A 113,788-nucleotide genomic window follows, 5' to 3' on the forward strand; every position below is an offset into this window, starting at 1 on the left:
AGATGGTAGTGGATGTTCTGCAGCCCGGCGCGGATCGCCGGCGCGTGGGGATAGCCCCAGCCGAGATAGCGCTTGATCAGCTTCTCGCCGACCAGGTTCTCGGTCACCTCGTTGTTGAACTTGCCGTCGAACCAGGAGGCCAGCCGGCGGGTTTCCGCCCGTTCGGCCGGCGTGGTCCCGATCAGCGGCTTGTCCGGATAGAATTCGTCGAGGTACTCGCAGATGGCGCCGTGGTCCGCCAGCGCCGTCCCGTCTTCCTCGACCAGCACGGGGACGTCGCCCGCCGGGTTCATCGCCAGGAACTCGGGACGGCGGTCAGATATCTTCTCGACCTGCAGTTCGAAGTCGAGCCCCTTCTCGCCCAGCGCGATACGCACTTTGCGTGAGGACGGTGAGAGCCAGAAGTGATAAAGGGTTCGCATGGGTCGGGCACCATAACGCAAGCGTTCCGCCAAACATAGGGGCCGGTTGGCGGCATATGCCCATTGGAGACATCAGGTGGCGGCGATCAGGCGCGGGTGGATTACCCGAAAGGCCGGCAGGCGTATGGTCACGGTGGTTCCGACTCCCGGCTGGCTCTGCAATTCGAGCGTGCCGCCGTGCAGGTTGACCAGCGAGCGGGTGATGGGCAGGCCGAGGCCGGTCCCCGATTCGCCGGCCATGTAGGCGTTCCGGGTCTGGCCGAACGGCTCCAGCACCTTTTCCATCTGGTCGGCGGCGATGCCGATGCCGGTGTCGCGTACCGTCATGACGATGTCGCCGCTCTGTTCCTCGCGGCCGGTCACCTCGATCTCGCCGCCGCGTTCGGTGAACTTGACCGCGTTGGTCAGCAGGTTGATCAGGATCTGCTTCAGCGCCCGCTCGTCGCCCATGACCGGCGGCAGTCGGTCGATCGCGGTCTTCAGGGTCAGGTCCTTGCGCAGCGCCCGCTCCCGGACCAGCCGGATCACCGGGTCGATGATCCGGGTCAGGTCGACATGCTCCTCTTCCAGCTCGTACCGTCCGGCCTCGATCTTGGACAGGTCGAGGATGTCGTTGATCAGGCTCAGCAGGTGGCGGGCGCTGTCCAGGACGTTGCGGTTGTACTCGGTATAGCGGGGCGACCCGAGCGGTCCGAAATACTCCTGGTCCATGATTTCCGAGAAGCCCAGGATCGCGTTCAGCGGGGTGCGCAGCTCGTGGCTCATGTGGGCCAGGAATTCCGATTTGGCCCGGCTGGCGGCCTCGGCCAATCCCCTCGTCTCCTCCGCCTCGCGCCGCGCCTGGTCGAGCTTCCGGGCCAGCACCGACAGGTCGGCCGCCTGGCGTTCCAGCCGGTCGCGCGCCTGGAAGATCTCCTGCTCGCGGCGCTTCTGCTCGCTGATGTCCAGCAGCACGCCGACCGACATGCGGTGGCCGTCGGCGACATACTCGTCGACCGCCAGGTAGGCCGGGAAGGTGCGTCCGTCGCGGGTGCGCGCCGTGACCTCCCGGGCGACCCCCAGGATCGGCTGGGTTCCGGTGGCGGAGGGGAGCGGCGGGATCAGCGTGTCGATCGTCAGCCCCTTGGCCTCGGCGGCCCTGTAGCCGAACAGATGCTCCGCGGCCGGGTTGAAGAGCTGGATCCTGCCATGCTCGTCATGGACCAGGATGCCGGTCACGGCCACGTCCAGGACGGCGCGCAGCCGTGCCTTGCTGTCCGCCAGGGCGCGCTCGTTCTCGCGCAGTTCCGTGACATCCTGGATGATGCCGAAAAGCCTCGTCGTCTGCTCGCCCTTGGACTGTTCCCCGCCGGCCCGGCTCCGGGTGAATTCCTCGCGGACATGCCGCTCGGTGCCGTCGGGACGGATGATCCGGTACTCGCGCGTGCAGTCCGGCCCGTCCGCAAGGTCCGCGTCGTTGAGGCGCGACCGGTCCTCCGGGTGGATCGACGAGCGCCAGCTCTCCAGGGTCGGCGGCAAATCCGGGTCGCGTCCCCAGATCTCGTAAAGGGTGTCGGACCAGACCACGCCGCCGGTCCCGAGATCGATCGTCCACCAGCCGATCCCGGCGATCCGCTGGGCCTGGCGGAGGCGGCGCTCGCTCTCGCGCAGCCTCTCCTCCTGCCGCTCGCGGTCGGTGACGTCGTTGGCCGCCACCATGAGGAAAAGCTGCCCAGACGCATCGGAGAAGCCGCCGACCGTGATCAGGACGCGGCGGATGCGTCCGTCGGAGTGACGCAGTTTCAGGATCTGCGGCGGCAGCTGGTCGCCGGGATGCCCGAACCGCAGCAGGTCTTGGGCCCGGTTGCGTTCGTCGGGGGGGAATACCTCGATGAAGGGGCGCTGCACCAGCTGCCGCTCGGGAATGCCGCACAGCGTTCCGTAGGCGGCGTTGGCGCGGACCACCCTGCCGTCGGCATCGACCATGCAGAAGCCGGTTCCCGCCGCGTCGTAGGTCGCCGACAGCAGGCCGTGGGCGAGCACCTGCCGGCGGTACTGCCCCAGCATCACGACCACGACCGTCGTGAACCCCGTGAGGACGATGCCGGTGATCAGCGCGTTCTGGACCAGGTCGCGGGTCCAGTCCGCCAGGACGTCGGTCTTCGCCAGTCCGACCGCGACGAACAGCGGCAAAGTCCCGACGCGCTGGTACGCCAGGATCCGATCCATCTCGTCGAAGCAGCATTTGACGTCGACCGATGCGGGCGTCTGGGGCTGCGATTGCCGGATCGTGTCCAGCAGCGACTTGTCGGGCAGCTTCCGGCCGATCAGGTTCTCCCGGAACGGGTGGGAGGTGATGATGGTCCCGTCCTCGTGCATCAGGAACAGGATGCCGTGGGAACCCGCCGCCATCGAATCGAAGAAGCGGCGCGAGATGTCCGGCTTGACCGCCGCCGCCGCCACGCCGGCGAAGGCGCCGTCGCGCGGCCGGCTGATCCGGCGGCTCATCGAGAAATAAAGGTCGGTCCCGCCGCCGTCCATGGACGGGGCGCCGACGAACAGGCTGGGTCCGGAGGTGTCCTTGTGGGCCTGGAAGAAATCGTTCCGGGAGCTGTCCATCGGCTCGACCAGATAGCGGCGGGAGTGGATGCGGACGGTCCCGTTCGGATCGATGATCAGCATGTGCCGGATCTGCGCCAACTCGCTGCCGATGCTGCTGGCCTCCAGCGTCGCCAGATAGTCCCAGTCGCTCCACGAATCGCCCAGGCGGGTGATGTCCAGCTCGCTGAAATGCTCGACCGCGCTGCGCAACGCGATGTCGTTGATCTCGAACATGCGCAAGGTGTGCTCCGTCGCGAGATTGGCCAGCGCGCGCGACTTCTCGGCGGCCTGCATCAACGCGTCGGACCGGGTCGTCCACTCGTTGTAGCCCAGCATCGCTACCACCACGATGAGCAGGAGCGCATAGATCCTCAGGAAGATGGTCGGCGTTACACGCTGTTGGGTCACGGGAATTCCAGGATTGGAGTCGCCGATACGGTGACCTTTCCGGTCATCTGACCCGGTTCATAACACAAATGGATTAGTGTATGCCACGCAATAGGATTGCGACCTAATAGTAGGGTTATTTTTGATAGAGAATATAGGGCTCATCGGTCGAAACGGTTGCCGAAGCCACGATCCACCCGTTGCGTTCGTAGAAGGCCCGGGCGCCCTGGTTGGACGCGAGGCATTTCAGTCGGGCTGGGCGGAACAGGTGGGAGCAGGCGCGCTCCAGCAGGACGGTCCCGACGCCCCGGTGCTGCCAGCGGGGATCGACGAACAGGTTGTGGACGAAATTGTCGGGCCGGTAGATCGAGGCGAATCCGACGACGACTCCGTCGATCTCCGCGACCCAGACTTCCTCGTCCTCGATCGCCCGATGATAATCCTCCAGCACGAAGGACCCTGCCGGCTGCCAGTGGAAGGCTGACCGGCGCGAAGCCAGGAAGATCTCGGCGCAACGCTGTCCGTCCATCCCGTTGGCCAGTCGGACGGCGATTTCCGTTCCCGCACACTCAGGCATGACGGTGGCCCCCCGCGTGTCCGCCCCTCCCGGACGAAAAACAGTCCGGGAAGCGGTTTATTCGCGGTAACCTTAGCCAACGCGTCGAGCGGGCGATAGGCCGGCCCCGCCGGGCCGGCCCTCATGCGACATATAGCGCCGGGATGCCCCGGCGCGGTCGATCAGTCGGCCGCCTGGGGGGCTCGCACCGGCACGTCCAGCCGGTGGACCATCTCCTTGGGCACGACCTGCCAGAAATTATCGCGCACCAGATGCCAGTCGTTGAGCAGGCGCTCGGCGAACTTGCTCTGGGTCTCGGCGACATGCTCGGCGATCAGGTCGCGCAGCAGCGCCTCGTAGTGGGGCACCTCGATCCGCTGGAAGATCACGCTCTCCTCGTTGACCTTGCGGGAGAAGCTGCCGTCCTCGTCGTAGATGAAGGCCATGCCCCCGGTCATGCCGGCCGCGAAGTTCTCGCCGACGCTGCCCAGGATCACCGCGATGCCGCCGGTCATGTACTCGCAGCCGTTGGAGCCGCAGCCTTCCACCACCACCTTGGCGCCCGAGTTCCGGACGGCGAAGCGCTCGCCGGCCTGGCCCGCGGCGAACAGCTTGCCCGCCGTGGCGCCGTACAGCACCGTGTTGCCGATGATGGTGTTCTCGTTGGTCTTCAGCGGGCTGCTCGTGGTCGGCCGGACGGTGATGGTGCCGCCCGACAGTCCCTTGCCGACATAGTCGTTGCTGTCGCCCAGCACCTCCAGCTTCATGCCCTGCACCGCGAAGGCGCCGAGCGACTGGCCGCACGAGCCGCGCAGGCGGACCGTGACGTGGCCGGGCTGGAGCCCGGTCATGCCGAACTTGCGCGTGATCATGGCCGACAGCCGGGTGCCGATGGCCCGGTGCGTGTTCCGCACATTGTAGGCCAGCTGCATCTTCTCGCCCTCCTCGAACAGCGGGCGGGCGTCGGCGATCATGCGGGCGTCCAGCGTGTCCGGCACCTCGTTGCGGCCCTGCATGGTGCAGTAGCGCGCGCTGTCGCCCGGATCGGCCTGGGCCAGCAGCGGGTTGAGGTCCAGATCGTCCAGGTGGGCGCCGCCGCGGCTGACCTGGTGCAGCAGGTCGGTCCGGCCGATCACCTCGTTCAGGGTGCGGAAACCCAGCTGCGCCAGGATCTCGCGGACTTCCTCCGCCAGGAAGCTGAACAGGTTGACGACGCGCTCCGGCGTGCCGACGAACTTCTTGCGCAGTTCCTCGTCCTGCACGCAGACCCCGACCGGGCAGGTGTTGCTGTGGCACTGCCGGACCATGATGCAGCCCATGGCGATCAGGCTGGCGGTGCCGACGCCGTACTCCTCGGCGCCCAGCATCGCGGCGATCACGATGTCGCGGCCGGTCTTCAGGCCGCCGTCGGTGCGCAGCCGGACCCGGTGGCGCAGCCGGTTCAGGGTCAGGACCTGGTGGACCTCGCTAAGGCCCATCTCCCATGGCACGCCGGCATACTTGATCGAGGTCTGCGGGCTGGCGCCGGTGCCCCCGACATGGCCGGAGACCAGGATCACGTCGGCGTTGGCCTTCGCCACCCCGGCCGCGATGGTGCCGATGCCCGACCGGGACACCAGCTTGACGCAGACCTTGGCGTCCGGGTTGATCTGCTTCAGGTCGTAGATGAGCTGCGCCAGATCCTCGATCGAGTAGATGTCGTGGTGCGGCGGCGGGCTGATCAGCATGACGCCGGGGGTCGAGTGGCGCAGCTTCGCGATCATCTCGGTCACCTTGAAGCCGGGCAGCTGCCCGCCCTCGCCGGGCTTGGCGCCCTGGGCCACCTTGATCTCGATCTCGCGGCACTGGTTGAGGTATTCGGCGGTGACGCCGAACCGGCCCGACGCGATCTGCTTGATCGCCGAGTTCCAGTTGTCGCCGTTCTTGTCCGGCTTGAACCGCGCGGGGTCCTCGCCGCCCTCGCCGCTGTCGGACTTGGCGCCGATGCGGTTCATCGCGACGTTCAGGGTGCCGTGCGCCTCCGGCGACAGGGCGCCCAGCGACATGCCCGGCGTGATGAAGCGCTTGCGCAGCGCCGTGATGCTCTCAACCTCGTCGACCGAGATGGCCTCGCGGGTCGAGCGGAAGTCCAGCAGGTCGCGCAGCTGGATCGGCGGCCGCTTGTTGGTCGCCTCCGTGTACTTCTTGAAGGTCGCGTAGCTGTCGGTCGCGACCGCCTGCTGAAGCATGTGGATCAATCCTGCTTCCCAGGCGTGCCGTTCGCCGTTGCGGCGATACTTGTAGAAGCCGCCGATCGGCAGGGCGATGACGTCCTCGGAATAGGCGATCGCGTGCTGCTCAAGGACCTTCTTCTGGATGCCGGCGAGGCCGATGCCCGAGATGCGGCTGACCATGCCGGGGAAATGCTCGGCGACCAGCGCGCGGCTGAGGCCGACCGCCTCGAAGTTGCAGCCGCCGCGGTACGAGCTGATGATCGAGATGCCCATCTTGGACATGATCTTCAGCAGGCCCTCGTCGATCGCCTTCTTGAAGCGGTACAGGCACTGCTCCAGCGTCATGTCGCCGAACAGGCCGCGGCGATGCCGGTCGGCGATCGCCTCCTGGGACAGGTAGGCGTTGACCGTCGTGCCGCCGACGCCGATCAGCACGGCGAAGTAATGTACGTCCATGCATTCGGACGTCCGTACGTTCAGCGACGTGAAGGTGCGGAGCTGCTGGCGTACGAGGTGGGTGTGCACCGCGCCGGTCGCCAGGATCATCGGCATCGGCGCGCGGGTGGCGCTGACCTGCTCGTCGGACAGGATGACGTGGGTGGCGCCGCCGCGCACCGCGTCCTCCGACTCCTGCCGGATGCGGCGCAGCGCGTCGCGCAGCGCGTTGGGGCCGCCGGCGACGTCGAAGGTGCAGTCGATCTCCGCCGAGGTCTCGCCCATGTACTCGCGCATGGCGCGGAACTCGGCGGTCGTCAGCACGGGGCTTTCGAGCTGGAGCAGGCTGCACTGGGTCGCATCCTCCTCCAGTATGTTGCCCAGGTTGCCCAGCCGCGTGCGCAGGCTCATCACCCGGCGTTCCCGCAGGCTGTCGATCGGCGGGTTGGTGACCTGGCTGAAGTTCTGCCGGAAGAAGTGGTGAAGGCCCCGGTACTTGTCAGACAGCACCGCCATCGGGCTGTCGTCGCCCATGGAGCCGATCGCTTCCTTGGCCTCGTCCACCATCGGGTGGAGGACGGTTTCCAGGTCCTCCATGGTGATGCCGACCGCGAGCTGGCGGCGGCGCAGCTCGTCCTTGGCCAGCACGGCGGATTCCGCCGGGGCCGCCTTCACCAGGCTGTCCAGCTCGGTGATGTTGCCGACCCACTTGTCGTAGGGATGCTGGGAGGCGAGGTGGTCCTTGATCTCCCGGTCGTGGTACAGCTTGCCCTCGGCCAGGTCGACCGCGATCATCTGCCCCGGCCCGAGCCGGCCCTTCTCGACGACGGTGCTCTCGTCGACCTTGACCATGCCGGTCTCGGAGCCGGCGATCAGCAGGCCGTCGCTGGTGATCGTATAGCGCATGGGCCGCAGGCCGTTGCGGTCCATGCCGCCGACCGCCCAGCGGCCGTCGGTCATGGCGAGCGCCGCCGGCCCGTCCCACGGCTCCATCACGGCGTTGATGTAGCCGTAGAGCGCGCGGTGAGGTGCGGGCATGCTGTCGCCGGCGGCCAGGGCTTCCGGGATCAGCATGGTCTTGGTCATCGGCGCGGAGCGGCCGGCGCGGGCGACCACCTCGAACACGGCGTCCAGCGCGCCGCTGTCCGACGAGCCGATCGGGATCACCGGCTTCAGGTCGTTGACGTAAGGTCCGAAACGCTCATGGTCCATGCGCGTCTCGTGCGCCTTCATCCAGTTCACGTTGCCCTTCAGCGTGTTGATCTCGCCGTTGTGGGCGAGCATGCGGAACGGCTGGGCCAGCGGCCAGGTCGGGAACGTGTTGGTCGAGTAGCGCTGGTGGTAGATCGCCACGTTGGAGACGAAGCGCTCGTCCAGCAGGTCGGGATAGAAGGAGGTCAGCTGTTCCGCCAGGAACATGCCCTTGTAGACGATCGAGCGGGCCGACAGCGTGCAGATATAGAAGTCGTTGATCTGCTCGGCCCGCACGGCGGCCTCGATCCGGCGGCGGATGATATAGAGTTCCAGCTCGAACCGGTCGTCGGTCTCGCCCTTGGCGTTGCCGATGATGATCTGCTCGATCTCGGGCCGGGTCGCGTTGGCCTTCTCGCCGATGATGTCGACGTTCACCGGCACCTGGCGCCAGCCATAGATATAGTAGCCGAAATTCAGGATCTCGGTCTCGACGATGCAGCGGCAGCGCTCCTGCGCCTCCAGCGACAGGCGCGGCAGGAACACCTGGCCGACCGCGAGCGGCCGGTCCGGCGGGATGTGGCCGATCAGCTTGACGTAGTCGTGGAAGAACTGCTGCGGCACCTGGATATGGATGCCGGCGCCGTCGCCGGTCTTGCCGTCGGCATCCACGGCGCCGCGGTGCCAGACGGCCTTCAGCGCCTCGATCCCCTTTTCCACCACGGACCGCCGCGGCTTGCCGTCGATCGCCGCGATCATGCCGACGCCGCAGGCGTCGTGCTCGTCGGCCGGATCGTAGGCATGGACCGCGGTCAGGGCCTCGACGTTCGCCCGGTACTCGGCAACGAACTGCTCGCCCTGGTTCGGGATTTCACGGGTCATGGGGCGGTTCCTTTCTTGGTCCGACGTTTCTTGGTCCAACGTCGGGGACATGGCGTCGAAGGAATTGCAGGTGCGGGCCGGAGCGCTCCGGCCCGGGCAGCCGTCAGGCCGTCACTCGGCCGCGACGGCGGCCGACGCGCCGGCCTCGGCCTTCTGCAGCAGGTAGGCGTGCATGTGCTCCGCGACGTCGCGGCCGTCGCGGATCGCCCACACGACCAGGCTGGCGCCGCGCACGATGTCGCCGGCGGCGAAAACGCCGTCCAGGCTGGTCATCATGGTGCGGAAATTCACCGTCACGGTGCCCCAGCGGCTGACCTTCAGGCCGGTCTCGCCGAACAGGGTCGGCAGGTCCTCCGGGTCGAAGCCCAGTGCCTTGATCACCAGGTCGGCCTCCAGCGTGTAGGCGGAGCCATCGATCACCTGCGGGGTCTGCCGGCCACTGGCGTCGGCGACGCCGAGATGGATGCGGTGGGCGCGGACGCCGGTCACGACTCCGTCCTTGCCCTCGAAGCCCTCGGGGGCGGACTGCCAGACGAACTCGACGCCCTCTTCCTCGGCGTTGTGGACCTCGCGCTGGGAACCCGGCATGTTGGCGCGGTTGCGGCGGTACAGGCACTTGACCGACTTGGCGCCCTGGCGGATCGCCGTGCGGACGCAGTCCATGGCCGTGTCGCCGCCGCCGATCACGACGACGTTCTTGCCGGCCGCGTTCAGCGCGCCGCTGTCATAATCGGGAACCGCGTCGCCCAGGCCCTGGCGGTTGCTGGTCGTGAGGTACTGCAGCGCCGGCACGATGTTGCCCAGGTCGGAGCCGGCGACCGTCAGGTCGCGCGCCTTGTAGACGCCGGTCGCGATCAGCACGGCGTCGTGCTTCTCCCGCAGCTCGGCCAGGGTGGCGTCGCGGCCGACCTCGAACCCGGTGTGGAAGATGACGCCTTCGTCGACCAGCAGCTGGACGCGGCGGCTGACCACGTATTTCTCCAGCTTGAAGCCGGGAATGCCGTACATCATGAGGCCGCCGATCCGGTCGTAGCGGTCGTAGACGTGGACCTCGTACCCCTTGATGCGCAGCTGCTCGGCCGCCGACATGCCGCCGGGGCCGCCGCCGATGATGGCGACCGACTGTCCGCGCTCGCGCAGCGGCAGGCGCGGCTTGACCCAGCCCCGCTCCCACGCGGTGTCGTTGATGTATTTCTCGATCGAGCCGATGGTGACCGTGCCGTGGGTCGACTGCTCGATCGTGCAATTGCCCTCGCACAGGCGGTCCTGCGGGCAGATGCGGCCGCAGATCTCCGGCAGGTTGCTGGTCGCCGACGACAGCTCGTAGGCCTCCTCCAGCCGTCCTTCGGCGGTCAGCTTCAGCCAGTCCGGGATATTGTTGTGGAGTGGGCAATGGACCTGGCAGAACGGCACGCCGCACTGGGAGCATCGGCCGGACTGTTCCTCCGCGCCTTTCTGGTCGAACTCGCCATAGATCTCGTCGAAGTCGTGCCTGCGCGTCGCGGCATCCCGTTTGTCGGGCATGCGCTGGTCGGTCCGGACGAACTGCAACATCTTCTGCGCCATGGCGAACAATCCTTCAGCTCAGCCCCTCGGGACGTCAAAGGCTCATCGGGCCCCCGGTCGCATCGAAGGGGTCACGGCCACATCGGCGTAACCGCGTGGAGGTGGAAACAAACTTGTCCAGACTATGCCGGGTGCAGCCGATATACGTCATATTGCCAAGCCTTGCCAGCACAAAAACGCAGATAGGTCATGGTTGTTGACTAATTTGGCTGATTCATCCCCGTCTGTCTGAAATTTGTGCAGGCCGCTTTCTCGGTTAGGGGTCTAATAGGGCCGAAATGAGACTATGTCGTGAAATAGCCAGCGCCCACGGGCGTTTCTGCTTCAACCGATGCCGCGGTGCATCAACACGCGAGATTAGACAAAAAAAATGCGGGCTGAGAAGCCCGCATTTTCCGCAGCATTGATACAGATACCCAGGGCGTCAGGCGGTGTAGCCGCCCGCGCGCTGGGAGAAGCGTCCCCCGACCCGGAAACGGTCCAGATATGTGGGGATGATGACCTCCGCCGCGGTCGGGTCGATGCCCAGGTCGTGGATCGTCGCCGCACCCGGCGCCACGACGTTGTCGGACTTCAGCAGCTCGACCTGATCCACCGTCAGTATCGGCTTGGGCAGCTTGCCCAGTATCCTGCCCTGGAGCTCCGCCAGAGACCAGGAGACCGGGACCAGGAAGCGCTTGCGCCGCGTCTCCGCCAGCACGAGCTCCATGAGTTCCTTGAAGGTGTAGACCCGCGGGCCCCCCAGCTCATAGGTCTTGCCCCGGGCTTCCGGCAGTTCCAGCGCCTTCATGATCGCGTCGGCGACGTCGCCCACATAGACCGGCTGGAACTTCGTATGGCCGCCGCCGATCAGGGGCAGGGCGGGGAAGATCCTGGCCATCGCCGCGAACCGGTTGAAGAAGCTGTCCTCGGGTCCGAAGACGATGCTGGGCCGCAGGATCGTGGCTTCCGGGAAGGCGTCGCGCACCGCCTGCTCGCCGGCGGCCTTGGTCCGGGCGTAGGCCGAGGCGGAGTCGGCGTCGGCCCCGATCGCGGAGACCTGCACGAACCGCTGGGCGCCGGCCGCCTTGGCGGCGCGGGCGATCCGGCCGGGCGCATCGCCCTGCGTCGCCTTGAAGGTGTTGTCGCCGGATTCGTAGAGGATGCCGATCAGGTTGATCACGATGTCGGCGTCGCGCACCGCGGCCGCGACCGAGGCGTCGTCGTTGATGTTGGTCGCGATCGGGATGATCTGGCCCACCGCGCCGTTCATGCGCAGGAAATTGGCGCTGCTCGGGTGGCGGGTCGCGACGCGGATCACCGTGCCGGTCTTCGCCAGCCGTTTGATCAGGTGGCGGCCGATGAACCCGGACCCGCCGAAAACCGTGGCTACCCGATACCGAAAGGACATCGATTTCTCCAAGCCTGATAATTGCCGGCGCCCCTTTTCGGCGCTGGGACCAGCGCCGCGGGGCTGTTGGGCAGTGCTTATAACGAAAGCGGGCGCGCGGAGCCAGCGCCGCGGCACCGGTGCGGCAGCGACGCCGCACCCCGGTGGCTCCCGCCCCGGGGGCAAGGGAAGCCAGGGTGAGAAAAAGCATTTGACAGCATGCCGGCCGGGCCATATATCCCGGTCCCACATCGCCCAGGTGGCGGAATTGGTAGACGCGCAGGTTTCAGGTACCTGTGGCAGAAATGTCGTGGAAGTTCGAGTCTTCTCCTGGGCACCAATTCCTCGGTAACGGCCGCTAGATCGCAGGCACCTTAGTTTTCTAAGGGGGCACGTGGATCGAAGCGGCCGTTCCCGCTTCCGGGATGGACGGCAGTGCCCATAGAGCTTTACGACGGCGATCTCCCCGACGATTACGATTTCGGCCCCAGCGTCGCCATCGATACCGAAACCATGGGGTTGAACCCCGTCCGCGACCGCCTGTGCCTGGTCCAGCTCTCGGCCGGCGACGGCAACTGCCATATGGTGCAGTTCCGCCAGGGTCAATATGACGCGCCCAACCTGAAGCGGCTGCTGACCGATCCGACCGTCACCAAGCTGTTTCACTTCGCCCGGTTTGACATCGCCGTCCTGCAAGCCTACCTGGGAGTCGTGTGCGAGCCGGTCTATTGCACCAAGATCGCTTCCAGGCTGGTGCGCACCTTCACCGATCGCCACGGATTGAAGGACCTATGCAAGGACCTGCTGGGCGTGGAGCTGTCGAAGCAGCAGCAATCCTCGGACTGGGGTGCCGCCGACCTGACGCCCGAACAGTTGAAATATGCCGCCTCCGACGTGCTTCACCTGCACGAACTTCGCGGCAGGCTGGATGCCATGCTGGAGCGCGAGGGGCGCACCGGCCTGGCGGCCGAGTGCTTCCGGTTCCTGCCGACCCGCGCGGCGCTGGATCTCGGGGGCTGGGCGGACCAGGATATCTTCGCCCATTGACGGCAGATCCGCAGCCCCGCCGCCGGGCCGGCGATGCGCAGCATTCGGGCAGAATGTCCTCATCTGCGGCATTATAACGAGAGCGCGGGTTTGACCCGGTTCCGGGCGATGGGCATACTGTCCTCGCCGAGGCCGGGCCGGGTGGGCCGTCCCCGCATCCTGCGGACGTAGTCCACTCGACGAGTTCTAAACGGGCGGGAATTTGCCCGAACAAACCTGGGAGTTTGCCAGCCTTGGATCATTCGACCGACCCCGACAGGACGCTTGCGCGGACGCCGCCGGTCGACATGCTGCTCGACGGCGACATCGCGGTGGCCGGGCGGGTCCTTCGCCTGGAGGCGGAGGCGCTGATCGACCTCGCGGCGGGCCTTGACGCCGGCTTCGGCCGCGCGGTCGGGCTGCTCGGGCGCATCACCGGTCGCGTCGTGGTCACCGGCATGGGCAAGAGCGGGCATGTGGCGCGCAAGATCGCGGCGACGCTCGCCTCGACCGGCACGCCGGCGCTGTGGGTCCATCCCGGCGAGGCGAGCCACGGCGACCTGGGCATGATCGCGAAGGACGACGCGGTGATCGCGCTGTCCAATTCGGGCGACACGGCGGAACTGGCCGACATCGTGGCCTATGCCAAGCGGTTCCGCATCCCGCTGATCGGCATCACCCGGCGGACGCACTCTTCACTGGCCGAGCAGTCCGACGTGGCCCTGATCCTGCCGGCGAGCCCGGAGGCCTGTCCGCTCGGGCTGGCGCCCACCACCTCGACCACCATGATGATGGCGCTCGGCGACGCCCTGGCCGTGGCCCTGCTCGAGCGCCGGGGATTCTCGGCCGCCGACTTCAAGGTGTTCCATCCCGGCGGCCAGCTCGGCCGGCAGCTGCTGCGCGTCACCGAGCTGATGCACAAGGGGGCGGACCTGCCGCTGGCGCCGCTCGACATCCGGGTCTGCGACGCGATCCTGGTAATGACCGCCAAGAGCTTCGGCTGCGTCGGCCTGACCGGCCCCGACGGCCGCCTGGCCGGGATCATCACCGACGGCGACCTGCGCCGCCACATGAACCCGGACCTGCTGGGCCGCCCGGCCGCGTCGGTCATGACCGCCGATCCCAAGACGATCAGGACCTCGGCCCTGGCCGGCGAGGCGCTCGGCATCATGAACGCGATGGCGATCACCAGCCTGTTCGTCACCGACGACGGTCGCCCGGTCGGCATCATCCATATCCATGACTGCCTGCGGGCCGGTGTGGCCTGACGCCATGGTTCATCCCACGCCCCGCAGCCCGGGGGATCCCCGGGGCGGAGACCTCCGGGAAGCTTCCCCCCAGATGGACCGGACCCAGGCGGACCGGACCCAGGCCGACCACATGGCGGCGCGCATGCGCCGGATCGCCCGGGCCGGCGGCGCCTATTCCTTCTTCGTCAGGTTCATGAAGGTGGTGCTTCCGCTGCTCGCCTTCGGCCTGATCGCGCTGTTGGCTGCCTGGCCCCGCATCCAGGGTGTCGAGCAGTCCGCCCAGCGGCGCGATTCCGGCGAACTGGAGATGATGCGGGCGCTTTACGTCGGCACCGACAGCCAGAACCGGCCGTTCTCGGTGACCGCCGACCGGGCGGTGCAGTCGACCAGCGAGCCCGGCGTGCTCGACCTCGTGCGGCCCCAGGCGGAGCTGACCCTCCAGGACGGCACCTGGGTGGCCGTGAAAGCGGACCGCGGGCGCTACAACGACCAGACCGGCAAGCTGCTGCTGCTCGGCAACGCCAACCTGTTCCACGACAGGGGCTACGAGTTCAAGACCGACGAGGCCCATGTGGACGTCAATGCCGGCAGTGCCTGGGGCGACCTGCCGGTGACGGGCCAGGGACCGTTCGGCGAGCTGTTCGCCCAGGGCTTCCGCCTGTTCGACAGCGGCCGGACCATCGTCTTCACGGGCCATGCAAGGCTCAACCTGGCGCCCGGCCTGTCCGGTTCCAGCGCGCTGCCCGGCGCGGGCGCCTCCACCGCCGCTTCCCCGCCCGCGGGGGCGGGCGACCCTGCCATTCCCGATGCGCCGCCCCGCGTCGCCGAGCGGGCGTCCCAAGAACAGTCCATACCGGAGCAGGTCGAGCGATGAGCACGTGGTTTCGCACAACAGTTCTCGCATCGGCCCTCGTTTCGGCCGCGATCCTCGGCGTCCTCCAGGGGGTGCCGGCCCGGGCCCAGGGGCTGGGCGGCGGCACGGGAGGGGACGGGCTTCCCATCGCGGTCGACGCCGACCAGGCCATCGAGTGGCACCAGGAACAGAAAGCCTACGTCGCGCGCGGCAACGCGGTCGCAAAGCGCGGCGACGTCACCATCGAGGGCGACACGCTGGTGGCCTATTACCGCGAGATGCCGTCCGGCGGGACCGAGATCTTCCGGCTGGCGGCCGACGGCAAGGTCCATATCTTCTCGCCGGAGCAGAACGTCTACGGCGACCGCGCCGTCTACGACGTGGACAAGCAGGTCGCGGTGGTCACCGGCTCCGACCTCAGGCTCGTCACCCCGACCGACGTGGTGACCGCCCGGGACAGCCTGGAATACTGGGAGACGCAGAAGCTCGCCGTGGCCCGCGGCGACGCCGTGGCGGTGCGGGAGGCCAATCGGGTAAGCGCCGACGTGCTGGTCGGCCTGTTCGCCGAGGGGGCCGGCGGGGCTCTCGAGATGACCCGCATAGACGCCCAGGGGAATGTGGTGATTACCACCCCCACCGATGTGGCGCGGGGCCGGGAGGGCGTCTATAACCTCAAGACGAACATCGCGACCCTGACCGGTGACGTGCGCCTGACCCGGGGCGACAACCACCTGAACGGCCAGACCGCCGAGGTGAACATGAACACGGGAGTGAGCCGCCTGCTCAGCACCGGAAACCGTACCGGCGAGCGCGTGCGCGGCCTGTTCGTCCCCGGCCAGCAGCCGGGCGGCGCCCAGCCCGCACCCGGCCAGCCAGCACCCGCCCAAACACCACCCGCCCAGACATCACCCGGAGGCACCGGCAATTGAGTATCCGGGAGTTCAGGAAGCCGGATCGTTCCGAAATCAGCACCCAGTCCTCCCGGCCGGCACTTCGGCCCGACGGCGGCCCGGCGCCGCGCCTGGTCGCCGACAACCAGGGGTTGAGGGCGAGCAATCTCGGTAAGCATTACAAGAAGCGGCCGGTGCTGCGCGACGTCAGCGTCACGGTCCAGCGGGGCGAGGCCGTGGGACTGCTGGGGCCTAACGGCGCCGGCAAGACGACCTGCTTCTACATCATCACCGGCCTCATCTCGCCCGACTACGGCACCATCAGCCTGGACGGGCAGGACATCACGACCCTGCCCATGTACCGGCGGGCGCGCCTGGGTATCGGCTACCTGCCGCAGGAAGCGTCGATCTTCCGGGGGCTGTCGGTCGAGAACAATATCCGCGCCGTGCTCGAAGTGGTCGAGTCGGACCGCGAGGCGCGCGAAGCCATGCTCGACGAGCTGCTGGCGGAGTTCTCGATCTCCCACCTGCGCCGCACGCCGGCCCTGGCGCTGTCCGGCGGCGAGCGCCGCCGCGTCGAGATCGCCCGCGCGCTCGCGTCCCAGCCGCATTTCATCCTGCTGGACGAGCCGCTGGCCGGAATCGACCCGATCGCGGTCAACGATATCCGCGAACTGGTGACCCACCTGCGCGATAGGGGTATCGGGGTACTCATAACTGATCACAATGTAAGAGAAACGCTTGAGATCGTCGATCGGGCATACATTTTGCACGACGGTATGGTACTGATGGAGGGCGAGCCGTCGGAGATCGTGGCGCACAAAGACGTGCGCAGGGTCTATCTCGGCGAAAGGTTCAGCCTCTAACGACCCTCCTGGTACCATGGCGCTTACACAACGTCTCGATCTCAGACAGACCCAGTCGCTCGTCATGACCCCCCAGCTGCAGCAGGCGATCAAGCTGCTGCAGCTCTCCAACATGGAGCTGTCGGATTACGTAGACCGCGAGATCGAGCAGAACCCCCTGCTGGAACGCGACGAGGCGGAGTTCGGTGACGGTGGCGGCGGCCAGGCCAATGGTGACGCCAGCGGAGCGCCGGGCGAGGGGGGACGCGAAGGCGGCATCGACCAGGCGGAACCGGCGCCGGCCGTCAACTCCGCCGACCAGAGGCAGCTCGATACCCACGAACTGACCACGTCGGACCATATGGCCGGCGGGTCGGACGCGCCGCTCGACACCGATTTCGAGAATGTCTGGACCAACGGCAGCGCCGCCGACGGCGGCTTCGACGGGGGCGAGGCTTTCGGCGACTGGTCGTCGAAGGGCGGCAGCAGCAGCTTCGAGGACGGCGACTACAACCTCGAACAGACGCTGAGCGGCGAGACCAGCCTGCGCGACCACCTGATCGGCCAGCTCAACGTCGACATCGCCGATCCGGTGGACCGGCTGATCGGTCTGGCCCTGATCGACATGCTCGACGCCGCCGGCTACGTGACGGGTGACCTGGACGCGCTGGCCGAGCAACTGAACTGCGAGCTTTCCCGGATCGAGGCGGTCCTGCGACGGGTGCAGCGCTTCGACCCGCCCGGCGTCTTCGCCCGCAGCCTGAAGGAATGCCTGGAGATCCAGCTGCGCGAGCGCAACCACCTGGACCCGGCGATGCAGGCGATGCTGGACAATCTTGAATTGCTTGCGGCGCGCAACGTCGCGGCACTGCTCAAGGTCTGCGGCGTCGATGCCGAGGACCTGTCCGACATGGTGGCGGAGATCAGGACGCTCGACCCCAAGCCGGCCCTGCGCTTCGACCACCAGGTGGTGCAGACGGTCACGCCCGACATCCTGATGAGGCTGCAACCGGGCGGCGGCTGGCTGATCGAGTTGAACACGGAGACCCTGCCGCGGGTGCTGATCAACCAGCGTTACTTCGCCCAGGTCAGCGGCGAGGTCCGCAACAAGGCCGAGAAGGAATACATTTCAGAGCGGTTCAATTCCGCGAACTGGCTGGTGAAGTCCCTGCACCAGCGCGCCAACACGATCCTGAAGGTCGCGACCGAGATCGTCCGCCAGCAGGACCTGTTCTTCGTCAAGGGCGTCCAGTATCTGCGTCCCTTGATCCTGCGGGACATCGCGGAGGCGATCGGCATGCACGAGTCGACCGTCAGCCGGGTCACGACCAACAAGTTCATGGCGACCCCGCGCGGCGTGTTCGAGTTGAAGTACTTCTTCACCTCCTCGATCAATGGGGCCGACGGCGAGGCCGCCCACTCGGCGGAGGCGGTGCGTTTCCGGATCAAGGCCCTCATCGACGGCGAGCCTCCGGAAGGCATCCTTTCCGACGACCGGATCGTCGAGATTCTCAAATCGGATGGGATCGACATTGCGCGCCGCACGGTGGCAAAGTATCGTGAGGCCATGCGGATCCCGTCATCGGTCCAGCGCCGCCGCGAAAAGTCCATGAGACTGTGAGACTGACCCCGGCGGATCTGCGGTAGAAGGCCGGACTCCGCCAATCCGGGAACGGTTGCAGCCATGAGGCTGTTCGTCAACTTTCGGGAGGCGTCACCTTCGTCACGGCCCAGCAGTGACGTCGCCCTGCATGATCCCATCTACGGGCCCAGAACTCCGGACAACCTACGTCATGCACCTATCCGTCAAAGGCAAACAGCTTGACGTCGGGGACGCGCTGCGAACCCACGTCGATGAGAGCCTAACCGCCATCGTAGGCAAGTATTTTGGCCGTCCGATCGAGGCCAACGTGGTCTTCTCGCGCGAGGCCCACCTGTTCAAAGCCGATATTTCGGTGCATGTCGGCCGCAATATCCTGCTGCAGAGCAATGCCGAGGCCAGCGAGCCCTATCCCGCCTTCGATACCGCCGCCGACAAGATCGCCAAGCGCCTTCGCCGCTATAAGCGCCGCCTGAAGGACCACCACAAGCATGGCGATAGCGGCGAGGCGGTTGACGGCGGCATCGCCCTGGCGCCGCTCCCCGCCAGCCAGTACATCCTGGAAGCGGAGCCCGACGAAGCCCATATCGACGGGTATGACGAAGATACCCATGACGCGGCGCTCTCCTCGCCGCAGGACGGCCAGGACGGACACCCCCAACCCGTGGTCATCGCCGAGATGACCACCGCCATCGACACGCTCACGGTCAGCGAGGCCGTCATGCGCATGGACTTGGCCGAACTTCCGGCCCTGATGTTTCGCAACCGCGCCCATGGCGGCCTGAACATGATCTACCGCCGGCACGACGGGAATGTCGGCTGGATCGATCCCAAAGGCACTGAGGGAGCCGGCGCCTGACCAGGCGTCGCCGTAAAAGCATATGATTGATCTGATCACGCCCCAGAGCATCATCGCCAACCTGCGCGCCGGCAGCAAGAAGCAGGCGTTGCAGGAACTGGCGAAGAAGGCGGCGGAACTGACCGGGCAGCACGAACGCGCGATCTTCGACGTGCTGCTCGAACGGGAGAGGCTCGGCACGACGGGCGTGGGGCATGGCATCGCCATTCCGCACGGCAAGCTTGCCAACCTGGACCGTGTCCATGGCGTCTTCGCCCGGCTCGAAAGGCCGGTCGATTTCGACGCCATCGACGACCAGCCCGTCGACCTGATGTTTCTGCTGCTGGCGCCGGAAGCGGCGGGCGCGGACCACCTCAAGGCCTTGGCCCGGGTGTCCCGTCTGCTGCGCGACGGAACGATGTGCGACAAGCTGCGCGGCTCCGACAGTGCGGAAGCCATCTATGCGCTGCTGACCCAGGGCGAGGCGAGTCACGCCGCCTGAATCGGCGGCGTCATCCCCTGCCAACGAAAACCCGCAGGCCGGCGGCTCCGTTCCCCTGGATCCGGCCGGCCTGCGGGCGACAGCCTAGCCGGTCAGCTCTGCCATTCCGGCAATTTTCGTTCGAAATAGGCGATCGTCCGCGCCAAGCCTTCCTTCAGCGGGACCGTCGGCTGCCAGTCCAGCTTCTCCTTCGCGCGGGAAATGTCCGGCCGGCGCTGCGTCGGGTCGTCCTGGGGCAGGGGCTTGAAGACGATCTCGGATTTCGACCCGGTCATCTCGATCACCAGTTCCGCGAGTTGCCGGATGGTGAATTCCCCCGGATTGCCCAGGTTGATCGGCCCGATCACGTCGTCGGGTGCCGCCATCAGGCGGACGAAACCCTCGATCAGGTCTTCCACGTAGCAGAAGGACCGGGTCTGGCTGCCGTCGCCGTACAGCGTCACCGGCTCGCCCCGCAGGGCCTGCACGATGAAATTTGACACCACGCGGCCGTCCTGCGGATGCATGCGCGGTCCGTAGGTGTTGAAGATGCGGGCGACCCGGATATTCAACTGATACTGGCGGTGATAGTCGAAGAACAGCGTCTCGGCGCAGCGCTTCCCCTCGTCATAGCAGGCGCGCGGGCCGATGGGGTTGACGTTGCCCCAGTAGGCTTCCGTCTGCGGATGGATCGAGGGGTCGCCGTAGACTTCGCTGGTCGAGGCCTGGAACACCTTGGCCTTCACCCTCTTGGCCAGTCCCAGTATGTTGATCGCGCCGTGGACGCTGGTCTTGACGGTCTGGACCGGGTCGAACTGGTAATGGATCGGGGAGGCCGGGCAGGCCAAGTTATAGATCTCGTCCACTTCCACATAAAGCGGGAATGTGATGTCGTGGCGGATCACTTCAAAATAGGGATTGTCCAGCAGGTGGACGATGTTCTCGCGCGATCCTGTGAAATAGTTATCAACGCATATGACTTCACATCCTTCGCCCAGCAATCGCTCGCACAGGAACGACCCGAGGAAGCCCGCGCCGCCCGTGACCAGCACCCGCTTTCGTCCGTACATTTGGTCTTACCCTTTTTTGTTCGGGCGCAGTATGCCTATGACCCCGCCGACTGGCAATCCGCTCTCGCAGGGCTCGACCGGCCCGGATCGCAGACCCGGGGGTGACAAGCGCGCCGTTTGTGCTATCACTCGCGTCGAGCCGCTCAGTTCTGGAGAAACCGTTGCCAATCCCGTCAATACCGGCGAGCGAACCGCTGGTCCTGGCCTTGCCTAAGGGGCGTATCCTGCAGGAGGTCCGGCCCATGCTGGACCGTGTCGGGATCGTGCCGGAACCGGCTTTCGATGACGAGAACAGCCGCCAGCTCCGGTTCGCCACCAGCCTTCCCCATGTCAGCATCATCCGGGTCCGCTCCTTCGACGTCGCGACCTTCGTGGCTTTCGGGGCCGCCCATCTCGGAGTCGCCGGCAACGACGTGCTGATGGAGTTCGACTACCCGGAGATCTACGCCCCGCTCGACCTCGGGATCGGCAAGTGCCGGCTCAGCGTCGCGGAACCCAAGGAGATGGTGGAGGGCGACGATCCGGCGCGCTGGAGCCATATCCGCGTGGCGACCAAATATCCCGAGATCACCCGGCGACATTTCGCCGCGCGCGGCGTCCAGGCCGAATGCATCAAGCTGAACGGCGCCATGGAACTGGCGCCGACCTTGGGCCTTTGCCGCCGGATCGTCGACCTCGTGTCCAGCGGCTCGACATTGCGCGCCAACGGCCTTGTGGAGATCGAGCGGATCGCCGACATAACATCGCGCCTGGTGGTCAACCGGGCCGCCTACAAGACCCGGCCGGAGGAGATCGGCGGCTGGATCGACCGTTTCAGGGATGCCGTGGATGCCGCTTGACTTGAACAGCCGCGACCCAGGGTTCGAGGCCGCTTTCGCCGGCCTGCTGGGCGCGAAGCGGGAGACCCAGGAGGACGTCCAGAACGCCGTCGCCGCGATCCTGGCCGACGTGCGCGGGCGCGGCGACGCCGCGGTGCTGGAATACACCACCCGGTTCGACCGGGTCACCCTGACCGCCGGCACCCTGCGCATCACCGCCGCGGAGATCGACGAGGCGGTCGCCTCGATCGACCCCGGCCTGCTCGACAGCCTCAAGCTCGCCGCCGCCAGGATCGAGGATTTCCACCGGCGCCAGAAGCCGGAAGCCCTGTCCTACACGGACGAGGCCGGCGTCCGCCTCGGCGCCCGCTGGACCGCGGTCGGCGCCGTCGGCCTCTACGTGCCCGGCGGCACCGCGGCCTATCCCAGCTCGGTCCTCATGAACGCCCTGCCGGCCAAGGTCGCGGGCGTGGAACGGGTCACCATGGTCGTGCCGACGCCGGACGGGAAGCTCAACCCGCTGGTGCTGGCCGCAGCCCGGCTCGCCGGCGTGGACGAGATCTACCGGATCGGCGGCGCCCAGGCGGTCGGCGCGCTGGCCTACGGGACGGAGACAATCCGCCCGGTGGACAAGATCGTCGGACCCGGCAACGCCTACGTCGCGGCGGCCAAGCGGCAGGTCTTCGGAACCGTCGGCATCGACATGATCGCCGGCCCGTCGGAGATCCTGGTGGTGGCCGACGGCGCCAACGATCCCGCCTGGATCGCCGCCGACCTGCTGTCCCAGGCGGAGCACGACACCAGCGCCCAGGCGATCCTGATCACCGACGACGCCGGTTTCGCCGAAGCCGTCAAGCGGGCGGTGGACGGGCACCTGAAGACGCTGCCGCGGGCCGCCATCGCGGGCGAGAGCTGGCGCGAGCACGGCGCGGTCATCGTGGTCTCGCACCTTGACGAGGCGGTTCCGCTGGTCGACCGCCTGGCGCCCGAGCACTTGGAACTGGCGGTGGCCGACCCGGACGCGCTGGCCGCTCGCATCCGCAACGCCGGCGCCATCTTCCTCGGCCGGCATACGCCCGAAGCCATCGGCGATTATGTCGCAGGGCCGAACCACGTGCTGCCGACGGCGCGGAGCGCCCGGTTCTCTTCCGGTCTCAACTTGCTCGACTTCATGAAGCGCACGACCCTGGTCGGGTGCGACCCGGGCAGCCTCGGCGCCATCGGACCCGCCGCCGTGGCGCTGGCCGATGCCGAGGGTCTCGGCGCCCATGCGCTTTCCGTGTCGATCCGACTGAATGGAGCCCCCCGGTGACAGACACCAACCACCGCATCGTCCATGTCGCCCTTGACGAACGCAGCGTCGTCCGGCGCAGCGCCGAGGTCGAGCATGAACGGGCGGTGGCGATCTTCGATCTGCTCGAGGACAACCTGTTCCGGCCGGAGGAATGCCCCGACTCCGGACCTTATCACCTCCATCTCAGCATGGAGGACAACCGCATGCTGTTCGACATCCGGGATACCGCCAATAAGGACCTGGGCAAAGTCCTGCTGCCGCTGACGCCGTTCCGCACCATCGTGCGCGACTACTTCATGATCTGCGACAGTTACTACAAGGCGATCAAGAAGGCTTCGCCGTCCCAGATCGAGGCGATCGACATGGGACGGCGCGGCCTGCACAACGAGGGGTCCGAACTGCTGCGTGAGCGGCTCGCCGGCAAGGTCCAGGTGGATCACAACACGGCGCGCCGGCTGTTCACCCTGATCTGCGTCCTGCATATCCGCGGGTGACGGGGGCGGAGCGGACGCACATGGACGACCCGAACAGCGCGTTCGACAGCGCCAACGTCACCAGCGTGCTGTTCGCCTGCACCTACAACGCGATCCGTTCGCCGATGGCCGAAGCCCTGATGAAGCATTTCCACGGCCATCGCATCTATGTGGATTCGGTCGGCGTGCGCGAGGGCGAGCCCGATCCCTTCGTCATAGCGGTGATGGACGAGATCGGCATCGACCTGTCGCGCCACCGCTGCAAGACCTTCGACTTCCTGGAGGACACCTCGTTCGACCTGGTGATCTCCCTGTCGCCGGAGGCACAGCACCGGGCCGTCGAGATGACCCGGACGATGGCCTGCGACGTCGAGTTCTGGAACACCCTCGACCCCTCGATGATCGACGGCAACCGCGAGACGCGCCTCAGCTTCTACCGCCAGGTCCGTGATACGCTTGGCCGCCAGATCAAGAAGCGCTTCCCGATCATCGGCGGCCCGACGGTCTGACAGCAAGGAAATCCCTTATGGTACTCGCACTGGTGTTGCACAGCCTGGCCGCCGCGGTCTGGATCGGCGGCATGTTCTTCGCCTACATGGCGCTGCGGCCCGCCGCCGGCGCGCTGGAGCCGCCCCAGCGGCTGACCCTGTGGCGAGGGACGTTCGACCGCTTCTTCCCCTGGGTCTGGGCGGCGGTGGCGGCATTGCTGGTCAGCGGCTATGCCATGATCTTCCTGCATTTCGGCGGGTTCTCCGGGGCGGGCCTGCATGTCCATGTCATGCATGGCATCGGGCTGGTCATGATGGCCCTGTTCGCCCACCTGTTCTTCGCCCCCTGGCGGCGGCTCAAGGCGGCGGTCGATGCCGGAAACTGGGCCGAAGGCGGGCGCAACCTCGGCCAGATCCGCCGGATCGTCGGCATCAACCTGATCCTGGGGCTGGTGACCGTGGCGGTCGGGTCCAGCGGCCGGTACTGGCCGATGTGATCGTTGCTCCAGCTTCCCCGATAGAAAGGGGTGTTTCAATGCTGTTCGGCACACGATCGTGCTAGCATGCAGGACTGAATGCAGCTTGGCGGGCGGCGGATCGACGGCATGGTTGAAGATCATTTCCAAACGCCTCTCGATCGTTCGTCCATCAGGCATGGCGAAGATTATCCCCCCGTATCCAGCTTCGTTGAGGAGAGTTCCTCCGGAAGGGCCGAGCTTGCCCGGAGCGAAGACTCGGTCAAAGCCAAAGTCGACAGGCTTTTGTCGGAGGCTGGCTTGGCCCTGTCCGAACTAACCCAGTTCGAACGAATGGTCATGGCGATCAATCGTCTGGAGGGAACGGAGCAGGATGAGACGAACCGAGGCCTCGCTTTGCTGGTGCAGGAAGGAAAGCTCAGCCACCGTGAGGCTATTCTTCTTGCGGTTGCTCACGCAAAGCAGCGTTGAATCCTCTTCGACATGGCTGGGGTTGAAGACTCTCTCTGTGAAGAGCTTGTCCCTGAAGGCGGTTTGGACCCTTACGTCCAGCAATCAGGTGCCTTACGCAACCGCTTCGGTTTGACCGACCCTGGCGACATCAAGGACGCCGAGGCGGCTGCACTCCAGTATCGTTCGCCTGAAGCGATGAACTTCCTCAAGGCCCAGACCCGCTTCACGTTCGATGTCTGGAAGCAGGTCCACCGTATCCTGTTCCAGGATCTCTACGATTGGGCGGGCGAGCCGCGCTCGATCAACATGGGGCGCGAGGGAAAGATCGTGTTCAACACGGCGGCGGAGATCCCGGGGGAGTCCGCTGCCGTACTCGATCGGGTCGAGCGGTCGGCTGATTTCGCCACCGACATGGGCGCCTTCTATGCGGAGATGAATTTCCAGCACCCTTTCCGCGAGGGCAACGGCCGGACATTGAAGCTGCTGTTCTCGGCCATCGCATTCCGCCGCGGCCTCCTCCTCGACTTGGGGCCGGCTGAACCTGGAAGAATACACGGGGGCGCTCGCCCACTGGCAGCGAACCCTCGACGCCACCCGCATCCAGGCGGTGCTCACGGCCTGCGCCAAGCCGGCAGCCCCGGAAGACATGTTCTGACCGGATCGGCCATGGCCTCCCGGCGCTTGTTGCCACATCCATAAGCCGTTACGCTTCCTTCCCGAAGCGCCGCCGTCAGAGCGGTCGAAATCAGGGAGGGGGGCAGCGCCATGGCATCCGTCGGGATCGCCCAGGTCCGCAAGGCCTATGGGCAGCACGAAGTCATCCACGGCATCGACATCGACATCATGGACGAGGAATTCGTCGTGCTGGTCGGCCCCAGCGGCTGCGGCAAGTCCACGCTGCTGCGCATGGTCGCCGGGCTGGAGCAGATCACCGCGGGCGAAATCGCGATCGGCGGCACCGTGGTCAACCTGGTGCCCCCAAAGGAGCGGGACATCGCCATGGTGTTCCAGAACTACGCGCTCTATCCCCATATGACCGTCTACGACAACATGGCCTTCAGCCTGAAACTGCGGAAGGCCGACCAGGGCATGGTCGAGAAGCGGGTGCGGGAGGCGGCCGACATCCTTGGGCTGGTCCCCTATCTCGACCGCTATCCGCGCCAGCTCAGCGGCGGGCAGCGCCAGCGCGTCGCCATGGGCCGCGCCATCGTGCGCGATCCGCAGGTGTTCCTGTTCGACGAGCCGCTGTCCAACCTGGACGCCAAGCTGCGGGTGCAGATGCGGACCGAGATCAAGGCGCTGCACCAGCGCCTGCGCACAACGTCGATCTACGTGACCCACGACCAGGTGGAGGCGATGACCATGGCCGACCGCATCGTGGTCATGCATGACGGCCACGTCGAGCAGATCGGTACGCCGCTGGAACTGTACGATTTCCCGGCCAACACTTTCGTCGCCGGCTTCATCGGATCACCCTCGATGAATTTCTTCGACGGGACCCTCCGGCGGGACGGCCGAAACGCCTGGGTCGAGGCTACGGGAAGTGTCAGGTTTCCGGTGGAGCCGCTGACCCGCGCCTCGGACGGGCAGGCGGTGACCTACGGCATACGCCCCGGCCACCTCACCCTGGTGACCGAACCGTCGAGCCCGGGCATCCAGGCACAAATCCAGGTGATCGAGCCGACCGGCGACGACACGGTGGTGTTCTGCCGGATGGCCGAGCAGGAAGCCTGCGCCATGTTCGTCGAGCGCCACGACTTCCGGCCCGGCGACATCATCCGGCTGATGCCGAAGCTGGCCAGCGGCCACGTCTTCGACGCCGCCACCGGGCAGCGTCTCTGACTTCCGGTCAGCCGTTGACGACCGACCCGCCGTTGGGGTGGAGGACCTGGCCGGTCATGTAGGACGCGTCGTCCGAGGCGAGGAACACGTAGCAGGGCGCCACCTCTTCCGGCTGGCCGGCGCGGCCGAGCGGCACGTTCCCGCCGAACTGCTCGACCTTGTCCTCCGGAAAGGTGGAGGGGATCAGCGGCGTCCATATCGGTCCGGGAGCCACGCCGTTGACCCGGATGTTCTTCTCGGCCAGGGACTGGCTGAGCGAGCGGGTGAAGGCGACGATGGCGCCCTTGGTCGAGGAATAATCGAGCAATTGCGGGCTGCCCTTGTACGCGGTGACCGACGTCGTGTTGATGATCGACGCGCCGTCCTTCAGGTGGGGCAGGGCCGCCTTGGTCAGGAAGAAATAGGCGAAGATATTGGTCCGGAAGGTCCGTTCGAGCTGTTCGGCGGTGATCTCTTCCAGCGACGACTTGGGATGCTGTTCGGCCGCGTTGTTGATCAGGATGTCCAGCTTGCCGAACTGCTCCACCGTGCGGTCGACCACCTGCCGGCAGAAACCTTCGTCGCCCAGGTCGCCCCGCAGCGTCAGGCAGCGCCGGCCTTCGTTCTCGATCAGCTTCTTGGTTTCCTGCGCGTCGTTGTCCTCGGCCAGATAGACGATCGCGACATCGGCACCTTCGCGCGCGAAAAGGACGGCGGTGGACCGGCCGATGCCGCTGTCGCCGCCAGTGATCAGGGCCACCTTGTCCAGGAGCTTGTCGCTCCCCTTGTAGTCGCGCCGGGCGAACCGGGGGCTGGGGGTCATCTCCGTTTCGCGGCCCGGCTGCTCGTCCTGATGCTGCGGCGGCTGCTGTTGCTCCGGTGCCATCGGAACTCCTTTTTACGCTGGCTTGCGGTGGGGCGGGAACTGCCCTTCCAACAATCCCGTTTCCGTTTCATCTCGGGCTGGCGGGGTATACCTCCTATGATAATATGCCAGGGTGCCTCCTTTAGGTTTGCTCCGCCTGCCCGGTGCATCCATAAAGTGACTTCAACCTTTCAAAGGACGCACCCAATGCACCTGCTCCGAAGGTCTGGGTTTCAGACAAACTGTTCATGTTCCAAACTGTCCTAGTTGTTGTCTTTTTGCTATGGAGGGCTTCATGAGCCAGCGGCACGAGGTCAAGATCGAGCAGGAGCTTCACGGCCTGCTCGACAAGGCGATGGGAATCGCCGACAACGATACCCTCGCCCGTCTGCACGACCTCCTGCTCTACATGAGCGAAGGTGCCGACCTGCTCGACTACAGCTTCGACATTCCTGACGGGTTGGAGCACAAGCCCATCTTCAAGCGCATGCTGCTGAGCCAGCAGCTCCTGAGCGAGACGCCCCTGGGGCGTGCCTGAAATCGTCCGATTCGGACTATCGTCGGATACTGATCGAAGGATGTAACCAAATCTTCACGGCACCGACCCGCCGGCCGCGCTATGTCCCGCGTCGTCTATCCTCAAGCGGCAAGGGGTGAGCCTGGGTGGCGGGTCTGGTCCTCGACGGAGTAACGAAGCGTTTCGGGCAGGCGGTTGCGGTCGATGCGGTCGACCTCGCCGTCGCCAACGGAGAGTTCCTGGCCGTGCTCGGTCCCTCCGGGTGCGGCAAGACCACGCTCCTCAGGCTGATCGCCGGTTTCGAGCGGGTCGACGGCGGATCGATCGCGATCGGCGACCGCCCGGTGTCGTCGCAGCACCTCCACGTCCCGGCCGAACAGCGCCGGGTCGGCATCGTCTTCCAAAGCTACGCCCTGTGGCCGCACATGACCGTCGCGGGCAATGTCGGCTACCCGCTGACGGTCGCCGGGATCCGGGGGCAAGCCTACGAGGGCCGCGTCGCGGCGGCGCTCGACCTCGTCGGCCTCGGCGGGTACGGGGCGCGCCGTCCGGCGGAGCTCAGCGGCGGCCAGCGCCAGCGGGTGGCGCTGGCGCGCTGCCTGGTGATGGAGCCCTCGCTCGTCCTGCTGGACGAGCCGCTGGCGAACCTGGACGTCCATCTCCGCGCCTCCATGGAGGACGAGTTCGCCGCCTTCCACGCCAAGACCGGCGCCACCATGGTCTACATCACCCATGACCAGTCCGAGGCGATGGCGCTCGCCGACCGGATCGCGGTGATGGACGGCGGAAGGCTCGCCCAGGTGGCGCCGCCGCGCAGCCTCTATGCCGAACCCGCGACCCCGATGGTCGCCGGCTTCATCGGCAAGGGCGCCGTGGTCGAGGTGACAGTGCTGGAAATCGCCGAAGACGCCCGCGCGCTGGTCCGCATCGGCGATGCCACGGCCCGGCTCCGCTGCCGTCCGGGGACCGCCACCGGGCCGGCGCTGGCCTGCCTGCGTCCGGAAGGGCTCGTCCCGGGCGGGGAGGGGCTCGCGGCGACCGTCCGGCGGGCGACCTACAAGGGCGGAGCGACCTCCCTCGACGTCGTGCCCGATGCCCTGCCGGGCGCGAGCCTGCCCCTGCTGGTCGGCGACGGGCCGGTGCCGGAACCGGGAACGCCGTTGCGGGTCTCGGTCCGGGACGGCTGGGTGATCCCGGCGGCGCGATGATCCTCGCTCACGCCTGCCAGGGCAGGACGCCCGGCGGCAGGCGACGGGCCAGCAGCGACGCCGCCAGCATGATCGCCAGGATGGCGGCCACCGCGATCACCGAGACGGCGGCCGCGAGCACCGTGCTGCCGCTCTCCTCCAGCGAATAGACCACCACGCCCAGCGTCTCCGCCCCCGAGGACCACAGCAGGATCGAGACCGTCAGCTCGTTGAACGAGGTCAGGAACACCAGGATGCCCCCCGCCGCCGCCACCGGGGCCGCCATCGGCACGATCACGGTCCGCAGGCGGTGGACCAGCCCGGCGCCGCACATCTGCGCCGCTTCCTCCAGCGCCGGGTCCAGCGTGTGGAAGCCGGCGATCACCGGCCGGAGCGCCAGGGACAGGAAACGGGCCAGATAGGCCACCAGGATGATCCACACCGTGCCGTACAGCGTCAGGTCGAGCAGCGGCAGCGGCCGGATGAACACCAGGATCGTCGCGATGGCGAGCACCACGCCGGGCAGGGCATAGGGCAGTTCCGCCAGCAGGTTCAGCACCCGGAGCACCCGGTTCCGGCGCCAGACCACGAAGTATCCCAGCGGGACGGCGACGCAGATCAGCAGCGCCGAGGCTCCGGCCGCCAGCAGGAAGGAGTTGCGGAACGCCCTGCCTGTGGCGTCGTGGACCAGCAGCACATGCAGATAGTTCTCCAGGGTCACGGACGTGGCGTCCAGCGGCGCCCCGTACACGCGCACCAGGGACGTGGTGACCAGCGCCACCAGCGGCACCACCACGATCATCAGGATCACCAGCCAGCAGGCGGCCTCGACCGCCGGGCGCACGGCGCCGAGCCGGTAGTCGAGCTGCCGGGCCGAAGCGCCGGCGGTGCGGAAGTCGCGCCGGCCCAGAAGCCAGCCCTGGAGCGCCACCCCGGCGAAGGCGATCAGGCCGACAAGCACCGACAGCACCGCGACGTCGGACAGGACCGCCGGTCCGAACCCGGCCAACCTCTGGTAGATCAGCGTCGGCAGCACCGTGATCCCCGCCGGGATGCCCAGAAGGGCAGGGATGCCGAAATTCCCGACCGAGGAAACGAAGGCCAGCGCCGTCCCCGCGACCAGCGACGGCGCCGCCAGCGGCAGCACCACCGTCATCAGCACCCGCCAGCGGCCGGCCCCCGCCGCCTGGGCGGCTTCCACCAGTTCGCGCGGGATCGCCCGCAGCCCGGCGCGCAGGGCCAGGAACACCAGCGCCGACTGCTCGATGCCCATCAGCAGGACGATGCCGCCCCCGCTGTAGAGCGGGTTCGGCGTGCCGGGCGGCGGCGCCGCGCCCAGGGTCTTCAGAAGGGCGCTCGACGGGCCGAACAGGTGTATCCAGGACAGCGCCGTGATCTGCGGCGGGATCATCAGCGGCAGCATGAAGCAGAACACCAGCGCCGGCTTCCGGCGCAGGTCGGTCAGCCCGACCAGCAGCGCGAAGGTGCCGCCCAGCGCTACCGCCAGCCCGGTCGCTCCCAGGCTGAGGGTCAGGCTGTTGCCGGTCGCCCTCCAGGTCGCGGGCGACGACAGCACGCGGGCGAGGACGTCGGCCGCCTCGCCTTTGCCCGGGGACAGCGCCTCCGCGATCAGGCGGGCCATGGGCAGCACCGACACGACGCCGACCAGGAGCGTCAGCACCGCCAGCATCACCGCATCCGGCCGCAGCATCCTGCGGCCGGGCAACTCTTGACCGGATAGGAGGGCCATCAGCCGCCGAACAGGTCGGCGAAAGCCATCTTGTTGGCCTGGTCCTCGGCCAGCGCCTTGGCGCTGTCGAGCGGCAGCACCTTGATCTCGCTCAGCCGGGGGAAGCCCTTGGGCGGCGCCACGTCGGGGTGCGCCGGCAGGAAGCCCTGGGACGATGCCAGTTCCTGGCCCTCGCGCGAGAGCAGGAAGGAGACGAATTCCTGCGCCGCCTCCGGGTTGCGGGCGGTGGACAGGATCGCCACCGGCTCCGACACGGCCGTGACCCCGTCGGTGGGGAAGACGAACTCGACCGGCGCGCCCTTCAGGTTTTCCCGGATCGGCAGATAATCGATCAGGATTCCATACAGCTTCTCGCCGCCGGCCACGGCCGTCATCACGCCGCCGTTGCCCCGGACCGCGACCGCGCCGTTGGCTTGAAGCTTCTCGAAATAGTCCATGCCCAGGCCGGGCACGTCCTTCAGCGTCGCCATGTGGATCGCCGCGGCGCCGGAATAGAGCGGGCTCGGCATGCTGACGAGGTTCTTGGCCTCGGGCTTCAGCAGGTCGGCCCAGGAGGTCGGCTTCATCTTGGCGTTCTTGTTGTAGGCGATGCCGGTGGTGATCAGCTTGGTGCCGAAATAGGTCAGGCCGGGGTCGTACAGGCCCGCCTGGTAGTCGCCCACCGGCGCCTTCTCGAACCGGGCCAGCCGGTTGTCCTGCTTCAGGCTTTCCATGGTGACCGCGTCGGCGATCAGCAACACGTCCGGCTGCGGCGACCCGGCCTGGAACTCGGCGCGCAGTCGGTTCATCAGGTCGGTGGTGCCGCTGCGGGTCCACTCGACCTCGACGCCGGGGTGCAGCTTCTTGAACTCGTCCACCGTCTGCTGGGCGTCCGCCTCGAGCTGGGAGGTGTACAGCACCAGCTTGCCGGAAGCGGCGGAGGCCGCCGGCGCCCACAATGCGGCGGCGACCGCGCCAAGCAGACCGGCCGCGGCGCCGAGATACGTCTTCATGCCCTGTCTCCAACCTTCGTCTTGATTGATTTGGAAAGGTTTGAGACGGGACCATGGCCCAGATGGATGACGCCGCGGCGTCGATTTCGTGAAGGATCGGTTACAGCACCGCTACTCGGACAAGCATCCTCAGGGCGTCGGGATGTGCTGCATCGCTTGGCGTGCCCACAGGTTTTCCGCCTCGTCCAGCAGGTTCGCCGCGTCGTGCAGCAGGCTGTGGGTACGGAGGATGTCGGCTTCATGCCGCATGATCAACTGGTCGACGCGCTCGGCCAGATCCGCGCCGGGCGTCGCCATCGAGACGCGCAGGCCGTGCAGCCGGACGAAGCCGCGGGCGATCCGGTCGCTTTCGGCCTTGAGCAGATCCAGCCGGTCGCGCAGGTCTCCCAGCCTGTCGCGATGGAGCGACTGCGCTTCGGGCTCGGGTTCCAGGGTGAAGGTATCGGGTGCCATGATGCCGGTCTCGCGGAAAAAGCGGGGCGGAGAGAACGGCGATACCTTGCCAGTTATGGTTAAAATCAATCTTAAGGCGTGAAGCGGATGCCTGTGACAATATTAGGTCATGGGCCTGAACGAGTCCGGGCGCCGCTTCCCTCACAGGGGGAACGGCGCCCGGATCGAGGGGAAGCCTTATTTGGCGGCCTCGTTAAGGTAGGCGATCAGGTTCTTCAGATCGTCTTCCTTCTTGATGCCGGCGAAGGCCATCTTGTTGCCGGCGATGAAGCCCTTGGGATCGGCCAGGTACTTGGCGAGGTTCTCATCGTTCCAGGTGAGGTTGGCGCTCTTCATCGCCGGGGAGTAGGCGAAGCCCTCCACGGTGCCCGACTGGCGGCCCATCAGGCCGTGCAGGGACGGGCCGACGCCCTTCTTGCCCGCCTCGAGGCTGTGGCAGGCCTTGCAGGCCCGGAAGACCTTCTCGCCCGCGGCGGCGTCCTGGGCCGACGCGGCGGACACACCCGCCATCAGGGCGAGGCCGGCCGCCAGGCCGAACAACACTTGCTTCTTCATTCCGTGATTCCTCGTGGATTATGACCAGCTTCGGCCGGCACTCTGGAGAGTGCCGGCAATCTACACGAATGATCCATAAATCCGACCGGCCAATCAGCCGCAGGCCGCCACCGCCCGCTTGGCCATGACCTTGACCAGGCTCGCCCTGTACTCGGCGCTGGCATGGATGTCGGCGTTCAGCCCGTCGGCATCCACGGTCAAGGCGTCCAGCGCCGCCGGGTCCAGGCCGCCGGCCAGGGCCTGCTCGGCCTCGGTCCAGCGGTACACGGACGGGGCGGCGCCGGTGACCGCCACCCGGACGCTGCCGCCGGTCTCGGCGACGAACACGCCGACGGTGGCGTAGCGGCTGGCCGGGTTGGGGAACTTGACGTAGGCCGCCTTGCCCGGCTTCGGGAAGGCCACCGCCGTCACGATCTCGTTCGGCTCCAGCGCGGTCTCGAACATGCCGGTGAAGAAATCCTCCGCCGCGATCTTCCGCGTCGTGGTGTGAACGGTGGCGCCCAGCCCGACCAGGGCCGCGGGATAGTCGGCGGAGGGATCGTTGTTGCAGATCGACCCGCCGAGGGTGCCGCGGTTGCGCACCTGGGCGTCGCCGATCCCCTCCGCCAGCTTCGCCAGCGCCGGGATCAGACGTTGGACCACGGCGCTGGCCGCCACCTCGGCGTGCGGCGTGGTGGCGCCGATCACCAGGGCGTCGCCGTCCTCCCGGATGCCGCGCAGATCCGCCACGGCGCCCAGGTCGACCACGTCGCTCGGTTGGGCCAGACGCTGCTTCAGCGTCGGGATCAGGGTTTGGCCGCCCGCCAGGATCTTGGCGTCCTCGTTGCCGGAAGCGAGCTGGGCGGCTTCGGCCAGCGTCGTCGGGCGATGATACTCGAATGCGTACATGGCTCTTTTCCTTCCCGATCGCTTTATTCGGCCGCCAGCGGCACGGAAGCGCCCTGGATGGCGCGCCAGACCCGCTCCGGCGTCGCCGGCATGTCGATATGCCCGATGCCCAGGTCCGCCAGCGCGTCCACCACGGCGTTCATGACCGTGGCGCTGCCGCCGATCGCTCCCGCCTCGCCGCAGCCCTTGACCCCGAGGGGATTGTGGGTGCAGGGCGCCTCCTCGTGGTACTGCACGGTGAAGCTCGGCACGTCGTCCGCCCGCGGCATGCAGTAATCCATGTAGGAGCCGGTCAGAAGCTGACCGGTATCCGGGTCATAGACGCAGTTCTCCAGCAGGGCCTGCCCGATGCCCTGGACGATGCCGCCGTGGACTTGGCCCTCGACCACCATCGGGTTGATCACCCGGCCGAAATCGTCCACCGCCACGAACTTCTCGATCCTGACGACGCCGGTCTCCGGGTCGATCTCGACCTCGGCGATCTGGGTGCCGTTGGGATAGGTGAAGTTCTTCGGGTCGTAGAAGGCCTGCTCGTCCAGCCCGGGCTCCAGCTCGTCGAGCGGGAAGTTGTGCGGGACGTAAGCCGACAGCGCCACGTCGCCGATGCCGAGGCTCCGGTCGGTGCCGGCCACGGTGAAGCGGCCCTGGTCGAAGACGATGTCGGTCTCCGCCGCCTCCAGCATGTGCGCCGCGATCTTCTTCGCCTTGTTCACCACCTTGTCCATCGCCTTGACGATGGCCGAGCCGCCGACCGCCAGCGAGCGCGAGCCGTAGGTGCCCATGCCGAACGGCACCTTGGAGGTGTCGCCGTGGACGATCTCGACATTCTCGATCGGGATGCCGAACCGGTCGGAGACGAGCTGCGCGAAGGTCGTCTCGTGGCTCTGGCCGTGGCTGTGGGAGCCGGTGAAGACGGTCACCGAGCCGGTGGGATGAAACCGCACCTCGCCGGATTCATACAGCCCCGCGCGGGCTCCCAAAGCGCCCGCCACGTTGCTCGGCGCGATGCCGCAGGCCTCGATGTAGCTGGCGAGGCCGAGGCCCCGCAGCTTGCCCCTGGCCTTCGCCTCCGCCTTGCGGGCCGGGAAGCCCTTGTAGTCGATCAGCTCCAGCGCCTGGTCCAGGTTCTTCTCGAACAACCCGCAGTCGTACTGGAGCGCCACCGGCGTGTCGTACGGCATGGCCGACGGCGGGATGAAGTTGCGCCGGCGCAGCTCGGTCTTGTCGATGCCCATCTCGCGGGCCGCGTTCTCGACGATGCGCTCTACCAGATAGCAGGCTTCCGGCCGCCCGGCGCCGCGATAGGCGTCCACCGGCACGGTATGGGTGAACACCGCCTTGACCTCGGCATAGATCGCCGGAGTCGCGTACTGCCCGGCCAGCAGGGTCGCGTACAGGTAGGTCGGGATCGACGGGGCGAAGGTGGAAAGATAAGCCCCCATGTTCGCCAGCGTGTGGACCCGCAGCCCCAGGAACTTGCCGTCCGCGTCCAGCGCCAGCTCGGCGTGGGTGACGTGGTCGCGGCCGTGGGCGTCGGACACGAAGCTCTCCGACCGCTCCGCCACCCACTTGATCGGGCGCCCGATCTTGCGCGACGCCCAGGTGACGATCGCCTCTTCGGCATAGTGGTAGATCTTGGAGCCGAAACCGCCGCCGACATCCGGCGCGATGACCCGCAGCTTGTGCTCGGGGATGCCCAGCACGAAGGCGCCCATCAGCAGGCGGATGACATGAGGGTTCTGGCTGGTGGTCCACAGGGTATAGTCGCCGGTGGCGCGGTCGTACTCGCCGATCGCCGCACGGGGCTCCATCGCGTTGGGCACCAGCCGGTTGTTGATCAGGTCCAGCTTGGTGACATGGGCGGCCTTGGCGAAGGCGGCGTCGGTCGCGGCCTTGTCGCCCAGGTGCCAGTCGTAGCAGATGTTGCCGGCGGCCTGCTCGTGGACCAGCGGGGCGCCGTCCTTGAGCGCCGCGGTCGAGGTGGTGACGGCGGGAAGCTCGTCATAGTCCACCATGATCAGCTCGGCGGCGTCCTTGGCCTGGTCCCGGTTCTCGGCGATGACCACCGCGACCTGGTCGCCGACATGGACGACCCTGTCCAGCACCAGCGGCGGATGCGGCGGCTCGACCATCGGGCTGCCGTCCTTGGAATGGATCAGCCAGCCGCAGGGCAGGCCGTTGACCTTGTCGGCCGCGATGTCCTGCCCGGTGAAGACCGCGACGACGCCCGGCGCCGCCAGCGCGGCCGAGGTGTCGATGCCCTTGATCCGCGCGTGGGCATAGGGCGAGCGCAGGATATAGGCGTGGGTCTGGTTCGGCCGGTTGATGTCGTCGGTATAGGTGCCCTGGCCGGTCAGGAAGCGGAAGTCCTCGCGGCGCCTGACGGAGGCGCCGATGCCGGTGACGTTGCCGGTGGCGGGAGAGTTCGACATGGTTGCTGCCCCTTCCTCATTCCGCCGCCCGGGGAACGTCGGCGCGCATCGCCTCCGCCCCCGCCAGCACGGCCTTGACGATGTTGTGGTATCCGGTGCAGCGGCAGATGTTGCCCTCCAGCCCCTCGCGGACGGTCTTCTCGTCCAGCTGCCCGTGGGTCTGCGCCAGGTCCACGGCGCTCATCACCATGCCGGGCGTGCAGTAGCCGCACTGAAGGCCGTGATGCTCGCGGAACGCCGCCTGCATCGGGTGAAGCGTGCCGTCGGCCGCCGCCAGGCCTTCGATGGTGGTGACCTCGGTGCCCTCGGCCTGGACCGCCAGCATGGTGCAGCTCTTGACCGAGCGGCCGTCCACATGGACGACGCAGGCGCCGCACTGGCTGGTGTCGCAGCCGACATGGGTACCGGTCAGTCCGAGATGCTCGCGCAGCAGCTGCACCAGCAGCGTGCGCCCCTCTACCTCGCGCGTCACGGGCTTGCCGTTGACGCTCAGTGTTACCTTAGTGGGCATTTCTGAGCCTTTCCTCGCTAGGATTTTTTATTGCCAAGGCTTTTTATTGATTGGGACTCGGACGAACCGGACCGGGCCGGTCAACTGCCGGCGATCGTATAGAGAATGACGGTGAAGGCGATCACGGCAAGGGCCACCATTCCGACCAGGCGGAGATCGACCGGTTCTTCCCCGGTTGCCCGGGACTTCGCCGCCGGAACGGCCGCCGTGAAGGCGGCGATGGCGGCCGGCTGGGCAGCCATCTGGCCGCTTGGAACCGCGGCCGGGGCCGGCGGGGGAGGCGACTCGGGCCGCTCCCCGGGAGCCGCGTCCGGCTCTCCGGCGTCCTGCGGCCCTCCCACCACCTCGCTGAACTTGGCGAAGAAATCGTCGGCCATCTTGCGCGCCGTCCCGTCGATCAGCCGGGAGCCGATCTGGGCCAGCTTGCCGCCGACCTGGGCGTGGGCGGTGTATTCCAGGACCGTGGCGCCGTCACCGTCCGGGATCAGCTTGACGGCGGCACCGCCCTTGCCGAACCCGGCGGCCCCGCCGGTCCCCTCGCCGCTGATCGTGTAGCCGTTGGGCGGGTCGATGTCGCTGAGCGTGACCTTCCCGGCGAACTTGGCCTTCACCGGCCCCACCTTGGCGGTGACCTTGGCCGTCATCTCGGTGTCGGACTGCTTCTCGATCTCTTCGCAGCCGGGGATGCATTGCTTCAGGATGGCCGGATCGTTCAGCGCGGCCCAGACCTCTTCGCGCGGCGCCGTGACCCGGTAGCTGCCGGACATGTCCATGGAGTGGTTCCTCCCGGTCCCGATTTTTCTTGGATACAGACTAATTGTCGCAGGAGAGTGCGACACATTAGACTTTCGATCAAGAGCTTGGCGACCGGGGGGCCGGGAGGGAACCGATCAGCCCCCCAGGTCGAAACGCAGGGTGTAATTGTCCAGCGTTCCGGGCAGCCGCGCGCCGGGATCGATCCTCCCCGGCTCCTTCAGGCGGACCCGGCGGCCGTCCAGCAGGGCCGCCAGCATCGCGCCGCCGAGCATGGGAACCAGGTCGCGGGCGGGACAGATCGCCGGACCGCCGCTGAAGGGGATCAGCGGCCAGCCGCCCTGACGCACGCCGTCCATCCACAGGTCGGGGGTGAAACGGTCGGCGTAGGGCAGGTTCTCGTCGTCGCGGTGGAAGAATGGGGCGAAGATGAACACGCTCGTGTTCTTCGGCATGGTGCCGGTGTCCCACTGCGTCTCGCGGGTGGTTTCCCGCAGCACGGCCGGCGTGGTCGGCCAAAGCCGCAGCGACTCGAGGATGCAGGCGCGCAGGAACGGCAGGTCCCGCCGCCCCTCGGTTCCTGCATCCCCGATCTCCCGCCGCGCCCGGTCGGCCTGGTCGGGATGGGAGGCCAGCAGCGCCAGCGCCCTGAAGGTCGCCATGCCTCCGGGATCGAAGGCGAAGAACCAGTGCGCCACCTGATGGGCCGGGGCGGTGTCCGCCGTCCGCGGCGTGGCGGCGATGACCGCGGCCAGGCTGCCCGGCTCGGCCCGCGCCAGATGCCCCTCCAGCCGCTCGTAGAAGCGGTCGCGCAGGCCTTTTCGCTGGGGCCGCAGGAAAGCCCAGTTGCCCGCCGCGCGCAGCCGGGCCAGCATGTCGGTCAGTTCCTCGTCGTCCCGCGCCGCGTCGCCCAGCACCACCCGCCGGACCATGTTGTGCCATGACGCGGTGAAGTCGTCCCAGGCCAGCTCGCCGCGGGAGCGCGCCGTCTTCAGCAGACCCTCCGCCTCCTCCCCGACCACCGCGACGAACCGCTCGCCCATCCGGTGGACCGGACAGCCGCTGTCAAGCACCTGCTCGTTGAACCGGCGGCGGTCGGCCCGCTTCGGCCCGCGGGAGATCAGCGAGGCATGCGGCTCCAGGTGGGCGAGCGCCGCCCGCTTCTCCGCGCTGGCAGGGGAGAAAGGCTCCGGCGCGTTGTCGAGCACGGTATGCACGTCCTCCGGCGACAGGATGATCGCCTGGTGGCGGCCCGGGATGGCCAGCATCAGCGGCCCCGGCCCATATTTGGCCCGCAGCCGCTGCATGCGCCGGACCGCCCGCCCGTCCAGCCCCAGCCGCTCCGCCAGCCCGACCACCTTCGGCCTCCGGATGATGACTCCCTTGGAGATCGTCGGGAGGACGATTTCCGCGACGGCGGCCAAGGTATCCCGAAGGCTTGCCCTCGGCAGCGGGCCCGGCTTGGCGGCGATATCGGCGGACATGGATTCCCTTCGTGCTGTACCCTGCTTTCCCAATCCTTCCTTATGCCTTGGGGCGGGTTATCGTTCCTTGGGCACGCCGGGAAATCCGTCCGCTTGTGCAGCCGGTCGTCACCCCGGCCTCCTCACCGGCGCCCGCTTCTCACGGCCCCGTGGATCCGCTGCCGTTCTATGCCGAGGTCGCGCAGCATCGCGTCGTCCATGGCCGAGAGGTGCTGTTCCAATCGGCGGTTGGCCCGCTCCCGGGTCAGGCGGCGGAAGGCGGCGCCCATCTTCTGGAACAGGAAAGCCAGGAACCGTCCGGCGTGGCCGGCTGCCGGCACCAGGGTCTGCTGCTGGGTGAACATACGATTCCCTCCGGTTTTACTGATCGGTCATTATCCATGAGCCGGCGGATCATGGAGGGCGAGGAACCCGGCGACTGTGAACCTGCTTACACACCCCCGTATTTTCCCTGCGAATTTTCTCCATTTCCTTGCCGTCGTTCCGGCTCGGGTCCGCCGCTTAGACTTTGGTCTAACGCCGCACCCGGGGCAGCACCCTTGGCAGAACCGTTTCCCGGGAGGTAATTTTATGCCAGCACGGGCGGCGCAGGCGGGGAGATCCGTTGGATCGCTCCCGCCGACCGTCCGCAGCCAGGGGAAAGGCGGAGAAATTCAAATGGCCAAGGGGCCTCGCACCGGCCGCGTCGGCGGTCGGACTTCGCGCGTGCCGGCTCGCAAGCACCTGGACGACCTGGTGAAGGCGGCTCCTCTGCCGCCTCCCGCCGAGGCGGAGCCCCCGGTGCCGGTCCAGGCGGCGGGCGCCGTGGGCCGGGCCGCGATCGATGCCCGGTCCCCGCGCCTGCGCCGGGGCATGAGCCACGCCCTCGACCCCCGCCAGGCCGCCCGCGACCTGTACGAGGCCGTCGCCCAGCCCGACATGGCTTTCGTCCTGGTGTTCTGCTCTCCCCAGTACGACCTGGAAGCGCTCGGTCCCGCGCTGGCCGAGCTGTTCGACGACACCCTGGTGATCGGCTGCACCACGGCGGGCGAGATCACGCCGGTCGGCTACATGACCGGGTCGATCACCGGGGTCAGCTTCCCGGGCAGCGACTTCTCCGCCGTGGCCGAGCGGATCGACGACCTGGAAGGGTTCGAGATCGCCCATGCTCACGCCCTGGTCCGCAGCCTGTCGGCCCGCCGGGACGCCGCCCTCGACGCCGCCGCCCTCGACGCCACCCTTGACGACCGCGAGCCCGTCGCCGGCAAGAGCTTCGCCCTCCTGCTGATCGACGGGCTGTCCGTGCGGGAGGAGCTGGTGGTCAGCTCGATCTACTCGGCGCTCGGCGACATCCCGCTGTTCGGCGGCTCGGCCGGGGACGACCTCCGGTTCACCCGAACCTGGATTCTCCACGACGGCGAATTCCGCAGCAACGCCGCCGTCCTGGTGCTGGTCGACACAGTGCGCCGCTTCACCGTCTTCCGCACCGAGCATTTCGTCAGCTCCGACCGCAAGATGGTGGTGACCGAGGCCGATCCCGCCCGCCGCATCGTGACGGAGATCAATGCCGAGCCGGCCGGGCGGGAGTATGCCCGGATGGTCGGGCTGGAGGGCGAGCCGCTGACCCCGATGATCTTCGCCGCATATCCCGTCGTGGTGCGGGTCGGCGGCGAATACCATGTGCGGTCGATCCAGAAGGTCAATGACGACGAGAGCCTCACCTTCTTCTGCGCCATCGACGAGGGCATCGTGCTGACCGTCGCGGAGGGCGTGGACCTCGTCCAGAACCTGGAGAGCCTGTTCAGCCGGCTCCACGAGGATGTCGGCGAGCCGGAGCTGATCCTGGGCTGCGACTGCATCCTGCGCAGCCTGGAGATGGAGCAGAAGCAGATCAAGCACCTGGTTTCCAAGGTGCTCGCCCGCAACAACGTGATCGGGTTCTGCACCTACGGAGAGCAGTTCAACGCGATGCATGTCAACCAGACCTTCACCGGCGTCGCCATAGGTGCGCGATGCGAGTCCTGACCCTTGCATCCCCGGCCCCCGAGCCGGGCCAGACGCCGGAACAGCAGCGCATCGCCGAGCTGGAACGCGAGAACCGGAAGCTTCACCGCATCAACAAGGTCCTGATGGACCGGGTCGAGCGCAGCATGGACTTCCAGGGCAGCGCCTTCTCGCTGTTCCAGACCGCCATCGTGCTGGAGACCAAGGTCCGCGAGCGGACGCTGGAGCTGGAGCGGACGCTGCGCGAGCTGGAGCGCTCCAACCGCGACCTCGCCCGCGCCAAGGAGATGGCGGAGACGGTGCAGGCCCGGCTGGCCGAGGCGATCGAGTCGGTCAACGAGGGCTTCGCCCTGTTCGACGGCGACGACCGGCTGGTCATGTGCAATAGCAAGTACCTGGCCTTCTGGCCGGCCTTCGACGACCGGATCCGGCCCGGCATCACCTTCGACGAGATCGCCCGGCTGGCGGTCGAGACCCGGTCGGTGCAGGACGTCCGGGACGGCGGCCAGGGCTGGTTCCACCAGCGCATGGTCCAGCACCGCAACCCCCAGGGACCCTATGTCCACGCGCTGGCCGACGGCCGCTGGATGCAGGTCAACGAGCGGCGCACCCGCGACGGCGGCGTGGTCGGCGTCTATACCGACATCACCGACCTGAAGCGCGACGAGACCCGCCGGCGGGAGCAGGAGCTGGCGGAGAAGACGGTGCTTCTCCAGGCCACCCTGGACAACATCGCCCAGGGCGTCGCGGTCTATGACAAGGACCTGAAGCTGGTCGCCTGGAACGACAATTTCGCCCATCTGCTCGACCTGCCGCCCGACGTGGTGCGGCACGGCGCCACTTACCAGGACTTCGTCCGGCACAATACCCGCCTCGGCTGGGCGGGGCTCAGCGGCATGGCGATGTCCTACCAGGACCTGGCGGAACGGCCCCTGGCGCTGGAGGAGGAGTGGCAGGGCAGGGTGCTCGACATCCGGCGCACGGTCATGCCCGGTGGCGGCTTCGTCAACACCTACACCGACATCACCGCGCGCAAGCGGAACGAGGAGGCGCTGCGCGACAGCGAGCGGCGCATCCGCACCATCACCGACGCGATGCCGGCCCTGATCGCCTATGTGGACAGCGAGCAGCGCTTCCGCTTCGTCAACAAGCCCTACGAGGACTGGTTCAACCGCCCGCGGGAGGAGATCGACGGCCAGCCCATGTGGGTGGCGCTGGGCCGCCAGCATTACGAGCAGCGCCGGCCCAACGTGCTGGCGGCGCTCGCCGGGCAGGAAGTCACCTTCGAGATGGAACTTCCGGCCGAGAACGGCGCCGTCCGCTACGCGCTGGCCACATACATCCCCCATTTCGGCGAGAACGGCGAGGTGCTGGGCTATTTCGCCCTGATCCAGGACATCACCGAGCGCCGCATGGTCGCCGAGGCGCTGAAGGAATCGAAGGAAAGCCTGGAGCGCCGCGTGGACGAGCGCACCGCCGCCCTGATGGCGCTGAACGGCAAGCTCCACCAGGAGATCGCCGAGCGCAAGCAGATCGAGGAGGCGCTGCGGGTCGCCAAGGCCGACGCCGAGCAGGCCAACCTGTCCAAGACCAAGTTCCTGGCCGCCGCCAGCCACGACCTGCTGCAACCCCTCAACGCCGCCCGCCTGTTCGTCTCGGCGCTGAGCGACCTGGAGCAGACGCCCCAGAACGCCTCGCTGATCGACAATACCGACGTGGCCCTGGCGGCGGTCGAGGACCTGCTGGGAGCCCTGCTCGACATCAGCAAGCTGGACGCCGGCGTCGTCCAGGCGGAGCCCGGCGCCTTCCCGATCGAATCCCTGCTGGGCGCCATGGCGACCGAGTACGCGGCCCAGGCGAAGGAACGGAACCTGGAGTTCCGCGTCGTGTCGAGCAGCGCCGTCGTCCACAGCGACATCCGTCTGCTCCGCCGCATCCTCCAGAACTTCCTCAGCAACGCCATGCGCTACACCCGCACCGGCCGCGTGCTGCTGGGTTGCCGACAGGCCGCGGGCCGCCTGCGCATAGAGGTGTGGGACACGGGTCCCGGCATCCCCGAGGACAAGCTGGCCGAGATCTTCGAGGAGTTCCGCCGCCTGGGCAACGACCAGAACGCCCGCGACCGAGGCATGGGCCTGGGGCTCGCGATCGTCGAGCGCGTCGCCCGCATGCTCGACCACCGCGTCGGCGTCCGCTCGGTTCCCGGCCGGGGATCGGTCTTCTCCGTGATCGTGCCGTTCGGCGAGCGCGGCCGCACCGCTCGCCCGCCCCAGCCGGCCCCCGCCGCCGTCGCGAACCGGCTCGCCGGCTCCCTGGTGCTGGTGATCGACAACGAGCGCAGCATCCTGTCCGGCATGACGGCCCTGCTGGAGGGCTGGCGCTGCACGGTCGTGACCGCCACGACGGGGTGCGAGGCCATCGGCATCCTGGACGGGATGGAACGCGCCCCCGACATCGCCATCGCCGACTACCACCTGGAAGACGGCGCCACCGGCGTCGCCGAACTCCAGCGCGTCGCCCGCCACTGCGGCGCCCCCATTCCCAGCCTGATCATCACCGCCAACCGCCTGCCCGAGGTCCAGGAGGAAGTCAACGCCAGCGGCTTCCAGCTCCTCAACAAGCCGGTGAAGCCGGCACAGCTGCGCTCCCTGATGACAAGCATGCTGAGCTGAGGGGGGAGGCGGAACCCTCCCGGACCGGCCGCCAAGCCGGCCCCGCCGGGACGGGATACTGCACGAGGCGCCCGTATGCCCGGCCGGATCAGGCACCGCTCCGCCCGGTTCGCGGTGGGCCGGCCTCGGCCGAGGGCCGACGCCGACATCGCGGCCGGAGCAGGTTACGGGCTGGTCACTCGGTCCCGTCGTCCGGCATCATTCCCGTCCGCAAATACTCGTATGTCCGCCACCGCTCGTCATGCGGCATCCGGGCGCGGCGCAGCGTTTCGGCTTCGACGAACGACATGCGGCGGCGGAACCGGCGGGGATCGTCGGACTATTCGGGCGGATCGCCCAGTTTCCAGCGGCGGGCCAGGTGCTCGCCGACGGCACCGACATAGGCGTCGATGATATCGGCGCCGACGAACTCGGGAGCCTCCTTGATGCGGGCGCGGCGGCTGGACGGCTCGCGGTCCAGGTAGAATTCGTCCAGGAATTCGCCGAGCGCCACGCCGAACTTCTGCTGCCCGGCGTTATAGCGTCGGATCGCCTCGGCCAGCGTTCCAGGTCGGAGCTTCAGGTTCGCCGGCACTTCCATATCCGCGGACCATATCATCGATCTTGGCGGCGATCCGCGCATTGATTCCAGGAACTGCAGGATAGCAGAGCCTGATCAGGCCGGCCAATTGATCCGGGGCCTTCAGTCCGGTCAGCCGCATCAGCAGATACAAGTCCCTGCGGTCCCGCGCCATCCCGTCCGGGTCGCCGCGCCGGTTCGCCAGCAGCTTCATCGCCAGCATGTACTCCGGTGTCGGCAGGAAGACTCTCAGCCCGATCTGCCCGTTGAGCGTTCCGGAACCTCCGCGGCCAGCCTTTCAAGGCACAAGCGATGGACCGTGGGACCTACCGTTCGATCCCCCGGCCCAACCCTTCCGCAAGCAGCGCCGTCACGAGCATGTTGAGCGAGACGCCCTCCCGCTCCGCGCGGCGCGACAGGGCCGCGTGCAGCGACTTCGGTACTCGCTGGCGCCACTGTCCGGTATAGGCGTCCTCACCGGGCGACGGTACCGGGCGTCCCAACTCCTCCAGCGTGCGGACATAGGACGTGAGCGCGTCACGCCCCTCCCGGATCGCATCCTCCGGTGTTTCGCCATCGGCCACGCATCCGGGATAGTCGGGGAACTCGATCAGATAGCCGCCTCCTTCGTCAGCGGCCAGCGGTCGGATCTCAAATCTCGGCAAGGTCTGGATTTCACGGGCCATTTCCCTGGTCCTCGATCTGCTGCAATAATTCCAGGAAAAGTTGAATATAGACGGGTTTGATCGGCTTATGGGCCGGAACCGATAGCGGCGTCAGTCCTGGATAGCTGAACGTCACGTGACTGGTGCCGGGTTGCCGATAATCGATACCATATCGATCGGCCAGGGCCGTCAAATCCGCGATCCGCCAATCACGGGGATTGTTGTGCATCCGCGCGATGATCTTCTCTGCCCTGGTCATAGCTCATGGTATCATATATGGAACCAGAATCAAGCCGGCTTGAATTAAAGTCTGAAATGGGGTTGACCTGAAAATGGGGTCAGAGTGATTTGCAGCTCGCCGGTAGCTCGGGTGGAGCGAAGCGGCACCCGACGAAGCCTACGCGCTGATGTCGGCGGCCGCGTCGCTATAGCCGACCTGCAAGACCTTGGGTGCAGTATGTGCAGGAGAGTGGCATTCCGCCACACTCCCGTCCTCCCGCTTTCTCACACCGAGAAGTATTGCGCTTCGGGTGATGCACGACGATCACCTCGGTGCTCCGGTCCGGCCCGGAACGTGCCAAAGGCAGAGGGGTTGGAATGCGCGCTTCCTTCCCCTTTCCTGTCCTTGGTTGCCGTCGCGGCGGCAAAGTCCCGGCCCCATCAAGGCCCCCGGCATGAATCTCGGGGCGGGAGGCTCAGGCGGCCTTGATGCTGGCCAGGAAGCGCTCCACCTCGCCGCGAAGCATTTCGGACTGCTGGGCCAACTGGCCCGCCGCGCTGCGCACTTGGTTGGCGGCGGCTCCGGTCTGGTCCGACGCCTGGGTCACTTGCCCGACATTGGCGGAGACCTCCTGGGTACCGGCGGCTGCCTGGGTGACGTTGCGCGAGATTTCGCCGGTCGCCGCGGTCTGTTCCTCGACCGCCGCCGCGATCGTGACGGTGATGTCGTTGATCTGGCGGATGGTGCCGCCAATTCCCTCGATGGCGCCCACGGCTCCGGTCGATGCCGCCTGCATGTTGGTGATATGGGACGATATCTCGTCGGTCGCCTTGGCGGTCGCGGTCGCGAGGTTCTTCGCCTCCGACGCGACCACCGCGAAACCTTTCCCCGCCTCCCCGGCGCGCGCCGCCTCGATCGTGGCGTTCAGGGCCAGCAGGTTGGTCTGGTTGGCGATGTTGGAGATCAGATCGACCACTTCGCCGATCTTGTGCGCCGCCTCGGCAAGTCCCTGGACCGTACCGTTGGTCTGCTCCGCCTGCTGCACGGCCGCGTTGGCTATGCCGGTGGAGCGGGTGACCTGCCGCGCGATCTCCTGGAGCGAGCCGGACATTTCCTCCGCGGCCGCGGCGACCGTCTGGACATTGGCCGAGGTCTGTTCGGCCGCGGCGGCCGAGGCTGTGACCTGCCGGCTGGTTTCCTCCGCGATGGCGGCCATGCTTTGTGCCGTGCTGTCCAGCTCGGTGGCCGCCGCGCTCACCGTCCGCAGGATCCCGGTGACGCCCTGGTCGAAGTTCCGGATCAGCATGTCGATCTCGGCGGCGCGGCGTTCCTTGGCGCTGCGCTCCTCGGCTTGAGCCGCTTCCAGGCGCTCGCGCTCGACCGCATTGTCCTTGAAGACCAGCAGGGCGTCCGCAAGGGCGCCGATCTCGTCATGGCGGTCCGTGAAGGGCACCTCGCCCGAAACGTCGCCCCGGGCCACGCGCCGCATCGCCTCCACGATACCGCGGATCGGGGTCGTGACACGGCGGCGAACGATCCTCAGCCCGGCGATGCCCAGAATGATCGCGGCCATGAAGATGGCTCCGTTGGCCATCAGCGCGGTCGCCGCCGCTGCCTCCTTCTCCGCGGCATGCCGGTTCATTTCGTCGAGCGCCACGTTGGCCACCGCGTCCAGGTCGGATTGCGACCTGTCGGCAAGGACATTCAGTTCGTCCAGGCGAACGGGCAGATCCTGCCCGGCGCCGATGGCGGTCAAGACGGCTTCGCGCTTCTGCAGGTAATCGTTCATGTAGCTGCGCTCAGCCGCGGCTACCGCGGCTTTGATCGGTTCGAGCGCGCCGGGACGCTGTGCAGCCTCCTTGAGCATCCGCCACGCCGTGTCCAACCGACCGCGGACCAGCGCCATCTGGAGCCGATCCTCGGCGGTGATCCCCTGCTTCGCTACGGCGCTGTCGAACATCACGCGGATGGGGGTGGATGCTTCGCGTGCGATCACGGCGGCGTCCTTGACGCCGATCAGTTCGCTGAACATGGGATCCATCGCGCGTGCCGGTTCCAACAGGACGCTGGAGATCTTGGCAAGCAGTTCCAAGGTGCTCCCCGTGCTTCCCATCCATGTGTCGATAAGTTGCCTGGGACGCTGGCCGACATCGACCTGCAAGGCGGCATCCGCATCGCGACGGAGGCTGTCCAGCTTCGCCATGGCATCACGGACCTCGACTTCCCCCAGTCCGGCCGCGCAGGGCATCCGGGCGCAAATCCCCGCGACGACGTTCACGACGTCCGCGGATTGGCTGCGCCAGCCAGGCAGCTTTTCCATCGTGGCCGGTTCGGAGTTGACGGGATGCAGAAGGACGCGACGGGTAGCGCCGCGTTCGAGCCGGATCGCCTGCATCGCCGTGAAGACATCATGCGAAGCCTGGGTCACCGCTTGCACGGTGCGCACCTCCGAAAAAGTTTTCAGGGACTTCGTACTATCCAGGATGATCAGCGAAACCAGAAAAACCACGACACTGCAGAAGACGAGCGTCAGCATCGTCCTGATGCTGACGCCTTTTGGCGATTCCATGATTTATCTCCACCAGGCATGAGGAACTGCCGAGCGCGGATGACCGATGACTCGGTGCCTGAGTCCTGCCATTGGCCGCTCTTCGGAGGGGCCAACTTCAGATCAGAACAGCGGTTCCCAGGGGCTCGCCCCGACCCGACGGCACGGAACATGACCCTGTTCATGGTGTGGATATTATGGCTGGCTCCAAAATAATTTAATTTGAATTTTATGCATATGGATTGCGATATAGCCCGCTCGGGCAGGGCCGATCCCCCGGGGCGACCAGCAAGACGAGCAGGAAGTCATAGGGACAGCGGATACGCGGTTCCTGAACCGTTTCAGAAAGGGTGGAGGCGCCGCCCGCCTCCAACCAATCCGTGATCCGGCCCCCGCTCCGTCACACCGAGAAGTATTTCGCCTTCGGGTGATGCACCACGATCGCGCTGGTGCTCTGCTCCGGGTGGAGTTGCGACTCGTCGCTCAGCTCCACGCCGATCTGCCCGGCGTCCAGCAGCTTCAGCAGCTGGTCCTGGTCCTCCAGCCTGGGGCAGGCCGGATAGCCGAAGCTGTAGCGGCTGCCATGGTAGCCCTGCTGGAGCATCTTCTCCATGTCGCGGTCGTCCTCGGCCGAGAAGCCCAGCTCGGCGCGGATGCGCTTGTGGACATACTCGGCCATCGCCTCGGCCATCTCGACGCCCAGCCCGTGCAGGTACAGGTAATCCTGGTACCGGTTCTCGGCGAACCAGTCGCGGGCCACGTCGCTCGCCTTCTGGCCCATGGTGACCACCTGGAGCCCGATCACGTCCCGCTCGGACGGCCCGTGGGACACGTCGCGGAAGAAGTCGGCGATGCACTCGCCGTCCTCCTTGCGCTGCCGGGGCAGGGTGAAGCGCGCGACCTCCGACTTGCCGTCCTCCTGGTACAGGATCACGTCGTTGCCGTCGGCGGCACACTTCCAGTAGCCATAGACCGCCTGCGGCACCAGGATCTCCTGCTCGGCCGCGATCGCCAGCATCCGGTTCAGGATCGGCCGGAGCTCCTTCTTCGACCAGTCCTTGAACTGGTCCAGGGTCTTGCCGTCCTTCCGGTAGCCCCACTGGAGCTGGTACAGCATCCGCTCGTTCAGGTACGGCACCAGCGTCTTCAGCGGAACCCGCCCGATCACCTGAGGTCCCCAGAAGGGCGGGGTCGGCACCGCCACCCCGTCCGACAGACGCTCGCGCCGCGCCCGCGCCGCCGCGACGTCCACCGCGCCGCTCTCGGCCTCGACCGGCTGGCCCAGCTTCCGCCGCTGGTTGGTGGCGCGGCCCTGGCGCTTCGCCTGGTTGGCCGCCAGGAAGGTGTCGAACTGGCCGTTGACCACCTTGTCCATCAGCGACAGCCCGTCGAACGCGTCGCGCGCATAGGCGACCCGGCCGCCGCCATAGGCCTTGACGCAATCGTCCTCCACGTAGCCCCGCGTCAGGGCGGCGCCGCCCAGCAGGACCGGCACCTCGATGCCGCCCCGGCTCAGCTCCTCCAGGTTCTCGCGCATCACCACGGTGGACTTGACCAGCAGCCCCGACATGCCGATGGCGTCGGCCTTGTGCTCCTTCGCCGCGTTCAGGATGTTCGTGATCGGCTGCTTGATGCCCAGATTGACCACCCGGTAGCCGTTGTTGGTCAGGATGATGTCCACCAGGTTCTTGCCGATGTCGTGGACGTCGCCCTTGACCGTCGCCAGCACGATCGTGCCCTTTTCCTGGCCCTCGACCTTCTCCATGTGCGGCTCCAGATAGGCCACCGCCGCCTTCATGGTCTCGGCCGACTGGAGAACGAACGGAAGCTGCATCTTGCCGGCGCCGAACAGCTCGCCCACCACCTTCATGCCGTCCAGCAGGAAGCTGTTGATGATCTCCAGCGGCGGATAGCTCTCCATCGCCTTCGCCAGGTCGGCGTCCAGGTCGGTCCGGTCGCCGTCGATGATGCGCTGCTTCAGCCGCTCGTCGATCGCGGCCGGCCGCTCCTTCTTCACGGCGGATGCCGCCTTGCGCCCCTCGAACAGCGCGATGAAGGCGTGCAACGGGTCGTACCCCTCGCTCCGCCGGTCGAAGATCAGGTCCTCGGCCGCCTTGACCTCGGCCTCCGGGATCTTGTGCAACGGCATGATCTTGGAGACGTGGACGATCGCCCCGGTCATGCCGCGCTTGACGGCATGGTCCAGGAAGACGGAGTTCAGCACGTGCCGCGCCGCCGGGTTCAGGCCGAACGAGATGTTCGACAGGCCCAGGATGATCTGGCACTGGGGCATCTCCCGGCTGATCGCCTCGATGCCTTCCAGCGTCCACTGGCCCAGCTTGCGGTCGTCCTCGCTGCCGGTCGCGACGGTGAAGGTCAGCGGGTCGAACAGCAGGTCCTCCGGCCGCAGCCCGTGCTTGTTGACCGCGAAGTCGTAGAGCCGCCGGGCGATCTCCAGCTTCTTCTCCGCCGTCTTCGCCATGCCCTCTTCGTCGATGGTCAGCGCGATCACCGCCGCGCCGAACTTCTTCGCCAGCATCAGCCGCTTGGCCGCCGGCTCCTCGCCGTCCTCGAAATTGATCGAGTTGATGATCGGCTTGCCGCCGTGGCGCGCCAGCGCCTGCTCCAGCACGGTGTATTCGGTCGAATCGATCACCAGCGGCGCCGTCACCGACCCGGTGAAGCGGGTGATCACCTCGTTCATTTCCGCCGCCTCGTCGCGGCCGACGAAGGCGGTGCAGACGTCCAGCGTGTGGCTGCCTTCCTTCACCTGGTCGCGCGCCATCTCGACGCAGCCGTCCCAGTCGTGCCGCTCCTGCAACTCGCGCCACTTCTTGGAGCCGTTGGCGTTGCAGCGCTCGCCGATCGACAGGTAGGCGTTCTCCTGGCGGAGCGACACCTGGCCGTAGAGCGAGGCGACCGACGGGATCCAGTGGTGCGTGCGCGGCTTCACCGTCGGTCGGATCTGGCCGGCCCCGGCGAGCCGGCGCAGCATCGCGTCGGTCGCCTGGATGTGCGGGATGTTGGTGCCGCAGCAGCCGCCGACCAGGTTCAGCCCGTCGTCGCGCACGAAGCGCTCCAGCCAGTTCGCCAGCTCGTCCGCCAGCAGGGGATAGCGGGTGGCGCCGTTGACCAGCTCGGGCAGGCCGGCGTTGGGCTGGACCGAGATCAGGCCCGGCCAGTTCTCCGCCAGCCATTTCACGTGCTCCGACATCTCGGCCGGGCCGGTGGCGCAGTTCAGCCCCATCAGCGGCACGTCCAGCGCGTGGATCACCGTGGCCGCCGCCGCGATGTCGCTGCCGACCAGCAGGGTGCCGGTGGTCTCCACCGTGACCTGGACGAAGATCGGGGTGTCGGTGCCGGCCTCCTTCCTGGCGACCTTCACGCCGTTGACCGCCGCCTTGATCTGGAGCGGGTCCTGGCAGGTCTCGATTAGGATGGCGTCGACGCCGCCCGCGATCAGCCCGCGCGCCTGCACCGTCAGGGCGTCCTCCAGCGGCTGGTAGGCCACGTGGCCCAGGCTGGGCAGGCGCGTCCCCGGACCGACCGAACCCAGCACGAAGCGCTGGCGGCCGTCCTTGAAGCTCTCCGCCGCCTCGCGGGCCAGCTCGCCGGCTTGCCGGTTGATCTCGAACGCCTTGTCCGAGATGTCGAACTCGCCCAGCGTGATCGGCGACGCGCCGAAGGTGTTGGTCTCCACCATGTCGGCGCCGGCCTCGTAGTAGCCGCGGTGGATCTCGCGGACCAGGTCGGGACGGGACAGGACCAGCACGTCGGTGCAGTTCTCCATGCCCCAGTAGTCGCGCTCGACGTCCAGGTCGAGCGCCTGCACCCTGCTGCCCATGCCGCCGTCGCACAGCAGGACGCGTTCTTTGAGAAGGTCGAGGAGATGGGCCATGGTTCTTCGGTCTCGGTACTGGTTTCTTAGGAAGCGGCGGCGGAGGCTTGTTCGACGGCCCGTGCCACGGGCCGGACGCCCAGCATGTGGCAGATGCCGACCGTCAGCTCGGCGCGGTTCAGGGTATAGAAGTGGAAGTTGCCGATCCCTTCGGCATGGAGCAGGCGGCACTGCTCGACCGCCACGGTCGCGGCGACCAATTGCCTCGTATCGGGGTCGTTGTCCAGCCCGGCGAACAGGTCGGCCATCCAGGGCGGGATCGCGGCGCCGCAGCTTCCGGCGAACTCGATCGCGCGGGTGAAGTTGGTGATCGGCAGGATGCCCGGCACGATCGGCACGGTGATGCCGGCCGCCGCCGCCCGCTCGACGAACCCCATGTAGGCGCCCACGTCGAAGAAGAACTGGGTGATCGCCCGGGTGGCGCCGGCGTCGATCTTGCGCTTCAGGTTGTCCAGGTCGTGCGCCGCGCTGGCCGCCTGCGGGTGGCTCTCGGGATATGCGGCGACGCTGATCTCGAAGTCGGCGACCCGCTTCAGCCCCTCGACCAGGTCGGCGGCATAGGCGTAGCCGCCGGGATGGGGCTCGTAGGCGGTGCCGACGCCGGTCGGCGGATCGCCGCGCAGCGCCACGATGTGGCGGATGCCGCTGTCCCAGTAGGTCCGGGCGATCGCGTCGATCTCCTCCCGGGTGGCGCCGACGCAGGTCAGGTGGGCCGCCGCCGGGATGCCGGTCTCCTTCTGGAGGCGGCAGACCGTGGCGTGGGTGCGCTCCCGCGTGGTGCCGCCGGCGCCGTAGGTGACCGACACGAACTCCGGCCGGAGCGGGGCCAGCTTGTGGACCGCCTGCCACAGCGTCTGCTCCATCTTCTCGGTCTTGGGCGGGAAGAATTCGAAGCTGACGGCCAGGTCCGCCGGCAGCGGGACATCGAGCCGCAGGCCGGTCCGCGCGATCACGCCGGCATGCCGGTCAAGACCGGAAAGGGTCGGGCTGGGGGAGGCCACGCTCATTCAGTTCACTCCGAAGGTCGAAAGGGTGGGGGCGGCGGCATCGGCCACGGCGGGGCGGGAGCCCTCCTCGCGGGTGGCCGGCCAGAGATTGACGGTCAGCGGATCGCCGGGCAGCCGGACGACCGGGCCGGCGGACATGCCGGCGGCGCGCAGCCAGCCCGTGACCTCGTCGTCGCCGAAGCCGAGCCGGCGGTGGGCATGCTCGATCCGCAGGGATTCCAGGTCGTGGCGGGCGAAATCGACGATCACCAGCCGTCCGCCGGGGCGCAGCACCCGCGCGGCCTCGGCCAGGACGTCGGCCGGCTCCTCGACGAAATGGAGCACCTGGTGGATCACCACGGCGTCGAACGAGGAGGACGGCAGCGGCAGCTGGTACATGTCGGACTGCCGGACCTGGCAGTTGCGCAGGCCGGCGCGCTCCAGGTTGGCCCGCGCGATCGCCAGCATCTCGCGCGACAGGTCGATCCCCAGGGCGCGTTCGGCGCGGGGCGCCAGCAGCTCCAGCATGCGGCCGGTGCCGGTGCCGAGGTCCAGCAGGTCCTGGATGCCGGAGGCGGGGAACAGGCGCAGCAGCGCCGCCTCGACCTCGCGCTCGGGCACGTGCAGCGAGCGCATCTCGTGCCAGCGGGCGGCGTTCTCCCGGAAATAGTCGGCGGCGGCCTCGGCCCGGGCGCGCTTGATCGCGTTCAGCCGCTCCAGGTCCAGGGCCAGGGTCGCGTCATCCCGCGGCACCGCGTCGATCAGGGTGCGCGCCAGCTCGGCGAAGGCACCGCGCTCGGCCAGCCGGTAGAACGCCCAGGTCCCCTCCCGGAACCGGTCGAGCAATCCCGCGTCGCACAGCAGCTTCAGGTGCCTGGACACGCGCGGCTGGCTCTGGCCCAGGATCTGGGTCAGCTCGGTCACGGTCAGCTCGCCTTGGGCGCACAAGGCCATCAGCCGCAACCGTGTCGGCTCCGCCGCCGCCTTGAGTGCCGTGAGCAGTGAATCCATTCCTGTGCCTGTCCCAGTGTGCCGGAAGTGTGCGTCGAACGCCGTACTCGTCGATCGATATATAAAGATATCTTTATGCGACGTAAACGTCTTTTCTGGAAAAACCGAGGAGCAGCCATATGCGTCGCCCCGGCTGCGGCTCCCCCCGGCCGAGGCATCTGGTCAAAAACCGATCCGTATGATACGTCAGAAAGATCCGCGCCTTCTGCGACGTCGGAATCCTGGCGGCACCGGCCCCCGATCTTTCTCTTCTGGATGAGCGCCTTATCCATGAACCTGTCTGGCTTCCCGCGCTTTCGCGGTTCCGTCGCCGCCATTGCCCTGCTTGTCTGCGGCTCAGTCCTGTCCGGATGCGTCCTGCCTCCGCGCGACGATCCCGCGGCCCTGGCGGCCTATCAGGAGGCCAATGATCCGCTTGAAGGCTTCAACCGGGCGATCTTCGGCTTCAACGAAGGCACCGACATCCTGCTGATTCGCCCCGTGGCCGACATCTACCGCGGCATCGTGCCCAACCCGGTCCGCAACGGCATCCGCAATTTCCTGCGCAACCTGCGAAGCCCCCTGACGATCGCCAACGAGCTGCTCCAGGGCGACTGGACGGGCGCGGAAGTGGCGACCAAGCGCTTCCTGGTCAACACCACGGTCGGCATCGGCGGTGTGATGGACGTGGCGGCCGACCACGGCCTGGAATACCAGGCGGAGGATTTCGGCCAGACCCTCGCCGTGTGGGGCGTGCCGGAAGGTCCCTACCTGGTGCTGCCGCTGCTGGGGCCGTCCAACTTCCGAGACACGACGGGCATCGCGGCCGAAGCCTTCGGCGACCCGGTCAACCTGTGGGCTGCCAACACCGACCGCGACGGCATCCCCCTGGGGCGCGCGATCGCCGGCGGCATCGACACCCGTTCCCGCCTGATCGAGCCGATCGACGACCTGCGCAGGAACTCGCTCGATACTTACGCCTCGCTGCGCAGCCTGTATCGGCAGAACCGAATCAGCGAGATCAACGACGGGCAGGCCTCCACCGAGGAATATCCCGAGTTCCCCGAGTTTCCCGAGGACGAAGTGCCGCAGGTTGACAATTCCGGCGGAACGGCTAAGTCCAGCACGCCATGATCACACGCCGCTTCTTCATCACCTGCGCCGCGCTGCTCGCCTTTGCGGGTACCGTCGCGTTTCCCACCGCTGGCCGCGCCGACGCCCGTTCGGAAGCGGCAGCCAAGTTCATCCAGGACCTGGGCGCCCGCGCCATCGACGTGCTGGTCAAGCCCGACCTGGGCCGCCAGGAGTCCATGCAGCGGTTCCGCGTGCTTCTGAACGAGGGCTTCGACGTTCCCTATATCAGCCGGTTCGTGCTGGGCCGGAGCTGGAACACCGCGACCCCGGCGGAGCAGCAGGAGTACGGCGCCCTGTTCGAGCGGCTGATCGTCCAGGTCTACGCCGACCGCTTCTCCCAGTATTCGGGGCAGAACCTGGACGTCAACGAGACGCTGAAGATCACCGGGCACCGGCCGGAGGGGGACAGCGACGCCATCGTGGCGTCGCAGATCATCCGCCCCGACGCGCCGCCCGTCGCGGTGGACTGGCGCGTCCGGCAGCGCGGCGACTCCCTGAAGGTGATCGACGTCGCGGTCGAAGGGGTCAGCATGAGCGTGACCCAGCGTTCCGAGTTCTCCTCCGTCATCCAGCGCGGCGGCGGGCAGATGGAAGCCCTTTTGCAGACCCTGCGCCAGCGGGTCGGCTCCGCCGGCTGACGCCTCCCGACCCTCCACGACGACCCCTGCAGAAAGCCGCCCGCCAGGGCGGCTTTTTCGTTGCCCCGGCGGCGAAGCCCGATTCCCGGGAACATCGCCGGGGCTCCGGGGTTGGTTCAACAGGTAGGGCAGGGGGAGATGATGGAACTCAAGGAATATCCGCTGCTGCATCAGGTCGACCTCATGCTGGCCTTGCTGAAGGTCGCGGCCACCGGCCGGGCCACGCTGGATGATGCGCTGGCAAGGCTGAAGGGAAACCTGCGATCGGTCGGCGAGGCCCTCCCGGTACCCGACTCGGAGATCCGGGAAGAGCTTGCCCGTGCCTTGGACAGGCTTGTCCAGGCGCTCCTTCTCGAACCGGTCGAGGCGGATCATTTCGTCATCACGCCGCGCGGCATGAAGACGCTGGCCGAGCATCCCGGCGGCGTGGACGACAGCGTGCTGATGCGGTTTCCGGAGTTCCGCGCCTTCATCGACCAGGAATCCGCGCGGCCCGCCGGCCGGAAGGCGATCTTCGCCGGCCGGACGGACGATCCCCGGATCATCGAGTACGACGAGGGCTACGTGGCCTTCCATGACGGGCAGCCCCTGCAGGCCAATCCTTACGAGGCGGACCGGGTCATGCACCTTGCCTGGGAGAACGGCTGGTCCCAGGCCCGCGACGATGCTCTCCGCGGCGAAAGCTGGAGCGCCGCTGTCCGGAAGGCCTGACAGGCCTCGCTGTTCGGACAGGTTTCCTGATCATTAGGGGTAAGTTAAGGGGACGGTGATATGTTATCGCACGCCCGCCCGATCCTTGCCTCCCTGATTGGTCAGAAGTCCGAAGATGACCGTACCTGAACTGCTCGACCTCACGGAACTCGACTATCTGAGCATGGAGGAGGCCCTGTCCTCGTCGGCTCGCGGACGGGCGTTCCTCCGCATGCGCGACCGCCGGACGCGGGTAGTCTCGGTCGACGACTGGCGGCGCCTGGCCGGCAAGCTGGAGGAGCAGGTCGACCGGCTGCGCGGGGTCGAGGCCGTCGCGGTCACCGCCGCCCAGCCGATCGAGACGGTGACGGACGCCGCCGGCATCACGACGGACCGTTCCACCCATCTGCGCATCCTGCGGCAGGAACTGCAGGAGATGAGCAGCTACATCCAGCAGACCCGCAGCGAGATCGCGGCGCTTCGGCCGGCCGACGCGGGGGCCAACCGGATCATGGCCGCCACCGGCGAGCTGGACGCCATCGTGACGGCGACCGAGCGGGCGACCACCGAGATCCTCAACGCGGCCGAGCGCATCCAGGAATTCGCCAACCAGATGCACCGGGCCGCCCGGGGGGAGATCAGCCTGGATGTCGGGGAGGTCGCGAACGACATCGAGATCCAGATCATGGAGATCATGACCGCCTGCTCGTTCCAGGATATCACGGGCCAGCGCACCACCAAGGTGGTCAATACCCTGCGCTACATCGAGCAGCGCGTGAACACCATGATCGAGATCTGGGGCGTCGACCGGGCCGTCCTGGCATCCGCCGACGCGACGGCGTCCCACCGCAAGATGAACGACGACCGTCCCGACGCCCACCTGCTCAACGGCCCGGCGCTCGGCGACGGCGTGGACCAGGCGACGATCGACGCGCTGTTCGACAGCATCAGCTTCGACGCCCCGCCGCCCCAGCCGGCTTACGAACCGCCCCCGCCGCCGCGTCCCGCACCCGCCCCCCCGGCGCCTCCTCCGGCCCCGCCACCCGCCATGAACGGCAGCGCGGAGATCAACCAGAGCGACATCGACAAACTGTTCGGATGACGCATGGCCATCGACGAGGAACGCAAGGCCAGGATCAAGCTGACTCAGGAACAACTTGATCGCGTGTGCGAGCGGCACAAGCGCTTCATGGAGGGGCGGCCCAACGGATCGCGGGCGAACATGCCGTTCTTCGATCTCTCGGGCCTGGATTTCGCCGGCCGCAACCTGACGGGCGCCCATCTGTCGGGGGCGATCCTGCGGGACGCGCGGCTGGCCGGCACGGTGCTGGACCATGCCGACCTGTTTGGCGCCGATCTGCGCGGGGCCGACCTGACCGGCAGCCATCTGTTCCGCACCGACCTGCGCGGCGCAAACCTGCGCGGCGCGCTGCTCCAGGACGCCGTGATGGTCGAGGTGGACCTGCGCGACGGCTCCATGGCCAACAAGGGCAGCGACGGCGAGCTGAAGGTCATCGGGTTCGAGCCGGGGCCGGCGGACATGAGCTCGACGATCCTGGTCCGCGCCGACATGGCCCGGGCCAAGCTGTCGGGTTCCTTCGCGGCGGGCGCCGACTTCTCCCACAGCAAGCTGTCGGACGCGCGGCTGGTGCGCACCGACCTGCGCAATTCGAAATTCGTCGGTGCCAATCTCAGCGGGACCGATTTCTCCGGCGCCGACCTGCGCGGCGCCGACCTGACAGGCGCCACGACGACGGCGAACACCCGGCTTCAGAACGCCGTCCGGACCGATGCCGACGCAGTCGCCCAGCAGATCAACCCGGTCCCCCTGCCGGTCGAGCACAAGGAGCCCGAGGCCCAGCCGCCACCGGCCTTGGACCTGGAAGGCATGCTGGCGGCCCATGCGCGCTGGCTGAAGAGCGGCGGCAAGGACGGGACGCAGCTCAACCTCACGGGCATGGACCTGGACGGCGCCGACCTGCGGAACCGGGTGCTGAGCCTGGGCATCGCGTCCCGCGTGCGGCTGCGCGGCGCGAACCTGCAGGGAGCCCAGCTCCAGTCGATCCAGCTCGACGGAGCCGACCTGCGCTCGGCCAACCTGCGCGCCGCGGACCTGCGCGGCGCCCGGCTCGACCGGGCCATATTGATCGACGGGTGCCTGGAGGAGGCCAACCTGGCTTCCCTCAGGATCGGTGCCGACCGCCTGCTGCGCACCTCGCTGGTGCGCGCCCGCATGGCCGGGGCGCGGCTGCGCAAGGCGATCCTGCACGGCTGCGACCTGACCAACGCCGACATGACCGGCTGCGACCTGCACGAGGCGGTGGTGACCGGCACGATCCTGGAACGCTGAAACTTACTTCTGGAACTTCTCGGCCTGCTGCCGGTCCTCCTCGGCCTCCTGCGCGACCTCGGCGACAGCGTCGGAATCGAGCTTCTTGGCTTTCTCGACCAGCTTCTCGCCTTCCTTCCGGTCGCCCTCGATCATCTTCTCCAGTCCCTCCTCGGCGAGATCCTGGGCCTTGTCGTGGTTCTGGTTATCGGCAGCCATGCCGCAAATCTCCTTCAGGTTTGATTGCAGTGAAAAGGTCAGCCGCGGTCCGGCGCGGACGGCTCGGAGACTTGGCCGAGCGTGTCGGCGACGGTCTGCGGCCGGTCCGAATTGGTCGCGATGTCTCCTAGGGAGACGATGCCGATCAGGTGGTCGCTGCCGTCGAGCACGGGCACACGGCGGATCTGCATGTCGCCCATCAGCCGCGACACGTCGCTCACCACGTCGTCCTCGTAGCAGTAGCGCGGCTCGTCGGTCATAACCTCGGCGACCTTGCACTCGCCGGGCGCCTTGCCGACGGAGGTCGCGCGGACGGTGATGTCCCGGTCGGTGACCATGCCGACCAGCTTGGGGCCTTCGCACACGGGAAGGACGCCCACGTTCAGTTCGTCCATCAGCTTCGCCGCGCGCTGGATCGTGTCGCCGGGGGCGACCACCTCCACGTCGCGGGTCATGATCTCTCGGATCTGCATCGGCTTTCCTGCCCCTCGGGGGTGTGTCGGTTCGGCGCTTCGCAGCACCGCCCATGCCAACAGCCCCTGAGGGAAGGAAGTTCCGGGACGCGCAACCGCGCGAGACGTTCCGGCTATACGTCGATGTCCTGGACGAAGCGGGCGTTTTCCTGGATGTACTGGAAACGCAGCTCGGGCTTCCGGCCCATCAGGCTCTCGACCAGCGACTTGGTCTGCTCCACTTGGCCCCGCATCTCCGGGTCGTGGGTGTCCGGCACCACGACGCGGAGCAGGGTGCGCTTGCCCGGGTCCATGGTCGTTTCCTTGAGCTGCGCCGGCTGCATCTCGCCCAGGCCCTTGAAGCGGCTCAGCTCCACCTTCTTGCCGGCGAACACCGTCTTCACCAGCTCGTCCTTGTGGGCGTCGTCGCGGGCATACACCGACTTGCCGCCGTGGGTGACCCGGTAGAGCGGCGGCAGGGCCAGGTACAGGTGGCCGTTCTGGATCAGGCCGGGCATTTCGCGGTAGAAGAAGGTCATCAGCAGCGACGCGATGTGGGCGCCGTCCACGTCGGCGTCGGTCATGATGATGACGCGCTCGTACCGGAGCTTCTCCGACGAGAAGTCGCGGCCCACGCCGCAGCCCAGCGCCTGGATCAGGTCGCTCAGCTCCTGGTTGGCCCGCATCTTGTCGGCGCTGGCGCTCGCCACGTTCAGGATCTTGCCGCGCAGCGGCAGGATCGCCTGGGTCTCACGGATCCGCGCCTGCTTGGCGGAGCCGCCCGCCGAGTCGCCCTCGACCAGGAAGATCTCCGTGCCGTCCGGGGTGTTGCGGCTGCAGTCGGCCAGCTTGCCCGGCAGGCGGAGCTTGCGGGTCGCGGTCTTGCGCGACATCTCCTTGGCCTGGCGCTTGCGCTGCCGCTCCTCCGCCTTCTCGATCAGGTGGTCGAGCAGCAGGTTGCTCGCCGCCGGATCGGCCGACAGCCAGTGGTCGAAATGGTCCTTGACCGCCAGCTCGACCAGCCGCGCCGCCTCGGCGGTCGCCAGCTTCTCCTTGGTCTGGCCCTGGAAGGACGGATCGCGGATGAAAACCGACAGCAGGATGGTCGCCCCGCCGAACACGTCGTCCGCGGTGACCTGCGCCGCCCGCTTGTTGCCGACCAGCTCGCCGAAGGACTTCAATCCGCGGGTCAACGCCGCGCGAAGCCCCATCTCGTGGCTGCCGCCCTGGGGCGTCGGCACCGTGTTGCAGTAGGAATGGATGAAGCCTTCCTCGTCCTCCGGCCAGGCGATCGCCCATTCCGCCCGCCCGGCGTCGCCGGGGAACGGCACCTCGCCCGCGAACGGGGCGGGGGTCAGGGACTTGCGGTCCTTCAGCGCGGCGGTCAGGTAATCGTTCAGGCCGCCGGGGAAGCGCAGCGTCTCCGCCGCCGGGGTCACCGCGTCGGGTCCCAGCAGCTCCGGGTCGCAGGCCCAGCGGATCTCGACGCCTTTGTAGAGATAGGCCTTCGACCGCGCCATGCGGTACAGCCGCTCCGGCTTGAAGGCGGCGCCCTCGCCGAAGATCAGCGCGTCGGGATGGAACTTGATGGTCGTGCCGCGCCGGTTGTGGACGGCGCCCAGGCTCACCAGGTCGCCCACGGCCAGCCCGCGGCTGTAGCTCTGGGTGAAGAGCTGGCGGTCGCGGGCGATCTCCACCGTCAGCCGGTCGGACAGGGCGTTGACCACCGACAATCCCACGCCGTGCAGGCCGCCCGAGGTCGCATAGGCCTTGCCGCTGAACTTGCCGCCGGAGTGCAGCGTCGTCATGATCACTTCGAGCGCGGACTTCCCCGGGTACTTGGGGTGTTCGTCGATCGGGATGCCGCGGCCGTTGTCGCGGATCGTGACGGTCGCGTCGGAGGCCAGCTCCAGATCGATGCGGCTGGCATGGCCGGCCACCGCCTCGTCCATGGCGTTGTCCAGGATCTCGGCCACGAGGTGATGCAATGCCCGTTCGTCGGTGCCGCCGATATACATGCCGGGGCGTCGGCGCACCGGTTCCAGCCCCTCCAGGACCTCGATGTCCTGGGCGGAGTAGCTGTCTTCCTTGCGCACGGTATTTTGAAATAGATCGCTCATGGCCATATTATAGGAATTAGATCACTGCTTCCGCAAGTGGACGCAGCGCCGCATTATGGATCGGCTACAAGATTTGGTATTCGGATTCGTCCCCCGACTCAAGAGGAAGCCGCGATGGCAGATCAGGAACCCGACTGCAGCCCCGACTTCAGCCATGGTCCGGCGCTGCGCACCATCGCGATGCCGGCCGACACCAACCCCAACGGCGACATCTTCGGCGGCTGGCTGCTGGCCCAGATGGACGTGGCGGGAGGCATGGTGGCGGCCCGGCGCGCCGGCGGCCGGGTGGCGACCGTCGGCATCGAGGCGATGAAATTCCACCAGCCGGTGCTGATCGGCGACGAGGTGAGCTGCTACTGCACGGTCCAGCGGATCGGACGGACGTCCATGTCGGTCAAGGTCGATACCTGGATCCGCCGGGGGCAGGGGCGGATCGCGACGAAGGTGACGGAGGGCGTCTTCACCTATGTGGCCATCGGCGAGGATCGCCGGCCCCGGCCGGTGCCGCCCGAGGAGGGCGGCACCTGAGGGATTGCTTCCAGGGTGCTTACTGGGTGCCCGTGCCGGTCGCCGGCGGGGGCGTGGTCGTTCCGCCCGCGGCACCCGGTGCATCGGCGGCGGGCGGGGTCGCGGGCTCGTCGGTCGACGCGGTATCCTCGCCGCAGGCGGCAAGCCCCAACATCATCATCGGTGCCAGCACCAGCCAAAGTTTGTTGCGCATGCGAACGACTCCCTTCGATTATCCCAGTGTTTTGCAAGATAGTCATCGATCGGCTGAATAAAACTCAACAGTCGACGCGAGTATGAACAACGCCTTGGCCCTATTATTCCTGTTAACGTTCGGGACATTTTTGGGCCAGGCTTCCAAGCCCAGTACTGATGGATTATAGTCTGATTAAAGGAGTATTGGGCATGTCCGACCTTGAAACGACAAGCTATGCTTCGCCGCCCTGCTACGCTTCGGAGCTCGATCCGGCCTGTTCCGGCCGGGCGCCGGTCGTGGACCCTCTCCCGGACGCCGACCTGGCGCGATCGCTCAACGCCATGCTGGAGGTCGGCCGCGCCAGCGCCAAGGTCCTGACGGCGCTCCTGGCGGAGTTCGAGCAGCAGGAGGCGATCGACCTTCTGGCGTCGGTCCAGCGCAACCAGGCGCGGTTCTGCGGCGTCCTGACCCGCATCGTCACGCAGCTCGGCGACATCCCTTCCGGCGCCACCAGCAGCTTCCACGACGAGGTGCTCGGGCTCGACGCCCTGGCCGAACGCCTGGCCTTGCTCAACGGCGGCATGGCCTGGGTGATCTCGCAGTTCGACGCGACCCTGCCGCGCGTCGGGAGCGACGAGCTGTGCGGCGTGCTGGCGGACCTGCGGGAGGTCCACCGCGCCGACCTGAAGGACTGCGAGACGCTGCTCGACTGGCTGGCGTCGCAATCCCCGTAGTGCCGTAGGTCGGCCTTTGCCCGTCAGGGCGAACGCCGACACCCTGCGCCAATGCTCCGGCCACGCTGTCGGCGTCGGCCTTCGACCGAGGCCGACCTACGATAAACCAATCAACAACACTGTGCCGGGCCACCGGACCGGAATTCCGGTCCGCGGATCAATCCGGAGCCCGACTCGGCCGCGTCAGGATATAGGCCGCCACGGCGGTGATGATCACGAAATGGACCGTCGGCAGCACCCAGTCGGTTGCCACGAACAGGATTACCAGGACAAGGCTGCCATACATTCCTATGACCGAAAGCACCTTGCCGGTCATCGGGATCACGCCGTGCCTGTTCCAGGCGACCAGCGGCGGGCCGAAATGGGGATGCTCGTAGAGCCAGCGGTGGAACCGCTCGGAACTGCGGGAGAAGGCCCAGGCCGCGACGATCAGGAAAGGCGCCGTCGGCAGCACGGGCAGGAAGACCCCCAGCGTCCCCAGGGCGACCATCACGAAGCCGAGCGCCATCAGGAAATGGCGGACCACCGGGTTGGCCGGCGCGTGGCGGAACGTTTCGCCCGCGGTCCCGGCTGGCGAGGTCCCGGCTGGAGAGGTCCCGTCGTCGCTTGGGGAGGGCGGCGCGTGGCGGTCGGCCTTCATGATGTCCTGGGGATCGGGTGGGCCTGGGGCGTTCCAGCCATGTAGGTGCGGAACGCTCCAATACCATCTCCGTCGCCGCCGCCGCTACCTCCCCCGGTCCCTCATTCCGCCGCGGTCGGCAGGCGATAATCCTTGAACTGCTCGCGCAGCTTGGTCTTCAGCAGCTTGCCGGTGGCGGTGTGGGGAAGCTCCTCGACGAAGACGATGTCGTCGGGCAGCCACCACTTGGCGATCTTGCCTTCGAAGAACGCCAGCAGGCCCTCCCGCGTCAGGCCGCTGCCGGCGCGGGGGATCACCACCAGCAGCGGGCGCTCGTCCCACTTCGGATGGGCGATGCCGATCGCCGCCGCCTCGACCACGTCCGGGTGGGCGACCGCCGTGTTCTCCAGGTCGATCGAGCTGATCCACTCGCCGCCCGACTTGATCACGTCCTTGCTGCGGTCGGTGATCTGCATGTAGCCGTCGGCGTCGATGGTGGCGACGTCGCCGGTCGAGAACCAGCCCTCGCCGTCATGGGCCGACGGCGTCTCCTCCTTGAAATAGCGGGCGCAGACCCACGGCCCCGACACCTTCAGGTGGCCGAAGGCCACGCCGTCGTGGGGCAGGGGCTTGCCCTCGTCGTCGGCGATCTTCATGCGAATGCCGAACAGGGGACGGCCCTGCTTCGCCCTGATCGCCATCTTTTCGTCATCGGAACGACTCTCCATGCCGGGCTTCAGCCGCGAGACGGAGCCGATCGGCGAGGTCTCGGTCATGCCCCAGGCATGCAGCAGCTCGACCCCGAACTCGTCCTGGAAGGTCTCGATCATGGCGCGGGGCGCCGCCGACCCGCCGACCACCGTCCGCTTCAGCGTGCTGAACGTCTTGCCGTTCTCCTGCATGTAGCGGATCAGCCCGGCCCAGATCGTCGGCACGCCGGCGCTGACCGTCACGCCGCCCAGCTCGATCAGCTCGTGCAGGCTGGCGCCGTCCATCTTGGCCCCGGGGAAAACCAGCTTCGCTCCGGTCATGGGGGAGGCGTAGGGGAGGCCCCAGGCGTTGACGTGGAACATCGGCACGACCGGCATCACCGTGTCGTTCGAGGACAGGTTCAGCGCGTCGGGCAGGGCCACCGCGTAGCTGTGCAGCACGGTCGAGCGGTGGCTGTAGAGCACGCCCTTGGGATTGCCGGTGGTGCCCGACGTGTAGCAGAGCGACGAGGCGGTCCACTCGTCGAACCGGGGCCACTCGTACCGGTCCGAATGGCCGCGCACCAGCGTCTCGTAGCAGAGCAGGTTCGGCAGCTTCGACTCGGGCATGTGGTCCCGGTCGGTCATCACCACGATGCCCTTCACGCCCGCCAGGTGCTCCGCGATCCCTTCCAGGAGCGGCACGAAGGTCAGGTCCACGAACAGGTATGAATCTTCCGCGTGGTTGATGATGTAGGAGATCTGCGGCGGGAAAAGGCGCGGGTTGATCGTGTGGCAGATCGCTCCCATGCCGGAGGTGGCGTAGTAGATCTCGAAATGCCGATATCCGTTCCAGGCCACCGTGCCGATCCGGTCGCCCGGCTTCACCCCCAGCGCGGTCAGGGCGTTGGCCAGTTGCCGCGCGCGCTTGGCGGCCTCGGCGTAGGTATAGGTGTGGATCGGCCCTTCGACCGTGCGCGAAACGATCTCCGTCGTGCCGTGGTATTCCTCCGCGAAATCGATCAGCGAAGAAATCAGCAGCGGCTTGTCCATCATGAGTCCGCGCATTTTTTGTCTGCCTCCCCGGTGCATGCGGCCTTGGTTTTGTATGATTATAGGGGACGGGGAGGCCCATTCACAGGGTTCCCGGCAGAAGCCCCCGGTCCATGAAGGCGTGCCAGAGCCCTTCCGTCACCGTTCCCCCCGCGGCCGCGATATCCGGGGCGAAGTACCGGTCCCGGTCGTAGAACGGCACCCGGTCCCGGACGATCGCCAGCGCGCCGGCCAGCGCCGGCGAGGTCTCCAGCGGCCGGTGGAAATCCACGCCCTGGCAGGCGGCCAGCAGCTCGATCGCCACGATGCCCGCCGTGTTCGAGGCCATCTCCCCCAATCGGCGCGCGCCGTGGGTCGCCATGCTGACATGGTCCTCCTGGTTGGCGGATGTCGGCAGGCTGTCGACGCTGGCCGGGTGCGCCAGCTGCTTGTTCTCGGACGCCAGGGCCGCCGCGGTCACCTGTGCGATCATGAATCCGGAGTTGAGCCCCCCTTCCGCCACCAGGAAGGGCGGCAGCCCGCTCAGGGTGGCGTCCATCAGCAGGGCGGTGCGCCGTTCCGACAGGGCGCCGGTCTCGGCGATCGCCAGGGCTAGCACGTCGGCGGCCATGGCGACCGGCTCGGCGTGGAAATTGCCGCCCGACAGGATGTCGCCGCTGTCCGGGAAGACCAGCGGGTTGTCGGTCACGGCGTTGGCTTCCCGCTCCAGCACCTGCGCCGCGAAGCGGAGATGGTCCAGGCAGGCTCCCATCACCTGGGGCTGGCAGCGCAGCGAGTAGGGGTCCTGGACCCGCTCGTCGCCCGTCAGGTGGGACTGCCGGATGGCGCTGCCGGCGAGCAGGCGGCGCAGCACGCGGGCGACCTCGATCTGGCCGGGCTGTCCGCGCAGCTCGTGGATCCTCGGATCGAACGGCACGTCGCTGCCCTTGGCAGCATCGACCGAAAGCGCTCCCGCGACCAGTGCGGCAGCGAAACAATCCTCGGCGGCGAACAGGCCGACCAATGCCAGGGCGGTCGAGACCTGGGTCCCGTTGAGCAGCGCGAGGCCTTCCTTGGCCTCCAGCACCAGCGGTTCGATCCCGGCTTCGGCCAAAGCCTGCGCCGCCGGAACGATCCTGCCCCCGACCGTCGCCTCGCCGACGCCGGTCAGGGCGGCGGTCATGTGCGCCAGCGGGGCCAGATCGCCGGAGGCGCCGACTGATCCCTTGGCCGGGATCACGGGAAGCACGCCGCGGTTGACCAGTGCCAGCAGGGTCTCGATCACCAGCGGCCGAACGCCGGAGCGGCCCCGGGCGAGGCTCGCGGCCTTCAGCGCCAGGATCAGGCGCACCGCGTCGGCCGGCAGCGCTGGGCCGGTGCCGGCCGCATGGGAGAGCACGAGGCGGGTCTGAAGCTCGCGCAGGTTCTCCGGCGGGATGCGCTTGCGCGCCAGCAGCCCGAAGCCGGTATTGATGCCGTAGGCGGCATCGCCGCGGGCGATCACGTCGGCAACGGCGGCCGCCGAGGCTTCCGCCTCGTTCCGCCAGCCGTCCGCCAGGGTCACCGGCAGGGCGGCGTCCCGGGCGACCCGCCGCAAGAGGGGCAGGGTCAGCCGGGCGGGCTCCAGGCTCAGCGGCTCAGTCATGCTCCATCCTCCTTGGTGTCCGCGCGACCCGCCCTCGCCGGCGCACTCCCTTCAGGAGCCGGGCCCTTCAGGAGCCGGGCCCTTCAGGAGCCGGGCCCTTCAGGAGCCGGGCCCTTCAGGAGCCGGGCCCTTCAGGAGCCGAGCCGGCGGACCGCCAGATCCAGCGCCATGCGAAGCTGCACGGCCGAGTAGGGTTTCTGGACGAATCCGAGAGGGTAGGTCGAGGTGATCCGGCTCATGGTCTGGTGGTCAGTATAGGCCGACAGGTAGACGGACCGGATGCCGAACTCGGCGCGCAGGCGCCGCGCGGTGTCGATCCCGTCGGTCGGACCGCGCAGCCGGATGTCCATCAGCGCCAGTTCCGGATGCGTCCGGCCCGCCAGCGCCAGGGCCTCCGGCTCCGACGCCGCCACGCCGCAGACCTCGTATCCGAGTTCGTCCAGGGTGCAGCGTATCCCCAGCGCGACCAGGGCGTCGTCCTCGACGATCATGATCCGAAACCGTTTGCCCGTTGCCGGATCGGCGCTTTCAATCATCGGAGCCTCGCACGAAAGGGTGTGAAGCCGGAGACGGCCCCGTACGGGTCGTGAGGTGGTTTCGATCCCGGGTCTATTCCTGAACGGCACAGCAATTCGCGATAACCATCGGTTGCGGGGAAGCCGGGCGAACAGAGTACCCCCCGGATCGAGCCGGGCCGTCCGTCCGGACAGCCCACTTGATGGAACTTTAACGTTCCGAGATTATAATGAAACCGAAATGAGGCAAGCCGTATCCCTCGATGCCTGATTCTGCGCCCCGCGGTAGGATCCATGGATGATCCGAAGCCGCCTCGCCTTGATGCGATCCGCCCATCCCAGACAGGCTCTCCGGCGCGGCGGCCCCGATCAGCCGCGGCCCGACCTTAACCTTTGTCATAGGGAAAAGCTGCAAGTCACTGAAAAGGAATGAAACGAAGTTCTTAATTTTTAACCAATGGCGCCTAATCATGATGCGGCAGTGTTTTTCAGGAACCATCATGTTTCGCCGCTCCATTGACTTGCCGTCACGCATTTCCCTCGTCGCAGCGATCGTCTGCGCCCTGCTGTTTCCGCTTCGGGCCGAAGCCGCCCCGCCGCCCTATGCGGAGCTTCTGATCGATCCGGCCACCGGCGTCGTCCTGCACGCCCAGAACCCGGACCTCCCGACCCAGCCCGCCTCGCTGACCAAGATGATGACGCTGTTCCTGGCGTTCGACAGCCTGGACAAAGGGGAACTGACCCTCGACCAGTTCATTCCCGTGTCCCGGCGCGCCCAGAACATGTCCCCCTCCAAGCTGGGGCTGGTCGCGGGCACGTCGATCCGGGTGGAGGACGCGATCCTCGGCCTGGTGACCCGGTCGGCCAACGACGCGGCCGTGGTGCTGGCCGAGGCGATCGGCGGCACGGAAGAGGGTTTCGCCGAGATGATGACGACCAAGGCGCGCATCATCGGCATGCGGAACACGACGTTCCTGAACGCCTCGGGCCTGCCGAACGCGCGCCAGAAGACGACCGCGCGCGACATCGCGACGCTGTCGCAGGCCCTGATCAGGACGCACACCCGCCACTACCCTTATTTCAGCCGCAGCAGCTTCTCGTACAACGGCGCGGTGGTCCGCAGCCATAACCGCCTGATGAACCGCTACGACGGCATGGACGGCATCAAGACCGGTTTCGTCAATGCCTCCGGCTTCAACCTCGCGGCCACGGCGGTGCGTGACGGCCGGCGCCTGATCGCGGTTGTCCTGGGCGGCCGCACCTCGCGCGAGCGGGACAACCGCGTCGCGGCCCTCCTCGACCACGGCTTCGGCGTCAAGCCGCTCGGCCGGACCGTCTCGACGGTGGAGGTCGCGGCCGTCGTCCCGACCGTCCGCGCCACGATCAAGGCGGACGCCCCGCGGGCGGAGAAAGCGGTCGCCAAGGCTCCGAAGCCGGCGACCAAGGCAGCCCCGCCGGCCAAAGCGGGTACCTGGGCGATCCAGGTCGGCAGCTACAAGAGCCACAAGGCGGGCCAGGCCGGGTTGACGACGACCGCCAAGGTCATCCCGGCTCACGTCAAGGGCGCGAAGAGCACCGTCCTGAAGAGCCGGACCGGAGTGTTCCAGGCCCGTTTCATCGGCATGACCAAGGCCGCCGCCGAGCAGGCCTGCTCCCGGCTCGAGTCGAAGGGCCAGGACTGCATGGTGGTCGCCCCCCGCGGCTGATGCCATCGGCAAGGCTTCCTGAAGAACCCTGCCAGTCACCGCAGGCCGGCCCCCTCCCGGAGGCCGGCCTGGGGCTTTCGCGCTGTATCAGAGACCCTGGGCGGCGGGATCGAGCCTCAGTATCCGGGCGATCTCCCGCGCCGCATCCCGCTCCCCCGGACTCAGCGCGCCGCACGCTCCCCCCACCTGAAGCGCCGAGCGCAGGACCAGTTCCCGCTGCTCCATGGGCGCGTCGGGCGCGAAATCGGCCAGTACGCCCAGGGCACGGTCGTGTCCGAAGGTCCGGTCCCGGTCGAAATTGGAAAGGTGCTGGTCGAGCACGCGGCGGATGTCGTCGGCGCGTCCCTGGTCGCCCATCAGGCAGTGCAACGCCTCGGAGTCGATTTCCCGCAGTTCCCTGCCCTCGGCGGTGCCGTCGGCGAAGGCGATCAGCGCGCCCGCGGCGATGACCGCCGGCACCAGGAGCGGCAGGTCGTCCGATTCGACGCCGATTTCGCCCAGGTGGCTGACAAGGTTATCTATGAAGGACATGGTGCTTTTCCGCCCAGGTTTCGGCCAGGTTTCAGGTCGTCGATCCGCCGACGAATTCCCGCGGCGTCAACACCGTGACCGGGAGTTCGTCGCGGCAGGACAGCAGGTGTGCGTCGCTGGTGATCAGCGCCGCCCCGGTCGCCCAGGCGAGCGCCGCGAACTTTCGGTCGCCCGGATCCTCCACCCTGGAGAAGGATGAAACGTCGAGCGGGCCGCGATGTTCGCCGGACGCCGCGAAAAGACCGGCGAGGCGGCTCCAGTCGAGCCCGGGAATCCGGCGGACCACCGTCTCGGTCTCGCGCCGGGTCGCCTCGGCCCAGGCAAGCCGGTACCGTCCCTCCCGGACCGCCTCCACCACGGCCGCGGCATTGCTTCCCGGATTGAAGCCCGCGGCCACGAACACATTGGTGTCGAGGATGAGCCGGTCCTGCGCAGGGGCGGTCGATTCGACGTGCGTCACCGGGTGCAGGGCTCCATCACCGGCTTGCCCCGGTGCGGCCAGTCGGCATGCCGGCCCGCGCCGGCGGTCTGCTTTCCACGTTCCTGCCTGATCCGGTCCTGCCCATGCCCGGCATGGTCATCGGTATGGGAGCGCAGCTTCCGCTCCGCCGCTTCCCGGAAAGCATGCTTGACGGACTCCGGCCGTCGCACCCAGGCGACGCCCGTCCGGTCGCTTTCCTCATAGAGCTTCTGAGCCAGGTCTTCCCGAAGTTTCGGATCGATCTTCATCGCGTCCATCTCCTCGCGCATGTGGCCGCTGTCCGGGGCAACACCCGCCGCGCGCGGCCGTTCCTCGCGGGTGGTGAGCCCGTGCGCAAAATCGAGGCATGTTGTTCCGCTGCGGTGAAGCCGCCCGTCGGCGATGGCTTCCTCTGTTCATGTAATGCGTCCGGGGGCGCCCGATCAGGTCGCGCCCGTGATTTCATGGCGCTCCGGCCTCCTCCATGCCCGTGAGGGGCTCTTCGGCAGCGCCAGTGTTTCGGCGGGAACGAATCATTCCCCCGCTTCATCTTGTGCGATGCGTTGGGCCGTGGTGCAACGCATGGAATCGAATGTCCCGGCCGCCCTGCTCAGCCGGCTGGCTCGCCCTGCCGGGGGAACAGGGCCGGAGAATCACCGTCCGCGGCCTCGTCCTCCGGTTCGTCCGGCCAGCCGTCCTGCCGCATCTGCGCGAACAACAGCGCGTTGGAATGCGCGGGCGCCGGCTGCGCGTCGGGGGCGTCTTCCAGCCCGGCGAAACGCTTCTCGTCAGCCTGCATCCGGCGGGTCAGCCGGTTCAGCATGTCCGACGCGGTGAGCGCATGCCCGCTGCGGTCGTGGAACAGGTTCCTGTTGGCTGCGGCGGCCGAGGGCAGCAGGTCGCGTGCGAGCTTCCCGGGGGTCTTCTCGGCCGCGTTGATCAGCCGGGCGGCCCCGCTCGGGCCCATGATGTAGGCGATCCGGCTCTCGATCGTCGAAGCCGGCCGGCCGAGCATCTTGCCCAGCCGTTCCTTGCCTTCGCCGAGATACCGGGCGGCCATGCCGGCGGACAGGTTCGGATCCTCGCGAAGCGCCAGGATCTTCTTGCGCGTCGCGGCGTCGCTGACGGTCGGCGCGCCGTCGACCACCTTGATCTTCTGCGCGATCTCACCCAGGCCGTAAGCCGATCCATGGCGCCGCACCAGGTCCAGCCACGTGCGTTCGATGAACTGGAAGGGGCCGGTCGCCGAACTCCTGCGGTTGCGGGCCTTGGTATCCAGCCCGCTTTCCTGCTGGGCCTGGGAGAGCAGCGAGGCGAAGCTGTGCCCGGACAATCCGGCGACGGACCGGATCGCGTCCACGACCGGCCCGCCGCCCAGGGGTTCCGGCGGCGCCCCTGCCGGCTTGCGGCCGGGCAGGGGAGTGCCGGCCCGCTCCACCGCCGCGGCGAAGCCTTCGCCGGCCGGTTTGCGCGCGGGAACGGGCGGCTGCCACGTGGGGCCGGGTATCGAAGGCTTCTTGCCGGGAACCGGCGGCAGTCGCTGGTCAACAGCCATGGGCTTGTTCTCTGAACCTTTCGGGTTACCCCATCCTAAGGCGGCGGGCCTTCGGTGAGAAGGACAATCGCGTGACCTCGCGTCCTGCGGCACCGCCCGGCGGCACCACCCGGAGATCGCGCGCCGCAGCCGGACCCAAGAGGGAAGATATCTTACCATGCGCGGCCAATTGGCACGGCAACGTAAGACCGATTCAAATCAGGGCGAACAAGTCCGAAAGTCAGCTACCGGATCGGTTCGGACGGAGTGCCGCCGCTCTCCCTTCGACCGACAGAATTCAAGCAGGGTCCGCAGCCATTCACCGCAGGATGACGGGATCGCGGCGGCCGGCGGCCAGAGGACGAGGCAGGACGATGGGGTCTTTTTCTTCCAGGTTCCGGATCGGTTCCAGGATCTATGCGGGGTTCATGCTGATTCTCGCCCTGCTGGGAGCCGTCGGCGGCTTCGGCATCGCCGAATTGATCACCGCCCGTGCGAATTTCGAACGGTACGGCGAGACCTCGGCCAACACCGCCACGGTGATCACGATCAACCTGGATTTCGCGGAACTTCGCCGGCACGCGCTGCTCTATACTTCCTCGGGAAGCCAGGCGGCCGCCGACCAGGTCCGGGAACTGCTCGACCACATCGCTTCCGGCCTGACGCGCCTGATGCCGGCCGCCCATGACGAGATCAGCCGGACCCGGCTGGAGCGCATGGTCCAGCTTGCCGCCGACTACGGGGACAGGTTCGCCAAGCTGAAGGAAGCCCGGGTGAAGCGGGACACCCTGGTCGAGCAGACCCTCAAGCCGCTCGGCGACCAGATCGTCGGCAACCTGTCGTCCCTGATCAGCGAGGCCACGGCGGACAAGCAGATGGAGACCGCGGGGCTCGCGGGGATCGCCCAGGAACAGTTCATGTACGCCCGGCTCAACGCCACCCAGTTCCTGGCGACGCCGGACGAGGCGCTGGCCGAAAGCGTGACGCGGCGGCTTGCCGCCTTCAAGCCGGCCGCCACCAATCTCGCCGCTTGGTTCGACGATCCGGACCGCATGGCGCTGGCCCAGGACGTGCTCCGGCTCGCCGACAACTACTCCAAGACCTTCGACCGCATGGCCGCGTCCGCGTTCGAGATGAACAGCCTCATCTACGAGGTCATGCCGGTCGTCGGGGAGGAGTTCGGCGAGTTGACCCAGGCCACCGTGGACGGCTGGAGCGCCGTCTTCCGGGAGACCGAGCAGAGGACCCTGTCCGAGATCGACAATACCATCAAGGTCAGCGGGACGCTCGTCGCCGCGGCGCTCCTGGGCGGCATCCTGCTGGCCTGGCTGATCGCCCGCAGCATCGTCGTCCCGGTCAAGACCATGACCGGCACCATGACGCTGCTCGCGTCGGGCGACCGTTCCGTCGAGGTGTTGGGGCTCGATTTCGCGGACGAGGTCGGCGAGATGGCGCGGGCGGTCCAGGTCTTCAAGGAGAACGCGATCCGGGTCGAACGGCTCCAGGCCGAGCAGGCCGCCCAGGAGCAGCGTTCGGCGGAGGAACGCCGGCGGTCCATGATGGAGCTGGCCGACGATTTCGAGCATCACGTCAACGGCGTCGTGACCCATGTCACGACCTCGTCCGGGGAGATGAACGCGACGGCGGCCACCATGTCCACCGCCGCCCAGCAGGCGACCCACCAGGCGACCGCGGTCGCCAACGCGGCCGACCACGCGTCCACCAACGTCCAGACCGTCGCCGCCGCGGCGGAGGAACTGGCCTCGTCGATCGCCGAGATCGGCCGGCAGGTCGACCGGTCCTCCCGCACGATCCAGCACGCGGTGGAAAAGGCCCGGCGAACCAACGAGATCGTCGAAAGCCTCTCGACCGCGGCCCAGAAGATCGGCGAGGTGGTCGGCCTGATCAACACCATCGCCGGCCAGACCAACCTGCTCGCGCTCAACGCGACGATCGAGGCGGCCCGCGCCGGCGACGCCGGCAAGGGGTTCGCCGTCGTGGCGTCGGAGGTCAAGAACCTGGCCAACCAGACCGCCAAGGCGACCGAGGACATCTCCGGCCAGATCAGTTCGGTCCAGGCGGCGACGGCCCAGGCGGTCGAGGCGATCCAGGACATCCTGCACACCATCGACGAGGTCAGCGGCACCTCGGCCGCGATCGCCGCGTCGGTCGAGCAGCAGCAGGCGGCGACCGGCGAGATCGCGCGCAACGTCGAGCAGGCCGCCGCCGGGACCAGCGAGGTAGCGGCCAACATCGCCGGCGTCACCGCGGCCGCCGACGCCTCGCTCGCCACGGCGGAGCAGGTGCTCCGCGAATCCTCCGAGCTGACCCGCCAGTCCCTGGTGCTCCGGCGCGCGGTGGACGACTTCATCGAAAAGGTGCGGGCCGCCTGACTGCCCGGTTTGCGGGAGCGTCGAAGTGGGCCACACTCGACCCTCCCGCAGCCGAGGAAACGCCATGATAGATCTCTATACCTGGACCACGCCGAACGGCCGGAAGGCCTCCATCATGCTGGAGGAGACCGGCTTGCCCTATGAGGTCCACCCGATCGACATCACCAAGGACGAGCAGTTCGCGCCGGACTTCCTGAGGATCAGCCCTAACAACAAGATCCCGGCGATCGTCGACCACGACACGGGTGCTTCCCTGATGGAGTCGGGCGCGATCCTGCTGTACCTGGCGGAGAAGACGGGGATGTTCATCCCCCAGGACGGTCCCGGCCGGTGGCGGACCTGGCAGTGGCTGATGTTCCAGATGGGCGGCGCCGGCCCGATGCTGGGCCAGGCCCACCATTTCCTTCAGTTCAACCCCGGCAAGGCGCCCTATGCCGAGGAACGGTTCGGCGCCGAGGCCCGGCGGCTCTATTCCGTCATGGACAAGCGCCTGGGCGAGACCGAGTACCTGGCCGGCGGCGACTACACCATCGCCGACATCGCGACGTGGCCGTGGGTCTCGCGGTTCGAATGGCAGCGGATCGATCTCGCGCAATTCCCGAATGTGCGGCGCTGGTATCTCGCCATCGCAGGGCGTCCCGCCGTCCGGCGCGGCTATGATGTGCCGAAGAAGGGCCACGAGATTCCGCTGGCCTGAGCACATCGCCGCCGGAACCCCATGCTGCTGCCGCTTCGACTGTCCCTGTTCTACGCCGCCTATTTCCTGATCCTGGGCATCCAGCTGCCGTTCTGGCCGGTCTGGCTGGAAAGCCGGGGCCTGTCGGCGGAAGAGATCGGGACGGTCCTGGCGGTGGCGCTGTGGGTCCGCATCGTCACCATCCCGGTGGCCGGCGTGGTGGTCGACCGTACCGGCAACCGCCGGGCGGCACTGATCCTGCTCAGCGCCGCCGCCCTGGCGGCCTCGCTGCTGTACCTGCCGGCCGACGGCTTCGTGCCGATCCTGCTGGTGACCGTGCTGATGAGCGCGGGCTTCAGCCCGATCATGAATATCGGCGACAACCTGACCCTGCTGATCGCCCGGGCGCACCGGCTCGACTACGGCCGGATGCGCCTGTGGGGGTCGATCAGCTTCATCGCCGCCGCCAGCCTGGGCGGCATCGTCGTCGCCGACAGCCGGCCGGAGGTCGTGCTCCACCTGCTGATCGGCGCCATGGCCCTGACGGCCCTGTCCTGCTGGCTGGCGCCGAAGCCGCCGCCGCGCGAGCCGGGACGGGCGGAGGTGCCGTTGAAGACCAGCCGGATCGCGGCGCTGCTCCGCGATCCCGGCTTCCTGCTGTTCCTGGGGGCCACTTCCGCCGTCCAGTCCAGCCACGCCGTCTACTACGCGTTCGGCACCCTGCACTGGCGCGAGCTTGGCCATTCGGAGGCGGTGATCGGCTGGCTGTGGGCGGAGGGCGTGATCGCCGAGATCCTGCTGTTCGCCTTCGGCGGCGCCGTCACCGCGCGGCTCGGTCCGGCCCGCCTGCTGGTGCTGGCCGGGCTGGCCGGACTGGTCCGCTGGTCGGGCACGGCGGTGGCCGAGGGCGTGCCGGCCCTGGCGCTGCTCCAGGTGCTGCACGGCATGACCTTCGGCGCCGCCCATCTCGCTGCCATGCAGTATATCGCGAAGGCCGTCCCGGTGGACCGCTCCGCCACCGCCCAGGCGCTGTACGGCGCCCTCGCGACGGGCATGGGCACGGCGCTGGCGATGATGCTGGCGGGCACCGCCTATGCCGGGTTCGGGGCGGGCGCCTATCACGCCATGGCCGCCCTGGGGCTGGCCGGCGCCGTGTTCGCCCTGCTGCTGGGAGCGCGCGACCGCCGGGACGAGGTCCGGCCGGCCTAACCCGCTTCCTGGTCCTGCTCCCAGGCGGAAGGGTCCTCGATCCGGCGCAGGGTGAGGATCTGCGCCGCGGCGGTGAACAGCAGCCCGGAAGCGGCGAGACGGCCGGAGTCCTGGTCGGAATGACCCAGGCAGGCGAGCTGGGCCGCTCCCAGGGCGTAGGCCTGGAGCAGGTCGATCGGGTCCCCTTTGGAGTTCCGCGACCACCAGCGCCGCCCGTGGCGGCGCATGGTCCGCAGCGCCGGTTCCAGCACGTCCCAGGCGGGCAGCCGGTCCTGGAGGAAGTCCGCGGGGTCGCCGCCCTCCTCCTCGCCCAGGGCAGCCCGCCCGAGATGGATCGCGAACTCGATGAAGGGATAGCGTTCGGACACCCGGGCGCCCGCCCGGAACGCTATGCTCATCAGCAATTCCGACACCAGCGCGGAATCCCGGGGTTCCAGGCCGTCAAGGACATCCAGCAGCCCCGGAGCCAGACCCGCTTCCGGCGAGCCGCCGTCGCGGGCGGCGGTCACGGCCGCGACCAGCGTGCGCAACGCTTCGACCTGGGCCTCCGGGGAAACCGGCCGGTAGTCTTGTTCCATGGAGATGTGCTCTTTGCCTTCCGCAAGGACCTTCGGACCGGCCGTCCGCCGGTCCGAAGGTCCCTGTTACAAGGCAACGGAGCGTATTGTCCAGGAGAACGAGTACGTGGGTATTCCCGCCGGTCCTTCTACTTCATCCTGCGGGACAGCAGGAACCAGAACAGGCCGGCGGTCACGCCGACCGTAGCGGCCAGGAAGCCGAGCGCGATGTAGGCCTCGTAATCGAGATGCATGGTGTGGAACTCCCCGGGCGGTGCGCCTGAAGGCGGCGCAGATGTGGATGCCGTCGGCGAGCGTGCCTCCGCCGGGGCGTGGCCGCATTGAAGATTCGCAATCCCGCGAGGCACGGTTCAGGCTATGGATGATCCCGTGGCAACCTGGGTGCATGGCATGTCCGATCCCGGCGAACGGCGAAGCGGCTCCGGATGGCCGCTGCGGCACGAACGTCCCATCCTGCGCAGGCTGGCCGGCGCCTTCGGCGCGGGCTTCGCCGGGGGAGCGGTGACGGCGACCACCCTGATCGCGGCCGATGTCGGCGGCATCGGGGGCCTCACCCTGGGGGCCGGTGCCTCGCCCGGCGACCTGACGGGAGCCCTGCTGCTGATCTGGGGCATGGCGGTCCTGTTCGGCTTCGTCGGCCTCGCGATCTCGATCATGTCGCTCGGCGACTGGACCGACTCCCCTCCCGACTGACCGGTGCCCCGCCGCTTCGCCCGGCCTGAGGAAGCGCCAAGTGGCCCGGCACAGTGGTTTCGATTGATTTGCCGTAGGTCGGCCTCGGCCGAAGGCCGACCTACCGTACTCCGCTCCGCCGAACGTCATCAAAAACACTGTGCAGAACCACTAGAGTAACCCGTAATCGAAAGCGCGCATCAAGGGGAGTAGCATCCGGCTTGCCGTATCCGTCGAGAGGCTTCCAAGCCGACGTTCTGTTATCATGGGCAACCGGCATCGACATGTACTGTGGTTGGACATGAGTAAGACGATCATATCGCAGTCCCCCCTTCGGCCATCCTTGGGGAATATAAAATTTAATATTATTTCAATACAGTATTTAAGGGCGTTCGCCGCTCTCCTGGTGGTGTTTCACCATGCGCGCTACCAGATCGCCGACTTCGAGGTGTTCTACAAGGGGGGCGTCTGGCCGTTCGGGCAGGCGGGCGTGGACATCTTCTTCGTCATCAGCGGCTTCATCATGTGGATGACGACTTCGGCGCGGCCGACCACGCCGGCCGACTTCATCCGGAACCGCGTCGTCCGGATCGTCCCGATGTACTGGCTCGTGACCCTGGCCGTGGCGGTCGCGGCCCTGCTGCTGCCGAATCTGTTCCGGGCGGTCGAGCTGACGCCCGAGCACGTGATCAAGTCGCTGTTCTTCGTCCCCCATTTCTATCCCGGCGCGCCGACCCGGATCTGGCCCCTGCTGATCCCGGGCTGGACCCTCAATTACGAGATGTTCTTCTACCTGGTCTTCGCGGCGGCGCTGTTCCTGCCGCGCGCCCTGATCATCCCGGCGATCACCGCCCTGTTCGCGGCGATCTCGGTGATCGGCCTGGTGGTCCCCTTCGAGGATCCGATCCTGATCTTCTTCGCGGATTCCATCATCCTGGAATTCGTGGCCGGAATGCTGCTCGGCCGGCTCTACCTGCAAGGGCGGCTGGCGTTGCCGGCCTGGGCCGCCGTGCCGGCGATCGCCGCCGGGCTGGTCTGGATGGTCGCCCTGACCCCCTGGGAGGCTCCCGAGACGCGCCTGCTGGTCTGGGGCGTGCCGGCCGTCCTGACGGTCGCCGGCTGCCTGTCGCTGGAGGCCAGGGGGGCGGTCGGCAGGAACGGGCTGCTGACCCTGCTGGGCGATGCCTCCTACTCGATCTACCTGACCCATATCCTGACGCTCGGCGTGATCAGGACGGTCTGGAGCCGGCTGGGGCTGGTCGAGCAGGACCCCGCCGCCGCCTGGATCTTCATGGCCTCGGCGATCGCGATATCGTCGGCGGCGGGCGTCGCGGCGTATATCCTGCTCGAGGCGCCGATCCAGAGGCTGGCGCGCCGCCGGCGGCCCGGGTCCGGGCGCCGGTCCGCCGTCGCGGCCGGCGCCCGGCTCCCTGCGGTCAAATCCAGCGGATGAACAGCCAGGCGGTGCCGGGCTGCCGGCCGGAACGCATCTCGATCAGCACCTTCATGGGCTGGTCGAAGGTGAAGATATAGCTGAAGATGATGTTCAGGCTTCCGGTCTCGACGCCGTCCCGGAACCGTCCGTGGAACTCCGGCGTGAAAGTGCAGGGGGCGACGTCGCGGAAGAAATCCGAGCCGATCACCAGGTCGGCCTTGCGCCCGGTGAAATTCTCCTCCGCGGCGTTGTAGCTGAGGACCTTTCCCGTCCGGTCGAGCTGGACGATGCCGATCGGCAGGTCGGCCAGGGCGTCCCGGCCGGTCTCCTCCACCAGCTCGAACACGCCCTGGTCGCCGATCCTGAAGAACTCCTTGAGGCCGCCGATGGTCGGGGCCGGCGGCCTGCCGTCGGGCGTGCGGACCCGCCAGGACGGCAGCGTCATGAAGGCGGTGGTGCCGACGCCCGGGCTGGTGTTCAGATGGAGCATGCCGCCGTGCAGCTCGATCAGCGCCTTGGCGACCGGCAGCCCCAGCCCGGTGCCTTCCGTATTGGCCTGGAGATGCGAGCCGACCCGGCCGAACGGGGCGAGGGCGACCGGCAGGTCGCGGGCGGAGATCCCGATGCCGGTATCCGAGGTCGTGAAGCAGATCTGGCCGTCCGCCAGGATGTGGGCCGCCAGGGTGACCTCGCCGCCGGCCTCGGTGAACTTGACCGCGTTGCCCACCAGGTTCAGCAGCACCTGCCGCAGCAGGCGCCGGTCCGCGATCACCGCCACGTCGTCCGGCGCGGGCGCCACGGTCAGCTTCAGCCGGGCCTTCGACGCCCGTTCCCTCAGCAGCCGCTCGACGTCCCCCAGCAGCCGCTTCGCGGACACGGTCTCCTCGTTCAGCGTGACCTGGCCGGCCTCGATCTTCGCCATGTCCAGCAGGTCGTTGATGATGTCGAGCAGGTGCCGGCCGGCGAACAGGACGTCGCTGGCATATTCCACATAGGTCGGGTTGCCGAGGGGGCCGTGCATCTCCTCGGCCATCATCTCCGAGAACCCGATGATCGCGTTCAGCGGCGTGCGCAGCTCGTGGCTCATGTTGGCGAGCAGCGACGTCTTGGCCTGGTTGGCCCGCTCGGCCTGTTCCTTGGCCGCCATCAGTTCCAGGGCCGCGCGCTTGCTCGCGGTGACGTCCTGCACCGTCCCGAACAGGGCCAGGGGGTGCCCGTCGCCGCTGCTGTGGACGACCCGCTCCTCGTGCAGGTGGCGGATCTCGCCGTCGGGCAGCACGATGCGGTAGTCGAACGATCCGGACCGCGCCGACGGCGCCGCGAGGTCGCGGTCCAGGGGATGGACCAGGTCGAGGAACTCGACGGGACCCGGCGGCCCCGCGGCGGGATCGCGGTCATGGATCCCGTACAGGATGTCCGACCAGACCGTGCTTCCCGTCGCCAGCTCCGTCCGCCACCAGCCGAGCCGCGCCATGCGCTGGGCGGCTTCCAGCGCCTGCTCCAGCCGGCGGTGTCCGGTCAGGTCGGTGGAGGTCCCGACCAGTCGGACGACCCGCCCGTCGTGGAACAGCGGGTTCAGCACGGTCCGGGTCCAGAAGACCCTGTCTCCCAGCCGGATCTCCTCCTCGTAGCCGATCGGGCCGCGGGTGGAGACGCAGTCCCGGTAATGGCCGGTGATTCGGTAGGCGAGGCAGGGCGCCAGCACCTCCTCGATCAGACGGCCGGCGCAGTCGTCGTTGGTCAGGCCGAAGGAGCGCTCGTACCAGTCGTTCAGCATCGCGATCCGGAACCCGCCGCCGCTCCCGCCCCCATCCGTCACGTCGATGACGAAGATCGGGCAGGCGATCTGGTTGACGAGTTCGCGCAAGGTCGCCCCGGCGGAGGTCTTGAGGATGTCGGGCTGGTCGAGCAGGGTCGTCATGGGAGGGATCGCGGGCTTCGAGGGGTGGGAAAGGCTTGGCGGACGGTCCAGTCTGCATCCTTGCCGAAGGAATTCGACGGCAGCGACGGCCCGGAGGCCAGCGCCCGGGGCCGTTCGGGGACGGTCAGGTTGCGGTCGATCCAGCGCGTCAGCGCCTGGTGGAATTCCGGCCCGGCGGGGGCGTCCGGGGCCGGCACGACGAAGGCCTTCAGCCTGTCTCCCTCGTCCGGCGTCATCAGGCGCACCGCCGCGTCGGCGACCCAGGGATGCTCGCACAGCCGCCGCCGCACATGGTCGGGAGAGACGTTCGCGCCGCCGACCTGCACCATTCCGTCCAGGCGCCCCGCGACGCGGAAGCGGCCGTCGGCGGACCAGTCCAGCCGGTCCGGCGCCGGAACGTCCCGCTCCGTTCCGTCCGCCGAGGTCCGGCGCAGGGTCGAATCCCCGGCGCGGCGCCACCAGGGCATCGGCCGGAACCCGTCGGCCGGCTCGTCGCGCCAGCCGATGCCGCCGGTCTCCGACGAGCCGTACAGTTCGACCAGACGGTCCAGCCCGGCCCGGATCGCGCCGCGGGCGGTCTCCGCCGGGCAGGGCGCCGTCGAGACGGAGCCATGGACTCCCGCGGGCAGGGTGATCCCGCTGCGGACGACGGCCGACCAGAAGGCGGGATGGCCGACGATCAGGTCGCCGGGTGCCGCCAGAACCGCCAGCGCCGCCGGCGCCCGGCCCCGGACATCGACCACGGGCAGCCTGGCCGCGCCCCGGGGAGCGCCGGCCAGGATCGTCATCAGGAATCCGTAGATATGGTGGCAGGGCACCGCGCCGAGGATTCGGCGGCGCCCGGGGAACAGCGCGCGCAGGAACTCCGCCTCCTGCTCCAGGTCGGCAAGGCGGTGGCGGCAAGGCTTGGCGGCCCCGGTGCTGCCCGAAGTCCTGAAGGTGATGTGCGAGCCGCACCGGGGAAGCGCCGACCGGCAGGTATCCAGCAGGCCGCCGAAGGTCCGCCGGGTCGGCAGGTAGTCGGCCGACCCGGCCTCTCCCAGGTTGAGCGCTTCGGCCAGCGCCGCCGAGAGCTGGAGCATCTCCAGGCTGTCGGCCTCGATCAGGCCGTCCCGCCAAGCCTCCCCGCCCGGGCCGTCGCCGCCGGAAAGGCCGGCGAAGACCTCGAAACCGGGCCGCAGGCGGGCGAACTCGCCCGCGATCAGGTCGGCGACGAAACGCGCCAGGGCCGGGCCGTCCGACCACCAGCTTCTTCCGGAACCGAACTCTCCTGCTTCCCCGGCCACGCGCCCGACCCATCGATAAGGGTAAAAGACGCGCCGATAGTGTCACATCGGACGGGCATTGCAAATCCGTCCGAACAGGAAACCAGGCTCAAAAATCGGTCAGACGTCGTAGACCGGTCCCGGTGTCTTCTTGTTCTCGCCGCCCGAACGCTCCTCCTCCTTCTCGGTCAGCGTCTTGTCGCGCCCGGCATCGGTTCCCGGCTGGGGCTTTTCGTCTTTCTTGGCGTCATCTTCGGCCATGATCGTTCTCCCGTTGAAAACCGGTCCAACAGGCGATGCAAAGACGCGTTGCGATCAGAACGCAAAATGAATTTTGCGTAAATGAACTTCGAACTTACTTCCAAAATACAAGGTGTTGCTGCTGTGCATCATATTTCCGTCATGACGTTCAGTCTCATCGGTAATTGTTGCGTATGTATCTATTCGCCGCTCTGATGGGGACACGCTTCATCAATCGACCCGATCAGGGAATGGTCATGAGAAATCTCCTCCTTGCCACCACGGCCATCGCCGCAGTCGCCCTGAGCGCTCAATCCGCCCAGGCGCAGCTCGTCGTGAGCCTGGGCGGTTACACCGAGTTCTTCGGCGCCTATTACGATGACGACGCCTCGAACCGGACCAGTCGCGAGTTCGCGCTGGAGACCGAGATCGTCGTCCGCGCCGATGGCAAGGCTGACAACGGCCTTCTCTACGGTGCCAAGGTCGAGCTGCAGAACAGCACCGGCGCCGCCTCGAACAGCGTCGGCACCGACGAGGCGTCGGTCTATCTCGGCGGCACCTGGGGCCGCATCGAGCTGGGCGACTTCGACGGCGCCGCCGACACCCTGGCGATCTACGCTCCCCTGATCGGCGTCGAGCAGATCGACGGCGACGGCTATCGCTTCCTGGAGAACTCGCCGGATGTCGGCCCGCGCGCCGGCTTCGCGCTGGGCAGCCTGCCGACCGGCAGCGTCGTCCAGGCTCCCGACTCGGGCGACGCCACCAAGGTCATGTACCTGACCCCGCGGTTCGGCGGCGTCCAGGCGGGCGTCAGCTACGCCACGCAGGACGACAGCGAGGGCCAGGACGTCGTCGGCTTCAAGACCGCCGGCGGCTACAAGGATTTCTGGGAAGTCGGCGCCAACTACACCGGCGAATTCTCCGGCTTCTCGGTCGCGGCGGGCGCCACCGGCAGCACGGCGACCGGCCAGGACCTGGGCGTCGTCGGCGGACCCTCGCTGGAGGATTTCTGGGCTTGGCAGGTCGGCGGCCAGGTCGGCTACGGCGCCTTCAAGCTCGGCGGCGGCTATATCGACGGCGGCGACTACAACGCGGTTTCCGGCGTGCCGGCGACTTCGGGCGACACCACCATCTGGCACGTGGGCGTCAGCTACACGGCCGGCCCGCTGGCTGTCGGCCTGTCCTACGCCGACGCCGAAGGCTTCAAGGGCGGTCCGGAGTTCGACGATTTCGGCGGCGTGACCCCCGCGACCTATGCCTCCTCCTACAAGACCTACGGCGGCGGCGCCGCCTACACCCTGGCTCCCGGCTTCACGGTCCAGGGCGACGTGATGTATGTGGACGAGGACCTGCGCAACGTGGACGCCACCACCGGCGTCGCCAGCACCACGAGCAACGAAGGCATCGTCGCCATCCTGAGCACCCGCCTGGACTTCTGATCCACGGGCAGGCCACGGCTGGAAGGAAAGGGGTGCGGCGCTTCGGGCGCGGCACCCTTTTTCGTTTTTCGGTTCTTCGGTATCAGTTAGCCTGCTCGCCGAACCGGTGCTCGGCCGTGGAGTCCTCGCCGACCCGCGCGCTGGGAGTGGAGAAGGCATCGTAGGCGGGGTTGGTCAGGTAGTTCGACAGGACGATGCCCACGCCCGTCGCGATCACGATGGCCGTCAGGGTCCCCAGGATAAACATCTTCATCGGCATTCCATTCGTTCGTCTTTGCTTTTCCGTCCCGGAGCGCCGGCGGCGCTCCGGGATTTCTTTTCTCTAGAACGCGACGTCACGAACCCTCGGGCGTGCGTCCCGCCTTGTCGCGGATCTCGTCGCGCTCGCCCATCTCCTCGAACTTGCGCTCGGGACTCTTGTCGGTGTCGCCGGATGCCTTTCCGGTCTTCCGGTCCAGCGCCTTCTCGATCTGCTCGGCCGCTTCGGAACCCTTGCCGGTGCTCATGCCTTCCTCCCTCCAGCTCTCGCGGTTGCAGGCGGATCGCCCGCACCCATCGCACTCAGGGGAGCGGGGCGTCCTGACGGATCAACCCGTCAGACCGCAATTCCGCCCACAGGTCGGACGGAATTTTGTGGGCGAGCAGATCCATGTTTTCCTTGATCCGCGCCGGGCTGCCCATGCCGGGAATGACCGACGCAACCACCGGATGCCCCAGCGGGAACTGAAGGGCCGCAGCCTTCAACGGCACCCCGTGGCGGCGGCAGATCTCCTCGATCCGCCGGGTCTTCTCCAGGATCTCGGGCGAGGCCGGGGCATAGTCGTAGTGGGCGCCCTCGACCGGGCCGGTCGCCAGGATGCCGGAATTGTACGGCCCGCCCAGCACGATCCCGATGCCGCGCTTCTCGCAGAGCGGCATGAAGCTGTCCAGGCTCTCCTGGTCCAGCAGGGTGTAGCGGCCGGCCAGCAGGAAGCAGTCGAAGTCGCCGGCCTCGGCGAAGCGCTGGCAGGCTTCCCACTCGTTCAGGCCGGCCCCGATCGCCTTGACGACGCCCTGCTCGCGCAGCTTCAGCAGGGCGGGATAGGCGCCCTCCATGGCCTCCTTGAAGCGCTGCTCGAACGCGTCGCCCTGGTTGCGCCGGTCGGCGTCGTGGATGAAGACGATGTCGACCCGGTCGGTTCCCAGCCGATGCAGGCTGTCCTCGAACGACCGCATCACGCCGTCATAGCTGTAGTCGAGCCCCCGGCGGAACGGCGGCACGTCCATGAACAGCCCCGCTTCGGTCGGTTCCCCGCGCGCCGGGAACAGGCGCCAGCCGACCTTGGTGGACAGCACGACGTTCTCCCCGCGGACCCGGCGCAGCCAGCCGCCGACGCGGTGCTCGCTCAACCCGTGGCCGTAGAGCGGCGCCGTGTCCACGTAGCGCACGCCCGCCGCGAAGCTGGCGTCCAGGGCGGCCATCGCCGCCTCGTCGTCGATCGCCCGGTACATGTTGCCGAGCGAGGTCCCGCCGAATCCGAACGCCGTCAGCGAGACATCCGTGCGGCCGAGCTTTCGCGTTTCCAGTTCCATGCCATCCTCCCGTACAGTTCAGTCCATCGTGACACGAATCGATGACACGGCCGACTCCCCAGCCGGGGCGCCGGGCCGCATCAGGGCAGGAATAAGAAACCCATGCTGAAGACAATCGATCCGCTGCTCAACGGAGCGCTGCTCCAGATCCTCGCCGATATGGGGCACGGCGACGAACTCGCCATCGTCGACGCGAATTATCCCGCGGCGGCCAACGCCAGGCGGCTGGTCCGGCTGGACGGCATCACGGCCACCGCGACGCTCAAGGCGGTGCTGTCGCTGCTGCCGCTCGACGACTTCGTCGAGACGCCGGCCGCCGTCATGACTCCCGGAACCGAGTGGCCGCCGATCCTGGACGAGTTCCAGGCGCTGGCCGACCAAGCGGAGGGCAGGGAGGTCGAGATCCTGGGGATGGACCGCTTCGCCTTCTACGAACGGGCGCGCGGCGCCTATGCCGTGATCGCCACCGGCGAACGGCGGCTCTACGGCAACATCATCCTGGTCAAGGGCGTGATCCGTCCGGCCGAATGACGGCGGCCGCCGCCACGGCGGCGTCGATGCCGGTGAGGTAGGCGCCGTGCGCGGTGGAGTAGGACCCCCGCGAGCAGGCCTCCCCCGCGAAGAACAGGCGCCCGTCGATCGGCAGCACGAGGTCGGCGCGGCGGTCGGCGCCGCCCGGCACCGCGTAGGAATAGGCGCCCCGCGACCACGGGTCCGCCGCCCAGGCCGACGCCGCCACCGGCTTCAGCTGCCGGCGGACCGAGGATCCGAACAGGCCGCACAGCTCCCCGACCGCGAAATCCTCCATCGCCCCGGCGCCGGCGCGCTCCAGGTCGAGCGCCAGGGCGCCGCCGTAATAGGCCTCGACCAGCGGCCGGCCGAGCGGCTCCAGGTGGTACAGCCCGGTCCGCGCGCGGTCCAGGGCGCCGGGCACCTGCGTGTCGGGCTCCAGGTCCCAGGGTCGGCCGCTCCCCTCGGCGAGTTCCAGGAACAGCTTCGCCACATGGCCCATGGGCAGGGCGCGGGCCGCCTCGGTCTTTTCCGGCGGCAGCGGCGGCGTGAAGCGGATCGCCTCGCCGTCCAGCAGCGGGGGCGGGACGGTCAGGATCACGGCCCGCCCGCACAGCTCGCCCTTGGGCGTGGTCAGCACGACCCGCGGCCCGGTCATGTCTATCGACGTCACCGGCGTGTCGAGCGAAACCGGGACGCCGGCCCCGGCCCGCGCCACCAGCGTGCCGTAGCCCGACGCCACCCGCCAATTGACGCCGGTATCGGCGTAGCGCATCAGGTCCACCGCCGACAGCGCCCCCGGCTCGGCGCCGGAGATATAGCCGATGACCGCCTCGAAGCGGGGCAGCCAACGGTCCCCGGCGGGCAGCAGGTCGGCGACGCTGCGGTCCGGGCCACCATCGGGTCCGCCATCGCCGACGCGGTCGATCAGGTCCCAGAGCCGTGCCATCGCCTCCGCCCAGTCGGCCATGGCCTCCCGGCCCAGCCGGCGCCCGACGGCGCCCTGGCCCCAGTCCGGCGGGGTGCGGTCGATCTCCAGCCCCAGCCCCTCGGCGATCCCGCACCACGGGTTTCGGTCGGCGGAATGCAGCCAGCCGCAGCCCAGGTCGGCGGGATGGCCGCCGTCGGACAGGACGGTGTGGGCGCGGCCTCCCAGCCGGCCGCGCGCCTCGATCACCACCGCCGAGATCCCCCGGCGGCCCAGTTCACGCGCCGCCGCCAGGCCGGCGGCCCCGGCGCCGACCACCACCACATCCACTTCGCTGAACGGCATGAATCCCCTGTCGCCTTCGATCCCATCACGCCCGTTCAACAGATCGTGTGGAGGTTCGGACCGCGCGCACTGCTCCAAATGCGCGTTTGCCCGATTTTTCCCTTCCGATATAGCCTGGATCGTCCGGGGACCGCCGTCCCCGGACAGGGCCGGCCCCGGAAGCGACCGGCCCGGACACGACCGGCCCGGAAACGACCGAAGGACGCGCTCATGCAGGTGATCCTGGCCCAGCCCCGCGGTTTCTGCGCCGGCGTCGAGCGGGCGATCGAGATCGTGGAACGGGCGCTCGCGCTCTACGGCCCTCCCGTCTATGTCCGGCACGAGATCGTCCACAACGGCCATGTGGTCGAACGGCTCAGGGCCAAGGGCGTGCGGTTCGTGGACGAGGTGGACGAGGTGCCGCCCGGCGGCGTCACGATCTTCAGCGCGCACGGCGTCTCGACCTCGGTGGACGAGGCGGCCCGGGCGCGCGGCCTCCACATCATCGACGCGACCTGCCCCCTGGTCGCCCGCGTCCACCTGGAAGGTGCCCGCTATTCCCGCCAGGGGCGGGACGTCGTGCTGATCGGCCATGCCGGCCATGCGGAGGTCGAGGGAACCCTGGGACGGCTCAAGGGGCCGGTCCATCTCGTCGGCTCGGTCGAGGATGTCGCCGGGCTTGAAGTCTCCGATCCCGGCCGGGTCGCCTATATCACCCAGACGACGCTCAGCATCGACGACACCCGAAGCATCATCGAGGCGCTCAAGGCCCGCTTCCCCGCCATCGTCGGCCCCGACACCAACGACATCTGCTACGCCACCCAGAACCGCCAGCGCGCCGTGCTGAGCCTTGCCCCGCTGGTCGACCTGGTGCTGGTGGTCGGGGCGGCGAACAGCTCCAACTCCAACCGGCTGCGCGAGATCGCCCAGGATGCCGGCGTCCCCGCCCACCTGATCGACGATGCCTCGGCGCTCGACCCGGCCTGGCTCGAGGGGGTATCCTCGGTCGGCGTCACGGCGGGCGCCTCGGCGCCGGAGGACCTGGTCCAGGAGGTGCTGGCCGCGCTGTCCCGGCTTACGATGCTGCGGGTCATGACGCTTCCCGGCATAGAGGAAACCCTGCGTTTCCGCCTGCCCGCCGAGCTGGAGGCGGCCGGCCCCGGCCCGCTCCCCCGGCATCGATCCGACATGCCGATCCGGCATGAAGACCTGAACAGGAAGTGAGCCGACGATGGCAGTCCCCCTGCTCCAAACCGCGATGGTCGGCGCCTATGTCGTCGGCCGCCACCTGCGCGGCGTCAAGCGGTACCCGCTGGTGCTGATGCTGGAGCCGCTGTTCCGCTGCAATCTCGCCTGCGCCGGCTGCGGCAAGATCGACTATCCCGACCCGCTGCTCAACCGCCGCCTCAGCGTGGAAGACTGCCTGGAGGCGGCGCGCGAATGCGGCGCGCCGGTCGTCTCGATCGCCGGCGGCGAGCCGCTGCTCCACGCCGAGATCGACCGGATCGTGGACGGGCTGATCGCCCAGCGGCGCTTCGTCTATCTCTGCACCAACGCGCTGCTGATGGAAAAGCGGCTGGACCGCTTCAAGCCCGGCCCCTTCTTCACCTGGTCGGTCCATCTCGACGGCAGCCGGGCCGAGCACGACGCCTCGGTCTGCCAGGCCGGCGTCTACGACCGCGCCGTCGCGGCGATCCGGGAGGCCAAGAAGCGCGGCTTCCGCGTCAACATCAACTGCACCCTGTTCGACGGCACCGATCCCGTGCGGGTCGCCGCCTTCTTCGACGAGGCCATGGAAGCCGGCATCGACGGCATCACGGTCTCGCCCGGATACGCCTACGAGCGAGCACCCGACCAGGCCCATTTCCTGACCCGCCGGCGCACCAAGCAGCTCTTCCGCGACATCTTCCAGGCAGGGCGGGGCAGGCGCTGGGCGTTCAACCAGTCGTCCCTGTTCCTGGACTTCCTGGCCGGCAACCAGAGCTACCGGTGCAGCCCCTGGGGCAACCCGACCCGCAACGTCTTCGGCTGGCAGCGCCCCTGCTACCTGCTCGGGGAAGGCTACGCCACGACCTGGCGCGAGCTGATGGATGAAACCGACTGGGACGCCTACGGCACCGGCAACTACGAGAAATGCGCCGACTGCATGGTCCACAGCGGCTACGAGGCGACCGCCGTCGCCGACTCCGTCCGCAATCCTCTGAAGGCGTTCCGCGTCGCCCGTCACGGCGTCCGCACAGACGGCGGCATGGCCCCGGAAATCCCCCTCGACCGCCAGCGCCCGGCCGAATACGTCTTCTCCCGCCACGTCGAGAAGGCGCTGGAGGAGACCGGCCCGAAGCGCTGAGGCGCTTTTTGCTTTCCGTGGAATTCCGTTGCTCTCGACACGGGGCCGTCGCCCGACCCCCTCACCCTGACCCTCTCCCCCAAGGGGGCGAGGGGACCTTGCTCCGTGCCGCAGCCTAACCCCTGCCGCCACCAGCTTCGCCCCTGCCCAAAATCCCTCTCTCCCCCGCCTGAAAATCCCCTCTCCCCCCTGGGGGAGAGGGTCAGGGTGAGGGGGTGCGGCCCCTAAGCGGACCGAACAGGATCACCGCCCCGCGCCCGACCCGGAAGCGGACGCCAGCAAGGCCAGCAGCGGGCCAAAATGCACGTCGGACACGGGCATGAAGCGCTGCGATCCGCTGCCGGCCGAAGGCAGGAGGATCAGCGGTAACAGCAGTCCCCAGATGACCATAAGCTTGCCGAGCGTGCGCATGGGTGGCCTCCATGGACGGTGCCTCCAGAGTCCGGCTCCGGCCGACCAAGCGGAGGGGCGGCGTCCCGCCGCCCAAGGTGCGCGGGACGCGCACCCTCCGACCATTCTTGCATTCCCCGCGAAATCGACTTAATGTTCCCGAATTGTTCCCATCCGGCCAAGGCGCTCCAGCCATGCTCGACCACCAATCCCCCACGCAAGCCGCATCCGTCCCGCCCGTGATCGTCCTGACCCCGCGCCAGGAAGCCTTCTGCCAAGCCATGGCCTGCGGCGTCGGCGGGGCGGAGGCGGCGCGGCAGGCGGGGTACTCGCCCAAGGGGGCCAAGCAGCGTGCCGCCGTGCTGATGGGCCAGCCGGAAATCCGCGTCCGCATCGACCAGCTCCGCACCGACCGGCGGGACGTCCACAAGTCCGCCCTGGACCGCGCCGCCGAACTGGTGGAGACCATCGCGGGGGAGGCGCTGGAGCGCAAGAGCCTCGGGCTGGCGATGCGCGCGGTGGAGCTTGGCCTGAAGCTCCGCGGCGTGATCCAGGACAAGCGCATCCCGCACCATTACCTGGGCGGCGACAGGCCGCACCCCGACGCCGACCTGGAGAACCTGGACTGTCCCCCGGAAGATGCCGATTACCCCGAGGCCGCGCAGCCGCCCGCGCCGGAGGCGGCGAAACCCGCCGGCAAGCCCGCCGTCCCGCCGGCCGCCAAGCGGAATAGTGACCTTTCGGCCCGAAAAACAGTGACCTCCCCCAAGACGGCGGCCCTGTTCGGCTCCACCTCCCTCTCGGCGCCGGTGCCGCCCCTCCGGGTGCCGGCCGTCGCCTGAATCCCCGCCCCGCGGTGAAGATCACGTTCGTTTCGACCGACCACGCGCCCGACCGCGGCGCCGCAACGCGCCCCTCACAGCCCCCAGGGCACCGTCGTGCGGCGTTCCTGGATCAGGCCGCGGTAACGGGCCAGCGCCCACAGCGGGAAGATCGCGGCATAGCCATGATAGCGCAGGTAGAAGACCCGCGGGAAGCCGACCGCCGTGAAGTCCTCCTCGTCCCACAGCCCCTCGGCGTTGCGGGTGTCGAGCAGGTAGCGGACACCCCGCGCCACCGCCGTGCTCCGCACCTCGCCCGCCGCCATCAGGCCGAGCAGCGCCCAGGCCGTCTGCGACGCCGTGCTCGGGCACCTGTCCTCGGCGATGCGGTCGGGCCAGTAGGAAACCCCGCCTTCGCCCCAGCCGCCGTCCGGGTTCTGGCGGGACGCCAGCCATTCGGCCGCCCGCCGCACCATCGGATCGTCCGCCCGGATGCCGGCCGCGTTCAACCCGCACAGGGCCGACCAGGTGCCGTAGATATAGTTGGTGCCCCAGCGGCCGAACCAGGAGCCGTTCGGTTCCTGCTCCCGCCGGATGAAGTCGATCCCGGTCGCGACGGCCGGGTGGTCCCGGTCGAGCCCGAGCTGGGCCAGCATCCCGATGCAGCGCGCCGTCACGTCCACCGTCGGCGGGTCCAGCAGGGCGCCGTGGTCGGCGAAGGGGATGTAGTTCAGGTAATGGCTGTTGTTGTCGGCGTCGAACGCGCCCCAGCCGCCGTTGGTGCTCTGAAGCCCCTCGATCCACTCGCGCCCGCGGTCGATCGCCGTGGTGAACAGCTCCGCCTCGCACCGGTCCAGCGCCATCACGACCACGGCGGTGTCGTCGGTGTCGGGATAGTGGGGGTTGGCGTACTGGAACGGCCAACCGCCCGGCCGCACCCCCGGCCGGCGCCAGCTCCAATCGCCCTGGCAGTCCAGCACCTGCCGGTCGGCCAGCCAATGGGCCGCCCGCAGGGCCATGGCCCGCGCCGCCGGGCTGCCGGCCTCCGCCAGCGCGTGGCAGGCCAGCGAGGTGTCCCAGACCGGCGACAGGCAGGGCTGGCACAGGATCTCGTCGCCCCGGCGCAGCAGCAGCTTGTCCATGGCCCGGCGGGCCGTCGCCGCGTCGGGATGGTCGATGGGATAGCCCAGGCAGTCATACATCAGGATCGCGTTGACCATCGCCGGGAAGATCGCGCCCAGCCCGTCCTCGCCGTTCAGCCGCTCGGTCACGAAGCTCACGGCGCGCTGGATCGCGGTCCGCCGGCCGGTCTTGGGCAGGCGCGGCTCGATCAGCATCAGGAAGCTGTCCAGCCCGCGGAACAGCCGGGCCAGCGCCGTGTCGTCGGGCGCCGAATGCCAATCCGCGACCCGGTCGGCCGGCACCGTGAACAGCTCCGGGACCCCGACGCCGCGCGGGTTGCGCGCCCTCGGCTTGTGCGCCATCACGACCAGCAGTGGCACGACCACGGTCCGCGACCAGTAGGAGATCCGGGAGATGTGGATCGGCGACCAGGCCGGCAGGTTCAGGATCTCGACCGGCATGGCCGGCACCCCGCGCCACGGGATCTGGCCGAACAGCGCCAGCAGGATGCGGGTGAAGACGTTGCAGCGGGCGGCGCCGCCATGCGCCAGGATCGCGTCCCGCGCCCGCCTCATGTGCGGCGCGTCGGGCGCGTCGCCGGCCGCCTTCAGCGCGAAATAGGCTTTCACCGAGCAGCTCACGTCCATGGCGCCGCCGTGGAACAGCGGCCAGCCGCCGTCCTCGCCCTGGCGGCGACGGATGAAGGCCGCCAGCCCGGCCTCCACCTCCGGGTCGATCTCGTCCAGGAAATGCTGGAGCAGGATATGCTCGGCCGGGATCGTGGCATCCGCTTCGAGCGGGAAGACCCAGTGCCCGTCCGGCTGCTGGAGCCGTCCGAGGGCGGCCTCCGCCGCGGTCACCGCCTCGTCGAGGCCAAGGGTCTGATCAACCGTCCCCTCGGCCGAAAAGTCTATGGAACCGAGGCCTTCGGGATCACTGCCCGTCCGCGGGAGAAGCATGCTCGCCCACCTGCTGCTGATCGAAATGGAGTGATTGCACCAGAGGATAATCGATGTTGCCTTGCACCCACCCTTATGCCGGGCATGCCGCGGTGTCATCAGCGCAAAAGGCGACGGCCCCCTCCAGACGGCGATGCGGAAATTCCCCGGGCGTCCCGCCGGGCCGATCCGGCGGCGGACCGGTAAGCAATGGCTGGTTGATGAAGCCGTCGTGAACGGCCTCATGGTTAATAATTGATTCACTATGTCGAAAGTAAGACTCCTGCTCAGGAGCGCGACCGCAAGGCGCCAGCGGGACCGCCGGCACAGCCAACCAGGACAGGAGAGGCCAGCCCATGCTCAGCAACGCCGCCGCGCAGTCCGTCAGGAACGCGTATCAGCTCGCCGCCCAGTATGGCCATGGGGCACCGGGGCAGGAACACCTGCTGCTGTCCCTGACCGGCGATGTCGATGCCGTCGCCGCCCTGATGGCGTGCGAGGCCGATCCCCGGGCGATCCACCGCGAGATGGACCGGCTGATGCCGCGCCTCCCGCAGCGGCCCCAGGGCGACGACGCGGTGGAACGGACGATCCAGCGGGCCGAGCGCTTCAAGCCCGACACGCCGTGCGACGGCGCCTGCCTGCTGCTGGCGCTGCTGGTCGACCGGACCGCCGGCGCCGCGTCCATCCTGCGGCGCCACGGCGTCACCCGCGACCGGATCGTCGAGCACATGGTCCAGCGCGACGTCGAGGCCCGGCGCCGCCGGTCCCGGCACCGGGCGCTGGACGCCTCCGATCCGCCGCCCGCCGAGGCTCCCGCCGCCGACGGCGCGCTCGCGACATACTGCGTCGACCTCAACGCCAAGGCGGCCGCCGGCCGGATCGACCCCGTGATCGGCCGCGACGCGGCGATCGGGCGGACCATCCAGATCCTCTGCCGGCGCACGAAGAACAACCCGATCCTGGTCGGCGAGCCGGGCGTCGGCAAGACGGCCATCGCCGAGGGGCTGGCGTTGCGGATCGTCGAGGGGGAAGCCCCCGAGGCCCTGGCCGGCACCCGCATCTTCGCGCTGGACCTGGGCGCCCTGGTGGCCGGGACCCGCTACCGCGGCGACTTCGAGGAGCGCGTCAAGGCCGTCGTCACCGAGCTTGGCAAGACCCCCGGCGCCGTCCTGTTCATCGACGAGATCCACACGATCATCGGCGCCGGCGGATCGGGCGGCGCCATGGACGCCGCCAACCTGCTCAAGCCGGCCCTGGCCGAGGGGACGCTGCGCTGCGTCGGCGCCACCACCTACCGGGAATACCGCCAACATATCGAGCGCGACCAGGCGCTCGCCCGCCGGTTCGGCAAGATCGACGTCGCCGAGCCCTCGGTCGAGGACGCGGTCGCCATCCTGGAAGGCGTCGCGGAGCGCTATGCCGACCACCACCGCGTGATCTACAGCGCCGACGCGATCCGCGCCGCGGTGGAGCTGTCGGCCCGCTACATCACCGACAGGCACCTGCCGGACAAGGCGATCGACGTGCTGGACGAGGCCGGCGCCATGGCCCGGCTCGACGCCGGCCGGGCCTGGCCCCGGCGGATCGATGCGTCCGACATCGAAACCGTCGTTGCGCGCATCGCCAACATGCCGGTCCGCCGCGCCGGGCTGGACGAACGGGCGGCGCTCCGCGGCCTCGAAGCCGACCTCAAGGCGTCCGTCTTCGGGCAGGACGCCGCGATCCAGGCGGTCGCGTCGGCGGTCAAGATCGCCCGGTCCGGCCTGCGCGACCCGGAGAAGCCGATGGGCTCCTACCTGTTCGCCGGCCCGACCGGCGTCGGGAAGACCGAGATCGCGCGCCGGCTGGCCGCGACGCTCGGCGTCCCGCTGCTGCGCTTCGACATGTCGGAATACATGGAGCGGCACACCGTCAGCCGCCTGATCGGGGCGCCCCCGGGCTATGTCGGCTTCGACCAGGAAGGGCTGCTGACCTCGGCGGTGTCGAAGGCGCCCCATGCCGTCCTGCTGCTGGACGAGATCGAGAAGGCCCACCCCGACCTGTTCGCCCTGCTGCTCCAGGTCATGGACGCCGGCCGGCTGACCGACAGCTCGGGGCGGACCATCGACTTCCGCCACGTCGTCCTGATCATGACGACCAACGCCGGCGCCGCCGAGATGGCCCGCCCCGCCATCGGCTTCGGCGCGCGGTCCGCTCCGGGCGCCGATCCCGACGCCGCGGCGTCGGCGATCCAGCGGCTGTTCTCGCCGGAGTTCCGCAACCGCCTGGATGCCACGGTCCAGTTCCGGCCGCTGGAGCCCGGCACCGTCAGGCTGATCGCGCGGTCGCACCTGGACCAGCTCGCGGGGCAGCTCGCCGACCGCAACATCGCGCTCGACGTCAGCCCCGAGGCGCTGGATTGGCTGGCCTCGCGGGGCTTCGATCCGGCCCTCGGCGCCCGCCCGCTGGCACGCCTGGTCGAGCGCGCGGTCAAGCTGCCGTTGGCCGAACATCTCCTGCTCGGGGATCTCGACGGCGGCGGCCGCATCAGGCTGGAGGTGGTGGACGGGAAACTTGACCTGTCGGTCGACCGGGCCCATGTCAGGTCGTCGGAATCGGAATATGTATCGGCATAGTTCCTTCCGGGGCCGGCGGCATCCTCTCACCGTTCCGGTCCGGCAGTCCTGGAGTTCCCTGAAGCGATGACCAGCAGCGACGGCGCCGTATCGTCCATGCCGGCCGGCGGGACCCTCGCCCGGGGTCTCCCGGCCACGGCGTCTGTCCCGGTCCCGGTCCCGGTCCCGGCCCCGGCGGCGGCCTGAGGCGGTCCGGCCGATGGCCGCCGATTTGCCGGCCTATGCCGGCCTGTTCGCGGCGGCCCTGCTGGCCGCGACGATCCTGCCAGCCCAGTCCGAGATCCTGCTGGCGACCCTGCTGGCGCGCGGCGGGCTCGACCCCGTCCTTCTGGTCGCGACCGCCTCGGCCGGCAACGTGCTGGGGTCGGTCCTCAACTGGCTGCTCGGCCGGTTCCTGATCCATCTGCGGCACCACCGCTGGTTTCCGCTCAAGCCCGCCGTCTACGACAGGGCGGTCGGGTGGTACGGCCGGTACGGCGTCTGGTCCCTGCTGTTCGCCTGGGTCCCCGTCGTGGGCGATCCCCTGACGGTCGTCGCCGGCGCCCTGCGCGTCGATCTTGCGCGCTTCACCGTCCTGGTCGCGATCGGCAAGGTCGGGCGTTACGTCTTCATAGCGCTTTCCACCCTGTGGTGGACCGGCGGCTCGGGATGACCGGCCGGCTGCGGCAACACGGCGCGGATGAATTTCGAAACAAATGCATCGGACACTGAACCACCGATGGATGCGGGTGTTCTGATAAGGGAAATCTTGGCGGGGAAGACATGGGACTGCGCAACGGCCTGTGGCTGATCGCGGCGGCGGCGGCCATACCGGGACTGCTGCTGTCGGCGGCCTTGCCGGCCCTGGCGCCGGCGCCCGATCCGGTTCCCGCTTCCCGGATCATCCTGCCGGCGCCGGCTCCGGGCGGCCAGGTGGACAACGCGGCCCTTCCCGGAGCGATCGTCCCCGGCACCGCGAACCCGGCGGCGCCGCTGCCCAGCGTCGTGTTCGCCTTTCCGCCCCTGACAGTGGCGGGGCTTGCCGGTGCGCTGATCTCCGGTCTGCTGGCGGCCGGAGCGGCCCGCCTGGTCCTACAGCGGGGTCATGCCGGCGCGCCGCTGGCGGAGAAGGGCTCGCGCGGGAGCGGGAGCGGAAGCGTGAGGGGAGGCGACGAGGAGCGGCTGCGCGGCATGGCCGAAGCGTTGCCGCAGATCGTCTGGATCACCGGCCCCAATGGCGAAAACGAGTATTTCAATCGCCGCTGGTTCGAATATTCCGGAGCGGCGCCCGACGACCTCGAAGCCTGGCGCGACCATGTCCACCCGGACGATCTCGACGGGCTGCTCGAATCCTGGCGGGCGGCCCATGCCTCCGCCAGCCCCTGGCAGGCGGAATACAGGCTTCGCCGCGCCGACGGCGCCCACCTCTGGCATCTCGGGCGCGCCATGCCCGTGCTGGATCATGGAGGACGCATCGTCCGCTGGTTCGGCACCGCGACCGACATCGACGGCCAGAAGCGCATCCAGGCGGAACTGGCCAGGACCGCCGCCGAACGCGAGCAGCTGCTGCGCCAGAAGGACCTGCTGCTGCGGGAGGTGCATCACCGCGTCCGCAACAATCTCCAGCTTATCTCCAGCCTGCTCAGCCTGCAGAACCGCACGATCACCGATCCGGGGACCCTCCAGCAGTTCACCGAGGCCCGCGGGCGGATCGAGGCCGTGGCCCAGGTCCACGAGCAGCTCTACCTGACCGACCAGCCCGACCTGATGGATTTCGCGGCCTTCCTCCAGGGGCTGTGCGCCAACCTTTCCAGGCCGGGCGTGCCTGTGATCTGCACCCGCGATACGCCGATGGAGCTGCCGATCGACGAGGCGACGCCCCTGGCCCTGATCGCCAACGAGCTGATCGCCAACGCCGTCGAGTACGCCTATCCCGACGAGGGCGGCGTCGTGATCTCGGGCGGGCCGGTCCGCGTCATCCTGGAGGGGCGGTCCCCCGGTCCCGTCGAACTGCGGGTCGAGGACGACGGCGTCGGGCTGCCCCTGGATTTCGAGCAGGGCCACGGACGCCTCGGCATCCGGCTGGTCAGGCAGCTGACCCGCCAGCTCCGGGGGCAGCTCTCGACCGGGGCCTGCGGGGAAGGGCGCTCCGGCACCTCGGTCGGCATCCGCTTCGACAGCGAGCCGGTGCCCCCGATCGACCTGTGGAACGATCGCGACGTCCTTCGCTGAACCCGTCGCGGCCGATCCGGCGATTTGTCATAATTCCTTGGAACAAAGCCTCACGGCCGTGGTTGCCCCAGGGAAATCTGAACAAAAACTGCCCGCAGGGGGGCCGAAGACCATGGGACAACTCTTCATGGTCGGCGTGGACGGCAGCGATGGCTGCCGCCGCGCCGTCGATTTCGCAGCCGACCAGGCCGCGCGCGCCGGCGCCGACCTGCTCCTCGTCCATGTGATCGAGTGGTCGCGCTATGAATTCCTGAGCCCGTCCGAGGTCGCCGAGCGGCATCGACAGCGCGAGCGCGAACTGGAGGATGCCCAGACCCGCTTGCTCGACCCGCTCCGCGATCACCTCAAGGCGGCGGGGGCGGAGCCCCGGACGGTGATCCGGTTCGGGCACGGCGCCGAGGAACTGTGCTCCGCCGCCGCCGAGAACAACGCCTGCCAGGTCTTCATCGGCCGCCGGGGCAGGTCCCGCGTGACGAGCCTGCTGTTCGGCGGCGTCGCCGGCGCGCTGGTCCAGATCGCTCCGGTACCCGTGACGGTGGTCCCATGATCAAGTCCCCCTTCCGCCGCGCCCTGTTTCCGGCCTTGTTCGCGGGCTTGGCCGCCGCCGGCCCCGCGGCGGCGCAGACCGCCGCCGACCTGGCCGGCGCGCCCGAGCAGGGCATCGATGCCCGCATCAACGAAGCGATAGGGCCGGTCGCCGACGTCTTCGCCGGGGTCATCTTCTATTCGATTCCGGTGATGGGTGCCGACCTGCCGCTGATCGTGGTCTGGCTGGTCACCGCCGCGGTGTTCTTCACCTTCTACTTCGGCTTCATCAATTTCCGCGGATTCGGCCACGCGCTCCGGCTGGTCCGGGGCGATTACGAGGATCCGAACGACCGGGGCGAGGTCTCCCACTTCCAGGCGCTGACGGCGGCGCTGTCCGGCACCGTCGGCCTCGGCAACATCGCGGGCGTGGCCATCGCGGTGTCGCTGGGCGGGCCGGGCGCCACCTTCTGGATGATCCTGGCCGGCCTGCTCGGCATGACGTCCAAGTTCACGGAATGCACGCTCGGCGTCAAATACCGCCGCGTCAACGCCGACGGGACCGTCTCCGGCGGACCGATGTACTATCTGAGCCAGGGGCTCGCCGAACGCGGCATGGGCGGGTTCGGCCGGTTCCTGGCGGTGTTCTTCGCGATCATGTGCGTCGGCGGGTCGCTCGGCGGCGGCAACATGTTCCAGATCAACCAGGCGTTCCAGCAGTTCGTCAACGTGACCGGCGGCGACGCCAGCCCGCTGGCCGGCCGGGGCTGGATCTTCGGCCTGGTCGCCGCCTTCCTGGTCGGCATCGTGATCATCGGCGGCATCCGCAGCATCGTGCGGGTGACGGAGAAGATCGTGCCCTTCATGTGCGGGCTCTACGTGCTGGCCGGCCTCGTCATCATCCTGGTCCACTGGGCGGACATCCCGGCGGCCCTCGGCGCGATCCTTACCGGCGCCTTCAGCCCGGAAGGCGTGGCGGGCGGCTTCGTCGGCGTGCTGATCCAGGGCTTCCGGCGGGCGGCCTTCTCCAACGAGGCGGGCATCGGCTCCGCCGCCATCGCCCATTCCGCGGTCCGCACCAAGGAGCCGGTGACCGAAGGCTATGTCGCCCTGCTGGAGCCGTTCGTCGACACCGTGATCGTCTGCACCGTGACCGCGCTGGTGATCGTGATCACCGGGACCTACGGCACGCCCGATACCGACGGCGTCAGCCTGACCTCCCAGGCGTTCGGCAGCACCATCACCTGGTTCCCCTACGTGCTCGCGGTGGCGGTCATCCTGTTCGCCTTCTCGACCATGATCAGCTGGTCCTATTACGGGCTGAAGAGCTGGACCTACCTGTTCGGCGAGACGCGGGCGGCGGACGTCAGCTTCAAGCTGCTGTTCTGCGTCTTCGTCGTGATCGGCTCCTCGCTCCAGCTGGGCGCGGTGGTCGATTTCTCCGACGCGATGATCTTCGCCATGTCGCTGCCCAACCTGATCGGGCTGTACCTGCTGGCCCCGGTCGTGCGGCGGGAACTGGCGGCCTACCGCGCCAAGCTGCGCAGCGGCGAGATCCGGGCCCACCAGCACGTTCCTCCGGCCGGCGCGCCGGCGCGCCGCTGACCGGCGCGCCGCCGGATCAGGACGCGATCGGGACGACCTTGGCCGGCGGCTTCGCGGCCGCCGGCTCGGGCCACCTGAGCAGTTCCAGTTCGCCCGTGTCGTGCTCGACCAGCGCGGTGCAGTTGTCCACCCAGTCGCCGTCGTTGTAATAGAGGATGCCGTCCAGCGCCTTGATCTGCGGGTAGTGGATGTGCCCGCAGACGACCCCGTCCACGCCGCGCTGCCGGGCCTCCTCGACGACCGCCGTCTCGTAATTGTGGATGAACTTGCCGCGGTGCTTAACCTTGTGCTTCAGGTAGCCCGACAGCGACCAGTAGGGATACCCGAGCCGCGAGCGGCCCCAGTTGAACCACTGGTTCACCAGTTGCGACGCGGCGTTGGCATGGGTGCCCAGGTGCCCCAGCCAGGGCGCGCGGGCGACCACGCTGTCGAACTGGTCGCCGTGGATCACCAGCAGGCGCCTTCCGTCCGCAGTCTCGTGGATCGCGTCCTCGACCACCAGGATGCTGCCGAACTCGTGGTCGATGTAGCCGCGCAGCATGTCGTCGTGGTTGCCCGGCGTCAGGATCACGCGGGTGCCCTTGCGGGCCTTGCGCAGCAGCTTCTGGATCACGTCGTTGTGGCTCTGCGGCCAATAGCGGGCGCGGCGCATCCGCCAGAAATCGATCACGTCGCCGACCAGGTAGAGGGTATCGCACTCGACCGCCCTCAGGAAATCGAGCAGGCGGTCGGCCTGGCATCCGCGGGTGCCGAGATGGATGTCCGAGATCCAGACGGTCCGGTACCGGTGTGTCGATGCGGCGTCCATCGTCTGGCTCCCATGCCTGGCGTCTGGCCATGTTGCGTCGCATCATTGTCTGGCATGGCCGGCGGCGGGGCGCAAGGCGGGAACGGGCGGTGGGGGAGGGCGCGCGCGACTTGCCGCGTCTCTCACGGATTTGTCACCGGCGGAACGGATATCCCTTAACCCCCTACGGTCACCATCTGGTCCATCGCAACGACGGGGCCGGACATCTTGGACGCAGAAATCTCCTGCCAGGACAGCATGGTTGAGTGGTTCCGGCTGGACCGGAACCCGGACAGCGACGTGCTGGCCGTCGTCTTCTCCCATGTGTCGGAGCAGCCGGGCCGTTTCTCGTTCTACGGCAGCTTCCGCGATATCGCCGTCAACAAGCTGTTCGTGAATACTCCCGGCAACGGCTGGTACCGCGACGGCGTGCCCGGACTGGGCGACGACGTCGACTCGACGGCCGACGGCATCCGGATCCTGATGCAGCAGATCGCTCCCAGGACCGTCGTCTGCGTCGGCAATTCCATGGGAGCCTATGCGGCGCTCCTGTTCGGGGTGCTGATCAATGCCGACCGGGTGCTGGCGATCGGGCCCGAGACGCTGCTGGACCAGCCCGGCAGCCGTAGCCGGGGGTTCCTGGCCGGGCGGCCGCCGCCTTCCTCCTATGCCGACCTGTTGCCGGTCCTGAGCCTGCCGGCGGCCGACCGGCGGACCAGCATCGTGATCGGCGAATCGGATCCGTCCGACGTGGAATGCGCCCGCCGCGTCGCCCATCTGCCCGGCATGCGCCTGCGCTCGATGCGCGGCGTCGGCCACGAGGTGCCGGCGATGCTCCACCGCTTCGGGGCCTGGCGGCCGCTGATCCGGGACTTCGTCCGCGACGGCAGCCTGCCGGCACTGCTGCCGCTGGAAGGGCGGATCTTTGAGGCGGGCGACGCCGCCGAAGCCCTGGTCGAGGGGCGGCGCCTGCGGCTGGCGGGGAACCTGCGCGCGGCGCGCGCGCGGCTGGGCCACTGCCTGGCGCTCTATCCCGATGCCGACCTCGCCCATGACGAGATCGGCATCATCGAGCGCGAGGAGGGCGCCTTCGCCAGAGCGGAGGCCGCCCACCGTCTGGCCTTGAGGCTGGCGCCCGACCGCGCCCAGTACAGCCTGCATCTGGCCCAGGCGCTGGAGGCGCAGGGCCGCTTCGGCGACGCCCTCGCGGCGTACGATCAGGCTTGCGCCGTGGAGCCGGGAAACCGTTTCCTGGGCGCGAGCCGGGACAAGGCACGCGACCGGCTTCGCGATGCCGCGCCGGCGTCCTGGGGAACGCCGGGCCTGTTCCAGTCAGGCCTGGTTCAGAAGGACGGTACGCCCGCCACCTCGGCCCCGCTCCGGGTATAGACCTGCATCGCCCGGCAGGTCAGGGCGTCGGCATCCACGACCAGATGGCCAGGCTGCCCGGCCAGCCTCATCCACGCCGTGTAGCGGACGACCCGGTCGTTGGTGCCGTCCAACTGCCGGGTATAGAAGAGCTCGGTGATCTCGTCTGGCCTGACCCCGGCTCCCTCGACGGCGCCCGCGACGTGGGAATTGCACGGATGCTGGGCCAACTGGGCGATCCGCGCCTCGAAGGCCGGGTTGGTCGCCTGCTGCTGCGGGGCATCGAGGCCGGCGCAGGCGGACAGGGTTCCGGCTGCGATCAGGAGCATGGCGAGTGCTGGCGATGGTGTTTTCATGGCTGGTCTCTTGGCGTTCGATAAGGGTGCTCTGGTGATGCAGCTACCCGGACGATGCCCCCAACAGGCAGCCCCCATGACGTGTTTCGACGCAGCCGAATAACAAGCCGCGGCGCCGGCACAACCCGAAAGAACGACATTTACCCCTTATTGACGGCTTTCCCCCAGGATGGCGTTTCGATTGGCGGGGCCGCCCCGTGCTCCGGCCGTTCTTCATGGGAAGCGGGCCTTGACCTCTCCTGGATGCTGGCTGCATGGCGCGGCGATCTACCAGATCTATCCACTGAGCTTTCTCGACACCGACGGGGACGGGTACGGCGACCTGGAAGGGGTGATCCGGCGCCTCGACCATGTCGCCTCGCTGGGCGTGGACGCCGTCTGGCTGTCTCCCTTCCAGCCGTCGCCGCTCGCAGACTTCGGATACGATATCACCGACCACAAGGGCGTCGATCCGCGCATGGGCACGATCGACGCCTTCGACCGGCTGCTGGCGGAGACCCACCGGCGCGGCCTGAAGCTGATGATCGACCTGGTCTGCGGCCACACCTCCGACCGGCATCCCTGGTTCGAGGAAAGCCGCCGGTCGAAGGGAAGCCAGCGGGCGGACTGGTATGTCTGGGGCGATCCGGCGGCCGACGGCACCGCGCCCAACAACTGGCTGTCGGTGTTCGGCGGTCCGGCCTGGACCTGGGAGCCTCGGCGCCGGCAATACTATCTTCATCATTTCCTGGCGAGCCAGCCGACGTTGAACCTCCGGAACGAGGGCGCGATTGAGGCCCTGCTGGACGCCGCCCGCTTCTGGCTGGACCGGGGAGTGGACGGCTTCCGCCTCGACGCGGTCGATTTCCTGATGCGCGACCCGGCCCTGCGCTCCAACCCGCCGCTGTCGGCCAAGCCGGCGGAGATCCCGGCCAAGCCGTTCGGCCTGCAGGCCCACGTCTTCGACGTCGCCCACTTCGATGTCCGCAGCGTGCTGGAGCGGATCCGCGCCGCCGCCGACGGCCATGACGACCGGGCGCTGCTGGGGGAACTGTCAAGCCAGCCGGGAGCGGCGCTGAGGATCGAGCGCTATACGAAGCCGGGCGGGCTCGATGCCGCCTACACCCTCGACCTGCCCAAGCGGCCCTTCGCCGCCGGGACCTTCCATGCTGCCCTGACGGCGGCCGGGCCGGGAGGCGCCACCTGCTGGAGCTTCAGCAACCACGACGTGGAGCGCACGGCGTCGCGCTGGCGGCCGGCCGGAGCCGACCCCGAGCGCTTCGCCGCCCTGCTGGCGCTGCTGTTCTGCTGCCTGCCCGGGACCCTCTGCCTCTACCAGGGGGAGGAGCTGGGGCTGCCCCAGGCCGACCTCGATTTCGAGGATCTGCGCGACCCGTTCGGCACCGCCTTCTGGCCCGAGTTCAAGGGCCGCGACGGCTCCCGCACGCCGATGCCCTGGATCGCGGGGGCCGATCATGCCGGTTTCACCCGCGGCGCGAGGCCCTGGCTGCCGGTGACGGAGGCCCATCGCGCGCTGGCGGCGGACCGGCAGGAGATGCGGCCGGATTCCACCCTGAACGTCTGGCGGCGCTGCCTGGCTCTCCGCCGCCTCCATCCCGAGCTGAAGCACGGCGCGGCGGGGCAGGTGGACGAGGACGGGCCGGTCCTGTCCTTCACGCGCGGCGACCGGCTGACCGCCGTCTTCAACCTGTCCTGCGGCCGGGCGGACTATGTCCTGCCGCCCGGCCGCTACGCTGCGATCGACATCCCGCTCCCGGGTCCGGCGGCGCTGCTTGAAGGCGCGCCGCGGGACGGGATGAAGGTCACGTTGCCGCCGCTCGGCGCCCTGCTGGCGCTTCGGGAAGACTGATCACTCCGCCGCCATCGGCGTCGGGGCGGGGTTGCGGAAGGCTTCCAGCAGTGCCGCCTCGTTCGCCTTGGCGTCGGACAGGTGACGGTCCTTGACCGGGCCGAAGCCGCGGATGCGGTCGGGAATGCCGGCGATCTCGACCGCGAGGCCGTGGTTCTCGTAGGTCAGCCCCGACAGCAGTTCGCCGACGGTCTTCTCGTAGTCGGCGATCAGCTGCCGTTCCAGCTTGCGCTCGGCGGTCCGGCCGAACGGGTCGAAGCGGGTGCCGCGCAGACCCTTCATCCGGGCCAGCGCCTGGAACGCCTTCAGCATCCACGGGCCGTAGGCCTTCTTCCGGGGCTCGCCGGTGGCGGGATCGGTCTCCGACAGCATCGGCGGGGCGAGGTGGAACTCCAGCTTGTAGTCGCCCTCGAACTGCTCCCGGAGCTGCTTCAGGAAGGTGCCGTCGGTATAGAGCCGGGCGACCTCGTACTCGTCCTTGTAGGCCAGCAGCTTGAAGTAGTTGCGGGCGACCGCCTCGGTCAGCCCGGTCCTGCCCTTGGCGCGATCGGCCTCGACCTGACGCACCCAGTTCACCTGCCTCTCGTAGCGCGCGGCGTAGGCCGCGTCCTGGTAGTCGGTCAGGTAGGCCACCCGGCGCCGGATCACCTCGTCCAGCGTCTCCGAAAGCTGCCGGTGCGACGGCTTGTCCGCGGCGGCCTCCCGCTGCGCGGCGGCTGCGGGTGCGGCCGCGGCCTTGACCGCCGCCACGTCCAGGGCGGCGCGGCGGCCCCAGCGGAAGGCCTCCGTGTTCATCCCGACCGCGACGCCGTTCAGCTCGATCGCCTGCTCGATGGCCTCCGCCGAGACCGGGACGAAGCCCTTCTGGTAGGCCGCTCCCAGCATGAACAGGTTGGTCGCGATGGAGTCGCCCATCAGCGCGGTGGCGAGGCCGGTGGCGTCCAGCGCGGTCAGCTTGTCCGTCCCGCCGCAGGCCTTGGCGATCTCGCCCAGCAGGTCCCGGGTCGGGATCCGGAAGTCGGCGTTGCGGGTGAAATCGGCGGTGATCGTCTCGTGCTCGTTGATCACGGCATGGGTATAATCCGGGGCCATCTTCGACAGGCAGTCGCCGCTGGCCGCCACGATCAGGTCGCAGCCGATCACCAGCTTCGCCCCGCCGGCCGCGATGCGGACCGCGTGCAAGTCTTCCGGCCGCGGTGCGATGCGGATATGGCTGGTCACGGCGCCGCCCTTCTGCGCCAGGCCCGCCTGGTCCAGGACCGAGCAGCCCTTGCCCTCGATATGGGCGGCCATGCCGAGGATCGCGCCGATGGTCACGACGCCCGTCCCGCCGATGCCGGTGACCAGGATGCCGTAGGGATGGTCGAGGCCCGGGCGGACGGGCTCGGGAAGCGTCATCTCCGCCACGGCGTCCCCTGCCGCCGCCGGCTTGCCCGCGGTCGCCGGCTTGGGCTTGCGGAGCTGCCCGCCGTGGACGGTCACGAAGCTCGGGCAGAAGCCCTTGACGCAGGAGAAGTCCTTGTTGCAGGTGGACTGGTCGATCTGGCGCTTGCGGCCGAACTCGGTCTCGACCGGCACCACCGACAGGCAGTTGGACTTCTTCGAGCAGTCGCCGCAGCCCTCGCAGACCTGCTCGTTGATCATCACCCGCTTGGGCGGATCGACCATGATCTTGCGCTTCCGGCGCCGGCGCTTCTCGGCGGCGCAGGTCTGGTCGTAGATCAGGATGCTGGTGCCCTCGACCTCGCGCATCTCGCGCTGGACGCGGTCCAGGTCGTCGCGGTGCTCGACCTTGACGCCCGGCGCCAAACCCGTCGGCCCGGCATATTTCTCCGGCTCGTCGGTCACCACGACGATGCGGCGGGCGCCCTCGGCGGCGAGCTGCTTGCTGATCTGCGGCACCGTCAGCACGCCGTCATGGGCCTGCCCGCCGGTCATGGCGACCGCGTCGTTGAACAGGATCTTGTAGGTGATGTTGACCTTGGACGCGATGGCAGCCCGGACCGCCAGCAGGCCGGAGTGGAAATAGGTCCCGTCGCCCAGGTTGGCGAAGATGTGCTGCTCGTCGGTGAACGGCGCCTGGCCGATCCAGGTCACGCCTTCGCCGCCCATCTGGGTGAAGGTCTCCGTCCGGCGGTCCATCCAGGTCGCCATGTAGTGGCAGCCGATGCCGGCCACCGCGCGGCTGCCCTCGGGCACCACGGTGGAGGTGTTGTGCGGGCAGCCGGAGCAGAAGAACGGCTTGCGCTCGACCAGGGCCTTCCGCGCCTTGGCGTTCTCCTGGCGGTCCAGGAACTCGACCCGGCGGCGGATGCCCTCGTGGTCGAAGAACTTCAGCAGGCGGCGGCCGATCACCACGGCGATCCGGGCCGGCGACAGCTCGTTGTAGGAGGGCAGCATCTCGCGCGCTTCCTCGTCGAACTTGCCGACCACGCGCGGGCGCACGTCCGGATGCCAATTGTAGAGCTGTTCCTTGAGCTGGTTCTCGATCAGCGCCCGCTTTTCCTCGACCACCACGATCTCTTCCAGGCCCTGGGCGAACTGGCGGATGCCCTCGCGCTCCAGCGGCCACGCCATGGCGACCTTGTAGACGGTCAGCCCGATGTCGGCGGCCATTTCCTCGGAGATGTTCAGGTCGTCCAGCGCCTGCCGGACGTCCAGGTAGCTCTTGCCGGTGGTGACCACGCCCAGGCGCGGGCGGGGGGAGGATATCACGGTCTTGTCCAGCCGGTTGGCCCGCGCGAAGGCCAGCGCCGCGTAGAGCTTGTACTTCATCAGCCGCTCTTCCTGTTCGAGCGGCGGATCGGGCCAGCGGATGTTGAGCCCGCCGACCGGCATGTCGAATTCCGGCACGACGTAGTTGACTCGCAGCGGATCGATCGAGACCGACGCCGAGCTGTCCACCGTCTCCGCGATCGTCTTGAAGGCGATCCAGCAGCCGGAAAAGCGCGACATCGCCCAGCCCATCAGGCCGAGGTCGAGGAATTCCTGCACGCCCGCGGGGTTCAGCACCGGGATCATCGAGCCGACGAAGGCGTGCTCCGACTGGTGCGGGAACGTCGAGGACTTGCAGGAATGGTCGTCGCCGGCCAGCACCAGCACGCCGCCGTTCCGCGAGGTTCCCGCCGCGTTGGCGTGCTTGAACACGTCGCCCGAGCGGTCCACGCCCGGACCCTTGCCGTACCACATGGAGTACACGCCGTCATAGCGGGCACCCGGGAACATGCCGACCTGCTGGCTGCCCCACACGGCGGTGGCGCCCAGCTCCTCGTTCACGCCGGGCTGGAACTGGATGTGGTTGGAGGCCAGGAACTTGCGCGCCTTCCACAGCGCCTGGTCGAACCCGCCGAGCGGCGATCCCCGGTAGCCGGAGATGAAGCAGCCCGTGTTCAGCCCCGCCGCGACGTCGCGCTGGCGCTGCATCATGGGCAGCCGGACCAGCGCCTGGGTGCCGGTCAGGAAGACCCGCCCGCTTTCGAGCGTGTATTTGTCGTCCAGTTTGACAGCCGGGAGCGTCATGTTCCGTTCCTCCTTGGATAGCGATCCTAAGAACCGTCTTTTGTTTTTCTTCTTGTGAAAAAGGTAACTCTTACTGTCCTTTTCTGCAATCGATCCGGGATGAGCCCGGTGAAAACGCAACGAACCTCCGCGACATCCTGTCGCGCGGACAAAAAATTATATGGGATCGGCGAAGGCGGAGAGATCCGGTCTCCTTTGAAAAAATGACTCCTCCACCGCGCTGAAGATCCGCGGGTCGGGGCATCGGGCGACGTCGAACCTCGGGAGGCCGCCAGCGGCTCGCCCGCAACGGACTGGCCCTGGAGAAACCATGCCCCGTGGCCGATACTCGCCGGAAAGGGGATGGAATGGACAGAGTGATGGACAAGGCCTCGAGCGGTTGGATCAACGGTTTCATCGGGATGCTGATCTTCAGCGGATCGCTCCCCGCGACGCGGGTCGCCGTCGCCGACTTCGACCCGGTCTTCCTGACCGTCGCCCGCGCGGCCATCGCGGGATTGCTGGCGGCGGCACTCCTGGTCGCCTTCCGGCAGAAGCGGCCGGACCGGGGCGACCTCGCGTCCCTGGCCGTGGTGTCCTTCGGCGTCGTCGTCGGGTTTCCGCTGCTCACGGCGTTGGCGCTGGAGCATATCACCTCCGCCCAGTCCATCGTCTTCATCGGCCTGCTGCCGCTGGCGACGGCGACCTTCGGCGTGCTGCGCGGCGGCGAACGGCCGCGCCCGGCCTTCTGGGTGTTTTCAGGCCTCGGCAGCGCGCTGGTCGCCGGGTACGCGCTGGCCCAAAGCCGCGGCGGCTCGCTGGTCGGAGACACGCTGATGCTGGCGGCCGTCATCGTCTGCGGCCTGGGCTACGCCGAGGGCGGCCGGCTTTCCCGGAAGCTCGGCGGCTGGCAGGTGATCTCCTGGGCCCTGGTGCTGTCCATGCCCTTCATGGTGCCGCTGAGCCTGTATGCCATGCCGCCGTCCTGGGCGGGCGTCGGCCAAGCGGCATGGCTGGGCCTTGCCTACGTGTCGCTGTTCAGCATGCTGATCGGCTTCGTGTTCTGGTACCGGGGCCTGTCCCAGGGCGGCATCGCCGCCGTCGGGCAATTGCAGCTGCTTCAGCCCTTCTTCGGGCTGACCCTGGCCGCGACCCTGCTGGGCGAGGCGGTCGGCTGGCCCATGGTCGCCGTCACCGCCGCCGTGGTGCTCTGCGTCGCCGGGGCGAAGCGCTTCGCCTCGTGAGGACGCCTTTGGAAACCGGCGGGCCTGCCCTATAACCGCTCCCATGAGACCGCAGAAACCCCTGCCCACGGACCCGCCCGCCGCCGAGGAGGTCGCGCGCCAGACCGCGCGGTTCCGGGCGCTGATCGCCAAGCCGACGCGCGAGCGGCTTCGCAACCTGGTGACGGCCTGCCATCGCCAGCTGGAGCAGGCGGTGGCGGCGCATCCGCCGCGCCAGCCGGTGGCGTGCCGTATGGGCTGCGACCATTGCTGCCATCTCTACGTCTCCGCGACGGCGCCGGAACTGCTGGCCATCGCGGAGCATGTCGCGGCGTGGCCGGAGGATCGGCGCGCGGCCCTCCGGTCCCGGCTGGCCGAGGCGCTTCCCGCGACCCGCGGCCTGGCGCCCGCCGAGCGGGTCCGGCTCGACCGCCCCTGTCCCATGCTGGAGGGTGGCCTGTGCGGCATCTATCCGGTGCGGCCGCTGGGCTGCCGCGCCTATGCGTCTTTCGACGTCGCCGCCTGCGAACGGTCGAAGCGGGAGCGGGACGCCCAGGCGGCCATTCCCGTGCCCAGGATCAACATGCGTTCGCGCCGCCTGCTGTCGCACTGCCTGCGCGCGGCGCTCGTGGACCGCGGGCTGGACGGAAACTCCTACGAGCTGATCGAGGGGCTGTCCCGCGTGCTGGAAACCCCCGACGCCGACGCCCGCTGGACGGCGGGCGAGGAGATCCTGGCCGGGGTGCGGACGGATTCCTGAACTCGGGCGTCTGAAGCCTGGGGCGGCCGACGGTCAGAGCACCGGCAGGTCCAGCGTCAGCCGGGCGCCCTCGTTCTTCCGCCAGGCGTCATTGTCCCATGCCAGCTTACCGCCGAGCTGGTTCGCCAGGACGTCCATGATCTGCAGCCCGGTGCCGACGCGCGACGCCTTGACCCGGTCGAAGCCCGGCCCGTCGTCGCTCAGCGTCAGGCGGGCGCTGTCGGGTGCCGTCCGGTCAAGCCGCAGGGCGATCCTGCCGCCCCCCTCCTGCCCGGCGGCGGAAAAGGCGTGCTGAAGGCTGTTGACGATGAACTCGTTGATCAGCAGCCCCAAGGGCACGGTGGTATCGACCCCGGCCTCGGCGTCATCGGCCGCGAAATCCAGCGTGACGTCCTCGCCCCTCGCCCCGTGGAACGCCAGCAGGCTCTCGCACAGGGTCCGCAGGTAGCGGGAGAGGCCGATCCGCTCGACGCTCTCCGCCTCGAACAGGCTGTCATGGACGACCCGCAGGGTTTCCACGCGGCTGCCGATGATCCGGAGCTGGCTCTCGACCTCGCCGCCGCCGACCCGGCGGATCTGCATGTTGAGCAGGCTGGTGATGATCTGGAGGTTGTTCTTGACCCGGTGCTGCAATTCCCGCAGCAGGACCGCGCGCTCCTCCGCCAGCCGGGCCAGCGCCTCGTTCGAGGAGCGCCGCTCGATCGCCGCGGCCAGGATGTTGGCGTAGCTCTGCAGGAAATCCACGTCTTCCTGATTGAAGCTCCGCAGCTCGTCGCTGTCCACCTCCAGAACGCCGAAAGCTTCGCCCCGGCCCTGGATGATCACGTTGATCAGGCTTCGGATGCCATGGTCGCGCAGGAACCGCGGCACGTCGAACCGCGACTCCGCCTCGATGTCGTCGGCGATCACGGGCTTGCCGGACTTCAGCGTATAGCCGCCCGACGACCGGCTTCCGGCATCCACCACCAGCGTCCCCTCGAGCCCGGGCCGCCAGCCGACGCCGGCGCGCATCAGCAGCTGTTCCCCGCCGGGCAGCCGCTCCATGACCTTTGCCCGCTTGACCCGCAGGCCCTGGGCCGCCAGCACGACCGCCTCGTGCAGCAGGGCATCCAGATCGTCCACCATCAGCGCCTGCCGGCCGAACTCAGCCAGGGCGCTCTGACGGCGGATCCATCGCTCGTGATCGAAGGTATCATCGCTCATGGGGGGGACAACACATCAGAAGGCCTGTCGGCGTCGAACTCCCAAAAGTGGAACCTGGGGTGGCATCGGTCGTTGGGCGTCAATAAAGTTTCTCCAGCAACTCGCCGTAGCTTTTGCGGATCTCGTGGCGGCGGATCTTCAGGGTCGGGGTGAGCTGAGCGTTCTCCACGCTGAACGGTTCCGGGACGATCACGAACTTGCGGACGCGCTCGATGCCGGACAGGCCGCGGTTGACCCGTTCCACCGCCTCGCCGACATGCTTCCGGAAATCGGCGTCCTCCGCCAGCTCGGCCGGGTCTGCCCGCTTGCCGTGGCGCTTCGCCCAGTCGCGCGCCAGTTGGAGGTCCGGCACGATCAGGGCCACCAGGAACGGCTTGCCGTCCCCCGCCACCATCACCTGGCCGATGCAGGGCTCCAGCGCCAGCAGGTTCTCGATCCGCTGGGGCGCCACGTTGTCGCCGCCGCTGGTGACGATCAGGTCCTTCTTGCGGTCGGTCAGGACCAGCGACCCGTCGGGCGCCAGATGGCCGATGTCCCCGGTGTGCAGCCAGCCGTCCACGATGGTGCGGTCGGTCGCGTCCCGGTCGCCCCAGTATCCCTTCATGACCATGGGGCCGCGCGCCAGGATCTCGCCGTCCCCGGCGATCCTGACTTCCACGTCCGGCATCGGCGGGCCGACGGTGTCGTGGCGGATGCGGCTGGGCCGGTTGCAGGCGATCAGCGGCGACGCCTCGGTCTGGCCGTACCCTTGGAGGATGCGGATGCCGAGCGACTGGAAGAACAGCGCCGTTTCCGGCGCCAGGGCGGCCCCGCCCGAGATGAACGCCTTCAGCCGCCCGCCGAAGCGCTCGCAGATCCGATGGCGAACCAGCCGCTCCAGCGCGAAGTCCTGCGCCGCGTCCAGCGGCCCCAGCCGCCCGTCCCGGCGATACCGCTTGGCGCCCAGCTCCAGCGTCCTGCGGAACAGGGCGAGGCGCAGGCCGCCGGCCCGCTCGACCTCCCGCCGGATGCGCGCTTCCAGCACCTCGTACAGGCGCGGCACGGCGGTCATGATGGTCGGCTTGACCTCCCCCAGGTTGCCGGCCAGCTTCTCGACCGACTCAGCGTAGGCGATCCGGGCGCCCAGGGTCAGCGCGAACATCTGGCCGCAGGTATGCTCATAGGCGTGGGCCAGGGGCAGGAAGGACAGGAAGGTCTCCTCCCCCAGGCCGACATCCTCGACCAGGGTATAGGCCGACTTGCAGTTGGACAGGATGTTGCCGTGGGTCAGCATCACGCCCTTGGGCGTTCCGCCGGTGCCGGAGGTATAGATGATGCAGGCCACGTCGTCGCGCCCGGCCGGCACGTCCTCCGGGACTGGAATCGGTGCCGGGGACCTCTCCGCCTCCTGCGCGGCGCCGCGCCTCAGCAGCTCCGCCCAGCCCAGCGCCTCGGGCGCCCCGTCGGGCATGCCCGGCATGTCCTCGTTGAAGCTGACCACCGCCCGCATGTCGCGCACCTGCAGGATGGCGGGCAGCACCTTGCGCATCAGCGCCGGGGTGGAGACCAGCACGACCCGCGCGCCGCTGTCGGTCAGCGTGTGGACATGGTCCGACGTGGTGCTGGTGGTGTAGGCCGGCACGGTGATGGCGCCCAGCGACATGATCGCGAAATCGGCGACCAGCCATTCCGGCCGGTTCTCCGCGACGATGGCGACCCGGTCGCCGCGCCCGACGCCCAGTCCGCGCAGTCCCGCCGCGGCCCGCCGGACGTCGCGCGCGACCTCCTCCCAGCTTTGCCGGACCCACTCGCCGCCCCGCTTGGAGATCAGCAGCGGCCGGTCGCCGTGGCGCAGCACCTGGTCGAAGAACATGTCGGGCAGGCTTGACCAGCGGTCATAGGTGTCGCGATCGGTGGTGTCTCGGTCGGTGGTGTCGCGGTCCGTCCGCGGCGGGTGATCGGGGCGCGTGCTGGTCATGTCTGCTTTCCGTGTTGGAGAGGTCCATTCCGGAGTGGGCCTCGGGGCCGTACGGCGGAGGCGTTATGGGGCATCGGTGCCGGTCATGGCCCGATATATAGAACGGGACGGCCGCTTGGATGGGTTCAATCGCCCGCCTATATCCCTGGCAGCGCAACAGGAGGAAACCGATGAGCCAGATAGCGACCGCGGAGCCGCTCGACAATCCCGAACCGGGAATGCCCGACCTCGGCGAGCTGCCGACCTGGGATCTGGGCGACCTCTACCCGGGTCAGGACTCCGACGCGCTCAAGACCGACCTGGACCGGATGGAAAAGGCGTCGAAGGACTTCCACAAGAGCTACAACGGCAAGCTGGCGGACCTCGGCGGTGCCCAGCTCGGGACGGCGGTGGCCGCCTACGAGGAGATCGACGAGACCCTGTCGCGCATCATGAGCTATGCGCACCTTGTCTATGCCGGCGACATGAACGACCCGAACGTGGGCAAGTTCTTCCAGGGCATCCAGGAACGGGTCAACGGCATCTCGACCTATCTGCTGTTCTTCACCCTGGAGCTCAACCGTCTCGACGACGCGGTGCTGGCCGCCAAGATGAAGTCGCCGGAACTGGCGAAGTACGCGCCCTGGCTGCGCGACATCCGCGTGTTCCGCCCGCACCAGCTTTCTGACGAGCTGGAACGGCTGCTCCACGAGAAATACGTGGTCGGACGCGCCGCCTGGAACCGCCTGTTCGACGAGACGATCGCCGGCCTCCGCTTCACCATCGGCGGCCGGGAGATGACTTGCACCGAGGCGCTGAACCGCCTGACCGACCGCTCGTCCGAACGCCGGCGCGAGGCGGCGGTGGAGATCGGCCGGGTGCTCGAAGCCAACAGCCGCACCTTCGCGCTGATCACCAACACGCTGGCCAAGGACAAGGAGATCGACGACAAGTGGCGCAACTATCCGCGCCCGACATCGTCCCGCAACAAGTCCAACCACGTCGAGGACGAGGTGGTGGACGCGCTGGTCACCGCCGTCAAGGGCGCCTACCCGGACCTGTCGCACCGTTACTACGCGCTCAAGGCCAAGTGGTTCGGCGGCGACACGCTGGACTACTGGGACCGCAACGCGCCGCTGCCGGACGACGTGGACCGGCTGATCCCGTGGAACGAGGCCCGCGGCATCGTTCTGGACGCCTATGGCCGCTTCTCGCCGGAGCTGGCCGCCGTCGGCCGCCGCTTCTTCGACAATGCCTGGATCGACGCGCCGGTCCGGCCGGGCAAGGCGCCCGGCGCCTTCGCCCACCCGACGGTGCCGAGCGTCCACCCGTACCTGCTGGTCAACTACCAGGGCAAGACCCGCGACGTGATGACCCTGGCCCACGAACTGGGCCACGGCGTCCACCAAGTGCTGGCCGGCCGCCAGGGCCACCTGATGGCGGACACGCCGCTGACCCTGGCGGAGACCGCGTCTGTGTTCGGCGAGATGCTGACCTTCCGCTCGCTGCTCGACGCCGAGACCGACCCGGCCGCCAAGAAGATCATGCTGGCCTCCAAGGTGGAGGACATGCTGAACACGGTGGTCCGCCAGATCGCCTTCTTCGACTTCGAGCAGCGGCTCCACACCGAGCGGCGCGAGGGCGAGCTGACGGCGGAGCGGATCGGCGAGATCTGGATGGACGTGCAGGCGGAGAGCCTCGGCCCGGCGCTTCGCTTCGACCAGGGATACCGGACCTACTGGGCCTATATCCCGCACTTCATCCACTCGCCCTTCTATGTCTACGCCTATGCCTTCGGCGACTGCCTGGTCAACTCGCTCTACGCGGTCTACCAGGACGCGGCGGACGGCTTCGCCGAGCGGTACCTTAAGATGCTGTCGGCCGGCGGCACGCTGCGCCACCAGGAACTGCTGGCCCCGTTCGGCCTCAACGCCTCCGACCCGGCCTTCTGGGACAAGGGCCTGGGCGTGATCCGCGGCTTCATCGACGAGCTGGAGCGGCAGGACCGCTGACGATCCTTCTCCGGTTCCCGGCGGCGGGAGCGGCATGGCCGCCGTCCCCGCCGCCGGGACCGTCCGGGCGGAACCTCAGGCGTCGGTGGCGGCCCGGCCGGGGCCGATCATCAACGCCATCA

Annotated in this window: 102 protein-coding genes and 1 tRNA gene (2 of these 103 only partly in view); 49 read left to right on the plus strand and 54 right to left on the minus strand. The window is 68.3% G+C overall.

Annotation, left to right across the window (positions count from 1 at the left end):
- The 6 genes from JL100_RS05105 to JL100_RS05130 all read right to left on the minus strand — a co-directional run.
- Window positions 1-422: the 5' portion of a glutathione S-transferase family protein gene (locus JL100_RS05105; RefSeq protein ID WP_202682190.1), read on the minus strand. Its footprint begins 247 nt before the window's first position; 422 of the gene's 669 nt are visible here — the first part of the coding sequence; its start codon is at window positions 420-422; its stop codon lies off the left edge, out of view.
- Between the two features lie 72 nt (window positions 423-494).
- Complete coding sequence (locus tag JL100_RS05110) at window positions 495-3,410, minus strand: PAS domain S-box protein (protein WP_202682189.1); 2,916 nt, start codon at window positions 3,408-3,410, stop codon at window positions 495-497.
- Window positions 3,411-3,525: 115 nt separating this feature from the next.
- Window positions 3,526-3,966 carry a GNAT family N-acetyltransferase gene (locus JL100_RS05115; protein ID WP_202682188.1) on the minus strand — a complete coding sequence of 147 codons (441 nt, stop codon included), beginning with the start codon at window positions 3,964-3,966 and terminating at the stop codon, window positions 3,526-3,528.
- Window positions 3,967-4,127: 161 nt separating this feature from the next.
- Window positions 4,128-8,666 carry a glutamate synthase large subunit gene (gltB, locus tag JL100_RS05120; RefSeq protein ID WP_202682187.1) on the minus strand — a complete coding sequence of 1,513 codons (4,539 nt, stop codon included), beginning with the start codon at window positions 8,664-8,666 and terminating at the stop codon, window positions 4,128-4,130.
- A gap of 111 nt (window positions 8,667-8,777) precedes the next feature.
- Entirely contained in the window at window positions 8,778-10,232 is a 1,455-nt protein-coding gene (locus JL100_RS05125; RefSeq protein ID WP_202682186.1) for an NAD(P)-dependent oxidoreductase, read from the minus strand.
- 424 nt (window positions 10,233-10,656) lie between these two features.
- Entirely contained in the window at window positions 10,657-11,622 is a 966-nt protein-coding gene (locus tag JL100_RS05130; protein ID WP_202682185.1) for a complex I NDUFA9 subunit family protein, read from the minus strand.
- Window positions 11,623-11,854: 232 nt separating this feature from the next.
- Here JL100_RS05130 and JL100_RS05135 point away from each other — a divergent pair.
- The 9 genes from JL100_RS05135 to ptsN all read left to right on the plus strand — a co-directional run bounded on the left by JL100_RS05135 (window position 11,855) and on the right by ptsN (window position 19,405).
- Window positions 11,855-11,941, plus strand: a tRNA-Leu gene (locus JL100_RS05135).
- Window positions 11,942-12,036: 95 nt separating this feature from the next.
- Window positions 12,037-12,648, plus strand: coding sequence for a ribonuclease D (locus JL100_RS05140; RefSeq protein ID WP_202682184.1), 612 nt, complete (start codon window positions 12,037-12,039; stop codon window positions 12,646-12,648).
- Window positions 12,649-12,935: 287 nt separating this feature from the next.
- The gene (locus JL100_RS05145; protein ID WP_202682253.1) at window positions 12,936-13,895 is read left to right on the plus strand and encodes a KpsF/GutQ family sugar-phosphate isomerase; all 960 of its coding nucleotides are present in this window, start codon (window positions 12,936-12,938) and stop codon (window positions 13,893-13,895) included.
- A 73-nt stretch (window positions 13,896-13,968) separates the two neighbouring features.
- On the plus strand, window positions 13,969-14,751 hold the full coding sequence (gene lptC, locus JL100_RS05150) for an LPS export ABC transporter periplasmic protein LptC (RefSeq protein WP_202682183.1): 783 nt from the start codon (window positions 13,969-13,971) through the stop codon (window positions 14,749-14,751).
- Window positions 14,748-15,659, plus strand: a complete 912-nt coding sequence (locus tag JL100_RS05155; protein ID WP_202682182.1) for an LptA/OstA family protein — start codon at window positions 14,748-14,750, stop codon at window positions 15,657-15,659. Before lptC ends, JL100_RS05155 begins: the two co-directional genes overlap by 4 nt.
- 92 nt (window positions 15,660-15,751) lie before the next feature.
- Window positions 15,752-16,486, plus strand: coding sequence for an LPS export ABC transporter ATP-binding protein (lptB, locus tag JL100_RS05160; protein ID WP_211113111.1), 735 nt, complete (start codon window positions 15,752-15,754; stop codon window positions 16,484-16,486).
- Between the two features lie 16 nt (window positions 16,487-16,502).
- Window positions 16,503-18,086, plus strand: coding sequence for an RNA polymerase factor sigma-54 (gene rpoN / locus JL100_RS05165; protein ID WP_202682181.1), 1,584 nt, complete (start codon window positions 16,503-16,505; stop codon window positions 18,084-18,086).
- 172 nt (window positions 18,087-18,258) lie between these two features.
- Entirely contained in the window at window positions 18,259-18,924 is a 666-nt protein-coding gene (gene hpf / locus JL100_RS05170) for a ribosome hibernation-promoting factor, HPF/YfiA family (RefSeq protein WP_202682180.1), read from the plus strand.
- A 22-nt stretch (window positions 18,925-18,946) separates the two neighbouring features.
- Window positions 18,947-19,405: a PTS IIA-like nitrogen regulatory protein PtsN gene (ptsN, locus tag JL100_RS05175; protein ID WP_201073446.1), complete on the plus strand. Its 459-nt coding sequence runs from the start codon at window positions 18,947-18,949 to the stop codon at window positions 19,403-19,405.
- A gap of 92 nt (window positions 19,406-19,497) precedes the next feature.
- Here ptsN and JL100_RS05180 read toward each other — a convergent pair whose 3' ends face one another.
- Window positions 19,498-20,454, minus strand: a complete 957-nt coding sequence (locus JL100_RS05180) for a UDP-glucuronic acid decarboxylase family protein (protein WP_202682179.1) — start codon at window positions 20,452-20,454, stop codon at window positions 19,498-19,500.
- Between the two features lie 161 nt (window positions 20,455-20,615).
- Between JL100_RS05180 and hisG the strand changes: the two genes are divergently transcribed.
- The 8 genes from hisG to JL100_RS05220 all read left to right on the plus strand — a co-directional run bounded on the left by hisG (window position 20,616) and on the right by JL100_RS05220 (window position 26,298).
- Window positions 20,616-21,293, plus strand: a complete 678-nt coding sequence (gene hisG, locus JL100_RS05185; RefSeq protein WP_211113108.1) for an ATP phosphoribosyltransferase — start codon at window positions 20,616-20,618, stop codon at window positions 21,291-21,293.
- Entirely contained in the window at window positions 21,283-22,584 is a 1,302-nt protein-coding gene (gene hisD / locus JL100_RS05190) for a histidinol dehydrogenase (RefSeq protein ID WP_202682178.1), read from the plus strand. Before hisG ends, hisD begins: the two co-directional genes overlap by 11 nt.
- On the plus strand, window positions 22,581-23,060 hold the full coding sequence (locus JL100_RS05195; protein ID WP_202682177.1) for a UPF0262 family protein: 480 nt from the start codon (window positions 22,581-22,583) through the stop codon (window positions 23,058-23,060). Before hisD ends, JL100_RS05195 begins: the two co-directional genes overlap by 4 nt.
- A gap of 20 nt (window positions 23,061-23,080) precedes the next feature.
- The gene (locus JL100_RS05200) at window positions 23,081-23,548 is read left to right on the plus strand and encodes an arsenate-mycothiol transferase ArsC (RefSeq protein ID WP_202682176.1); all 468 of its coding nucleotides are present in this window, start codon (window positions 23,081-23,083) and stop codon (window positions 23,546-23,548) included.
- 17 nt (window positions 23,549-23,565) lie between these two features.
- Window positions 23,566-24,024 (plus strand): CopD family protein, encoded by a 459-nt coding sequence (locus JL100_RS05205; RefSeq protein WP_202682175.1) that lies wholly within the window; start codon window positions 23,566-23,568, stop codon window positions 24,022-24,024.
- Window positions 24,025-24,102: 78 nt separating this feature from the next.
- Window positions 24,103-24,474, plus strand: a complete 372-nt coding sequence (locus JL100_RS05210) for a hypothetical protein (RefSeq protein WP_202682174.1) — start codon at window positions 24,103-24,105, stop codon at window positions 24,472-24,474.
- 12 nt (window positions 24,475-24,486) lie between these two features.
- Complete coding sequence (locus JL100_RS05215; RefSeq protein WP_202682173.1) at window positions 24,487-25,155, plus strand: Fic/DOC family protein; 669 nt, start codon at window positions 24,487-24,489, stop codon at window positions 25,153-25,155.
- Between the two features lie 66 nt (window positions 25,156-25,221).
- On the plus strand, window positions 25,222-26,298 hold the full coding sequence (locus JL100_RS05220; protein WP_202682172.1) for an ABC transporter ATP-binding protein: 1,077 nt from the start codon (window positions 25,222-25,224) through the stop codon (window positions 26,296-26,298).
- A gap of 7 nt (window positions 26,299-26,305) precedes the next feature.
- Here the strand turns inward: JL100_RS05220 and JL100_RS05225 are convergent, their stop codons facing one another.
- Complete coding sequence (locus JL100_RS05225; protein ID WP_202682171.1) at window positions 26,306-27,163, minus strand: SDR family oxidoreductase; 858 nt, start codon at window positions 27,161-27,163, stop codon at window positions 26,306-26,308.
- Between the two features lie 274 nt (window positions 27,164-27,437).
- Between JL100_RS05225 and JL100_RS05230 the strand changes: the two genes are divergently transcribed.
- Entirely contained in the window at window positions 27,438-27,680 is a 243-nt protein-coding gene (locus tag JL100_RS05230; protein WP_202682170.1) for a hypothetical protein, read from the plus strand.
- Between the two features lie 125 nt (window positions 27,681-27,805).
- Complete coding sequence (locus JL100_RS05235) at window positions 27,806-28,867, plus strand: ABC transporter ATP-binding protein (protein WP_202682169.1); 1,062 nt, start codon at window positions 27,806-27,808, stop codon at window positions 28,865-28,867.
- Between the two features lie 7 nt (window positions 28,868-28,874).
- Here the strand turns inward: JL100_RS05235 and JL100_RS05240 are convergent, their stop codons facing one another.
- From JL100_RS05240 to JL100_RS05285, 10 genes are all read right to left on the minus strand, one after another.
- Window positions 28,875-30,536: an ABC transporter permease gene (locus tag JL100_RS05240; protein WP_228421079.1), complete on the minus strand. Its 1,662-nt coding sequence runs from the start codon at window positions 30,534-30,536 to the stop codon at window positions 28,875-28,877.
- A 59-nt stretch (window positions 30,537-30,595) separates the two neighbouring features.
- Window positions 30,596-31,588 (minus strand): ABC transporter substrate-binding protein, encoded by a 993-nt coding sequence (locus JL100_RS05245; RefSeq protein WP_202682167.1) that lies wholly within the window; start codon window positions 31,586-31,588, stop codon window positions 30,596-30,598.
- Between the two features lie 129 nt (window positions 31,589-31,717).
- Window positions 31,718-32,041, minus strand: a complete 324-nt coding sequence (locus JL100_RS05250) for a hypothetical protein (RefSeq protein ID WP_202682166.1) — start codon at window positions 32,039-32,041, stop codon at window positions 31,718-31,720.
- 177 nt (window positions 32,042-32,218) lie between these two features.
- Window positions 32,219-32,596, minus strand: coding sequence for a c-type cytochrome (locus JL100_RS05255; RefSeq protein WP_202682165.1), 378 nt, complete (start codon window positions 32,594-32,596; stop codon window positions 32,219-32,221).
- A gap of 93 nt (window positions 32,597-32,689) precedes the next feature.
- A complete protein-coding gene (locus tag JL100_RS05260) occupies window positions 32,690-33,484 on the minus strand; it encodes an FAD binding domain-containing protein (RefSeq protein WP_202682164.1) in 795 nt (264 codons plus the stop codon).
- Window positions 33,485-33,507: 23 nt separating this feature from the next.
- Complete coding sequence (locus tag JL100_RS05265; RefSeq protein WP_202682163.1) at window positions 33,508-35,916, minus strand: xanthine dehydrogenase family protein molybdopterin-binding subunit; 2,409 nt, start codon at window positions 35,914-35,916, stop codon at window positions 33,508-33,510.
- Window positions 35,917-35,932: 16 nt separating this feature from the next.
- Window positions 35,933-36,427 (minus strand): (2Fe-2S)-binding protein, encoded by a 495-nt coding sequence (locus JL100_RS05270; protein ID WP_202682162.1) that lies wholly within the window; start codon window positions 36,425-36,427, stop codon window positions 35,933-35,935.
- An 80-nt stretch (window positions 36,428-36,507) separates the two neighbouring features.
- On the minus strand, window positions 36,508-37,200 hold the full coding sequence (locus tag JL100_RS05275) for an SRPBCC family protein (RefSeq protein WP_228421080.1): 693 nt from the start codon (window positions 37,198-37,200) through the stop codon (window positions 36,508-36,510).
- A gap of 117 nt (window positions 37,201-37,317) precedes the next feature.
- Window positions 37,318-38,664: a cytochrome P450 gene (locus JL100_RS05280; RefSeq protein WP_202682161.1), complete on the minus strand. Its 1,347-nt coding sequence runs from the start codon at window positions 38,662-38,664 to the stop codon at window positions 37,318-37,320.
- Window positions 38,665-38,786: 122 nt separating this feature from the next.
- Window positions 38,787-39,008, minus strand: a complete 222-nt coding sequence (locus JL100_RS05285; RefSeq protein ID WP_202682160.1) for a DUF1127 domain-containing protein — start codon at window positions 39,006-39,008, stop codon at window positions 38,787-38,789.
- A gap of 313 nt (window positions 39,009-39,321) precedes the next feature.
- Between JL100_RS05285 and nosP the strand changes: the two genes are divergently transcribed.
- On the plus strand, window positions 39,322-40,668 hold the full coding sequence (nosP, locus tag JL100_RS05290; RefSeq protein WP_228421081.1) for a nitric oxide-sensing protein NosP: 1,347 nt from the start codon (window positions 39,322-39,324) through the stop codon (window positions 40,666-40,668).
- Window positions 40,656-43,319 carry a NahK/ErcS family hybrid sensor histidine kinase/response regulator gene (locus JL100_RS05295; protein ID WP_228421082.1) on the plus strand — a complete coding sequence of 888 codons (2,664 nt, stop codon included), beginning with the start codon at window positions 40,656-40,658 and terminating at the stop codon, window positions 43,317-43,319. The genes nosP and JL100_RS05295 overlap by 13 nt, the downstream gene beginning before the upstream one ends.
- A 319-nt stretch (window positions 43,320-43,638) precedes the next feature.
- Here the strand turns inward: JL100_RS05295 and JL100_RS05300 are convergent, their stop codons facing one another.
- From JL100_RS05300 to JL100_RS05330, 7 genes are all read right to left on the minus strand, one after another.
- Window positions 43,639-43,893: a hypothetical protein gene (locus JL100_RS05300; RefSeq protein WP_202682159.1), complete on the minus strand. Its 255-nt coding sequence runs from the start codon at window positions 43,891-43,893 to the stop codon at window positions 43,639-43,641.
- A gap of 311 nt (window positions 43,894-44,204) precedes the next feature.
- Window positions 44,205-44,543 (minus strand): type II toxin-antitoxin system HicB family antitoxin, encoded by a 339-nt coding sequence (locus JL100_RS05305; protein WP_202682158.1) that lies wholly within the window; start codon window positions 44,541-44,543, stop codon window positions 44,205-44,207.
- Window positions 44,544-44,553: 10 nt separating this feature from the next.
- Window positions 44,554-44,802: a hypothetical protein gene (locus JL100_RS05310; protein ID WP_202682157.1), complete on the minus strand. Its 249-nt coding sequence runs from the start codon at window positions 44,800-44,802 to the stop codon at window positions 44,554-44,556.
- Window positions 44,803-45,238: 436 nt separating this feature from the next.
- Complete coding sequence (locus JL100_RS05315) at window positions 45,239-47,332, minus strand: methyl-accepting chemotaxis protein (RefSeq protein ID WP_228421083.1); 2,094 nt, start codon at window positions 47,330-47,332, stop codon at window positions 45,239-45,241.
- A gap of 379 nt (window positions 47,333-47,711) precedes the next feature.
- Entirely contained in the window at window positions 47,712-51,209 is a 3,498-nt protein-coding gene (gene metH, locus JL100_RS05320) for a methionine synthase (protein WP_202682156.1), read from the minus strand.
- 26 nt (window positions 51,210-51,235) lie between these two features.
- Entirely contained in the window at window positions 51,236-52,072 is an 837-nt protein-coding gene (gene metF, locus JL100_RS05325) for a methylenetetrahydrofolate reductase [NAD(P)H] (RefSeq protein ID WP_407697008.1), read from the minus strand.
- A 144-nt stretch (window positions 52,073-52,216) separates the two neighbouring features.
- Window positions 52,217-53,206, minus strand: a complete 990-nt coding sequence (locus tag JL100_RS05330; RefSeq protein ID WP_202682154.1) for an ArsR/SmtB family transcription factor — start codon at window positions 53,204-53,206, stop codon at window positions 52,217-52,219.
- A 270-nt stretch (window positions 53,207-53,476) separates the two neighbouring features.
- Between JL100_RS05330 and JL100_RS05335 the strand changes: the two genes are divergently transcribed.
- The 5 genes from JL100_RS05335 (at window position 53,477) to JL100_RS05355 (ending at window position 57,997) form a co-directional block, all read left to right on the plus strand.
- Window positions 53,477-54,319 (plus strand): MlaA family lipoprotein, encoded by an 843-nt coding sequence (locus tag JL100_RS05335; RefSeq protein WP_202682153.1) that lies wholly within the window; start codon window positions 53,477-53,479, stop codon window positions 54,317-54,319.
- Window positions 54,316-54,957, plus strand: coding sequence for an MlaC/ttg2D family ABC transporter substrate-binding protein (locus JL100_RS05340; RefSeq protein ID WP_202682152.1), 642 nt, complete (start codon window positions 54,316-54,318; stop codon window positions 54,955-54,957). Before JL100_RS05335 ends, JL100_RS05340 begins: the two co-directional genes overlap by 4 nt.
- 141 nt (window positions 54,958-55,098) lie before the next feature.
- Window positions 55,099-55,668 (plus strand): ribosome modulation factor, encoded by a 570-nt coding sequence (locus JL100_RS05345; protein ID WP_228421084.1) that lies wholly within the window; start codon window positions 55,099-55,101, stop codon window positions 55,666-55,668.
- 115 nt (window positions 55,669-55,783) lie between these two features.
- Window positions 55,784-56,749, plus strand: coding sequence for a protein phosphatase CheZ (locus tag JL100_RS05350; protein ID WP_202682150.1), 966 nt, complete (start codon window positions 55,784-55,786; stop codon window positions 56,747-56,749).
- 3 nt (window positions 56,750-56,752) lie between these two features.
- Entirely contained in the window at window positions 56,753-57,997 is a 1,245-nt protein-coding gene (locus tag JL100_RS05355) for a pentapeptide repeat-containing protein (RefSeq protein ID WP_211113107.1), read from the plus strand.
- A gap of 3 nt (window positions 57,998-58,000) precedes the next feature.
- On the opposite strand, the gene JL100_RS05360 is transcribed toward JL100_RS05355, so the two are convergent.
- The 3 genes from JL100_RS05360 to parE all read right to left on the minus strand — a co-directional run bounded on the left by JL100_RS05360 (window position 58,001) and on the right by parE (window position 60,767).
- The gene (locus tag JL100_RS05360; RefSeq protein WP_202682149.1) at window positions 58,001-58,195 is read right to left on the minus strand and encodes a hypothetical protein; all 195 of its coding nucleotides are present in this window, start codon (window positions 58,193-58,195) and stop codon (window positions 58,001-58,003) included.
- Between the two features lie 38 nt (window positions 58,196-58,233).
- Window positions 58,234-58,668, minus strand: coding sequence for a CBS domain-containing protein (locus JL100_RS05365; protein WP_202682148.1), 435 nt, complete (start codon window positions 58,666-58,668; stop codon window positions 58,234-58,236).
- A 113-nt stretch (window positions 58,669-58,781) separates the two neighbouring features.
- On the minus strand, window positions 58,782-60,767 hold the full coding sequence (parE, locus tag JL100_RS05370) for a DNA topoisomerase IV subunit B (RefSeq protein WP_202682147.1): 1,986 nt from the start codon (window positions 60,765-60,767) through the stop codon (window positions 58,782-58,784).
- 114 nt (window positions 60,768-60,881) lie between these two features.
- Here parE and JL100_RS05375 point away from each other — a divergent pair, with 114 nt between their 5' ends.
- Window positions 60,882-61,295, plus strand: a complete 414-nt coding sequence (locus JL100_RS05375; protein ID WP_202682146.1) for an acyl-CoA thioesterase — start codon at window positions 60,882-60,884, stop codon at window positions 61,293-61,295.
- A 19-nt stretch (window positions 61,296-61,314) separates the two neighbouring features.
- On the opposite strand, the gene JL100_RS05380 is transcribed toward JL100_RS05375, so the two are convergent.
- Window positions 61,315-61,488 carry a hypothetical protein gene (locus tag JL100_RS05380; protein ID WP_202682145.1) on the minus strand — a complete coding sequence of 58 codons (174 nt, stop codon included), beginning with the start codon at window positions 61,486-61,488 and terminating at the stop codon, window positions 61,315-61,317.
- Window positions 61,489-61,679: 191 nt separating this feature from the next.
- Here JL100_RS05380 and JL100_RS05385 point away from each other — a divergent pair, with 191 nt between their 5' ends.
- Window positions 61,680-62,204: a DUF6306 domain-containing protein gene (locus JL100_RS05385; RefSeq protein WP_202682144.1), complete on the plus strand. Its 525-nt coding sequence runs from the start codon at window positions 61,680-61,682 to the stop codon at window positions 62,202-62,204.
- A gap of 157 nt (window positions 62,205-62,361) precedes the next feature.
- Here JL100_RS05385 and JL100_RS05390 read toward each other — a convergent pair whose 3' ends face one another.
- The 5 genes from JL100_RS05390 to JL100_RS05410 form a co-directional block, all read right to left on the minus strand.
- The gene (locus tag JL100_RS05390) at window positions 62,362-62,844 is read right to left on the minus strand and encodes a YbaN family protein (RefSeq protein WP_202682143.1); all 483 of its coding nucleotides are present in this window, start codon (window positions 62,842-62,844) and stop codon (window positions 62,362-62,364) included.
- Between the two features lie 101 nt (window positions 62,845-62,945).
- Window positions 62,946-64,580 carry a 3-(methylthio)propionyl-CoA ligase gene (locus JL100_RS05395; RefSeq protein ID WP_202682142.1) on the minus strand — a complete coding sequence of 545 codons (1,635 nt, stop codon included), beginning with the start codon at window positions 64,578-64,580 and terminating at the stop codon, window positions 62,946-62,948.
- A 67-nt stretch (window positions 64,581-64,647) separates the two neighbouring features.
- On the minus strand, window positions 64,648-66,189 hold the full coding sequence (hutH, locus tag JL100_RS05400) for a histidine ammonia-lyase (protein WP_202682141.1): 1,542 nt from the start codon (window positions 66,187-66,189) through the stop codon (window positions 64,648-64,650).
- 131 nt (window positions 66,190-66,320) lie between these two features.
- Window positions 66,321-66,680 (minus strand): response regulator, encoded by a 360-nt coding sequence (locus JL100_RS05405; RefSeq protein ID WP_267133600.1) that lies wholly within the window; start codon window positions 66,678-66,680, stop codon window positions 66,321-66,323.
- A gap of 235 nt (window positions 66,681-66,915) precedes the next feature.
- A complete protein-coding gene (locus tag JL100_RS05410) occupies window positions 66,916-67,206 on the minus strand; it encodes a hypothetical protein (protein WP_228421085.1) in 291 nt (96 codons plus the stop codon).
- Between JL100_RS05410 and JL100_RS05415 the strand changes: the two genes are divergently transcribed.
- The gene (locus JL100_RS05415; RefSeq protein WP_202682139.1) at window positions 67,205-68,410 is read left to right on the plus strand and encodes a D-alanyl-D-alanine carboxypeptidase family protein; all 1,206 of its coding nucleotides are present in this window, start codon (window positions 67,205-67,207) and stop codon (window positions 68,408-68,410) included. The genes JL100_RS05410 and JL100_RS05415 overlap by 2 nt on opposite strands.
- Window positions 68,411-68,497: 87 nt before the next feature.
- Here JL100_RS05415 and JL100_RS05420 read toward each other — a convergent pair whose 3' ends face one another.
- The 4 genes from JL100_RS05420 to JL100_RS05435 all read right to left on the minus strand — a co-directional run bounded on the left by JL100_RS05420 (window position 68,498) and on the right by JL100_RS05435 (window position 70,956).
- Window positions 68,498-68,941 (minus strand): TerB family tellurite resistance protein, encoded by a 444-nt coding sequence (locus JL100_RS05420; protein WP_202682138.1) that lies wholly within the window; start codon window positions 68,939-68,941, stop codon window positions 68,498-68,500.
- Window positions 68,942-68,972: 31 nt separating this feature from the next.
- Window positions 68,973-69,401, minus strand: coding sequence for a PIN domain-containing protein (locus JL100_RS05425; RefSeq protein WP_202682137.1), 429 nt, complete (start codon window positions 69,399-69,401; stop codon window positions 68,973-68,975).
- Window positions 69,398-69,691, minus strand: a complete 294-nt coding sequence (locus JL100_RS05430) for a hypothetical protein (RefSeq protein WP_202682136.1) — start codon at window positions 69,689-69,691, stop codon at window positions 69,398-69,400. Before JL100_RS05430 ends, JL100_RS05425 begins: the two co-directional genes overlap by 4 nt.
- Before the next feature lie 320 nt (window positions 69,692-70,011).
- Window positions 70,012-70,956, minus strand: coding sequence for a lysozyme family protein (locus tag JL100_RS05435; RefSeq protein WP_202682135.1), 945 nt, complete (start codon window positions 70,954-70,956; stop codon window positions 70,012-70,014).
- A gap of 407 nt (window positions 70,957-71,363) precedes the next feature.
- Between JL100_RS05435 and JL100_RS05440 the strand changes: the two genes are divergently transcribed.
- From JL100_RS05440 to JL100_RS05450, 3 genes are all read left to right on the plus strand, one after another.
- On the plus strand, window positions 71,364-73,328 hold the full coding sequence (locus tag JL100_RS05440) for a methyl-accepting chemotaxis protein (RefSeq protein WP_202682134.1): 1,965 nt from the start codon (window positions 71,364-71,366) through the stop codon (window positions 73,326-73,328).
- A 64-nt stretch (window positions 73,329-73,392) separates the two neighbouring features.
- Entirely contained in the window at window positions 73,393-74,025 is a 633-nt protein-coding gene (locus JL100_RS05445) for a glutathione S-transferase family protein (protein ID WP_202682133.1), read from the plus strand.
- Between the two features lie 21 nt (window positions 74,026-74,046).
- Window positions 74,047-75,213: a 3-phenylpropionate MFS transporter gene (locus JL100_RS05450; protein ID WP_202682132.1), complete on the plus strand. Its 1,167-nt coding sequence runs from the start codon at window positions 74,047-74,049 to the stop codon at window positions 75,211-75,213.
- On the opposite strand, the gene JL100_RS05455 is transcribed toward JL100_RS05450, so the two are convergent.
- A complete protein-coding gene (locus tag JL100_RS05455) occupies window positions 75,210-75,791 on the minus strand; it encodes a hypothetical protein (protein ID WP_202682131.1) in 582 nt (193 codons plus the stop codon). The genes JL100_RS05450 and JL100_RS05455 overlap by 4 nt on opposite strands.
- Before the next feature lie 369 nt (window positions 75,792-76,160).
- On the opposite strand from JL100_RS05455, the gene JL100_RS05460 reads away from it, so the two are divergent.
- Window positions 76,161-76,484, plus strand: coding sequence for a hypothetical protein (locus JL100_RS05460; RefSeq protein WP_202682130.1), 324 nt, complete (start codon window positions 76,161-76,163; stop codon window positions 76,482-76,484).
- A 385-nt stretch (window positions 76,485-76,869) separates the two neighbouring features.
- Window positions 76,870-77,916, plus strand: coding sequence for an acyltransferase family protein (locus JL100_RS05465; protein WP_202682129.1), 1,047 nt, complete (start codon window positions 76,870-76,872; stop codon window positions 77,914-77,916).
- On the opposite strand, the gene JL100_RS05470 is transcribed toward JL100_RS05465, so the two are convergent.
- The 3 genes from JL100_RS05470 to JL100_RS05480 all read right to left on the minus strand — a co-directional run bounded on the left by JL100_RS05470 (window position 77,900) and on the right by JL100_RS05480 (window position 81,345).
- Entirely contained in the window at window positions 77,900-79,819 is a 1,920-nt protein-coding gene (locus tag JL100_RS05470) for an ATP-binding protein (protein WP_202682128.1), read from the minus strand. The two genes, JL100_RS05465 and JL100_RS05470, sit on opposite strands and share 17 nt — an antisense overlap.
- Window positions 79,816-81,105, minus strand: a complete 1,290-nt coding sequence (locus JL100_RS05475) for an AMP-binding protein (protein WP_202682127.1) — start codon at window positions 81,103-81,105, stop codon at window positions 79,816-79,818. Before JL100_RS05475 ends, JL100_RS05470 begins: the two co-directional genes overlap by 4 nt.
- A 99-nt stretch (window positions 81,106-81,204) precedes the next feature.
- Window positions 81,205-81,345: a hypothetical protein gene (locus JL100_RS05480; protein WP_202682126.1), complete on the minus strand. Its 141-nt coding sequence runs from the start codon at window positions 81,343-81,345 to the stop codon at window positions 81,205-81,207.
- 236 nt (window positions 81,346-81,581) lie between these two features.
- On the opposite strand from JL100_RS05480, the gene JL100_RS05485 reads away from it, so the two are divergent.
- Complete coding sequence (locus JL100_RS05485; protein WP_202682125.1) at window positions 81,582-82,763, plus strand: porin; 1,182 nt, start codon at window positions 81,582-81,584, stop codon at window positions 82,761-82,763.
- An 82-nt stretch (window positions 82,764-82,845) separates the two neighbouring features.
- Here JL100_RS05485 and JL100_RS05490 read toward each other — a convergent pair whose 3' ends face one another.
- The 3 genes from JL100_RS05490 to JL100_RS05500 all read right to left on the minus strand — a co-directional run bounded on the left by JL100_RS05490 (window position 82,846) and on the right by JL100_RS05500 (window position 84,335).
- Window positions 82,846-83,016 carry a hypothetical protein gene (locus JL100_RS05490; RefSeq protein ID WP_202682124.1) on the minus strand — a complete coding sequence of 57 codons (171 nt, stop codon included), beginning with the start codon at window positions 83,014-83,016 and terminating at the stop codon, window positions 82,846-82,848.
- Window positions 83,017-83,098: 82 nt separating this feature from the next.
- On the minus strand, window positions 83,099-83,269 hold the full coding sequence (locus JL100_RS05495) for a hypothetical protein (protein ID WP_202682123.1): 171 nt from the start codon (window positions 83,267-83,269) through the stop codon (window positions 83,099-83,101).
- 55 nt (window positions 83,270-83,324) lie between these two features.
- The gene (locus JL100_RS05500; protein WP_202682122.1) at window positions 83,325-84,335 is read right to left on the minus strand and encodes an aldo/keto reductase; all 1,011 of its coding nucleotides are present in this window, start codon (window positions 84,333-84,335) and stop codon (window positions 83,325-83,327) included.
- A gap of 102 nt (window positions 84,336-84,437) precedes the next feature.
- On the opposite strand from JL100_RS05500, the gene JL100_RS05505 reads away from it, so the two are divergent.
- The gene (locus tag JL100_RS05505; RefSeq protein WP_202682121.1) at window positions 84,438-84,866 is read left to right on the plus strand and encodes an RbsD/FucU family protein; all 429 of its coding nucleotides are present in this window, start codon (window positions 84,438-84,440) and stop codon (window positions 84,864-84,866) included.
- Here JL100_RS05505 and JL100_RS05510 read toward each other — a convergent pair.
- Complete coding sequence (locus JL100_RS05510) at window positions 84,838-86,118, minus strand: flavin monoamine oxidase family protein (RefSeq protein ID WP_202682120.1); 1,281 nt, start codon at window positions 86,116-86,118, stop codon at window positions 84,838-84,840. The genes JL100_RS05505 and JL100_RS05510 overlap by 29 nt on opposite strands.
- 210 nt (window positions 86,119-86,328) lie before the next feature.
- Between JL100_RS05510 and ispH the strand changes: the two genes are divergently transcribed.
- Window positions 86,329-87,321 (plus strand): 4-hydroxy-3-methylbut-2-enyl diphosphate reductase, encoded by a 993-nt coding sequence (ispH, locus tag JL100_RS05515; protein ID WP_202682119.1) that lies wholly within the window; start codon window positions 86,329-86,331, stop codon window positions 87,319-87,321.
- 7 nt (window positions 87,322-87,328) lie between these two features.
- A complete protein-coding gene (hpnH, locus tag JL100_RS05520; RefSeq protein ID WP_202682118.1) occupies window positions 87,329-88,444 on the plus strand; it encodes an adenosyl-hopene transferase HpnH in 1,116 nt (371 codons plus the stop codon).
- Window positions 88,445-88,687: 243 nt separating this feature from the next.
- Here the strand turns inward: hpnH and JL100_RS05525 are convergent, their stop codons facing one another.
- Entirely contained in the window at window positions 88,688-88,855 is a 168-nt protein-coding gene (locus tag JL100_RS05525) for a hypothetical protein (RefSeq protein ID WP_202682117.1), read from the minus strand.
- 173 nt (window positions 88,856-89,028) lie between these two features.
- Between JL100_RS05525 and JL100_RS05530 the strand changes: the two genes are divergently transcribed.
- The gene (locus JL100_RS05530) at window positions 89,029-89,676 is read left to right on the plus strand and encodes a terminase small subunit (RefSeq protein WP_202682116.1); all 648 of its coding nucleotides are present in this window, start codon (window positions 89,029-89,031) and stop codon (window positions 89,674-89,676) included.
- Window positions 89,677-89,750: 74 nt separating this feature from the next.
- Here the strand turns inward: JL100_RS05530 and shc are convergent, their stop codons facing one another.
- Window positions 89,751-91,736: a squalene--hopene cyclase gene (gene shc / locus JL100_RS05535; protein ID WP_202682115.1), complete on the minus strand. Its 1,986-nt coding sequence runs from the start codon at window positions 91,734-91,736 to the stop codon at window positions 89,751-89,753.
- 335 nt (window positions 91,737-92,071) lie between these two features.
- Between shc and JL100_RS05540 the strand changes: the two genes are divergently transcribed.
- The 5 genes from JL100_RS05540 (at window position 92,072) to JL100_RS05560 (ending at window position 98,674) form a co-directional block, all read left to right on the plus strand.
- Complete coding sequence (locus JL100_RS05540; protein WP_228421087.1) at window positions 92,072-94,333, plus strand: AAA family ATPase; 2,262 nt, start codon at window positions 92,072-92,074, stop codon at window positions 94,331-94,333.
- A gap of 199 nt (window positions 94,334-94,532) precedes the next feature.
- On the plus strand, window positions 94,533-94,985 hold the full coding sequence (locus JL100_RS05545) for a YqaA family protein (RefSeq protein WP_202682114.1): 453 nt from the start codon (window positions 94,533-94,535) through the stop codon (window positions 94,983-94,985).
- A gap of 110 nt (window positions 94,986-95,095) precedes the next feature.
- Window positions 95,096-96,544, plus strand: coding sequence for a sensor histidine kinase (locus JL100_RS05550; protein WP_202682113.1), 1,449 nt, complete (start codon window positions 95,096-95,098; stop codon window positions 96,542-96,544).
- 112 nt (window positions 96,545-96,656) lie between these two features.
- A complete protein-coding gene (locus tag JL100_RS05555) occupies window positions 96,657-97,091 on the plus strand; it encodes a universal stress protein (protein WP_202682112.1) in 435 nt (144 codons plus the stop codon).
- Entirely contained in the window at window positions 97,088-98,674 is a 1,587-nt protein-coding gene (locus JL100_RS05560) for an alanine/glycine:cation symporter family protein (RefSeq protein ID WP_202682111.1), read from the plus strand. The genes JL100_RS05555 and JL100_RS05560 overlap by 4 nt, the downstream gene beginning before the upstream one ends.
- Before the next feature lie 16 nt (window positions 98,675-98,690).
- Here the strand turns inward: JL100_RS05560 and JL100_RS05565 are convergent, their stop codons facing one another.
- Window positions 98,691-99,482, minus strand: a complete 792-nt coding sequence (locus JL100_RS05565) for a UDP-2,3-diacylglucosamine diphosphatase (RefSeq protein ID WP_202682110.1) — start codon at window positions 99,480-99,482, stop codon at window positions 98,691-98,693.
- Between the two features lie 237 nt (window positions 99,483-99,719).
- On the opposite strand from JL100_RS05565, the gene JL100_RS05570 reads away from it, so the two are divergent.
- Complete coding sequence (locus JL100_RS05570) at window positions 99,720-100,850, plus strand: alpha/beta fold hydrolase (RefSeq protein WP_202682109.1); 1,131 nt, start codon at window positions 99,720-99,722, stop codon at window positions 100,848-100,850.
- Here the strand turns inward: JL100_RS05570 and JL100_RS05575 are convergent.
- Entirely contained in the window at window positions 100,805-101,185 is a 381-nt protein-coding gene (locus JL100_RS05575) for a hypothetical protein (RefSeq protein WP_202682108.1), read from the minus strand. The genes JL100_RS05570 and JL100_RS05575 overlap by 46 nt on opposite strands.
- Before the next feature lie 229 nt (window positions 101,186-101,414).
- Here JL100_RS05575 and JL100_RS05580 point away from each other — a divergent pair, with 229 nt between their 5' ends.
- Window positions 101,415-103,034, plus strand: a complete 1,620-nt coding sequence (locus JL100_RS05580) for an alpha-amylase family glycosyl hydrolase (RefSeq protein ID WP_228421088.1) — start codon at window positions 101,415-101,417, stop codon at window positions 103,032-103,034.
- Here JL100_RS05580 and JL100_RS05585 read toward each other — a convergent pair whose 3' ends face one another.
- A complete protein-coding gene (locus JL100_RS05585) occupies window positions 103,035-106,553 on the minus strand; it encodes an indolepyruvate ferredoxin oxidoreductase family protein (protein WP_202682106.1) in 3,519 nt (1,172 codons plus the stop codon).
- 347 nt (window positions 106,554-106,900) lie between these two features.
- On the opposite strand from JL100_RS05585, the gene JL100_RS05590 reads away from it, so the two are divergent.
- Complete coding sequence (locus JL100_RS05590; RefSeq protein ID WP_267133601.1) at window positions 106,901-107,776, plus strand: DMT family transporter; 876 nt, start codon at window positions 106,901-106,903, stop codon at window positions 107,774-107,776.
- 43 nt (window positions 107,777-107,819) lie between these two features.
- A complete protein-coding gene (locus JL100_RS05595; protein ID WP_202682105.1) occupies window positions 107,820-108,515 on the plus strand; it encodes a YkgJ family cysteine cluster protein in 696 nt (231 codons plus the stop codon).
- A gap of 33 nt (window positions 108,516-108,548) precedes the next feature.
- On the opposite strand, the gene JL100_RS05600 is transcribed toward JL100_RS05595, so the two are convergent.
- Window positions 108,549-109,718 (minus strand): sensor histidine kinase, encoded by a 1,170-nt coding sequence (locus tag JL100_RS05600; protein WP_202682104.1) that lies wholly within the window; start codon window positions 109,716-109,718, stop codon window positions 108,549-108,551.
- A gap of 79 nt (window positions 109,719-109,797) precedes the next feature.
- Window positions 109,798-111,675, minus strand: coding sequence for an AMP-dependent synthetase/ligase (locus tag JL100_RS05605; protein ID WP_228421089.1), 1,878 nt, complete (start codon window positions 111,673-111,675; stop codon window positions 109,798-109,800).
- Between the two features lie 170 nt (window positions 111,676-111,845).
- Here JL100_RS05605 and JL100_RS05610 point away from each other — a divergent pair, with 170 nt between their 5' ends.
- The gene (locus JL100_RS05610) at window positions 111,846-113,666 is read left to right on the plus strand and encodes a M3 family oligoendopeptidase (RefSeq protein ID WP_202682103.1); all 1,821 of its coding nucleotides are present in this window, start codon (window positions 111,846-111,848) and stop codon (window positions 113,664-113,666) included.
- A gap of 75 nt (window positions 113,667-113,741) precedes the next feature.
- Here JL100_RS05610 and JL100_RS05615 read toward each other — a convergent pair whose 3' ends face one another.
- Window positions 113,742-113,788, minus strand: the end of a protein-coding gene (locus JL100_RS05615; protein WP_202682102.1) for a hypothetical protein. 538 nt of this gene lie beyond the right edge of the window; only the last 47 of its 585 coding nucleotides appear in the window; its start codon lies off the right edge, out of view; the stop codon is at window positions 113,742-113,744.

Origin of the sequence: Skermanella mucosa, assembly GCF_016765655.2 — a bacterium.
Classification (GTDB): domain Bacteria; phylum Pseudomonadota; class Alphaproteobacteria; order Azospirillales; family Azospirillaceae; genus Skermanella; species Skermanella mucosa.

Excerpts from the sequence above, each read along its gene's own strand:
- JL100_RS05115 (WP_202682188.1), bottom strand. The coding sequence starts at position 3,966 with ATGCCTGAGTGTGCGGGAACGGAAATCGCCGTCCGACTGGCCAACGGG.
- gltB (WP_202682187.1), bottom strand. The coding sequence starts at position 8,666 with ATGACCCGTGAAATCCCGAACCAGGGCGAGCAGTTCGTTGCCGAGTAC.
- JL100_RS05125 (WP_202682186.1), bottom strand. The coding sequence starts at position 10,232 with ATGGCGCAGAAGATGTTGCAGTTCGTCCGGACCGACCAGCGCATGCCC.
- JL100_RS05130 (WP_202682185.1), bottom strand. The coding sequence starts at position 11,622 with ATGTCCTTTCGGTATCGGGTAGCCACGGTTTTCGGCGGGTCCGGGTTC.
- JL100_RS05145 (WP_202682253.1), top strand. The coding sequence starts at position 12,936 with ATGCTGCTCGACGGCGACATCGCGGTGGCCGGGCGGGTCCTTCGCCTG.
- lptC (WP_202682183.1), top strand. The coding sequence starts at position 13,969 with ATGGACCGGACCCAGGCGGACCGGACCCAGGCCGACCACATGGCGGCG.
- JL100_RS05155 (WP_202682182.1), top strand. The coding sequence starts at position 14,748 with ATGAGCACGTGGTTTCGCACAACAGTTCTCGCATCGGCCCTCGTTTCG.
- rpoN (WP_202682181.1), top strand. The coding sequence starts at position 16,503 with ATGGCGCTTACACAACGTCTCGATCTCAGACAGACCCAGTCGCTCGTC.
- hpf (WP_202682180.1), top strand. The coding sequence starts at position 18,259 with ATGCACCTATCCGTCAAAGGCAAACAGCTTGACGTCGGGGACGCGCTG.
- ptsN (WP_201073446.1), top strand. The coding sequence starts at position 18,947 with ATGATTGATCTGATCACGCCCCAGAGCATCATCGCCAACCTGCGCGCC.
- JL100_RS05180 (WP_202682179.1), bottom strand. The coding sequence starts at position 20,454 with ATGTACGGACGAAAGCGGGTGCTGGTCACGGGCGGCGCGGGCTTCCTC.
- hisD (WP_202682178.1), top strand. The coding sequence starts at position 21,283 with ATGCCGCTTGACTTGAACAGCCGCGACCCAGGGTTCGAGGCCGCTTTC.
- JL100_RS05200 (WP_202682176.1), top strand. The coding sequence starts at position 23,081 with ATGGACGACCCGAACAGCGCGTTCGACAGCGCCAACGTCACCAGCGTG.
- JL100_RS05205 (WP_202682175.1), top strand. The coding sequence starts at position 23,566 with ATGGTACTCGCACTGGTGTTGCACAGCCTGGCCGCCGCGGTCTGGATC.
- JL100_RS05210 (WP_202682174.1), top strand. The coding sequence starts at position 24,103 with ATGCAGCTTGGCGGGCGGCGGATCGACGGCATGGTTGAAGATCATTTC.
- JL100_RS05215 (WP_202682173.1), top strand. The coding sequence starts at position 24,487 with ATGGCTGGGGTTGAAGACTCTCTCTGTGAAGAGCTTGTCCCTGAAGGC.
- JL100_RS05220 (WP_202682172.1), top strand. The coding sequence starts at position 25,222 with ATGGCATCCGTCGGGATCGCCCAGGTCCGCAAGGCCTATGGGCAGCAC.
- JL100_RS05225 (WP_202682171.1), bottom strand. The coding sequence starts at position 27,163 with ATGGCACCGGAGCAACAGCAGCCGCCGCAGCATCAGGACGAGCAGCCG.
- JL100_RS05230 (WP_202682170.1), top strand. The coding sequence starts at position 27,438 with ATGAGCCAGCGGCACGAGGTCAAGATCGAGCAGGAGCTTCACGGCCTG.
- JL100_RS05240 (WP_228421079.1), bottom strand. The coding sequence starts at position 30,536 with ATGCTGGCGGTGCTGACGCTCCTGGTCGGCGTCGTGTCGGTGCTGCCC.
- JL100_RS05245 (WP_202682167.1), bottom strand. The coding sequence starts at position 31,588 with ATGAAGACGTATCTCGGCGCCGCGGCCGGTCTGCTTGGCGCGGTCGCC.
- JL100_RS05250 (WP_202682166.1), bottom strand. The coding sequence starts at position 32,041 with ATGGCACCCGATACCTTCACCCTGGAACCCGAGCCCGAAGCGCAGTCG.
- JL100_RS05255 (WP_202682165.1), bottom strand. The coding sequence starts at position 32,596 with ATGAAGAAGCAAGTGTTGTTCGGCCTGGCGGCCGGCCTCGCCCTGATG.
- JL100_RS05260 (WP_202682164.1), bottom strand. The coding sequence starts at position 33,484 with ATGTACGCATTCGAGTATCATCGCCCGACGACGCTGGCCGAAGCCGCC.
- JL100_RS05265 (WP_202682163.1), bottom strand. The coding sequence starts at position 35,916 with ATGTCGAACTCTCCCGCCACCGGCAACGTCACCGGCATCGGCGCCTCC.
- JL100_RS05270 (WP_202682162.1), bottom strand. The coding sequence starts at position 36,427 with ATGCCCACTAAGGTAACACTGAGCGTCAACGGCAAGCCCGTGACGCGC.
- JL100_RS05275 (WP_228421080.1), bottom strand. The coding sequence starts at position 37,200 with ATGGACATGTCCGGCAGCTACCGGGTCACGGCGCCGCGCGAAGAGGTC.
- JL100_RS05280 (WP_202682161.1), bottom strand. The coding sequence starts at position 38,664 with ATGTCCGCCGATATCGCCGCCAAGCCGGGCCCGCTGCCGAGGGCAAGC.
- JL100_RS05285 (WP_202682160.1), bottom strand. The coding sequence starts at position 39,008 with ATGTTCACCCAGCAGCAGACCCTGGTGCCGGCAGCCGGCCACGCCGGA.
- nosP (WP_228421081.1), top strand. The coding sequence starts at position 39,322 with ATGGCCAAGGGGCCTCGCACCGGCCGCGTCGGCGGTCGGACTTCGCGC.
- JL100_RS05295 (WP_228421082.1), top strand. The coding sequence starts at position 40,656 with ATGCGAGTCCTGACCCTTGCATCCCCGGCCCCCGAGCCGGGCCAGACG.
- JL100_RS05310 (WP_202682157.1), bottom strand. The coding sequence starts at position 44,802 with ATGACCAGGGCAGAGAAGATCATCGCGCGGATGCACAACAATCCCCGT.
- JL100_RS05315 (WP_228421083.1), bottom strand. The coding sequence starts at position 47,332 with ATGGAATCGCCAAAAGGCGTCAGCATCAGGACGATGCTGACGCTCGTC.
- metH (WP_202682156.1), bottom strand. The coding sequence starts at position 51,209 with ATGGCCCATCTCCTCGACCTTCTCAAAGAACGCGTCCTGCTGTGCGAC.
- metF (WP_407697008.1), bottom strand. The coding sequence starts at position 52,072 with ATGGAGCAGACGCTGTGGCAGGCGGTCCACAAGCTGGCCCCGCTCCGG.
- JL100_RS05330 (WP_202682154.1), bottom strand. The coding sequence starts at position 53,206 with ATGGATTCACTGCTCACGGCACTCAAGGCGGCGGCGGAGCCGACACGG.
- JL100_RS05335 (WP_202682153.1), top strand. The coding sequence starts at position 53,477 with ATGAACCTGTCTGGCTTCCCGCGCTTTCGCGGTTCCGTCGCCGCCATT.
- JL100_RS05340 (WP_202682152.1), top strand. The coding sequence starts at position 54,316 with ATGATCACACGCCGCTTCTTCATCACCTGCGCCGCGCTGCTCGCCTTT.
- JL100_RS05345 (WP_228421084.1), top strand. The coding sequence starts at position 55,099 with ATGGAACTCAAGGAATATCCGCTGCTGCATCAGGTCGACCTCATGCTG.
- JL100_RS05350 (WP_202682150.1), top strand. The coding sequence starts at position 55,784 with ATGACCGTACCTGAACTGCTCGACCTCACGGAACTCGACTATCTGAGC.
- JL100_RS05355 (WP_211113107.1), top strand. The coding sequence starts at position 56,753 with ATGGCCATCGACGAGGAACGCAAGGCCAGGATCAAGCTGACTCAGGAA.
- JL100_RS05360 (WP_202682149.1), bottom strand. The coding sequence starts at position 58,195 with ATGGCTGCCGATAACCAGAACCACGACAAGGCCCAGGATCTCGCCGAG.
- JL100_RS05365 (WP_202682148.1), bottom strand. The coding sequence starts at position 58,668 with ATGCAGATCCGAGAGATCATGACCCGCGACGTGGAGGTGGTCGCCCCC.
- parE (WP_202682147.1), bottom strand. The coding sequence starts at position 60,767 with ATGAGCGATCTATTTCAAAATACCGTGCGCAAGGAAGACAGCTACTCC.
- JL100_RS05375 (WP_202682146.1), top strand. The coding sequence starts at position 60,882 with ATGGCAGATCAGGAACCCGACTGCAGCCCCGACTTCAGCCATGGTCCG.
- JL100_RS05380 (WP_202682145.1), bottom strand. The coding sequence starts at position 61,488 with ATGCGCAACAAACTTTGGCTGGTGCTGGCACCGATGATGATGTTGGGG.
- JL100_RS05385 (WP_202682144.1), top strand. The coding sequence starts at position 61,680 with ATGTCCGACCTTGAAACGACAAGCTATGCTTCGCCGCCCTGCTACGCT.
- JL100_RS05390 (WP_202682143.1), bottom strand. The coding sequence starts at position 62,844 with ATGAAGGCCGACCGCCACGCGCCGCCCTCCCCAAGCGACGACGGGACC.
- JL100_RS05395 (WP_202682142.1), bottom strand. The coding sequence starts at position 64,580 with ATGCGCGGACTCATGATGGACAAGCCGCTGCTGATTTCTTCGCTGATC.
- hutH (WP_202682141.1), bottom strand. The coding sequence starts at position 66,189 with ATGACTGAGCCGCTGAGCCTGGAGCCCGCCCGGCTGACCCTGCCCCTC.
- JL100_RS05405 (WP_267133600.1), bottom strand. The coding sequence starts at position 66,680 with ATGATCGTCGAGGACGACGCCCTGGTCGCGCTGGGGATACGCTGCACC.
- JL100_RS05415 (WP_202682139.1), top strand. The coding sequence starts at position 67,205 with ATGTTTCGCCGCTCCATTGACTTGCCGTCACGCATTTCCCTCGTCGCA.
- JL100_RS05410 (WP_228421085.1), bottom strand. The coding sequence starts at position 67,206 with ATGATGGTTCCTGAAAAACACTGCCGCATCATGATTAGGCGCCATTGG.
- JL100_RS05420 (WP_202682138.1), bottom strand. The coding sequence starts at position 68,941 with ATGTCCTTCATAGATAACCTTGTCAGCCACCTGGGCGAAATCGGCGTC.
- JL100_RS05430 (WP_202682136.1), bottom strand. The coding sequence starts at position 69,691 with ATGCGCGAGGAGATGGACGCGATGAAGATCGATCCGAAACTTCGGGAA.
- JL100_RS05435 (WP_202682135.1), bottom strand. The coding sequence starts at position 70,956 with ATGGCTGTTGACCAGCGACTGCCGCCGGTTCCCGGCAAGAAGCCTTCG.
- JL100_RS05440 (WP_202682134.1), top strand. The coding sequence starts at position 71,364 with ATGCTGATTCTCGCCCTGCTGGGAGCCGTCGGCGGCTTCGGCATCGCC.
- JL100_RS05445 (WP_202682133.1), top strand. The coding sequence starts at position 73,393 with ATGATAGATCTCTATACCTGGACCACGCCGAACGGCCGGAAGGCCTCC.
- JL100_RS05450 (WP_202682132.1), top strand. The coding sequence starts at position 74,047 with ATGCTGCTGCCGCTTCGACTGTCCCTGTTCTACGCCGCCTATTTCCTG.
- JL100_RS05455 (WP_202682131.1), bottom strand. The coding sequence starts at position 75,791 with ATGGAACAAGACTACCGGCCGGTTTCCCCGGAGGCCCAGGTCGAAGCG.
- JL100_RS05470 (WP_202682128.1), bottom strand. The coding sequence starts at position 79,819 with ATGACGACCCTGCTCGACCAGCCCGACATCCTCAAGACCTCCGCCGGG.
- JL100_RS05480 (WP_202682126.1), bottom strand. The coding sequence starts at position 81,345 with ATGGCCGAAGATGACGCCAAGAAAGACGAAAAGCCCCAGCCGGGAACC.
- JL100_RS05485 (WP_202682125.1), top strand. The coding sequence starts at position 81,582 with ATGAGAAATCTCCTCCTTGCCACCACGGCCATCGCCGCAGTCGCCCTG.
- JL100_RS05490 (WP_202682124.1), bottom strand. The coding sequence starts at position 83,016 with ATGAAGATGTTTATCCTGGGGACCCTGACGGCCATCGTGATCGCGACG.
- JL100_RS05495 (WP_202682123.1), bottom strand. The coding sequence starts at position 83,269 with ATGAGCACCGGCAAGGGTTCCGAAGCGGCCGAGCAGATCGAGAAGGCG.
- JL100_RS05500 (WP_202682122.1), bottom strand. The coding sequence starts at position 84,335 with ATGGAACTGGAAACGCGAAAGCTCGGCCGCACGGATGTCTCGCTGACG.
- JL100_RS05505 (WP_202682121.1), top strand. The coding sequence starts at position 84,438 with ATGCTGAAGACAATCGATCCGCTGCTCAACGGAGCGCTGCTCCAGATC.
- JL100_RS05510 (WP_202682120.1), bottom strand. The coding sequence starts at position 86,118 with ATGCCGTTCAGCGAAGTGGATGTGGTGGTGGTCGGCGCCGGGGCCGCC.
- ispH (WP_202682119.1), top strand. The coding sequence starts at position 86,329 with ATGCAGGTGATCCTGGCCCAGCCCCGCGGTTTCTGCGCCGGCGTCGAG.
- hpnH (WP_202682118.1), top strand. The coding sequence starts at position 87,329 with ATGGCAGTCCCCCTGCTCCAAACCGCGATGGTCGGCGCCTATGTCGTC.
- JL100_RS05525 (WP_202682117.1), bottom strand. The coding sequence starts at position 88,855 with ATGCGCACGCTCGGCAAGCTTATGGTCATCTGGGGACTGCTGTTACCG.
- JL100_RS05530 (WP_202682116.1), top strand. The coding sequence starts at position 89,029 with ATGCTCGACCACCAATCCCCCACGCAAGCCGCATCCGTCCCGCCCGTG.
- shc (WP_202682115.1), bottom strand. The coding sequence starts at position 91,736 with ATGCTTCTCCCGCGGACGGGCAGTGATCCCGAAGGCCTCGGTTCCATA.
- JL100_RS05540 (WP_228421087.1), top strand. The coding sequence starts at position 92,072 with ATGCTCAGCAACGCCGCCGCGCAGTCCGTCAGGAACGCGTATCAGCTC.
- JL100_RS05545 (WP_202682114.1), top strand. The coding sequence starts at position 94,533 with ATGGCCGCCGATTTGCCGGCCTATGCCGGCCTGTTCGCGGCGGCCCTG.
- JL100_RS05550 (WP_202682113.1), top strand. The coding sequence starts at position 95,096 with ATGGGACTGCGCAACGGCCTGTGGCTGATCGCGGCGGCGGCGGCCATA.
- JL100_RS05555 (WP_202682112.1), top strand. The coding sequence starts at position 96,657 with ATGGGACAACTCTTCATGGTCGGCGTGGACGGCAGCGATGGCTGCCGC.
- JL100_RS05560 (WP_202682111.1), top strand. The coding sequence starts at position 97,088 with ATGATCAAGTCCCCCTTCCGCCGCGCCCTGTTTCCGGCCTTGTTCGCG.
- JL100_RS05565 (WP_202682110.1), bottom strand. The coding sequence starts at position 99,482 with ATGGACGCCGCATCGACACACCGGTACCGGACCGTCTGGATCTCGGAC.
- JL100_RS05570 (WP_202682109.1), top strand. The coding sequence starts at position 99,720 with ATGGTTGAGTGGTTCCGGCTGGACCGGAACCCGGACAGCGACGTGCTG.
- JL100_RS05575 (WP_202682108.1), bottom strand. The coding sequence starts at position 101,185 with ATGAAAACACCATCGCCAGCACTCGCCATGCTCCTGATCGCAGCCGGA.
- JL100_RS05585 (WP_202682106.1), bottom strand. The coding sequence starts at position 106,553 with ATGACGCTCCCGGCTGTCAAACTGGACGACAAATACACGCTCGAAAGC.
- JL100_RS05590 (WP_267133601.1), top strand. The coding sequence starts at position 106,901 with ATGGACAGAGTGATGGACAAGGCCTCGAGCGGTTGGATCAACGGTTTC.
- JL100_RS05595 (WP_202682105.1), top strand. The coding sequence starts at position 107,820 with ATGAGACCGCAGAAACCCCTGCCCACGGACCCGCCCGCCGCCGAGGAG.
- JL100_RS05600 (WP_202682104.1), bottom strand. The coding sequence starts at position 109,718 with ATGAGCGATGATACCTTCGATCACGAGCGATGGATCCGCCGTCAGAGC.
- JL100_RS05605 (WP_228421089.1), bottom strand. The coding sequence starts at position 111,675 with ATGACCAGCACGCGCCCCGATCACCCGCCGCGGACGGACCGCGACACC.
- JL100_RS05610 (WP_202682103.1), top strand. The coding sequence starts at position 111,846 with ATGAGCCAGATAGCGACCGCGGAGCCGCTCGACAATCCCGAACCGGGA.